Origin of the sequence: Nitratidesulfovibrio sp. 1201_IL3209, assembly GCF_036763125.1 — a bacterium.
GTDB lineage: Bacteria > Desulfobacterota > Desulfovibrionia > Desulfovibrionales > Desulfovibrionaceae > Cupidesulfovibrio.
This window is the reverse complement of the sequence record NZ_JBAIYT010000014.1, coordinates 1-95,000: the sequence shown is the minus strand read 5'-3', so window position 1 is coordinate 95,000 and position 95,000 is coordinate 1. Positions and strand designations below refer to the sequence as shown.

Genomic DNA, 95,000 nt, shown 5'->3' with positions numbered 1-95,000 from the left:
AGGCTGCTCGCTCGCGGGCCAGAGGGTATCGGAACGTAACAACCTTCATCACCATGATCTACCTGATCGGAGCGCCCATCACCCAACTCTTGGAGGCGTGAATTCCACAGCTAACGTCGAAGACCCATTTAGGGTTGTTAGCCTGCTGAGGTCGCTTGGGGGTGCGCTAGTGCCATTCTCGTTTTTTATTTTTAATATCAGCATGATGTGATTTTTTCCAAATGTCCAGATGTCTAATGCTGGCTGGACATTTTTTGGAGAGTTACCCCGTCTCATCAAACGATTATTCCCTGCCGTAGGGAAGGAGGATGAGATGGTTTTGACTTTTGACTGGATGAGTTCCGGGCTACCCTCTTGGTTTCCTCGCACCGAGGTAGGCAAGCTCACCTGCGGGATTGTTCACCCCAAGACCTTGGCTAACCTCGATAGCCTCGGAAAAGGTCCGTCTCGACGTTGTCTGATTGGGAAGCGTGTCTTCTATGAACGGGACTCCTTCATGGAGTGGTTCGTGAGTCGTGTGAAGGTGCCTGAACCAAAATCCAACCGGGTTGCTGATCGTGCAGCCCGGAGTCGAAGCACGGAGGTGCTCGGCTATCTTACGGATGGCTTTGGGGCACGCTAGGGTAATCCCTAAGGTTGGCCGCGTTGCTCCTGTCCACGCTTTGGTGTGGCGCGGTCAATTACACCTTCACACCTAAGTCCATGGAGATAGGTCATGTATACAAATGAGAGCGAGTACACGCCGACTGATGTCAATCTGCTGGGGCGTGAATACAGCACGGAGCAGGATGCTGTGCAGCAGCTCCCGATCCTGGAGTATTTGGCACGGGAAACGGTCGAGATCACTCTTTGCAAGAACCCAAAAGCTGCCTTTGAGCACTTGAAAATCCCCTTCCCGAATGAGGAATTTACGGTTGTTCTCGATCAGAGTCTAGCGACCTATGGGACATGGAGGCATTTCAAAAAACGCCTGCGTGGGAATAGTCTGACCGATTTGGTGACGTTACATTTAGGCTTAGACCCTATCCGTGGATTTTTCAGAATTGCCGTCTGGTTGAACATCGACACGAGCCCTGAGGCGCGCTTTTTTCAGGGCTGCGACCCCGGCTGGTATGAGTGCCGATCCGGTGTCGAAGCTAAGGATTTTGAAAGGGCTACGAAGAGTTACCCTTACTACGCGTTGAATAATGCAAAAGGATTACGCTACCCTTATACAAACGAAGATGGAACGTTGCGGTGGGGAGTTGTTAAATTCTTTGATAAAAAAGGAACGGCATTTAAACTGCCGCTTATCAAGTGCTATAGTAGTGATGGGTACAATATCCTTCGGTGTGGGTGGATGTGGCGTGTCGTTCAAAGTCCATTTCCCCTATTCAATCTGCATGGCCTTATTGCTAGTTCTGGGCAGGCAGTGCTTTGCGCCATGGACGAAGAAACAGCTTCTCAGATATCATTGGATCATAGGTGGCTCGTTAAGAGTGGCGTAGTTCCTACCGCTTGGCCTGGAGGGCGGAAGGGGATCGCCTGCACTGACTGGAGCGCGTTGAAGGGGCGCGAAGTGCTCTTACTCCCGTCTTATGCAGCGGATGGTTACCGTCAGATATATGAAGCCAGTCGAGCCATTCAGAAAGCCGGGGCAGGGCAGGTTCGGATTCTGTCACGAGCACCTCAATGGGAATTTCGTGGTGAAACGGAGCGTCTTGCCCATGACCTCGCGTTTTGGAATGATCCGGTTCGAAGGCTTTCTCCCAGTGCCTTTTGCGAAGAGGCTGAGCGCCTCTTTGGGCTGAATCTTGATGGCCAAGTGGAGACTGCATTCCAAAGCAAGTCCTTGGAGGCGCTGCTGGCGATGCCTGATGAGCCACGGCCATACGTGCTCAAGCCAGTTATGCTGAGCCCCGGCTTGATGATGCTGGTGGCGGGAACGGGGGTTGGGAAGACCTGGGTCGCGTTAGCAGTTGCACTTGCCGTGTGGAAGGGGACTTCTGCGCTAGGCGGGAAGTGGACAGCTTCCCGCACACGGAATGTGCTCTACCTTGATGGTGAGATGGGTGAGAGTGCGTGCAGGGAGCGCTTGAAGGCCTTGGGTCAAGCTCAGGGCCGTACGGTAGACGAAGAAACCGGGGGAAAGCGGTTCGAACTGCTTTCAACCATGACAGAAGGCAATGCCTTGCCTGACCTTGGTACTGAGGAAGGCGGCGAGGCCCTGCTGGGCTGGATCGACAAGCGGTTTCCGGATGTCGAGTTCATCGTGTTCGATAATCTGTCGACCTTGGCCCCGACGGCATGCGGCAACAGCACTGAGTGCCAGGAGGCATTTCGTGCGTTGCTCAAGACGTTGAAGGCTCGGGGGATTTCCTGCCTGATTGTGCAGCATACCTCGAAAACGGGAGACCAGCGTGGCAGCAACGCCAAACTCGACATACTGGATGCCGTGGTGAAGCTTGATAGGCCCAGTAAAAAGGGCACCGCCGAGAAGACCACGACGATCTCCGTCACGTACGAAAAATGCCGTAACGCGTTCGGTAGTGATATTGAGCCGTTCACAGTGGAACTATCGCCTCCGGACGGGCTGCTAGCCACCTCGGCCTGCGAAGGTCAGACAAAAAAAAGTGCCCCGGATGTGGGTGGCCTCCAGCCTGCTTGGCTTGAGGATGCCAAGCGCATGAAGCACGCCGGCATGGGTTTCCGGGAAATTGCTCAGGAACTTGTCAAATTACACGGCAGTGCCCCTAGCCACGAAACAATTAGGAAAAGGCTAAAATAATTGGACGAATAGCTGCAGGGGGAGGCGCTTGCCTCCCCCTGTTTTCATGTATGGCTCTCGCCTTCAGGCAGCGCCAACGGTTCGTCATCGCAATCGTTCGTTTTCGTGGTGCCTGTCTCCGACAATATGGCAGCAGCGAACACGCCAGCGACACCGGCTAGGCAGCCGCCAAGAAACACCCAGGCCCTGTTCATTCCCTTGTCCTTGGACTCGTGCTCAGTCATCGATGCTCTCCTTGACGACGTTAAGTACCGCGATGGCTATGGCGATGATTGATCCCCAGCTTATGCCCATATTCTTCTCCTCGGGGTGCGGACCTTGGGGCAGTCCGCGAAGAGGACGCATTCCGCAGGCGGCAGAAGGCATTTCTTCCACGGCCAGAACCGGCACAGGTACATCCAACGCATACGACCTCCTTGTCGGGGTGTTGAAAGAGAACGGGGAGGCGTGGTGCCTCCCCGTTGTTCGTTGCCGGTGTTTTTCGTCGTTGCATCATGTCGCGCGCCTTCCGACCAGCGCGCCTTGGAGCAGGCCGAACATCGCCGGGGCAAGTTCGGCCATGGTGTTGATCGTCCGGTGCCGTCCCGGCAGGTGCTGCAGGATGTTCACCGCGCCGATGCCTATGGCGTAGACCTCGAACCCCAGCCGTTCGGCGTGCCGGATGGCTTCCAGGGCACATGTCGGCGTATCGGGGTCGCCATCGGTCAGCAGCAGGATGAGCTTGCGGGCCTCACGCAGGGGCAACATTTCCTGCATTACCCACCACAGGGACTCGGCCAGGGGGGTGGTCCCCACGGCTGCCACCTTCAGTCTCGAATGTGCCCGCTGTCCGTGCCGCACCAGGCGGCCCACCGTTTTCTGTTCTGTTGACGCCGGGTCATGGCTGGCCGGAAAGGCGGTGATGGCCACGTTGATGCCGATGGTCTCAAGGGCCGAGGCCACGGCATGACAGGCCGTGCTGGCCAGCCGGATGCTCGTAGTCATGGACCCGGAGCAGTCGAGTAGCAGATGCACGGCGGTGTTGATGCCGACGCGCGTTCCCTTGCGCATGAAGACACGGGCGTCATCCGTGGCGATGCGGTGGAGCCTGCGCGGGTCGAGTCTCCCGCTCCGTGCTCCGTGGGTCCGGCTGATGGTCGCAGCCTGCAACAGGCCATGAAGCCGCGTCCGCAGGGCCGTCGATGCCCGTTTGGCCTCGGCGATATCGTTAGGGTGCAGGTCCCAGCTTACCTTGTGGGTGACGGTGGCCACGTTCACGGGCACTCCATCGCTGGCGGGTGCCTCACGCTTCAGAGCCTCCCCAAGGATTGCCCCGAACTCCTGCGGAAGTTCGTCCTCCTGGGCGTGCAGCAGGTTCCGTATCCGTTCCCACGGTGATGCCGTGGGCTGGTTGCCATTGCCAGCCTCACCCTCCGGGGCGTCCCCAGTTTGATTGGCGTCCGGATTCCTACCTGACGCGGGTGGCGGCGTTTGCGCGGCCTTGCCCAGTTCCGCGACGATGGCCCGCGCATGGGCAATGGCCTCGGCAGTGGATGCGCACGAGGTGCGTACCGCTTCTCCAGCGCAGCTCATGCGGGTAAGCAGGCCCGGACAGAGGTTATCGAGATGTGCCGCGATGGTGTCGCGCCGTTTTCCGATGGCCGGGACGTCCCACGCCCGAACCGTGAGCAGCAGCCAGTTCAGGAACTGGGCTGCTGGATCGTCCGTTGTCCCTGTCGCCATGCCGCCGAAGAAGTGTTCGATGAGCCAGTCGAAGTTTCCCCGGCAGCCCGGAAAGGCGGCGACCAGACGGTTTTCTACCCTCCAGTCCTCGATGATGTTCCAGACATGGTGCTCAAGTGGGGTAAGGTTCGCGGCCTTCAGCACCACGAAGTCGGTATCCCGCAGGTGGGCGGCCTCATGGTCGATGTAGCCACGGGCCAGTGCGAGGAAGGTGTCGGGCACGTCCACCGGCAGTGCGGGAAGATGGATGGTCGTGCCGTCCGTGTAGGCCTCCGTGCCCCCGATGGTCACGGTGACGCCGTATTTCCTGCCGAGCACGCTCGCCACCAGCGGCAGCGAGCGCATCACGGCGCGTGTGTCCAGCATGTTGTCCTCCGAATGCGAAAAGGCCCCGAAGCGTGGTGCTCCGGGGCCTTTCGTGGCTGGTGTGTATCGGATGATCAGGCGGCGGTGCCGAGCAGCCGCCAGTACGGTTCGAAGCTGGCCGCCACCAGCGCGCCGATTTGTGCGAGGAAGGGGGCGTAGTCGCCGCGCACCCCGATGGTGTCGAGGTTCTCGTAGTACGCGGCCCGCTGTTCCACCGGGATGATCACCGTGGGGAACCCGGCCCGCATCAGTTCAAGGTTCATCAGCAGCCGGGCGGTGCGCCCGTTGCCGTCGGTGAACGGGTGGATCACCACGAAGTCGGCATGGACGCGCGCGGCCAGTTCCACGGGGTGCAGGTGCGCCGCCGCATTCGCGTACCACCCAAAGAAGGCGTCCATGCGTTCCTGCACGTGCAGGGCGTCGGGCGGGGTGTGCCCCGCGCCGGAGATGATGACGTTGCGGGTCCGGTAGCGGCCCGCGTCATCGGCAATGCCCCGAAGCACCAGTTGGTGCAGGTCCTTCAGGGTGCGTTTGTCCAGCCCGCGTCCATCCCGTACCACTTCTTCCAGAAAGCCGATGGCTTCCCTGTGGTTGATGGCTTCAAGGTGCTCGCGCATGGACTTGCCGCCGATGGTCACCCCGTCTTCCAGCACCACCTTGGTCTCCATGAGGGTCAGCGTGTTTCCCTCGATGGCATTGGAATGGAAGGTGTACCGCAGCACCATGTCCGCCCGCAGCTCAGCCACCATGTCGGGCGGCAGCGGGCGATGCCGGTCGAGCCGCGCCTTGAGGGCGTCAAGTTGGGCGAAGTCGATGGGTGGTGTGGGCGATGGCGTTGTCATGGTGTGCTCACGGGTAACATGCAATCACGTCAACAGTCTCGATAGGTAAACGGGTTGGCGTGGCCTGTCCAGCCGCCTACCACAGGCCGCAATTGGGCAGGACGGGTTGCAGGTCGGGCATGACCTCGCGGGGGATGCCATCCTGCGCAAGATCGTCCCCAAGGTCGGGCATGTCGTCCTCCCCTTCTTCGGGTTCGTCTGCGAACGTTATCCGTCCACTCTCCGTGTCCCCATCCTGTCGCAGCAAGGTATCCAGCAGGTCGGACGGACGATGCCCCTCGATGATCCGCTGGCCGTGCTCCATGAGCGCGGACGGATCGCGTAGCAGGGCCACCAGCCCCTGCAGCATGAGCAGGTGCGCCCCCTGTATCCTGCCCCGCTTGGGCAGGTTGGCGAAGGCCGTACCGATGAGGTCGGCCACCGGGGCCACCCTGGGTTCCACGAAGGTCAGCCCGGCCAGCTTCTGGTGGATGGTCCGCAGGGGAGACAGCGCCTTGTGGGTCACTTCGCTACGGCCCGCATAGCACTTGTGCCAGGCCTCGGTGGCGGCCTTGGCCACCTCGTCGAACAGGGTCCGGCCAAGCCCGCGCACCTCTTCCGCAAGCCCCTGGGCCACCGGCTCCACATCGTTCTGGGCTGGCGGCACGATGCGGTAGACCTGCCAGCGGAAGCCCATGCGGCTGCGCACATAGTCCGCGCTGACGGTGGAATCGGCGATGATGCGCTCCCACTCGCCGTGCCGGGCTATCCAGTCCCGAACAGCGTCATCGTACCGGGTGAGGAAGGTATCCCTGGCGGCCAGGAATTCGGCCCGAATGCGGTCGAGTTCTTCCACAAGAACGGGGGCTTTTTCCTCCGGAATGCCCCAACCGCCAAGAAAGCGTACGCCGTGACGGTCGAGCAGGTTCACCGCGCGCGCCTTTAGCGTGCCGAATATCTTCAGTTCCTCGGGGTCGCAGATGCGCTTGCTGCCGAGGGAGGCAAGTTCCTCCGGCGGCAGGTCCGCGCCGCCGAAGTCCGCCGGGGTCAGCTTGCGCCGGGCGGTCCAGATGTTCACGTCGAGGTTGATGGCCATGAGGCAGTTCAGGATGGTGTCGTTCATGTGCGTGCTCCATAAAAGCGAAACGCCCCTCGGGGGAGGGGCGTCCTAGATTCCGCTGTGGAAGTGGTAGTGGTCCTTTTCGATCTTCTCTGCGGCTTGTCGCCACATTTCCTGCACCGGGTCTTCGTCGAGGCATCGTCCCCACCCGGTGGTGTGGACCGTGACTCGCGAGGGATGGGGTTCCTCGTCACCCCCGGTCCAGACGCTGACCTTGAGGAGGTAGAGCTCCGCTTCCGCCTTCCAGTGGTGGCGGACGCCGTTGGTGTGGATATCCCGGACGAGGTGGATGCTGCGGGAGAAGGGGAAGATGCGCATGGCGGATGTCGCTTTCATGAGTGTGTGCTCCTCGTGGGTGCTGTGTAGGTCGAGGTCGTTCCAGAATGCGGAATCGTCGGGAGGGAAATCGCGGTTACGGGAGGGGGCCGTATGACGATACGAGCCGGTAGCCTTCCTTGAGCTTGCCGAGGGTGCGTGACCGCGCCTCGCGGATGGGACTGCCCCGGTTGCATCGGGTGATGGCTAGGGCAAGCCGTTGTCCTTGCGTATTGAGCTTGCCCCAATGGAGGTCGATGCCATGCGTCTGGATGGTGCAGGACCAGAACTTGCCGCCCGAAGGCGTGTCCTTTTCGAGGCGCAGCCAGGGAGGCGAGGAGAGGGAGGCGAAGAAGGCGGGATCGCGGGCCTGGCGGACGAGCAGGGAATCCATGAACTGGAGCACCAGGCCGGTATTGCCCGGGATTCGGGGAGACGCGGCATCCTTGCCGGGGGTGTCCGGATCGGACGTGTTCGGCGCGGTAGCGGCGTCCCCGTTCACTCCCCCGTTGGGAACATGCGCTGGGCGATTTCGTGGAGGAGCGTTCGGGTTTCTCGGGTGGCCTTGAAGCCGAGCGTCCGGTCGAGGGCGTAGGCCACGGGCTGGATGCCCTGCCGGGCCAGGGGCTGGAATCGCTGGGTCAGGTCGGCCCAGCGGATCAGGGTGCGGGTGGAGAAGGTTACCTCGATGGAGGCGCCATGCGCCGTGCCCGATTCGCCCATGAAGAGACGCCGGACTTCGTTGGCGTAGTCGATCATGGTGCGCCGCAGGGACTGTGGGAGTTGCGGCGCGATGCGTTCCAGCAGCCGTTCTTCCGCCGCAGGTTCGGGGTAGCCCATCTCGCACAGCCAGAATCGATCGAGGAACGCGAGGTTTTGGCGCAGGGTGCCCTGATAGAGGCCTGTTTCGTCGGAACCGCCATTGGTGTTGGCCGTGGCCGCGAACCGGAACATGGGGTGCGGCGTGATCAGTTCGCCGCCATTCTCCGGGATGCACAGGGGCTGGCCATCGAGGATGCCGTTGAGGCCCGTGGCCGTGGCGGGTTCCAGCAGGTCCATCTCGTTCAAAAGCAGAATCCCGCCATGCTTCATGGCCAGCGCCAGCGGTCCGTATCGGAATTCCATGGAGCCCTGATGCACGGACAGGTGCCCCACCAGGTCTGGAAACTCAAGCCTGCCGTGCCCGGTGACCTCAAAGACCGGGTAGTTGAGCCGGGCGGCCAGTTGCCGGATGGCGCTGGACTTCCCGCTGCCGGTGGGGCCGAACACGTAGAGCGGATCGGATGCGGTCATCAGCCAGACCACGATGTCGCGCGTGGTCTCGTGGAAGATGTAGTCGGGGTCCGCCTTGGGGGTATACGTCGAGGGCTGGCGGTAGCCCTTGATCATGCGGCCCGACGGGGTGCCGCTGAACACGGCGCCAGCGTCGAGTTCGACGGGCTGCAACTCATGCAGGCCCGAATCGGTATGGGGCATGGGGTGCTCCTTTGATAATGGGGAGAAGAGGCGGTGGCGGTTGCGGTGCTGCCGGTGTGACAACAGGCGTGAAGGCAAGAAGGGATTTCAGCGAGTGGAACTAGCCGAAGTCGATGGTTCGGAACAGGCGCGCATCGAAGGGATTGTCCCACCAGCCGCCGAGAATCTCGGCATCGTCAACGTCCTCGCCGATGCGCAGGAAGAGGTAGTCGTCAACGTCAAGTTCATCCATGACGTCGGTGATGAACCGTACCTCCTCGAAATCCGCGTACCATTTGACGCCTTCCCAGTAGTACAGCACGCCTTCCGAGTCCGGCGCGTCCTGCCTCAGGCCGTTTTGCAGGAACAGTTCGATGTCGCTGGGGTTCGTGGCATGCTGCCTTGCCTCGTGCATCGCGGCATCAAGCCGTGCCCGCCCGTTGCCGGACAGGCACAGGGCGACTTCGCTGTAGTATCCCATGGTCATTCTCCTTTTCTGTTGATGGGGCTGATGAACAGCCGTTCATGAGGCTGGCCGGTCTTGCGGGTCCGGTCCAGAATGTCGGTCGCCGTTTGGGGATCACCGGTCAGGGCTTGCAGTTCCTCCTGCAGGGCCGCCTGGTCGATGGTCTGTCTGCCGGGCATGGATGCCACCCGGAAGCGGTGCCTGCCCGCGGTTATCCAGTCCCGGGTCATGCTGTCGCTTACCGCCGCGATGCGCTGGAATGCGCTGCGGATGCGCCCTTCAATCGCTGCGATATCGCTTTCGATGGCGAGTTTGCGCTCCTTCAGGCTGGCGAGATGGTCGAGGTCCGCCGCATGGGCGGGACCGAGGTCCACGGGCATGCCGTCAACCCGCATGGGTCGGAACTTGGGACAGGTGGCGTTGGCGTCGCACCAGTCGCACAGGGGATGGAACCCCTGGCAGTACGGGAGGTCGTCAAGCGTCAACTGCCCCGCCTTGACGGCGTTGACTGCCTGCCACAGGTCGGCGGCAGTGTTGCAGCAAATGCCGAGCATGGCCCGGTTGGGCGTGTACGGTCCGAAGGCCTTGGCGTCGGCCATGGAGATGGAGAGCACCCAGCCTTCGATGGTCACGCCTTCCGGTGTGCTTGGCAGGTCGATGCCGAAGAGCAGCCGGGTCGCCTCCGGGAAGGTCTTGCGGGTGAACACCGGCTGACCGTCTTCGTCACGTAGCGAGCAGCACGGGCGATGCCAGGTGCTCCCCAACAGGCCGATCTGCCCGTAAAGTTGCACCTCGTTGGAGGTGTAGAGGATTTCGGGCAGGTGCCCGTTGCTTTTCAGCTCCAGCACCCGGATGACGGGTGTCGGAGCTTCGTGGATGAGGGTGATGTCGAGGTGCGCCTTGATGGGCACACCGTGGAAGGATGCGCTGATTTCCAGTTGCGGGATGAGGCGGTGGCCGCTTCTGGTGAGGGCGGCGGTGATCCCGGCCTCCTGCCAGTGGCCCCGGTGCAGGGGGAGGTGTCGCTTCAGGGTGGAGCCGACATGCTGAGGCGGGATGGTGTGGGGCTGCGTGCCCGGCAACGCCAACTTGCGGGCTGCCGCCGAGCGCAGGCATTCCGTTGCGGTGCCGATGTCGGACATGCCGACGTAGGTGCTGCGGTCGCCCAATTGGGTCTGCGTGGCCTGGACTTCGTGTGCGAGCAGGGATTCGGCGAGGAGGAAGAGAGGCTCCGGCAGTGCCGGAGGCATGGGGGATTGCGAGGGCTCTGTCATGGGGGACTCCATCGAGTGGACGAGGCTCCCCCACGGCGGGGGAATCCCCGCCGTGGGCGTGGTGATGAGGATCAGGCGGTCTCGGCGTACCGCCACCAGACCTTGCGCTCGGCGTTCCATTTGAACCCGGCAGCCGAGAGCAGTTGCTTGCGGGCAGACGTGTTGCCCGATGCCAGAATGCAAAGACGGCCATCCTGGGCGGTGGCCGTCGTGTAGCTTACCCCATCCAGCCGTGGCAGTGACGCCAGGGCTGGATGTGCTGTTTCTGCGGGCTTGGGCTGAGGTGGGGGGGCTGCGGGCGTGGCTTGTTGGGCTGATGCGGCAGCAGGCTGCTGGGGCCGAGGCTGGCGAGGCGTTCTCTGCCGTGCGGGCCTGTCGCGGGATGCAGCCTCGCCGTCGTCATCGTCTTCCGTCACCATGCCGAGCATGGCCGAAAGCGCGTACCGGCGGGCATAGGTCATGGCGCTGCCGTATCCCTGCGGGTCTGCCTTGGGCAGGGGCATGACCAGCAGCGACGACTGCCATTGGCCGGATTCCGCGTGCGTGAGTTTGGTGACGAGGCCGAGGTGTCCGGCCTCTGCCGGGACCGGGTACTGGGTCACCCAGATGCCGCTGGTCAGCAGCGCATCCCGGCAGGAATCCATGACGGAGTTGAGGGTGGCATAGCGGGACTTGGCGAACGGATTCTCGCGGTCCTTGATGGCCGGTTGCAGGGCGTGCTGAACGGCAATGAGGGCCTTGGCGAGGTCGGTGACCTCAGGGGAGGTGTACTGAAGGCTGTCCATCGCGTCTCCTTGGAAAGAGAAAAGCCCTGATACACGGGGCGTCAGGGCGATTTCAGGTAAAAGGCCGGGAGTTCAATATGTTAATATATATTTAAAAAAACGATGGGATGCGCGCACACATTGAGGAGGGTAATCCCCCCGCTAAAAAGTCATTCTGAAAAGTAGAATTTTCTCGTAAACCATCGCGAGGAGATTTTACATGAAGACTCCCGCTATTCCGACAGCTCAGATTCTGAGCAGCCTGAAGCAGGCCGAAAGCGGTGTTCCCGTTCCTGAACTTTGTCGCGAACACGGCATGAGCAGTACCACGTTTTATATTGCCGGGAGCATAAACTGTTTAACCATTATAGATGATTGTAGTATGTATTGTTGATGACGCGGATAGGCACGAGAAGGCTTTCCCGTTTAGCCCAAGAGGCCATCCGTATGAAGGTGGTGCGGGCTGTGTTCGCGAAAGGCATGAGCCAGACCGAAGCCGCAAAGGTCTTTGGCGTGTCGAGGACGACCGTTTGTCTCTGGGGGAAGGCCTTTCGAGAGAAAGGCGAGAAGGCGCTCAAGACGAAACGGCAAGGCCGTCCCCCTGGGCAAGCTCAGCAAGGAACAGGCGAGTGGCATCAAGAAATCCATTTTGGGCCGGTGCCCGGGCCAACTGCGGCTGCCTGGACTGCTTTGGATTAGGGAGCTTGTCTTGGGGGTGATCGAGCGTCGGCATGGTGTTTCACTTTCGCGCTGGACCGTGGGCCGGTATCTCAAGGCTTGGTTCTTGTCGCGCAAAAGTCTGCAAAGAGGGCTTTGGAGAAGAATCCGGCCCAGGTGCGCTACTGACTGAAGGAGAAGTACCTCGCGATCTGCCGCCAGGCGCGCGAGGAGAAGGCCCAGATATGGTGGGGTGACGAGACAGGCCTGCGCTCCGACCATCAGACGGGAACCACCTGAGGCGAGAAGGGCAAAACGCCGGTGGTGAAGGGCACGTGGAAGCGTTTCGGTTGCAACATGATTTCGGCCATCACCAACCAGGGCGATCTGCGGTTCATGGTGTTCGGTGAGCGCTTCACCGTGACCGTGTTTCTGGAATTCCTGGGACGACTTGTCCGGCAGCAGGCTGGTCGGAAGGTCTTCCTGATTGTGGACCGCTACGCGGTCCACAAGGCCAAAAAGGCAGCAAAGTGGCTGGAGGAAAACAAGGACAAGATTCAGCTGTTTTTCCTCCCGGCCTACAGCCCGGAACTCAATCCGGATGAACTTCTCAACCAGGATCTGAAAAGCAACGCCTTCCGGCAAGGCCGGGCTCGGGACAAACAAGGCATGATGACTAAAATACGAGCATTCTTACGGAGCAGGCAACGTCGGCCAGTGAGGGTCCACCGGTATTTTGAAGGGCCAAAAGTCGCCTACGCGGTCGCTACTTAGCTAGAAACTTTTTGCTCCTGGTAATAAATGGCGAGCCAAGTACGGTGGCATGGATGCATCGCTCATGGCACGGATGAAGGAACTCGAAGAAGAGAATCGCCGACTCAAGCGCATGTATGCCGAAGCCCAGATGAAGGCCGATGTCCTGCGCGAGGCACACGGAAAAAAGTAGGAAGGCCATCTCGCCGCCGTGAGATGGCCAAAACCCCTGTGAGGGAACGGGGCCTGAGCATAGGGCAAGCTTGTGAAGCGTTCGACATCAGCCGGACGTGCTACCTCTATGCCCCCAAGCTTGCGGATGACAACGAACTCGTGGCCGACTGGCTGGTCCGTCTGACTGCCAGTCAGCGCAACCGGGGCTTCGGACTCTGCTTTCTATACCTACGCAACGTGAACGGGTACGGCTGGAACCACAAACGGGTGTACAGAATCTATCGTGAGTTGGAACTGAACCTGCGGATTAAGCCGAAGAAACGCCTGATCCGCGAGAAGCCAGCGCCGCTGGCCCAACCAGAATCGCCCAGTCAGGCGTGGTCCATGGATTTCATGTACGACCAATTGCATGATGGGGGAAGTTACCGCCTTCTGAACGTAATTGATGACTACAACCGGGAGGGGTTGGCCATTGAGGCGGACTTCCCGCTGCCACCCGAGCGAGTAGTCCGGGTGCTGGAGCAGGTCATGGAATGGCGTGGCAAGCCAAAAGCCATACGTTGCGACACGGCCCGGAGTGTATCAGTCATCGTCTGCAGGCTTGGGCAGAGAAGAACGGGATCCGCATCGACCACATTCAGCTAGACAAGCCGCAGCAAAACGCCTATGTGGAGCGGTACAACCGTACGTTACGATACGATTGGCTGGGACAGCATCTGTTCGATGGCATTGAGCAGGTCAGGGACTTCGCCGCCAGTTGGCTATGGGCCTACAACAACGAAAGGCCCAACATGGGCATTGGCGGCATTACCCCAAGGCAAAAAACTGAGATCGGCTGCATAGCCGCTACTTTCAGACTGCCTAAAAAGGGGGGATTACCAATCAGGCCCAAAGATCTGACCATTAAGCCGTTGCAAACACCAGCAGTTCCCTGTAGAAAATCGGTTGTCAGATTTCAAGTGTCGACCTCTGCTTTTAGCGGAGGCGATAATATAAATCTTGACCAGATCTAGGCTGCCTACAATCCTTTGTGGATCGCCATATTGCACACTTTATGAATCTCTTCGATGGTTATTATGGACAGGCTCTCGGCCAACTGGCATCACAACCAAGCAAATCTGCGAGCGCCAAGATTTTGCAAAAAAATGGTCTCTTATAAGTCTTGGCAGTCATTGCGCAACTACGAATTGGCATGACTATGCCGTATTGGATTGATTCTATGCCGGATTTGACCCAACGATGTCGTGATGAAAGTAACAAATACACTGTTCCGCCCAAAGCATTGATCAGTCGCCATGATCGCGAACAGGATGGGATGCATCGATCATTTGCCTTGTGGTTTACTGGCCTTTCCGGCTCTGGAAAATCTACGCTGGTTCATGCGCTGGAGAAGCGTCTTCATCAACGCGGCATCCGGACGTATGTGTTAGACGGCGACAAGATTCGCCATGGATTATGCGCGGACTTGAGCTTCAGCGAGAGGGACCGCACCGAGAACATGCGGCGTATAGCCGAAACCGTTAAATTGTTCATTGACGCTGGTGTGGTCTGCCTTTGTGCATTCATATCGCCTCTAAAGGCGGACCGCGAGAATGTGCGCCGGATCATCGGCTGTAAGGACTATTACGAAATACACGTCAAATGCGCCTTGGCGGAATGCGAGCGGCGCGACACAAAAGGCTACTACCGTCTTGCTCGTCAGGGAAAAATTAAAGATTATACCGGGATATCTGCTCCATACGAGCCTCCTGAGAGCCCTGTTTTGGAGTTGGAAACAGATAAGATGGGCATAACTGCCTGTCTGGATCTGTTGGAATCCTTTCTGGACACTTCAAGGCTTCTTTAGTTCCGGTTAGGCCATTGCTAGTCTTCCGGTTGGCAGTAAGGCTCCGGGAGTAGCCCCCATTTGGACCGGACACCCCGCCAACGATAGGAAATAGGTCTAGCCCTATGTCCAAGCCTAGTGCTAACGGGGGAGTTGTGGTGGAAGTGTTGGGCGCAGCGCAATGTCGACGTTGGGCGGTGGCTGAGAGGGTTCAACTGTCCAGAAGTCGTTGCAACCGCGGGGGGGGGCGTCTCGTACGTCGCCCGCAGAAACGGCCTTTCCCCAGTCAGTTGTTTCGCTGAGGAAGCTCATTGAGCGATGGGGGCAAGGCCGCTGTCCAGGCGGATGACCAGGTCGTCGGAGCCGGGAGGGTCCGAGCGCTAGGAAGCGTATATGCGATCTGGAGCGGATGTTGGACAAGAAGACCGTGGAGGTCGAAATCCTTACAGAAGGCGTTGGAGATCGCGCGCGAAAAAAAACTGCTCTCGCGCAGTCCGTTGCCCTGGGAGGACGGTTCCCTATGAAGTGTGTCGCTGAGACGCTGACGGCTTCGCGCTCCAGGCTGGCGGAGCGGGCGAAGGAGCCCCCTAGGGCGTCCACCCCGCTACTCCAAAGCCGAGGTCGAGGTGCTGTTGCCCCTGATTCGCGACATCATCGACCATCGGCTACCGGAATGAGAGCCCCCCACAAGGGGCTGCGGATGGAGTCGTCCAGGATATTCATCCGCTCGTCAGCAACCGTAGGGTGTCCGGTTTAGCAGGGGCAATTCCAGTTCCTTGCAAGCATGAAGACGTCGTGCAGCATTTCGCTATAGGCACTGAAAGCTAGGATGAGTGATAGATTCTATCTTTCTGCCATATTCAGCACAATAAGGTAAGCAGAACGCAACGTCGGCCCAAAGAGTTTTGCCACTTTGGGACACATTATTGAACCACGCGTCGATGGCATATTGTTCAGATATCGATATACCACCCTGTCGCAGGACGATTATTGTTGCACTTTACAGAGGCGGATGCTTACTGCATCGCCTCCTGGGTAACCCGATAGGAAGAGATTTTTTAATCGAATTGTAATCATTGATTAGGCAATTATAGGAGAAAGCTGTGAGTTTCGCATCAAAAAGTATTGTCTCCGACGTAGCGCCCACTACGCAGACAACTCTTGATCCTCTTCGTTACAAAAATGTCATAGACGGGACAGATGCCAATTCGTCGCATGTGCATATAATAAATAAGATTCCTGATGGGGCAAGGGTGCTTGACGTGGGTTGCGCCTGCGGCGATCTGGGCACCTATCTGAACTACGGCAAGAATTGCACGGTATGGGGCATGGAATACTGTTCCGAAAGCATTGAGCTTGCCCGGGCCACTGGCGCCTACGAGCACGTGGCACAAGTGGATCTGAATATTTTTAATGATTATCATATATATCAAGAATTGGCCTTTGATCGAATAGTCTTCGGGGATGTGCTCGAACATCTATACTCACCCGAGAAGGTTCTGCGCAGCTTCATACCACTTCTCGGCAATAATGGCAGCATGATCGTCTCGCTGCCCAATGTTGCTCACGGAAGTATCTCACTCCAGCTTCTAGCGAACAAGTTTGTATATATGGATTATGGAATTCTTGACCGCACCCACCTGCGATTCTTCACCTCTGAGTCCATCGCGCAGCTGTTCGCTGGATTGGGACTTGAGGTCCGCATCGCAACCCGCACGATTTGGGATCTGCCCGGCCTTCATTCCTATCAGCCTACTAAAATGGCGCCCTCCGGGGTGCTCGGCTACATCGTCGCCAAACCCCATTCCTACGTTCTGCAATATGTAGCTGAGGTGGTACCATCGACGCAATCTCCAGCCTCGTTGGAAAAGGTCAATGCCAAGGCACTATGCACCTTCACCGAAGCGGAAAGGCAGCGTATTGAGCATTTCCAATCCAGACTTTTTCCTTCATCAGACAACGGTCAGGCTAGACAGGATATGGGCAGCGTGCCACTCGGCACCCGCATCCGGTACAGTATGCCATACTTCAAGTCCGTGCTGAAAAAGGGCATGCCGCGACCGGTATGGAACCTTCTTAAAGGTGGCCGCGATGTTATACGCCGGGCTCGTTGGCGTACTCTGCAGGGCAGAGTTGCATCTTCCCGTCTGAAATGCCTGCTAAGCTTCAAGGCGCAAGTGCTGCAGATTTCTGCCAAAACAAGTTCGGATTTTGTCGATATCTCGGAGCGGCAGGCACAACCTCATCCGTTATGTCCTAAAGCTATTGCCTTCTATCTTCCCCAATTCCATCCCTTTGCCGAAAACGATGCTTGGTGGGGGCGCGGGTTCACGGAATGGACCAATGTGACCAAAGCCATGCCGATGTTTGTTGGACACTATCAGCCCCAACTGCCTATTGACCTAGGGTTTTACGATCTCCGAGCTCCAGAGGTGATGCAGCGGCAGATAGAACTTGCCAAGCTTTATGGAGTATATGGCTTCTGCTTTCATTATTACTGGTTCTCTGGGAAACGCCTGATGGAACGGCCCATCCTGAACTATCTCGCCAACAAGGACCTGGACCTGCCTTTTTGCTTTTGCTGGGCCAACGAACCCTGGTCACGTCGGTGGGACGGCTCTGAGAACGAATTGCTCATCGCTCAGGACCTCAAGCCCGATGATGACCGACGATTTATGGAGGATTTATTGCCTTTCCTGCAGGACACCCGCTACATAACCATCTGTGGAAAGCCGGTCCTCATTATCTACCGCCCCCACTACTGGGACAAGGCGCGTGTCAGAAAGCTCACAACCAACTTCCGAGCCGTGGCCGAGGAGCACGGCCTCTTGGGCATGTACCTGATATGCGCCTTGTCGCACGACTTTCAAGGTGATCCGCGCGACTGGGGGTTCGACGCTGGAGTAGAATTTCCACCCCACATGTGCGGCCATGTTCCTCAAGCAAAAGATCTGCAGGTCGTTAACGACGACTTCTGCGGCACTGTGCATGATATGCGTGCCTTGGTGGACGCCGAGAATTATATGGCACCGTCAGCCTACACACGCTACAAGACCGTTTTCCCAGCCTGGGACAACACGGCCCGTAAGTTGAACAGTGCCTTCATCTTTCACCATTGCGAACCTCATGTCTATAAGAAGTGGCTGAAGAATATCATGCAATACACACACCAGCACAATTCACAACAAGAACAGTTCGTCTTTATCAATGCCTGGAACGAATGGGCTGAAGGCGCGCATCTGGAGCCCGATCGAAGGTACGGGTACGCTTTCCTGCAGGCTACAGCGGAAGCTCTTGAGGAGTTCATTCCTTGAAGCTGGCAAAGACGTGCAGGGCGCAACAACACCTGCAGCACTGTCGTAAAGGGATTATGCGTGAGTTATAACGGGTAACATATATGAATTTTCCAAAAAAACAACACATAGACATTATTGCCTACAGAGCGAAATCTTTACTGACCACTGAAGGGAGCAGGAATTATCTAAGCTTCCTTTGGTGGATCATTGATCCTCTGATGGAATTGTGCATATTCTATGTCGTATTTGGTCTTATACTTCGGCGTGGCGGGCCAGAGTTCGTAGCTGAGCTGCTGACTGGCATTTTCATCATAAGGTTGTTCATCTCCGCTACTAGCGCTGCACCAAATTTACTTATCCACAGTGAGCATGTTCTGCTTTCCGTGGCTATTCCTAAGTACATCTTTCCGGCAGCCCACACCCTAACTTGCTGTTTCAAATTTTTTCTTCTCCTTCTGTTGCTGTATGTATTTCTAGTACTGCTGGGGTCTCCACCTCACGCGAGCAATCTCTGGATATTACCCCTCACCATCGCTTATATGACCTTTACTCTGGGTGTTGCCATGCTTCTTGCCGGCCTCACCCCCTTCGTGCCCGACATTGCCATGCTCTACCCGAAAATCATCATGGTGCTCTATTGGAGCTCCGGTGTCTTCTTCAAGCCTGCGGACTACATCCCAACATCGTATTTACCTTTGTTTTATGTCAACCCGGTTGCTGGCTTCATAACGGCTTATAGGGACTGTATGCTGCACGCCACTATCGACTTAAAGCTAGTAGGATATCTTGTCGTAGTTTCTATGCTCTCTCTTTTGGTGGGCTATTCGTTTCTTTCCCGCTTTGACAAAGAATTCCCCAGGATTGTTGCCCAACGATGAACCAGCGAGTTCCAGCACTTACCCTCGTCGATCTGCATGTTTGCTTCACGAGGCGGCGTTTTTTCAGGCCCGCGCAACAGTATCATATGCTCAAGGGAATATCATTTACGGTGAATCGAGGCGAATCCTTGGCCATAATCGGATTCAATGGGGCAGGCAAAAGCACTTTGCTGCGAGTAATGTCAGGTATCCTGGAGCCCGATGTCGGTAGCCTCGTTAACCACGGAGTCAGCACCTCGCTGCTAACTTTGGCCGGAGGTATTTTCCCCGAATGCTCTGGACGAGCGAACACGGTGATGCTACTCATGCTGCAATTAGGCATATGTCGGCGCGATGCAGAAGCCATGGTAGACCACATAGCTGCTTACGCAGAGTTGGAAAACTCCATTGATGCCCCTATGAAAACCTATTCCAGCGGCATGCTCTCGCGATTGAAGTTCGCTATATCGACGCAAGCGAATGCAGATGTCCTGCTTGTTGACGAAATCCTCGCCGTGGGCGACTTTCCCTTCCGACAAAAGTCTCTTGCCACAATGCGGGAAAAGCTGTCGTCTGGCGATACTGTAGTGCTCGTGACCCACTTTTTGGCTGATGTCCGCGACTTCTGTCATCGGGCCATTTGGATTGAAGCTGGGCGGGTAATGGCCGATGCCGAGGCGAAATTTGTTGTGCATGAGTATGTAAAACACTGCCGAAAGCACGAGACCATGGCCTTACAGCAGATTTGATAATTGTACAGAGGGCATACAGCACTAGAGCCAATGGGGTTTAAGCTTTTATGATACCTGCCATATTTTTGCATATTCAGAAAACAGCGGGCACTACCATAGTTAATCTTGCACGCAAACATTACGGTAATGACAACGTATTGACACACGGAGATTACTTGTGTGGATTTTCCGAGTCTCCCGACCCGCATACATTTTTTAGCAAAGAGAACATTCGCGCTAGATTTAAGGAAAAACTCTTCATCTCTGGTCACTTCGGATTCAGCTTTTGTTCAGCTTTTATGGGCGAGAGGTATTCCTTCACCTTTCTGAGGAAACCGGCAGAGAGAATTGTCTCTTTTTACTACTTTTGTCTTACCAGATCGCCAGAAGAATCCCCAATTTATAAGATAGCTCAGGGATGTTCATTGGAAGAGTTTCTGAAGATGGGCTTTGAGCGGAGCGATGTCAGATTACGTATCTGGAATAATCAAATGTGGCAATTGGCTCATGGCTACTGCAGTTGCGAAGGGCGTGGCCAGGAGACGTTCAGCCCCAAAGACATAGAAGAGTTGGCATACAAGAATATTCGGAAGTTCTCCTTTGTCGGGACAGTTGATAATTTTCGGCATGACCGCGATAGGATACTGTCCGATCTGGGCATGCAGTTGCTTAAAGTGGACGTAAGGGACAATGTCACTCCTGGTCGGCCAGCTATAAAGGATCTTCCCTTGTCAACGAGACAGCTTTTAGAAAAGCTAACGGCTCTAGAGCAGCCTCTATATGATGAAATTGCATCGAAGCGTAATACAACAATAAAGAAATATTTTGCAAAATTTTCATCTTTCGTTCGATAATTATACAGAGTGTCGTTGATTGGTAAACGCCTTATATGTCTTCTTGCCACGTGCTTAGAGGCTGTGTGCGAGCAAATAAAGGAGATGTTGTCTTGAATCCGGCAATCTTCATGCACATACAGAAAACAGCCGGTACAGCAATCGTTCAGCTAGCCCGCAATCATTATGGGTACCCAAATTCTTCAAGCCATGGAGACCACTTCTACCATCTCAATGAACTTACTTTGGAGAACAATTTTTTCCAGAACAGGGAATTGGTGTCGCGGTATGAAAAATTGGGATTCATCTCCGGGCATTTTGGGTTCGATTTCTGCCGGAGATTCATGAATGATAGATACTCGTTCACATTTCTGCGCGATCCGAAAGAGCGTGTACTATCGTATTACTATTTCTGCCAGGGACGGGATCCGGATGAGTTTTTCGAATATGGCCTGTCACAGCGCGTGCCTTTGGAAACCTTTCTGAGGATGGGATTAAGCGATTCCGCCGTGCGCATACGGATATGGAACAATCAAGCGTGGGCCTTGGCCCATGGGAATTGGGCCTACACTCCGCGAAAAATTGATTCACTCAGCCCGATGGACCTATTGAATTTGGCCTTGGATCATCTCGACCATTTTTCCTATGTGGGACTAGCCGAGAACTTTCAGGCCGACCGGGATGTGATACTCACTGAATTGGGAATACCCGTTCCGCAAGATAATTTGTACATCAATGCCAATCCTGAACGGCCATCTGTAAAGGATCATCCCGAATCTACGAGAGAACTCCTTGCGGCTCTGACCGAATTAGATCAGGTAGTGTATGATGCCGTACGCGTAAGAAATGCGCAATCTTCAGCTCAATGAGAGACCAATGATTCCCAGATATGCTGAACTGAGCAAGGTTTGTTTCAGGATCCGAAGCGTGCTAAAAGACCTTCTGATTGCACGGCGTGGTTCGCAACATATTTTACAAGAATTGCAGCGGTGTAGGTCTGCTTATCTAGATATTATACAGCAATGCCTTACCGGGTCTCTTTACAAAGATGCTTCATGCATGAATGGGGAAGAACAGGCTTATAATCATGACATTCGCGAGACTGGGTGGGATTGGCCAAAGTACGCGCATACAATGATTGGCAGAAAGCGTCTTGAGAATCTACGACTTCTCACTGAGAGCATTCTCGGCAACGGAGTGCCGGGTGACTTGATCGAGGCAGGAGTTTGGCGTGGCGGTGCTTGCATACTTATGCGGGCTGTGCTGCATGCCTACAATGTAACCGACAGGCGGGTTTGGGTGGCTGATTCTTTCGAGGGCCTACCCGCGCCAGATGAGAGCGCTTACCCAGCTGATTCCGGCTCGACTTTCCATGAATATCCCGAGCTGTCGGTTTCTTTCGAAGAGGTGCAATCGAACTTTAATGCTTATGGTCTGCTTGACAAGCAGGTAGTGTTCCTGAACGGCTGGTTCAAGAATACCCTAAAAACCCCTGATATCGAGAGGCTCGCCCTAATCCGTCTCGACGGCGACATGTATGAATCCACGATGGATGGACTTGTGAGTCTCTACCCCAAACTATCCGTGGGGGGGTACATCATCATTGATGATTACCATGTGGTTCAGGCCTGCAAGCAGGCCGTTCATGACTATTGTACAGCCCAAGGCCTGACCCCAGCATTCTCCGAAATTGATGGAGTGGGAATTTACTGGAAAAAAGAACACGCTTAGAGGTGTTTGGTGTGGTCTTGCCCCCGCCTGTGCAGAGATAGTATCCACCTGACATTGCCGTGCCCGGCGGGGTGCTGATCAGGCTGCCTGCTTCGGCAGCCGGTCGTACCCGGGACAGAGGAGTCTCGAGGGAGGCAAGTTCGGCCAGGCACTCTGTCTCCCCAGCAAGGTGGCAGAGTTGATCTGGGTCGTAAGCAGGCAAGTTGAACGGCGGCCTGACCAGCCCCCACGAGTTGTATCACTCATTGTGTTAGTCTGTGCTGCCTACTGGAGTCCAGCGGTGCTCCCCCTAGTGGGAGTTGCCCCGGCGAGCTATGCGGCCTGAGCGTGTTTACTATCGCTGCCCACCAGCATCACTTGGGCCTCTCCGGACGTGTAGATTATCCGCCTGTTCAGTCTTTCATCACGCACCTTGCCATTAAAGGTGCTCACAGTGCCCGTTTTTCCCAGGAAAGTTCGGCTTGATGAAAAGCGTTTTCATATAGGCTTTGCAAAGACCGTAACACATGCCATTTGTGTTCTCTGGCCCCGGCAAAGTTATACAAGATGCGTTAGGATCGGTATGACGTAACCGACTGCAGATTATAAAAAAGATAATTTTGACTTGTGCTGCCTCCCAACGCGGCGCCATACCATTCTAATGCCGGCCCATACTATTCCCATGCACACTGTGGGTAAAGCTAGGGGGGCGTGCTTGGCAGTAAGTAACAAGCGACTTCGAGTTAGAAACCATAAAGATTTATAGCGCATTTTATTTGCTGAAAATTCTGTAGATGCTCCCTCCTTGTGGAATACTAAGGCATTTGCTGCGTAAGCAAAGTCAAAGCGTCCTTGACTCGAGTAAGCCCAGTCTTGCTCTTCTGAATATAAGAAGTAACGTTCGTCCATAGGTCCAACATCTTCTATGAACTTTCTACTTACCATAACACTTGCTCCATATATGAAGTCAATGGCTTTTTCTATGTCATCGGGGTTTTCATGGGTAGCTTGTTCAACTGTCATGCCCTGGCCGTTGAGAACCGAAAAGCCTGTCCATTTGTTTGATTTCCCTCCCGCCCGGCACTGGACTTTTTGAGGTTGGTCCATGTAGCAGATAAGGGAACCGCATAATCCGGGATGTGGTTTGGAAAAGAGACGCTCTGTCATGGCTTTCAGCGCATCTGGATGGACAACTGTGTCATTGTTAAGAATCCAAACTGCATCTGCGCCCCACTTTAGCCCAAGGGATATGCCGATATTGTTTCCAGCTGCATATCCTCTATTTTCTGGGTTCTTAATAAGTATCACGGTGTTATGATGAGGTGGTGTAGATGTCGTAATATGTTCATATTGATTTGTTAAGACGATTTGTTCAGGTCGCAAGTTCTTTGTAGCCCATTCTTCTAGTTTTTGAAATGAGCTATCTTGCGATGCGTTGTCTATTATAAATACCCAGCATGGTTTTTTATTGCTCGAAAGTACTGACTCGATACATGATATTGTGTATTTCCAGTTGTTGAAATTGACAATAACGACTGCTATAAGTTTTCTTTTAAAGTCCATGAGTGGCTATCATCCATCCTTTAAAATGAGTTTGCTTCTGCAGTGAATTGTTGAAATGCGAGCCATGATGGAGTGCTTATGTGTGTGGTGCTGTGTTTCTATAGCTGTGAAACTGCATGAATTTCTAAGTTTAAATCCGCAATGCGCGGTATTTGTCATGTTGTGAACGGCCTATTGTGGTGTTTAGGAGATCAACCATGTCCATCTTTTGGCGAGCCTCTCTCTGGCGCAACGGGCTGTGCTTTTTATTTTAGCCTTGTTGGCCACTTGAGTCCAGTTGCAATCTCCAAGGGGGTGCGGATGGCGCTCGCTCCCCATTCCCTCACATTCAAGGGTGCGTAGCCCTTGGTCCTCGTCTTAGCCAGGTAGCTGGCCCACTGACCTGCCCCCCTAAACCTGAGCTAGGGATTTTGTTAGTCTCTGGCCAACGGAGGGAAGGCAATGGGTAGGAAGGGGCAAGCACCGGAGCAGATAATCGCCAAGCTGCGTGAAGCAGAGGTTTCGCTGGCCAAGGGCAAGACAGTTGCCGAGACGTGCCGCTCTCTTGGGGGGGGCTGTGAGCAGACGTTCTACCGCTGGCGCACCGAGTACGGCGGGCTGAAGGTTGACCAAGCCAAGAAGCTGAGAGCGCTAGAGCGTGAAAACGCTAGGCTGAAGAAGGCCGTGGCAGAGTTGACCTTGGACAAGTTCATCTTGCAGGAGGCGGCAAGGGGAAACTTCTGAGCCCTTCCCGGCGCCGGAAGCGTGTGGCTCATGTGCGTACGGTTCTTCATGTTCCAGAGCGGCGAGTGTGCCGTTTGCTGGAGCAACCTCGATCGACCCAGCGATATCGCCCGAGCATAACAAGTGATGAAGAGCCACTGAAGGCGGCCATCATCCATTTCGCCAGCGAGTATGGCCGGTACGGGTATCGCCGCATCCAGGCTTTGCTTGAGCGGGAAGGATGGCTGGTAAACCACAAACGCATTGAGCGCATCTGGCGTCAGGAAGGGCTGAAGGTTCCGCAAAAGCAAACGAAGCGCAGTAGGCTCTGGCCCAACGATGGTTCATGCGTCCGATTACGGCCTTGCTGACCCAACCATGTCTGGTCGTATGACTTCGTCATGGACCGAACGCACCAAGGCCGGGCGTTACGCATCCTCGTGGTCATCGACGAGTTCACTCGGGAGTGCCTGGCGCTTGAGGTTTCCAGGCAGCTCCGCTCCGACGATGTGCTGCACTGCCTGACAAGGTTGTTCGTTGAAAAGGGTACACCGGATTTCATCCGGTCAGATAACGGCTCCGAGTTCGCTGTCCATGCCGTGCGGGACTGGCTCGGCAAGGTCGGAGTGAAGACGCTGTTCATTGAGCCTGGTTCTCCCTGGGAGAACGGCTGCTGCGAGAGCTTCAACGGCAAGATGCGGGATGAGAAGCTGAACAGGGAGCTGTTCTATATGCTCCGGGAGGCACAGGTGGTTCTGGAAATGTGGCGGCAAGAATATAACACGTTCAGGCCGCATAGCTCGCTGGGGCAACGTCCGCCAGCGCCGGTCGCCGCCCTGCCCCGAGGGGCAGGGCGCTCCCCCTGGGGACCACCTCTGGACTCAAGCAGGCATTACAGGCTACCATAATGAGTGGTACAACTCGTGGGGGCTGGTCAGAACCACCTCTACTATTAGCTTTAGACAATGGAACGTTCCCCCAAAGCCAACCGATGTATATTGCCACCAGCGCAACCACTAGAAAAGGTATCACATGCCGCGACATCTGGTAACAGGCGGAGCCGGATTCATCGGGTCCTGCTATGTCCTGCAGGCACGCCACAAAAATGTTAGTATTGTAAACCTGGACAAACTAACATACGCGGGGAACCTGGAAAATTTGTCTTCCTTAGCGGATGACCCGGAGCATATTTTTGTCCGGGGTAGCATCGGCAACGCCGAGCTAGTGATGTATTTACTGGAGACGTACCAACCGGACGCGGTGGTTAACTTTGCCGCGGAAAGCCATGTCGACCGCTCCATCAAAGACCCCAACGAGTTCGTCACAACCAACGTGTTGGGAACATGCACCCTTCTCAACGCAGTAAAAGACTGGTGGCTCAAGCGGCCCGCTGCACAAAAGGTGGCATTTCGTTTTCTCCACGTCTCAACCGACGAAGTGTTCGGAGCACTCAAGCCGGACGATCCCCCTTTTTCCGAGACAACGCCGTACAGTCCCAACAGCCCTTACTCTGCTTCCAAGGCCGGCAGCGATCATCTGGTGCGGTCTTTTTCCGAAACTTACGGCTTACCTGTGCTTATTTCTAACTGCTCCAACAACTACGGCCCTAGGCAGTTTCCTGAAAAGCTCATCCCGCTGACAATCCTTAACGCCCTGGAGCGAAAGTTGCTCCCCATTTACGGCAAAGGGGATAATATCCGGGATTGGCTGCATGTGGAGGATCACTGTTCAGCCCTCGACTGTATCCTTGAAAGCGGAAATGTGGGCGAAAGCTATTGCGTCGGTGGGCGTTCAGAGCGCACAAACCTTGAGGTTGTCCAGGTGATTTGCGGTATTCTGGATGAGGTTGCCCCTTCTGCGGCAGGCCCATATAGTGATCTCATCAGGTATGTTGCTGACCGGCCCGGGCACGATTTCCGCTACGCTATTGACTGCTCTAAAATAGAGAGCAAAACGTTCTGGAAACCGGAGCATTCTTTTGAATCGGGTCTGCGGGAGACTATTTCCTGGTATTTGTGCAATCAATCTTGGGTACAGCACGTTAGAAGCGGCGAGTACCATACCTGGATCACAACCAACTACGCGCAAAGAAACAAGGAAGACCACGCATGACGCAGTGGAAAGGAATCGTTCTGGCCGGGGGGGCGGGCTCGCGGCTCTACCCGCTGACCTGGGGTATGAGCAAACAGCTTCTTCCTATTTATGACAAACCCATGGTTTATTATCCACTGGCCACGCTGATGATGGCCGGAATCCGGGATATTATCCTTATTTCCACACCGGAGCATCTGCCTCTTTACCGCACTCTGCTCAAAGACGGCTCCCAGTGGGGGTGCTCGCTTTCGTATGTGGAACAGCCCAAACCCGAGGGCTTGGCGCAGGCTTTTTTGCTGACGGAAAAGCACATCAAAGACTGCAATACCTGTCTTGTGTTAGGCGACAACGTCTTTTTCGGCCACGGAATGCCACGCCTGACAAAAGAGGCCATGAGCCGCGAGAGCGGAGCCACGGTTTTTGGATATCACGTCCGAGACCCGGAACGTTATGGCGTTGTTCAGTTTGACGAGCAAAAACGCGCCGTCAGCATTGAGGAAAAACCTCAAAAACCCAAATCCAATTTTGCTATTACCGGATTGTACTTTTACGATAAAGACGTGGTTAACATCGCGAATACGATAAAGCCCTCAGCGCGGGGGGAGTTGGAAATTACCGACATTAACAATGCCTACCTTAGAAGGGGCGATCTGCATGTGGAAGTGCTCGGCCGCGGCATTGCCTGGCTTGATACCGGCACCCACGACTCGCTTTTGGAAGCTGGCTCTTTCGTGCAGGCGGTGGAAACCCGCCAGGGACTCAAAATTGCCTGCCTTGAAGAAATTGCCTGGCGGAACGGTTTTATAAGCTCGGATGACGTCCAAAAACTGGCAACCGCTCTGAGCAAAACTGCCTATGGCCAATATCTGGTCGAACTGGTGAACACAGGGGCGGAGTTATGAAAATAGAGCGCTCCCCCATTGAAGGCGTTCTTCTTGTCAAACCCAAGGTCTGGCACGACACACGCGGGTACTTTGTGGAGACATGGCAAAGAGAGCGGTACGCCGAAGCGGGCATTGACCTGCCTTTTGTGCAGGACAACCATTCCGTGTCCGTTCGCGGCACCTTACGAGGGTTACATTTTCAAAAGAAACACCCCCAAGGGAAGCTAGTCAGCGTTTCTTTAGGTAGTGTTTTTGATGTCGCGGTAGACATTAGACGCGATTCTCCCACCTTTGGCCAATGGTTCGGCGCGGAATTGACGCAGGAAAACCAGTGGCAGTTATGGATCGCCCCTGGTCTGGCCCATGCCTTCTTTGTCACCAGTGAACTGGCCCACTTTCATTACAAATGTACGGACTATTATCGCCCCGGCGATGAGGGGGGCATTCGCTGGAATGACCCAAGCTTAGCTATCTCATGGCCTGATATTCCGCCCATTCTTTCCGGAAAAGACGCGGCCCTGCCCTTTTTATAAAAAAGTCAATACGGACATAGAATAACGCATGAACATTCTTTGTGAGGCACGAGGCAAGCGCCGCAATATAGCGACACTGATTTACGGTGTGTGGATAAATTTTACTGTCAAAAGTGTGGGTCTTTGCATGTGCAAATCATTGGGCACTACATCTTGGAGTGCAAAATGTGTGGCTGGAAAGTGCCAATGGACAGTGCTCAGATTTCAAAAAACATAATTAATTCATTAGCATCAATTTCAAAAAGGCTGAGGCGGTACGCAGGCTCAAGCCATGGCAGCTTGCTTGGCTTCTTTGGGGTGCTATGCATGAATGGAGAGGTTCCTATTAGCAGGGCGCCTCGGAGTGTTAGGGCGTGTACGGGCGGGTGTGAATATGCTTCAGGTCAAGCTCGCTGCACGCCGCACGGAACAGTCGTGAGGCGTAGCAGGGGCCATTATCTGTCATGATACCTTTTACGGCGATGCCCATCTGGGGGGTCGCCCTGGAGTTGCCCCTGCTAAACCGGACACCCTGCGGTTGCTGATGCGCGGATGAATTCCTTGGGTGATTTCTCCGCAAGCCCTTGCGAGTGTGCCTCTCGTTGTAGTTTTTGAACCATCGGTACGCTGCGTGGTCATGAAGAAGGGACGTTTTCGGAAGAGCAGGTGGGTGCTTTGACTTGCTTGATTTGTTTTTAATCACTATGATTAGCTCAAGGTCAATGTCTTGACCAACGTGGGAATAGTCATCCTGATAAAATATCAGATGATGGAGTGTGCACAGAGCAAAACTGAGGAGAACGTCATGCCCAAGGCTGAAACTCGCGTGCTGACTGCTCATGTACCCATGCTGCTGGCAGAAAAGGTAGACCAGATGGCCAACCGTTTGGAACGCTCTCGCGGCTGGATCATGAAGCAAGCACTCTCATCCTGGATTGCCCAAGAGGAAGAGCGCGACCGGTTGACGTATGAGGCGCTCGCCGACGTGGATGTCGATCGCGTCATCGATCATCAGGCAGTGCAGGCATGGGCGGATAGTCTGGGTGCCGATGAACGGTTGCCGGTGCCTCGCTAATGAATCTTAAATGGACCAGTAGAGCACTTTCCGACCTAGCCGCTTGTATGAATTCTTGGCCCCTGTTGACCAGCCTGCTGCCTCACGGGCGGTGCAGACATTGGCCAAGGCCCCGACCGTCCTGCTGACCAATCCCCGCATCGGTGAGCAACTCTTTGCGTTCGCACCGCGCGAGGTCCGGAGGTTGTTTGTCGGGCATTATGAGCTGCGTTACGAGATTCAAGAGTCGACAATCTACGTGCTGCGACTGTGGCACACCCGAGAGAGTCGCTGAAATGGCTTGTATCTGCGCCAGCGGAGATTGTACCAAGGCATATAGCTCTTGATCAGTTGTCAAGGAGGCTCGCTCCCCATTCCCTCACATTTAAGGGTACGTAGCCCTTGGTCCTCGTCTTGGCCAAGTAGCTGGCCCACTCCACGCATCTCTCGATATCTTGTTCATAGCAGGCATCATGACGGTCCAGGTGGATGAAGTCAGGGTGCCTGTTGCCGTCTCTGCTTCGGTCACATCTGTGGAGGAGACCAGGGTGGTCGATCCCACGAACGCGCTGCCAGAGCTGGTCTGCCTTCTCCATGTGGTTCCAGCTGCTTTTTGTTAGGTTGCCATTTAGGAGGAGCATCACGTGGTAGTGCTGATGTTTTTCTCTGGATTGTTCACGTGCCCAGACGTACTGGTAGGCTATCCTCTTGCGGGATAAATAGCTTGTAAAGCTGTTGAAAAAGCGTTGAATGTCGTTGTTTTTACGGGATGAATAGAAGTCTCTCGGGTATCGTAAGTCAAAGCGGATGAAGAGCACTCTGCTGAATCTACTCGTCATGTACTCTATGCGGTCAATGATGGCATCAAGGATGTCGATACGACAAGGTTTGTCGTCATACGCTTGAACTGGATAGTCTCTGTGGGTTTTTTCTGTTATGAACATGGCGTACTCCTTTGTTTGGCTATTGAATTAATGGAGAGTGTTATTGTTTACACAAAAAGAAGCCGACACTTGTGATGTCGGCTCTTGATGTGGATCTAGATTTGGCTAGATAATGATGATCTGGTGTGGTTTTTGTAATAGGTGTATGTTTATGTTTTGATATTTATTTGTTTGCATATCTTTATGTATTTAGTTCTTATGGATGAGAAGCATTAACAATGGTGATAATAAATAATGTATCTATAATAGATACAAGAGAGATAATACCATTTTAGCATGTATGATTTTTGAATATAAAATTGATATACTGGATAGTTGTGGATTTGAAAGCGATTGCTGCTGAAGTTTTTGTATGATGATTTTTGTCAGACTTATTTTTTACATACTATGTATACAGAGATGGTATTCGCCTGACACTGCTGCCTTGCTTGGCGTACCCCCCCGCAGGGCGGTCGATAGCTATTTGGGGCTTGCTGACTCGTCCGGCACCGGAAGTGCTTTCCTTGACTTCGGACTAAGCTCTAGCTAAGTCTAAATGGACAAGGAGTATCGTATGGAGGTGGCTATGAATATCGTCCCCATGCACCAAGCCAAGAGCTCTCTGTCGCAGTTGGTAAAACGTGCGGCAGGTGGTGAAACCATTTTCATCGGCAGCTATGGTCGAGCAGAGGCCGTCCTTAAGTCGGCCGCAAGTGCTAAGCCGAAAAAGCGTCTTGGTCTTCTGAAGGGCAAACTGAAGGTTCCCGACGATTTCGACGCTCCTCTGCCGCCGGAACTTCTTGCGGCGTTTGAAGGGAGCGAGGAATGAGACTGCTGCTGGACACCAACGCGCTTCTCTGGGCGTTGACCGATTCCCCGCGCATTGAGTCTGTGCGGGGACTGCTGCTCGCTGATGAGAACGAGGTCTTTGTCAGTTCCGTGTCTTGGTGGGAGATCGCCATCAAGACACGCATCGGCAAACTTGATGCCGAGTTGTCCGTGCTTCGTGCTGCAGCGCAGGAGAGCGGCTTCCTTGAGCTTCCCCTTCTTGGTGCGCATGCAGAGATGCTCGCGACCCTTCCGAGGCACCACAACGACCCCTTTGACCATATGCTGGTCTCCCAGGCCATGGCCGAACCCATGCGGCTGATTACCGGTGACTCGGTACTCTCCAGTTACACACCGCTAGTGCTACAAATTTGACGGCGTGAAGGGGGCTCTCGCTGTACGAGCGGGGGGCTCACTTGCCCCTGTCTTGCCTGTGGGAAGCCGGACAAGCAATTGGGGGGGGGCAAAGGACCGGAGGTGTGTGGTCCGCAGGTGATGCCATGTTGCCACGTTTGACCGACGAGTTGACGGTGTCGAGGCTTGGCAGGCAGACTTGACGAGTCGTGGGTTCTGGTGGCTGTATCTGTAATTTCAGTGCGTTAGACGTCTTGGCAGGGTTTGGCGTCATGGGTTGAGTGTCGTTTCAATTTTTCAATGAAAACGCGGTGTTGGGAATTTTTGGGTGTGTCTAGTTAGAGCCTTCCCCTTTAGGGGAAGGCTCTAGTAATTGGCGGGTAGACGCGTGGGCAAGTCGAGGAGGGGGGCTATTTGCTGAGTCTGCCCTGTAGGCTCATCGCTGCGGCCCTGATAGTATCGGGGCTGAGGTGCGAGTAACGCTTGGTCATCTCAAGCGTGGTATGCCCCATGAGTTCGGCGACGGTATACAGCGGTGTGCCGCTTTGCACGAGCCAACTGGCGAACGTGTGGCGCAGGGTATGGAAGACCACGCGTTGCCTGGTGTCGCTGACCCCTTCGTTGAGACCAAGTTGCTCGACGACGCGCTCGAAGGTGTCGGATACCCAGTTGCGCTTGGCTCCGTTCTGGGCCGGGAAGACGTACTCTGTGCCGTTCGGGACCTGGGAGCGCTCCGTGAGCATCGCCCGGACCTCGTCGGTCATGTACGCATGCCTGCTGTGTTTGTTCTTGGGGTCGCGGATGTAGATGGTCGCTGCAGTGAAGTTGAGGTCCGTCCAGGTGAGCGCATGGATTTCACCGGCCCTGAGGCCGCAGAAGAGGGAGAGTAGGGCGCTGTCGTGGGTGTCCTGCGATCTTTTCTTGAGCTCCGCGAGTAGGGTGCTTGCTTCGGATTCCGTCAGGAAGCGCATCCGCCTGTTGTCCTTGCGAGGTTTCTTGATGCGCGTGCAGGGGCACTCTCCGCTCACGATTTCATGATTCCGGGCCATGCCCCAGACTTGGGAGATAATGGCCAGCAGATGGCGGATGGTCGCCGCACTCCGCCCTGCGGTCATGGCGTTGTTGGCAACCTGTTCGATGAGTGGCGGGGTAAGAGCGCTGAGTGGGGAGTTGCCGAGCACCGGCTTGATCCATTTGGCGTAGTACCCGGATTCCGTCCTCATCGTCTGTGGCGTTTTGTGCAGGGTGGAGGAGGTCAGGTAGTGCCTCTCCCAGAATTCGTCCAGGGTTGTGGCCGCATGGGCTGCACGGCGCTCTTCAACAGCGGCCTGTTCGCGGGCCTCGCGCATCATCTCACGCATTTCGGCGAGAGACTGCGGGCGTCGCCCCAGCCTGATATTCTCCGTGATCCTGGCTCGCAGTTGAGATGCCTTCTGGCTGGTCATGCCTTCAGATGCCCATCCGGCACCTTCTTCCTTCGGTTTACCATCGGATTTGTACCGGATGAAGAAATAGCGATCGGGCTTCGAGCCGTGCTTGCGGGTCTGGCTTTCGCGGTAACGAACGCCGCGGTAGCTGGTGGAGGTCGTCGTGGTCATGGGTATCTCGCGGGGATGGGCATGTTTCACAGAGAGGGAGCCAGCCCCACTATAGCCCCACCTTCTGCGGGGTGACAACGCGAAATCGTGGGAAGGTTCAGGGCGCTTTTTGGCTAAATCTTGCTCTTCAATATTCTGTTTTTATGGTATAAATGTGATTTATTGGGGTGGGTCGGGAAAGGTGAGGAATATCGTGGACTAATAAACTCATAACCCGAAGGTCGTCGGTTCAAATCCGGCCCCCGCAACCAGAAAGATCAGAGGCTTACAAGGAAATCCTTGTAAGCCTCTTTCTTTTTCGGGTATTGGGAAGCCGTTGGCAAGGCTGGCCCCCCGGCGGTCCGGGAGGCCCGGGAGGCCGGAGCGGACCGCATACGGCGTCGGCATGCCAGGGAATACGGCCGTATTTGCGGGTGTTGCGGTTTTTCAGGGCGATGCCTGCGTCCTGTGCATTTCCGCGCCATGCGGGGAGAGGGTATGGTTCGGTTGAATGTACGTCCTTTTCGTGGGCCCACGCTGGTGCTGGCCTCTGCGCCGGATCCGCTGCTGCCCGGATGGGCAGGGGATGCGGAGGTGGTTTGCGTCAACGCTTCCGGTGCGATAGCCCGGCGGCTTGCCCTGCCGAGTCCTGCGGTTACGGTGATGTCGGGGTTCATGTTCGGCGATTCGATCGCCAACCACGAAGCGCGCGCGATGCTCGGCGACCTGCGCACCGGGCTGTTGGTGTACATCGATGTGGGGTGCGGATTCGCTGCGGCCCGGCGCTGCCTGCGCGCCTTGGGTTATGCATGGGACGATGTCGCGGTGCTCGGGTACGACCAGAGGGCGCAGCTTGTCCTCGATGCGACCGGGGTCGATGTCTCGACGGAAGTTGCGAAGCCTTCCACCGGGGTGTTCGCTGTGGTGCTGGCCTTGCTGCTGAAGGGCGCGCCTGTGTGCATGGCCGGGTTTTCGTTGCGGCAGGCCGGGCACGCGTACAGCGCTTCAAACCAGCCGCGCCACCATGTGCAGGCCGACATGTCGTTGCTGCGGGCGCTGGCGAAGAACGAGCGCCTGTGCACCACGGCGGCGGATGTGGCCGAACGGACGGGTATTGCGCTGGTGGCTGGGGTCGGGGCGTAAGCGCTGCGGTACCGCCGCTGTTCCGTGACGACGAAAGGGCCTTGCGGGATTCGCCGCAAGGCCCTTTGTGTCGACGGCGGGCGTTTCGTGGCCGTCCGGCCTTCCGCGCTGCGTGCCGCTGTTCCCTCTCCTGCCCCGGCTACGTCCTGTCCGGGCGGGCCAGCGAGGCCAGCGGCGCGCCGTGGTACGCCTTCAGGTACAGTTCGCGGATTTCGGCTATCAGCGGGTAGCGCGGGTTGCCGCCGGTGCACTGGTCGTCGAAGGCCTGTTCGGCCAGCAGGTCCAGCCGTTCCATGAAGTCCGCTTCGGCGATGCCCGCCTCGCGCAGCGAGCCGGGAATGTTCAGGTCGGCCTTCAGTTTTTCGATGGCCTGCACCAGCCGGGCCACCTTGCGGTCGCGGTCGTCGCCGCAGCCTTCGGTCAGGCCCAGCATGTCGGCGATGCGCGCGTAGCGGCCCTTGACGAAGGGGTAGCGGTACTGGGGCATCAGCCCCTGCTTGGTGGGGGTGTCGGTGGCGTTGTACTCGATGACGTGCGAGAGCAGCAGCGCGTTGGCGAGGCCGTGCGGCATGTGGAACGCGGCCCCCAGCTTGTGGGCCATGGAATGGCACACGCCCAGGAAGGCGTTGGCGAAGGCCATGCCCGCGATGGTGCCCGCGTAGTGCATCTTTTCGCGGGCCATGACGTCGCGCGCGCCCTCGTTGTACGCCCGGCGCAGGTACTTGAAGATCAGCCGGACGGACTCCAGCGCGTTGCCGTCGCTGAAGTTGTTGGCATAGGTGGAGGTGAAGGCCTCCACCGCGTGGGTCAGGGCGTCCAGGCCGGAGTGCGCGGTGAGCGTCCGGGGCATGTCCATGACGAATTCCGGGTCCACGATGGCCATGTCCGGCGTCAGTTCGTAGTCGGCGATGGGGTACTTCATGCCCGTGGCGTCGTCGGTGATCACCGCAAAGGGCGTCACCTCCGACCCGGTGCCCGAGGTGGTGGGCACCGCCACCATCACCGCCTTCTTGCCCAGCGCCGGGAAGGCGTAGACCCGCTTGCGGATGTCCATGAAGCGCAGGGATATCTCCTCGAACTTCAGGTCCGGCTGCTCGTACATCAGCCACATGATCTTGGCCGCGTCCATGGGCGAGCCGCCGCCGAGGGCGATGAACATGTCCGGCTGGAAGGCGCGGATGGAATCGAGCGCGGCGTAGGTGCCGGACAGGTCGGGGTCGGGCTTCACGTCGCTGAACACCCGGAACTGGATGCCCAGCTTTTCCAGCACGGCGGCCACCTTGCCCACGTGGCCCAGGTCTTCCATGGTGCGGTCGGTGACCACGAAGGCGCGCTTTCTGTCGCGCATGTCCTCCAGCGCCAGGCGCAGCGCCCCCATCTTGAAGTAGATCTTCGGGGGCACCCGGAACCACAGCATGTTCTCGCGCCGTTCGGCCACGGTCTTCACGTTCATGAGATGCTTCACCCCGATGTTTTCGCTGACGGAATTGCCGCCCCACGAGCCGCAGCCCAGCGTCAGCGAGGGGGCCAGCTCGAAGTTGTACACGTCGCCGATGGCCCCCTGCGACGAGGGCATGTTGATCAGGGTGCGCCCGGTGGTCAGCACGTCCTGGAAGTGGACGATGCGCTCGCGGTTGGCCTCGTCGGTGTACAGCACCGAGGTGTGCCCGGCCCCGCCCAGTTCCACCAGGCGTTGGGCCATGTCCACGGCGGCGGCGAAGTCGGACGCGCGGTAGAAGCCCAGCACGGGCGAGAGTTTCTCGTGCGCGAACGGGTCCAGCGGGTCGATGGCGTCCCGTTCCGCGATGAGGATCTTGGTGGCCGGCGGCACGCCGATGCCCGCCATGGCCGCGATTTCCGCCGCCGTGCGGCCCACGATGGCCGAGTTGAGCTTGCCGTCGGTGAAGATCACGCCCGCAAGGGCCTCGGCCTGTTCCGGCGTGGCGAAGTGGCAGCCGCGCGCCGCGAATTCCGCCTTCACCGCGTCGGCCGCCGCGTCCTCCACGATGACCGCCTGCTCGGAGGCGCAGATCATGCCGTTGTCGAAGGTCTTGGACAGGATGATGGAGTTCACCGCCATCTTCACGTTGGCCGTGGCGTCCACCACCACCGGGGTGTTGCCCGCGCCCACGCCGATGGCGGGCTTGCCCGAACTGTAGGCGGCGTGCACCATGCCCGGCCCGCCCGTGGCCAGGATGAGCGCCACGCCCTTGTGCTGCATGAGCTGGCGGGTCAGGTCGGGGGTGGGCGCTTCCACCCAGCCGATGACCCCGCGCGGCGCGCCCGCGGCCACGGCGGCCTCGTGCACGATGCGCGCGGCCTCCACCGTGGATTTCGCGGCGCGCGGGTGCGGCGCGAAGATGATGCCGTTGCGCGTCTTCAGCGCCAGCAGCGCCTTGAAGATGGTGGTGGAGGTGGGGTTGGTGGTGGGGATGATGCCCGCGATGACCCCGATGGGCGCGGCCACCTCGCGGTAGCCGTAGGCCGGGTCGTCGCGGATGACCCCGCAGGTCTTGTCGTCCTTGTACTTGTTGTAGATGTACTCCGAGGCGAAGTGGTTCTTGATCACCTTGTCTTCCAGGATGCCCATGCCCGTTTCCTGCACGGCCATGCGCGCAAGGTGGATGCGCTGCGCCGTGGCGGCGGCCGCGGCGGCGTGGAAGATGGCGTCCACCTGCTGCTGGGTGAAGTTGGCGAAGGCGCGCTGCGCCTCGTTTACGCGAGTGACGATGTCGTCCACGGAGATGTGGTTTGGGGAGATGTTGTTCGGGGAGATGTCGTCCGGCGTTGCGGCCGGCCCTGTGTTCTGCGTGTCGTGCTTCTTGCTCATGGGGGGCTCCTTGCCGTCGGGAAGGGCTGGCCTGCCCGGCGGTGGGGGTTCCGGCGTCCGTTGCGCCGCTTGCGGGTTGCCCGTGGCCGTCGCCGTGTCGGGATGCGGCGGGGGGCTGCGTCTATATTTGCGCATGCAACCACTCTTGGGCGGGTGCGTCAAGACCGGCATGGTCCGGAATGGGCACGTGCTGGCGGAGGCGAACTTGCCTGCGAGGTATGATGTGCTGATTTTGTGAATTACGGATTGTGGCAGGTGCGTATGGGATATTTTTAAAGTAAATACACATTGTTGAGTTGTTGGCGCTGCTCGTGGGTGTCCATCTCTCCCGGCCCGTCCTGCCCCTTTCCCCCTCGACGTGCGGCCGTGTGTTTGGCATGGTATGGGTATGGATTAACGTTTTTGGAAAGATGCGAGAATGGGGCATGCGCCCGGCCCGCCGCATGGAATGCCCGCGTTTTCGGGCGGCGCCAGGTGACAACGGGCGACAACGGGCGGCCAGGGAGGCCACATGAGCGACCATCGGACAGCGCAGTCCGCAGTCACGGCGTTTCCGGGCGCGGTGGTGCGGTGCCTCCATCCGGACGGCAGTCCGGCCGAGGTGTTGCTGGAGGAGCGGATCGAACTGTCCACCCCGGCGGGCGTGCTGGTGCCCCAGTACGTGCCGGAAGACCCCCGCAGGCAGCGGGTGCAGCCGGTGGAACTGCACCCCGGCGGCGGGTTGAAGGCGGTGTCGTTGCAGGAAAAGGCGGTGATTGAAACGCCCGCAGGCCCCATGGCGGCGGAGCGGGTCACCTTTCACCCCGGCGGCCGGTTGCGCCGGGTGTTCCCGCTGGACGGCAAGATATCCGCCTACTGGAGCGTGGAGAACGAAACCGCCCTGGCCGTGCCGCAACGCATGGAAACGCCCATCGGGGTAGTCACCGCGCGGATCATCTCGGCGCACTTCTTTCCGTCCGGCGCGCTGCGCAGCGTCACCCTGTGGCCCGGCGAGCGGGTGACCATCGCCACCCCGCAGGGACCGGCCAGCGTCAGCGTGGGGTTTTCGTTCCACGAATCGGGCGCGTTGCGTTCCTTCGAGCCGGACGCCCCCTTTGAGGCCATAACCCCCGTGGGCGCCCTGCTGGCCTTCGACACTGACCCCGAAGGCGGCATGGCCGCCGACCTGAACTCCCTGCAATTCGACGAGGGCGGCAGCGTGACGACCCTGACCACAGCCACCGACAAGGTGGTGGTGACCTGCAACGCCATGGCGGAAGCGGGTCCGGACGCCTGGCCCGCCTGCTGCCCGGATTGCGCCCGCTGGGCCGCCGCCACCGGCAGGCAGGCGCGCCAGCCCGGCCGCCTGTCCCTTGGCCCCGGCTTCCGCGACAGCCTGTGCGGCACCACGCCCACCGACCTGGTGCCCCTGCGCGTGGGCTTCACCGCCGATGTGGTGAGTCTGGACGGCCACGCCTTTTCCCGCGCCGGGCACGGCTTTTCCGTGCTGCGCGGGCTCATGCCCGTGGCGCGTACCACCTATTCGTGCTGAAGGGGGTGGCTATCGGTGGGGACTCCTTCCCTTCCTCCGCAGCGTGTTACCACCGTTTGTTTTTGTACGCCTCCGGCGGCCAAGGGGCTACCGCCCCTTGGAACCCCACGTTTGCGTATTCGTAATATCCCGGCAGCACAAATAAAAGTTTTGGGGGGAGGGGGTTCGGGGGAGGAGACCCTTTTCCACGCTTTGCGGACGCCATCCGTAGGGCTCGGAGACTCGCCTACGGCTGCCGCAAAAGGGTCCCTCCCCCGCATTACTTTCTCCGGCTATGCGTCCGGCGGTTCCCGGAAGCCCAGGCGCAGCGCGCCGCCGCGTGCGGCGCAGGCTGTGGCGCAGTCGCCGCAGTTGGTGCATTCGCTGCGCGGGGCGCGGGTGGGGATGCGCGGGTCGAGGCCCATGGAGCAGGCCCCGGCGCAGGCGCGGTCGTTGGGGGAGCAGGTGCAGCGGCGCATGTCGCGGCGGATGGCCAGCGCACCCGGCCACAATCGTGCGGCCAGGGAAAGCAGCACCGATTGCGGGCACAGGTAGCGGCACCACAGGCGGGTGCGGGTGCGCCATTCCGCCGCCAGCAGGGCGACGACGAGGACAAGGCCCGTCCACGGCCAGTCCCACGCGGAAGGGGCCGGGCGGGACAGGGCCAGCAGTTGCAGGGTGATCTCGCCGGGCAGGGAAAGCTGGTTCAGCAGCGGCGCGCCCGCAAGAACCGTCAGCGCCAGCCCGGCCGCCGCCATGCCCGCCCGGACGGGGAAGCCGTTCCTCCACGTGGGGGACAAACTGGTGAGCCGGGAGGCGTCCTGGTGAGCCGTGGCGTCCTGGTGAGCCGTGGCATGCGGGCGAGCCGCAGCGTCCGGCTCGGCTCCGGTCCGGGGACGAGCGAGGCAGGCCGCGCATGCCGCACGCGGGCCGCCCTTTCGCCGGGCATGCACCAGTTCCGAGAGCAGACCGTAGGGGCAACCCCAGGAACAGAACACCCGGCCCAGCACCACGGCCACGGCCAGCACCAGCAGCCCGCCCAGCAAAAGGCGCGCGCCGGGCAGCGCCCCGGCCGCCAGCACCTGCACGGCGGCCAGCGGGTCGGCCAGCGGCAGGCCCCACGCCTCCAGCGAGAACAGCGTACCGGACACCCCGTGGAATCCCTTGCGGTTCAGCCAGGGCAGCACCGCGAACAGGGCCAGCACGGCCCACTGCGCGGGGCGCCGCCAGCGTGCGTGCCACGGTTTCATGCCGGGCTCCCTCCGCGTCCGGACGTGGCGGCGTTTTTCTTGTCCACATCCGCCGCCGTCCTGCGTCCGGCAACCTTATCCATATCCGACGCGGTCCTTCGTCCGGCAACTTTATCCATATTCACCGCCGTCCTTCGGCCCGCGTCGGGCCGCACCACGATGGCGTCCACCGGGCAGACGTGCTCGCACACCCCGCAGCCCACGCAGGCGTCGGCCACGGCGGGAATGTCGCCGCCTTCCAGCACCATGGCCGTGCCGCGCAGCGGGCATTTGTCGTAGCAGGTACGGCACAGCACCGTGCCCACCCAGTTGTGGCAGCGGTTCTTGAGCAGCACGGCCATGCCCATGTCGGCCCGCGCCATGTCGCGCACCGGCCGCAGAGCGCCCGAGGGGCACACCGGCGGGCACTTCATGCACAGCCAGCAGGGGATGGATCTGGCATGGATGTACGGCGTGTTGCGCACCCGGCCCAGGAACCCGGCCAGGCGTCCGGCGGCCATGCGGATGGACCCGTACGGGCACGCCTCCGCGCACTTGCCGCAGTGGATGCACCGGGCGCGGAATTCCGCCTCGGCCCGCGCGCCCGGCGGCCGCAGCAGGCCCGACGCCATGCCCCCGGATGCCGGGAGTGACCCCCCGCCGTCCGGCGGTTTGGAGGATGCGGACACCTCAGGCGCTCCGGTGCTTGCGTTCCCACGGCGGACACTTGATGGAGCCGCCGTCGGCCAGTTCGTCCTCGTAGGTCAGGTAGGCCAAGTCCACCGACAGCACGCCTTCCCAGGCCGCCAGCCGCTTGAACTCCTGTTCCATGCGGTCCGACTCGGCCTCCAGCACCGCCACCATGCGGCCCGGAACCTCCGCGCGCTGCACCTCGGCAATGCGCGGGTCCACCGCCAGCCGCGTCCATACGGCTTCCGCCGCGTCCGCGTCCGTCTGCACCAGAATGCCTGCTATGGCCATGCTGCGCTCTCCGTTGAAAAGTTTGGGGGGGGGGGAGGAAACAGGAGGTTCCTCCCTCCCCCGTTGTCTCTTCTCCCGCCGTGCCTACGCCTTGCGTATCCGTGCCGCGCAGATCTTGTATTCGGGCTCGCGCGAGATGGGGTCGGTGGCGTCCAGGAACAGCTTGTTGACCAGCTTTTCCCTGTCGAAGAACGGCACGGCGATGAGCCCGGTGCGGCACACGTCGCTGACGCGCGCGGGCAGGGTCATCTTGTCGCGCCGGGTTTCCACCACGCAGGCGTCGCCGTGGGCGATGCCGAGGCGCGTGGCGTCGTCGCCGTTGATCTCCACGAAGGCCGAGGGGTTGGCCTTTTGCAGTTCCGGCACCTTTCCGGTCATGGTGGCGGTGTGCCAGTGGTCGATGACGCGCATGGAGGTCAGGTACAGGGGGTAGTCGGCGTCGGGCTCTTCCGCCGCGCCCTGGTAGGGGCGCATCCACAGGGCGGCCTTGCCGTCGGGCCTGCCGTAGAAGAAGAACTTGTCCGGATGGTCGGCGGGCACGATGGGGTCTTCGCCGCGCACGTAGCGCAGCCGGGTGCCGGGGTGCTTCTCGTGGGGGCAGGGCCAGATGAGGCCCGATTCCTTGCGCAGGCGTTCGCGGGTCATGCCGTAGAAGTCGTAGGTGGTGCCCTTGCTGACGGTGCGCCATTCCTCCCACACGTCGGCGGCGTTGCGGAAGTCGACCAGCTTGGGGTCCACGCCCGCGCGCCTGGCGAACTCCACCAGGGTGTTGACGGTGGGGCGGCAGCCCTGCGGCGGCTCCACGGCCTTTTCGATGAGCGCGTAGCGGCGTTCGCCGCAGCCGTACACGCCGTCGCGCTCGCACCAGAAGGCCGGGGCCAGCACCAGGTCGGCGTAGCGCAGGGTGACGGCGTCGGGGAACGCCTCGATGACCGCGATGAACGCGTCCGGGTGGCTCATGGCCTTGTGGACCTTGTTCAGGTTGGGCAGCGTGTGGGCGGGGTTGGTCTCGCAGATCAGCAGGGCCTTCACGTCGCCCCGGCCAAGGGCCTCGAACAGGGCCACGGTGTGGTAGCCGGGCTCGGGGGCGATGGTGCCTTCGGGCACGCCCCACAACTGCTCCATCTCGGCGCGGTGCTTGGGGTTGGGGATGGCGCGGCCCGCGGGCAACAGGTGCGAGAGCGCGCCCGCGTCGCGCACGCCGCCGCAGGCGTTGGGCTGCCCGGTCAGCGAGAAGGGGGTTGCGCCGGGGCGGCAGATCTGCCCGCTGATCAGGTGCAGGTTGTGGATCAGGTTGTTGGCCCACACCCCGCGCACCCGCTGGTTGATGCCCATGCACCACAGCGACGTGGTGGCGGGCGATTCCGCGAACAGGCGCGCGGCCTGCCAGATCTGCTCCTCGGGGATGTGGCAGATGCCCGCCACCTTCTCGGGCCGGTAGTCCTCCAGGAAGGCCTTGTAGTCGTCGAAGGAGCAGTCCTTGCCCTCGTTGTCCTTGAAGGCCACGTACTTGCCCCAGAAGCGGGAGTTGTCGAGTTCCTCGTGCACCATGACCCAGGCCATGGAGTTCATCAGGGCCAGGTCGGTGCCGGGGCGGAAGGCGATGTGCAGGTCCGCGATGCGCGAGGTGTTGGTGCGGCGCGGGTCGGCCACGATGATCTTGACGCCGGGCGTGGCCTGCTTGCGCCGCGCGATGCGCCGGAACAGCACGGGGTGCGCCTCCGACGTGTTGGACCCGATGATGAAGAAGCACGAGGCCTGGTCGATGTCCTCGTAGGTGCCCATGGGCTCGTCCTTGCCGAACGAGGTCACGTAGCCGCCCACGGCCGAGGCCATGCACAGGCGGGGGTTGCCGTCCACGTTGTTGGTGCGCAGCCCCGCCTTGAAGATCTTGCTGGCCAGGTACGATTCCTCGGTCAGACACTGGCCCGAGCCGTAGTAGGCCACGGACTTGGGGCCGTGGGTGTCGATGGCCGTGCGGAACTTCCTGGCCAGCAGGTCCAGCGCCTCGTCCCAGCCGATGGGTTCGAGGGGGCCGCCCTTGGTCCTGCGCACCATGGGGCTGGTGACCCGGTCGGGCGAGTTCAGCACCGGGATGAGCAGCGCGCCCTTGAGGCACAAGAGACCCTTGTTGTGGTTGTCCGGGTCGCCCTTGATGGCCACGGCCTTGCCGTTCTTCACGCCCACGAGCACGCCGCAGCCGGTGCCGCAGTAGCGGCATACGCCCTTGACCCAGGTGTCGGGCTTTTCGTCCTGCTGGGCGGCCGATGCCGGCAGCGGCGCGCCGCTGACGGCGGCCAGCGCGGCGGACAGGGCCATGTAGCGCAGAAAATCGCGTCTGGTGCATTCCATGGTGAGCTCCTTGCTATGGGGGCATGGTTGCAACGCAGGTTTTTTGTTCGCCGGCAAGGAAAACAAGCCTGACATCAGGGAGTATACTTTTGTGGTATTCGACCTGAGGGCAGGCGACGTTTGACGAAGCCGGCGGGCAAAAGGACGCGTTGCGGGCATGCCCTAATCCAGCGTGGTCTTGGTGGTGGCTTGCCGGTTGACGTAGGCGTCGCCGTGCATGGGGTTCTGGTGGTTGGGGTGGCACGCGGAACAGTTGCCGCGCGTGCCGAACTTGGCCTCCATGCGGTCCATGCTGGGGGCGTGGCAGCGGGCGCAGATCTCCACGCCGGGGGAGCGGTTGAAGGCGATGGCCCCCTTGCCGTCGGGCTGGCCGTGGCAGGTCTGGCAGCGCACCAGGGTGATGCCGTGCTTGCCCTCGTACCAGTCCTGGGCCACGCGGGGCGTGGATTTCACGTGGCAGCCGTAGCAGTCGCCCATCTTTTCGGGCGCATCGAGGTGCCTGGCCGCCTCGCAGCGCACGCCGGGAAAGGCCAGGCGCACGTACAGGAAGAACGCGGCCATCAGCAGGGCCAGGCCCGCCAGCACGACGACCGCGCGGTTGCGCAGCAGCGGGTGGGCCAGGATGGACGTTGACCGTGAGGTCGGCGTGGTTCCCGTCGGATCGGGCGTCATGGACGTGCCTCCTTGAGCTTGGCGGCGAATTTGGCGTTGGCGGCCAGGCGCTGGTCGAAGCGCGGCAGGTGCGCCATGTTGCGGTGGCAGCCCGCGCAGCCACTGCGGGAGATGCCGTTCTTGCCCTCGTAGTTCTCGTGGGCCAGGCGTCCGGTTTCGGACACGGCGCCGTCGTTCTTGGCGTTGCGGGTCAGGTCCTGGTGGCAGGCGCGGCAGTTGGCATCGTCCACGAACCGGCGCGCCATGGGCTGCATGGCGGCCCGGTCCATATCCTCGCCCTTGCCGCCGTAGTGGGCCCAGATGTCCTTCACCCCCAGGTACGTCTTGGCGGCGACCATGCGCACAAGGCCCGTACCGGGGATGTGACATTGCGAACACCCGATGGGCGCGCCCTTGGCGTCCTTGGCGTGGGGCGAGGCGTCCAGTTCCGTCTGGTAGACCTTCATCTCGTGGCAGGACATACAGAACGCGGTGGTGGACGTGGCCTTCACGCCATAGGCGCTCGCACCGAGGGCGACCACGGCCAGGCCCACGGCCATGATCCAGAAACTTCGGGAACGGGGTGGCATGCGCATGCCTCCGGCTGAGGGTTGGGGGATTGCGAGCCCCATTGTGAAAGAATGCACAGCAAGAGGCGGGCCAGCGTGCGAGTGGTCGCTAACATGCCGTAACGACGCGAGTTCATGATGCAGGGCCGAGCCGGTCAGTCATGTTTTTCTGAAAGACTGTCAGCTATTTCTGAAAATTCGTGTTTTTCGTACAGACGGGGGTGGAGACGGAACGGAAGGCGGGGTGCGAGAGGGGGGGCTGGTTGCTGGCGCTGGAGGGGCGTGCCTGCCGGGGGCGCGGAGCCGTGCGGCGGGCCGCAAGGGGGGATGCGCAGGGTGCGCGGGGTGTGCGGACCGGGAAGGGCCGGGGTGTGCGGACCGGGCCGGGGTGGGGGGAGGTCGGTGCGGGCGGCCTGGCGGGAGGGGCGGTCTATTCCACCGGGCCCCGGCGCAACTGCATGGCCCGCAGGATGGCCCGGCGCAGCACGCCCATCTCCACCGGCTTGGCCACGTAGTCGTCCATGCCCGCCTCCAGGAACGTTTCGCGGTCGCCCACCATGGCGTGGGCGGTCATGGCCACCACGGGAATGGACGCGCGGGCGGCGAAGGCCGGGTCGGTGCGGATGGCGCGGGTGGCGGATATGCCGTCCATGACCGGCATCTGCACGTCCATGACCACGCAGTCGAACTTGGCGTGGCGCAGGGCGTCCAGGGCCTGCTGGCCGTCGGGGGCCAGGGTCACGGTCATGCCGGACTTCTCCAGCATGCGGCGCACGGCCAGCTGGTTCACGGCGTCGTCCTCCACCAGCAGCACGTGCAGCCCCGCCGGGGTTTCCGGCAGGGCGTCGTCCCTGGCGCGGCCATCGGGGTTGTCCGCCTCTCCGTGCGCGGGGGAGTGCGTTGCCCGCGCCGCCATGCGGGGATGCGCGCCCGGCAGGGCGGAAACGTCGGCATGGCGGGCGGGCATGCCCAAGCCCGCGTCGCCGGTCACGGGGGCGTCCGCCTCGGGGACATCCTGTCCCGGCGGCGGGGGCTGCCGCGTTTCGTCGGCGTCCCGCAAGGCGCCGAAGGGCAGCGAGATGAACACCGTGGTGCCCTCCCCCTGGGTGCTTTCCAGCGAAAGTTCGCCGCCCATCAGGGCCACCAGCCGCCGCACGATGGACAGGCCCAGCCCCGCCCCGCCGTGCCGCCGCACGTGCGAGCCGTCCAACTGGCTGAACGGCTCGAAGATACGTTCCAGGTGCGGCTCCGGAATGCCGATGCCGGTGTCGCGCACTTCCAGCAGCAGGTGCAGATGGGCGGGCCTGCCCGCGGGGGTGCCCCCGGCAGCGTTCCCGGCAGCGCCCGCGGGCAGGCCCAGCAGGACGAGTTCCACGGTCACCGAGCCGGAGTCGGTGAACTTTATGGCGTTGCCCACCAGGTTGAAGGCGATCTGGCGCAGCCGGGCCTCGTCGCCCACCAGCCGCGCGGGCAGGCGCGGGTCCAGCCGGATGTCCAGTTCCAGTCCCTTTTCGCGCGCGGGCAGCAGGAAGATGTCGCGGATGGACGCCGCCACACCCTCCAGCGCGAAGGGCGCGGCGCGCAGGGCCAGCCGGCCGGCCTCCACCCGCGACAGGTCCAGCACGTCGGACAAGAGCTGGGTGAGCCGCCGGGCCGAGGTGATGGCGCTGGTCAGGTAGTCCTGCTGCTCGCCGTCCAGGGCGGTGGTCTGCAGCAGTTGCAGCATGCCCAGCGCCCCGTTGAGCGGGGTGCGGATTTCGTGGCTCATGTTGGCCAGGAATTCGGACTTGGCCAGGTTGGCGGCCTCGGCCATGGCCTTTTCGCGCAGCAGGGCGGCCTCCGCCTCCTTGCGGCCGGTGACGTCCACGGCCATGCGGATCACCGCGCGGCGGCCGTCGGGCAGCGAGCCCAGCGGCGCGGAACTGAAGTCCCACACCCTGGCCGAGCCGTCGGCGCAGGTCACCGGGTGTTCGCCGTCGGCCCGGCGCGCGCCCAGGGCGTACAGGGTGTCGGTGTCGGTGGGGTGGCGCGCGGCATCGCCCGTGCCGCCATCCCCGCCGCCCGGCCCCGCGTCCTGTCCCGCGCTTTGCCCCGCATGGGGCACATGCACCGGGTCGCCGCGCATGGCCAATTCCTCCCAGCGGGCCAGGGTGGGCACGCTGCCGGGAGTGTAGCCGGAAAGTTCGCACCAGCTGCGGTTGAGGGCCAGCACGGTGCCGTCCTCGTCGTGGATCATCACCGGCACGGGCGCTTCCTCGATGGCCGCGCGGAACTGCCGTTCGCTGGCCAGCAACTGGCGGCGGGCCGCGTACTGGGCGCTGACGTCGGTGAACACCAGCACCGCCCCGGTGATCTCGCCGGCCGCGTCGTGGATGGGGGCGGCGCTGTCCGAGATCTGGTATTCCGCGCCGTCGCGAGCCAGCAGCAGGGTGTCGTTGGACAGTTCCACCACCTGGCCGGTGCTCACGGCGCGGGCCACGGGGTCGGGCACCGGTTCGCGCGTGCCGCCGGAGACGATGACGAACACCTCGCCGATGTGCCGCCCCCTGGCTGTGCCGAAGGGCCAGCCGGTCAGCCGTTCGGCCACCGGATTCATCAGGGTGACGCGTCCGGCGCGGTCGGTGGCCATCACCGCGTCGCCGATGGAGCGCAGGGTGACGGCCAGGTTCTCGCGGCTGGTGCGCAGGGCCTCTTCGGCCTGGCGGCGGGCGGTGACGTCGGAATGGGTGCCCACGAAGCGCAGCGGCGCGCCGTCTTCCGCAAGGGACATCACCTTGCCCCGGGCCAGCACCCAGATGTACGAGCCGTCCTTGCGCCGCATGCGGTATTCCGAGCGGTAGGTGGCGGTGGCGCCGGAAAGGTGCAGGTCCATGTCGGCCCGTACGCGCTGCCGGTCGTCGGGATGCACCCGGCCTTCCCACTCGCGGAGCGAGGCGCCGATCTCGTGTTCCCCGTACCCCAGCAGTTCCTTCCAGCGGGGCGAAAGGAACAGCTCACCGGTGCGGATGTTCCAGTCCCACACGCCGTCGCCGGGTCCTTCCAGGGCGAACTGCCAGCGTTCCTCGCTGTCCACCAGGGCCATCTCGGCGGCGCGGCGGCGGTCGGCGGCCACCTTGAACAGCAGGGTGAGGCCGCACAGAAAGCCCATCCACAGCACGAAGACCACCCGCGTCAGGCGGCTCTGGCGCTCGGCATCCTCCACGAAACGGACGAAGACGTTGCGCTCCAGCGCGTCGCCCAGCCGGTCCAGTTCGGTGAAGGCCCTCCGCTGTTCCAGCACCAGCAGGGGGCGCTCCTCGCGCGGCGTGGAAAGGCGGGCGTTGGTGGTGCGGTCCAGCGCGGTGATGCCGTCGGCGTAGATGCGCAACTGGGCCGCCAGCATTTCCGGCGCGTCGTCACGGAAGGGACGGACGGCGGGAATGGCGGGGACGCCCGGAATGGCGTGGCCGGGCAGGGCGCCGCCCGGCGCCAGCAGTTCGTCCACGGCATCGTACAGCCTGCCTGCGCCCTGCTCGAAATAGGCGCCGTGGATGCCGGGCAGGATGTCGGTGTCGCCCGCCAGTTGGCGTTCCGCGGCCAGTTGCCCCTTCAGCAGGTCGGCCCGGGCGATGCGCAGCGCCTTCACCACCGGCAGGAAGCCGCGCAGGCTGGCGTGCCAGCCGTGGTTGACCCACAACAGCAGGACGCCGGAGCACACCAGCGCCAGGATGCCCCCGGCGATGGCGATGTTGCGGCTCTGCGAGATGACGGGGCGTCTGGTCATGCTGCGGGTCCTGTGGTGGATGTGCCGGATGTGCCGGATGTGCCGGACGTGGCTGGCGTGGCGGTCGTGGCGGGTTCGGCGTCCATGGGATGGAGGCGTGCGATGCGCGGCCCGCGCCGGGTCAGTCGCCGGGGACGCGTCCGTCGGGGGCGCGTCCGGCGGAGGCGCGTCCGTCGGGGATGGACCAGGGGGGCAGGGTGGTGGCGTCGAAGCCGAAGGGCCGCACCAGCGCGAGGTGCTCCGGCGAGCCGATGAAGGTGCGCAACTGCTCGTTCACCCTGGCCGCAAGGGCTGCGTCTTCCTTGCGGAAGGCGAAGGCGCACAGCCCGGCCACGGACCTGCCCTCGATGACCGGCTGGGCGAACGGCCGCGCGGCCTCCAGTTCGTCCGGCTGCTGGCGGGCCAGCAGCACCACCGTGGGGCCGGAAAGGGCCAGGCCGTCCACGCGGCCCTTGCGCACGGCGGTCATGCCCGCGTGCGCGTCGGGCACCAGAAGCAACCGCTCGGCGGGCATGCCCAGCAGCAGCAACTGGCGGTGCTCCACGGCGCCGTCCAGCACGGCCACGGTGACCTCGCCGCGCCCGGCGAGCGAGGCGTAGTCGTGCAGGTCGCGCGGGTTGCCGCGCCGCACCAGCAGGCCCTGCCCCACGGTGCTGGAGGGCAGCGAAAAGGCCACGCGCGCCGTCCGGTCGGGCGTGATGAACATGCCCGCCGCGATCATGTCGATGTGCCCGGCCAGCAGGTCGGGGATCAGGGCGTTGAAGTCGCCGAGCACCCAGCGCACCCGGGTGATTCCCGCGCGGGTCAGCACCGCACGGGCCACTTCCGGGGCCTCGCCGGTCACGGTGCCCTCGGGGGTACGGTAGGCGTACGGGGGTTCCAGGGCGTAGCCCACCCGCACCGTGCCCCCACGCCACGCCGTATTGTCCGGTTCGGGCAGTTCAAGCAGCAGGAAGAGCAGGGCCGTCACCGCGCAGGCCAGGGCGACGAAGCCGAGCAGTGAAGAACCGGGGCGCGGACGTCTGGTGGGCATGGGGCTTGCGTGTCCTGTGGCTGGGCGCGGCGCGCGTGCGTCGGCCGGAACCGTTTTGCCGCCGCTGTGCCATACGCCGGCGTATCGGAACATTATTCTTTGCCGCATGGAGGCACGGCGTCAATTGGGGGTTACCGCGCCACCCTCCGGGGAGCGCCCATGCTGATGGTAGGGTTGCCCCGCTACGTGCGAAGGGGAACGCGCAATGCGGTGTAACGGTCTTGACATGGAGGGGCAGGCAATGAAGTATGCGACAACCCACCGCCTTGGGGAGGGCAGGACATCGGTCGCGCCCTGGCGCGCAGCAGGGGAGAACCCGTGCACGACGAACAGTATCCGGTCATACTCGGCGTCTATTCATTGCAGCAGGATGCCGTGGTGGGCATAGGCGGCACCGCGTCGCAGCAGCGGCAGGTCACCTATTGGTATGCACGCAAACTTGATGCGGGCACCTGCGAAGTGCAACCGCTCAACGTGCACCATGTGCCGTCTGGCATTCGTAAATCAATGGAAGAACTTGATTTTCTTCGTTCGTACATGCCGGAACCGCTGTACTACAAGCATCATACGGTACCGGCGCTGGCGTCCCTGCACCGCAAGCTGGCCGAAGGCGAGGCCTGCCTTGCCGAACTGCGCCTGGACGATGCGGAACGGGCGTTCATCAAGGCGCTGATGATCGACGACCTGAACGTGCCCGCCAACTTCGGCCTGGGCGAGGTGTACGCGGAAAAGAAGGACGTGGCCCGGCTGCGCAAGGTGCTGAACGTGCTCATGGGCAGCGACGAGGCGTTCCTGACGGAACACCGGGTGCGCTTCAACAAGTTCGGCATCAGCCTGCGCAAGAACGGGCACTTCGACGATTCGCTGCGCTTCTACCACAAGGCGCTGGAATGTCGCGAGGACGAACACCTGCATTTCAACATCGCGCGGGTGCACTTCGACAAGGGCGATACCGGCGCCTGCATGGAACACCTGACCAGGGCCCTGGCCATGCGGCCCGACTTCACCGAGGCGCAGCGCTTCCTGACCTTCTGCGGCGGCCGGACCTGCTCCGGCCTGTAGCGGGGCCGGGCGCGACGCCGCGCGATGTTGAGTTCGAAACGAGGACGGCCGTCACGCGAAGTGGCGGCCGTCGTGCGTTGCGGGGGAAGTGGGGACTTCGTCGCCGCGTTTCCTGCGGTTGTGCAGGGGGGTGCCGTCGCCCGGCCGGGGCACGTGGCATCAGGCCGGGGCATCCCATGGGCATTCGCCGGGCCGGGCGCCGCCCGGCGGCAAGTGGCGGCGCATGAACAGGGTGTCGATGGCCCGCTTGAGCAGGAAGGCCGGGCGGCCGCCGAAGCACAGCGCCGCGCCCCCCAACGGGCGGTGCAACACCCCCGTGCCCGCGCCGGTGTCCAGCACCAGCAGATGGCCGGGCCGGGGAACGTAGGGGACGAGGGCGGGCTGGCCGGATGGCCGGGATGCGTCCGTGGAGCGCCGCGCATGCCCGTCCAGCCGGGCCGCCAGGTTGGCGGCCAGCACGGGCCCCTGGCGCACGGCGTGCACCCCCACGCGGGGGAGCGGTGCCGGGGTGAAGTGGATGCAGTCGCCCCCGCCGAACAGGTCCGAGTGGGCGGGGCAGCGCAGGTGCGCGTCCACGGCAAGGCTGCCGTCCGGCCCCACGGGCAGGCCCGATGCGGCGAACAGCGGCGGCGGGGCCACGCCGGTGGCCGCCAGCACCACATGGGCGGGCAGGGTGCGGCCGTCGTCCAGCAGCACGCCGTCCGTTTCGACACGTACGGCCCGCGCGCCCTCGACGATGCGCACGCCGCGCGTCGCGGCCACCGCGCGGCACAACGCGCGCGCCCGTTCCGGAAGATCGGGCAGCAGCCCGCGCCCGGCCACGAGAGTCACCGAATCCCCGGCGGGTACGGTGGGGATGGCGTTGCCCCGCGCCCGGGCAAGGCACACCGCCGCGTTGCAGGCCACCTCCAGCGCGGCCGGGCCGCCGCCCGCCGCCACCACGTGCACCGGACCGCGCGCGGCCAGCCGCAGCAGCGCCTGCCGGGCACGATACAGGTTCTCGATGGGCTTGACCGGCAGCACTGGCAGCACCGGCAGCATAGGGGGTATCGACGGTATCGACGACACCGGGGGCATGCCGCCAACGTCCGGCCCGTCCCCGCCGCAGGGCAGGGAATGCGTCACCACCGACCCCACGTTGCACGAGCACACGTCGTACTCCAGCCGCAGGCCGGAGGCGAAGTGCACGGCGTGCCCCGGCGCGTCGATGCGCACGGCCGTGCCGGTGATGAACGCGCCGCCCGCCGCCTCCACCATGCGCCGCACCGGCAGGGCCATGGCCTGCGGCGGGTACGTGCCGCCCAGCACGCCGGGGCCCATGCCGGAATAGCAGTGGCAGGGGCCGGGTCCGGCCACGGTCACCGTATGTCCGCGCGCCACCAGCGCGGGAATGGCGCGGATGGCGTCGAGGTGGGCGTGCCCCGCGCCGAGCAGCAGCAGGCGGGCCATGGGGTCTCCTTGGATGGCGTGGGAATGGCTGCCCGACCGTAGCAGCGGACGCGGGGCGCGGCAACGCGCCGGGGCGGGGCGGCAAGACCGCCCTGCGCGCGCCGCCCTTTCTCCCGGCGTTTCCGCGCCCGTCCTCCACCGCGACCGCCCCGCACTCCATGCGGAATGCGGGGCGGCGTGCGGGAGGGGGACGGGGCTGGAGGCTGCGGAAACGATGTCTACCTATGCGGCGTTGCGGTCGCGGTACATGGCCCACTGTTGCAGGAAGGCCGCCTCGAAGGACCGGCTTTCGGCGTAGGCGCGGGCGGCGGCGCGCATGGCGTCCAGCCGGGCCGGGTCGGCGGCCATGTCCAGCATGGCCCGGGCCATGGCCGTGGCGTCGCCTTCCGGCACGATGGCCCCGGTGCGGCCGGGCAGCAGGTTTTCTTGCGGCCCGCCCTTGTCGGTGACCACCACCGGCAGGCCGGATGCCTGCGCCTCCAGCACCACGTTGCCGAAGGTGTCGGTGCCGGAGGGAAACACGAAGACGTCCGACGAGGCGTAGGCGTTGGCCAGGTCGTCGCCGGTGAGGTACCCGGTGAAGGTCACCGGCAGACCGCGCAGGGTCTGTTCCAGTTCGGCGCGGGCCGGGCCGTCGCCCACCAGCACCAGCCGCAGGTGCGGGGCACGGGCCGCCACCAGCCGGTAGGCGTCGGCCAGCACGTGCAGGTTCTTTTCGCGCGACAGGCGTCCCACGTACAGGAAGCGCACCGGCTGGGCCGCCGGGCGGGACGCGCCTGCCCCGGCGCGTGCCTCCCCGCTGTCCGGGAACGAGCGCGGCAGGGTCACGGTGCTGCCGTCGTAGCGGCTGAAGAACCCGTTGCGGCGGGCCGGGGTGAAGGTTTCGGTGTCGATGCCGCGCGGGTAGAAGGCGATGCGCTCGCGCGCGATGCCCCGTTCCGCCAGTTCGTCGCCGGTGGCGTGCGAGGGCACGTATACCCGGTCCATCTGGTTGTAGTACCAGATCATGTACCGCCACATGGCTTCTTCCAGCCCGGCGTCCTCGGTCAGCATCATCACGTACTGCGGGAAGGCGGTGTGGTAGGTGGCGTGGATGGGCAGGCGCAGGATGCGCGCCGCCGCCAGCGCCACCAGCCCCACCGGGCCGGGGGTGGCGGAGTGCAGGTGGGTGAAGCCCTGGCGGTAGCAGTGGTCCAGGATCTTCAGCACCGGCGGGTAGTACAGGGCAAGGCCGGGGTACTCCGGCATGGCGAACGAGCCGATGGGCCGGAAGGTGAACACGTCGGAACGGTCGGCCAGTTCCGGGTCGGCCACGCCGTCGGGCGCGCAGGTGATGACTTGCAGGCGCTTGTCGTTGCGGCGGGCGATGTCCAGTTGCAGTTGCAGGGTGCGGGCCACGCCGTTGACGTCGTAGAAGGTGTCGGTGAAGTGCCCCACGTGCAGGCGGCCCGTGGCGTGCCATTCATCGGCATGGGCATCGGCATGGGCGTCAGCATGGGCGTCGGCCCCGGCGTCGGGGGTGGCGCCGGTGGAATGGGGGGCATGGGGCCGGGGACCGGAAGGCGTGCCCCCCTGCGCGTGCGCCCCGCGCCCGGCCTCCGCCTCGTGCGGCAGGAAGTGGTCGCGGCAGGCGCGGGCGAAGGCGCGGTCCTTGGTGAACAGGGTGTACCCCACGAAGTACGGGGCCAGGATGGCGTAGAGCGACCCTGCCGAGCCCACCACGTTGAACACGCTGAACAGGTCCGCGCCCATGGCGTTGTCCAGCAGGGTGTCGGCGAAGGTGCGCAGCACCCGTTCCGAGGCCTGGTCGGCAAAGCGCATCCAGGCGCGCTCGGTGCGCTCGCCGGTGATGTCGGCGGCGGGGCCGTCCAGCAGGGCGCGCAGTTCCGGGTCGTTGCGGATGATGTCCGCCGCTTCCGTTTGCAGATGGTCCTGCACCGTGCGCGGGGTGGAGCCGGAAAACGACAGCTTCGGGCGGCGGTACCCGATGAGCCCGTGCAGCCTGGTCAGCAGGCCGCCTTCCGGTTCCGGCGCGCCGGTCAGCACCCGGTCGGCGAAGCGCAGCACCGTGTCGCGGTTGACGTGGCGGGCCAGGCCGAAGCGCTGTTTGTAGAACTGGTAGGCGATGGAATACAGGTTGTGGGCCATGGTCACCGGGGTGGCGGCGCTGCCGTGCGGCGTGCCGCGCCCTTCCATCACCCCGCGCAGGGCGTCGCGCACGCGGCCGTGCCCCACGCCGGAAACCCCCTCGATGATCGTGTGGCTGCGGGCGATGTTCAGCGAGGAATGGTCGTCGGACCCGGCCATGAGGTGCTTCACCCACGGCCGTTCCATGCGCGGGGTCATGTCCTGCCGGTCGGCCATGGCGTCCATGTCGGCCGGGGTCAGCCCCTGCACCACGGCCCGCAGGATGCCGTTCTGGAAGTCGTCGCGCGAGCCGTTCAGCTCGAACACCCGGAAGAGCAGCAGCAGCCGTTCCATGTGGTCCAGGGTCAGGCGTTCGTTCAGCGAGTACATGGCGTGGGCGCAGGCGTGGGGAATGCCCGACACGGACAGGTAGTCCACCAGGTCGTAGATGTTCTCGCGCAGGCGGGTGATGTCCGCGTGGTGGACCTCGGTCAGGTCCCAGGCCAGCACGTGGATCTTGCAGCGGTCTTCGGGGAAATAGGCGGTGATTTCCTCGCTGACGAAGGTGTGGTCCAGGTGGGCGATTTCGAGGCTGCCCGCCAGGGTGTTGTGGTCGGTGATGGTGACCAGGTCCATGCCCCGGCGGCGGGCGATGTCGTACAGCGCCCTGGGGTCGGTGTAGCTTTCCGCGCAGCCCAGCTTTTGCAGAATCCACTGCGAGGGGCGGGTGGAGTGGCGCGAGTGCACGTGCAGGTCAACGGAGAGCGGGGGCGAAAGGGACGGGGCCGCCGGGGGGGCCGGGGAAGAAGAGGACCGCGCGGACGCTGTGCCGCCCGTGCCCGCGCGGGACGTGGATGCGTCTGCTGACGCGTCTGGTGACGCGCCGGGTGCGGCGGGGGAAGCGGAACGGGGTGCGCCGGTGGATTGGCCGGTAGCCATGGGGTGCGACCTCCTGCGGGTTCCGGGGCCGCGCGTGGCGGTGCGAGCGCGCAGGCGCGGCGGCGGGTTGGGCGATTCTGGAAAGAGTCTACAGATCGCCTGACGGTGTTGCAGGAGCAATGCGCCCCGGCGGTGGCGCATGCGTGACGATGCCGTGAATCTTGCGGACGGTTGGGTGACGTTGTGGCGGCGGGCACCCGGAGGGGCAAGGAGGGGGCTTGGAAGGGCGGCGCCGCGTGGCGCGGGACGTGGAGGGCGGGAGCCCTAAGCGCGACGGCGCCTCACGGTAATCAGATTGCCGAAGATGGCGAGATACACCAGCGAACAAGGGACCACCAGCCCGAAGAGGTCTTTGGCATAGGCGTCCTCTGGAGTGCTCCAGAACCACAGCGGGTTGAAAATGGGACCGTCGGGATTGGGCGCGAACAGGTCATTGCGGCCTGAGTAGATCATGAGAAAGAGCATGACCACGCTGTAGCCGATGACCCACCCCATGGCGTGTTGCAGGGCGGCCTCGTCGCGCAGGCCGCGCAGGGCCAGCGTGATGACCCACAGCCGTACCCCGATGGCAGCGGCCTGGTGCAGCAGGCCCACCTGTTCCGGCGCGCCGCCGACGATCCACACCACGAAGTCCAAGACGCCGAACAGAATCAGCAGGGCAACGGTGATGCGGCGTTTCATGCGGGCCTCCCGGCGGGCGGGGCAGATGCGGAACGGGGCAAGGGGCGGCAAAGCGAGCGTGAATCACGTGCGCCGAAACGGGAGCAACGTCCTTTCGATAGCGCGGTTGGCGTGCGGACGAAAGCGGGCCGCGCGGCACGGGACGGATGCGGAAAGAACGCGCGGGCGGAGTGTTGCCGCTGCCGGGGTGGTTGCCCCATGCCGGAACGCGTGACAGGCCGCCCGCTACGCCGCCAATATGTAGTCCCGACCCTGCACGTAGCCCACGCCGTCAAGGAATTCCGTCAGTTCTTCCGCCGCGCCGTGCCCGGCCAGATACGCCACCAGAAACCCCTTGCCCGGCGCGGGCATGGCCTCGCGGCCCAGCACGGGCAGGCCGTCCACCCGGTTGCCGATCTTGCGCGGGTCGATGTCGATCCACGCCCGCACGGCAATGCCCTGCTCCATCAACTGGCGCGCCCGGCGGCGGCTGGCGCGGCCCGCGCCCACCACCCACACCTCGGGGTGGTGCGGATTGTGCCGGGCCAGCCAGCGGGCCAGGTACAGCCCCTTCAGGGTGTAGAAGCCGTCTTCCGCGTAGTTGGGGTGGGTGCGTGAAAGGCGGCCCGGCGGGTCGTTCCAGGTCAGCAGGGTGTGCGGCAGCTTGGCCATGGCCACGCCCGCGTCCAGCCAGCGCAGCCACAGTTCGTAGTCTTCCGGGAAGGGGCCGTCGGCGTACGCGCCGTGCATGCCCGGCAGTTCCGCGCGGAACATCACGGAGGGGTGCGCGAAGGGCGATTCGCGGAAGCGGGCCAGGGCGATGTCCGCGGGGTCCAGCAGGGTGTTGGTCCAGTCCACGTGGCGGGCGTAGCCGCCGCAGCGGTGGCGGTCGCCGCCGAAGGCCACGCGGCAGCCCACCAGGCCCATGTGCGGGTGGGCGTCCAGATAGGCGCATTGCAGGGCCAGGCGCTGCGGGTGGCAGGTGTCGTCGGCGTCCATGCGCGCGATGTATCGGCCGCGCACAAGGGCAAGACCGTGATTCAGCGCGGCCACGATGCCGCCGTGGGGGATGCGCGCCGGGCGGATGCGGGCGTCGCGCCCGGCAAAGGCGGCGAGCAGGGCGGGGGTGGCGTCGGTGGAGCCGTCGTCCACGGCCACCACCTCGAAGTCCGCGCCCGTTTGCCGCAGCAGGCTTTCCAGCGTGGCGGGCAGGGTGGCGGCGGCGTTCCAGACGGGCAGCACGACGCTGACGGCGGGGCGGGGCTGGGGCATGGCGGCGCGGGTTGGGGTGAAAACTCCGGGAGGGGGAGTCGCCTCCCTCCCCCCGTCATGTGTTCCTATCCTTCGATGACCGCGTCACCCGCCCCATCCCTCTTGTCGCGCAGGGCGTCGCGGATGCGGCAGACCCCGCACACCTCGTTGGAGGTGGGGTAGCCGCAGCGGGTGCAGGGGGTCAGGTCCACGCCGTCCTCGCTGTCGGCGCGGGCGAACACCGGGCGGCCGCGTTCCAGGAAGCCCTGGTAGAAGTCCAGCTTGCGGCCGGGCATTTCTTCTTCCAGGTCGGTCCACAGCTTCTTGTAGAAGGTGAAGCTGGCCCCGCCGGAGTAGGGGCAGGGCGCGTAGTGATGCTCGATGCCCATGAGAAAGGCGTAGTTGGCGGTCTCGAATTCGGTGAGCCGCCACAGGGGCTTCACCTTGCGGGCAAAGCCGCCGTCTGCGGCAAGGTCGGGGCCCTGGTCGCTCAGGTAGGCCACGTCCCAGCGCAGGGTGTTGCTGAACAGGCGGGCGATTTCGTCATCGAGGTTGTGGCCGGTGGCCAGCACGGTGAAGTTTTCGTCCAGCGCGGTCTTGTTGAAGAAATAGCGTTTGATCTTGCCGCAGGCCGAGCACACCGGCCGGTTCAGCCGGGCCTTCACGTCGGGAATGGCAAGGCCCTCGGCCCCCATTTCCTTCACGATCAGGTTCAGTCCGTGCTTTTGGCAGAAGCGTTCCACCACCCCGCGCGCGGCGGGCGAGGAACCGGGAATGGCCAGGTCGATGTGCAGGCCGGTGACGTCGTAGCCCTGCCGCGAAAGTTCCAGCATCAGGCTCAGCGAATCCTTGCCGCCGGAAAGGGCGACCAGGATGCGGTCGTCATGGGTGAACAGCTTGCGTTCCTTGATGCCGCGCTCCACCTGCCGGGTGAAGAACAGCAGGAAGCATTCGGCGCAGAAGCCGGTATGGTGGCTGGGCAGGGCGACGACGGCCGTCTCCTTGCAGCGTTTGCATTTCATGGCGGGTGATCCTTTCGGGTTGCGGTGCGTGCGGTGCCCATTCTGAAGGGCGCCGGCCACAGCCTGGGAGTGGGAATCGCCGCTGTCCGTTATCCACTGGATGTGACGATGCGTATCAACAACTCGTCATCCGGCAGCACTTCGCGGTCGGGAGTCAGCAGGCCGCCGTCGCGCACGACGATGGCCGTGGCGGGGCGGATGCCCAGCTTGCGCAGCACTTGCAGCACGGTCTTCTCGCGCGGCATGGTCAGCAGCTGTTCCTTGGGTTGCAGGCGCACCGTGATGGTGCGCGGGACGAACGCGCGGCGTTCGCCGGGGGTGGTTTCCGGGGTGTGTTCCATGTCCCGTCTCCGGGTGAAGGTTCGGGGGAAGGGCGCGGCCGCAACGTTTTCCACGGCGGCGCCCGGGCCGCGTACCGGAAGCGCACCATACCCGTTTGCGCCCCGATGGCAAGGTGCGGCGCCCCTGCGGCAGGGGCGGCCCGGAGGGCGCGTATCCTTGGGCTCGCGGCAATGACGGGGGAGCGCGCAGACCCCCGCCCGGGCGTGAAGATGCCGCGCCGCCGGGGCGGGTTGCTTGTCTTCATCGCGCGCCTGTACTATTCTCTGCAAAGGTGCGGGGACAGCACGCCGCCCGCACGCCCATGTGCCAATGTGGCGGCGCGTCGCCCCGCAGGCCCCTTCCCCCAGCGTCCCGAGCCTTCGGAGGTGAACCATGTCGGCCAAGAAGATCCTTGTCGTGGACGATGAAAAGCACATCCGCATGCTGTACCAGGAAGAGCTGGAGGGCGAAGGCTACACCGTGGCCGTGTCCGACGGGCGCGAACCCATCCTCGACGTGGTGGCGCGCGAAAAGCCCCTGGTGGTGGTGCTCGACATCAAGCTGGGGCCGGACATCTCGGGCCTGGACCTGTTGCAGGAAATCCGCCGGGGTGACCCCACCCTGCCGGTCATCCTGTCCACCGCCTACGATTCCTTCCAGCACGACCTGAAGTCGGTGGTGGCGGACTACTACGTGGTCAAGTCCGTGGACCTCACGGAACTGAAGGCCAAGGTGGCCCTGGCCATCGAAAAGCGTTCCTAGCACCCGTCTCTCTTGCCGCGCCCTGTCCGTCGCGCCCCGCGCTGGCCCGTGGCGGTGCGTCCGCGCCATTCTTCGCGCAGGTGGCATGCCCCTTGCTTTTGTCCCTTGGGGGCGGGTCCGGGCTTGCGCGATATTGCGCGATAGCCGTCGCCGTGCGGCCGATACGCGGATTGCGTGCCGCGTGCGCCTGCCCGTGCCGCCCGGCGCGGCCCGCCCCGTTTTACGCCGTTCGTCCCCGGCCCGCCGGGCGCGCGCCAGACGTTTGCCAGATGTTCGCCAGACGTTCGCCAGAGGTCCGCCGGACGCGCGCGGGCTGCATCGCGCCGTCCGCGCATCCGGTGGCAGATGCGCCGCGCCGCCCGGAAACGCGGCTGCGCGTTGCGTCGCGCGCGGTGAACGCCCTTGCGCGGCGGGCGCCGCTTCGCCCGCAGGGGCGGCCCGCCCCCGGACCGGCGGTTCGCCGCGCCGCGCCGTGCCGCGTCAACCCCAGAGGTGCCCATGCCAGACTCCCTGTTCCCCGTCGGCCGCCGCGTCGCGCTGAACCGGCTCATCTACATGGGCATCCTGGTGGCGTCGGTGCTGCCGCTGGTGCTGATCCTGGGGGTCATGAACCTGCACCTGGGGGTGTCGTTCCGCGAGATGGTCTTCGGCCAGGCGCGCGAGATCGCCGACCGGCACAGCCAGAAGATCGACGACTTCCTGCACGAACGTCTGGCCAGCGTGCAGATGCTGGTGGAGGCGCAGGGCGCGGGCCTGCTGGACCCGGCCAACCTCAACCGCAAGCTGGAAGCCATGCGCAGCGCCTACGGCGGGGTGTACGTGGACCTCGGCATGGTGGACGAGCGCGGCATCCAGCGGGTGTACGCCGGGCCCCACCGCCTGGAAGGCACGGACTATTCCCGCGAGAACTGGTTCCTCCAGGCCGGCGCGCGCGACGTGTTCATCAGCGACGTGTTCCTGGGCGTGCGCAAGTCGCCCCACTTCATCGTGGCCGTGAAACTGATGATCGACGGCAGGGCCTGGATCCTGCGCTCCACCATCGATTTCGCCAGCTTCGTCTCGCTGGTGGAGGACATCCGCGTGGGGTCCACCGGCCAGGCCTGCATCATCAACCGCAGCGGGGAATTCCAGACCTCCGGCGGCCGCCATGCGCCGGGCGACGGCACCCAGCTGGCGGAGTTCGCCCGCAGGGTGTTCGGCGGCGGCATCGCGGGCATGGAGCAGGAGCGCGCCTTCGAGGAAGGCGACATGCTCTACGCCATGTCGCGCCTGAAAGGCGGCGACTGGGTGCTGGTCTTCCAGCAGTCCTCGCGCGAGGCGTTGCAGGGCCTGCACGCGGCGCAGCGCACCCTGTTCCTGGTGCTGGGGCTGGCCTCCATCGCGGTGCTGGTGCTGGGCATGTTCCTGGCCCAGCGCATCATCGAGCGCATCGACGGGCTGGAGCGCGAGATGGCCGCCCTCAACGCCCAGGTGGTGGAGGCGGGCAAGCTGTCCGCCCTGGGCGAGATGGCGGCGGGCATCGCCCACGAGATCAACAACCCCGTGGCCATCATGATGGAGGAGGCGGGGTGGATAGAGGACGTGCTGGGCGAACTGCAGGAGCAGGACGCCGTGCGCGAGATAGGCGACAGCGCCCGGCAGATCCGCACCCAGGGGGTGCGCTGCCGCGACATCACCCACAAGCTGCTCAGCTTCGCCCGCCGCTCCGACCGCGAGGTGCACGCGGTGGACATCAATGCCATGGTCACCGAGATGGTGGAGCTTTCCGGCCAGAAGGCGCGCACCGTCAGCGTGCACGTGGTGGTGGCCCTGGCCGAGGGGTTGCCGCCGGTGGCCGCCTCGCCCTCCGAATTGCAGCAGGTGTTCCTGAACCTGTTCAACAACGCCTTCGACGCCATGGAAGGTTCCGGCGGCACCCTGAAGGTGGCCACCCTGATGAGCGACAGCGGCATGGTGGCCGTGAACGTGGCCGACACCGGCCCCGGCATGCCGGAAGCCATCCTGCAACGCATCTACGACCCGTTCTTCACCACCAAGCCGGTGGGCAAGGGGACGGGGCTCGGGCTGTCCATCTGCTACGGCATCGTCAACAAGATGGGCGGCGAGATAAAGGTCAGCAGCATCGTGGGGGTGGGCACCACCTTCCAGGTGCTGCTGCCGCCGTACGACCCGGCGATACACGCGGCGCAGGCCGCGCAGGGCGCCGGACGGCTGGCGGGCGGGGAGCAGGCGGCCTTCTGTCCCGCGCCGCGCGCCGTGGCCCAGGCCGTCACGAACCGCAAGGCCCCGGACAACGGGGCCACGGAGGATAGTGCATGAGCGAAACCCACTCCCACACGCCGCCGCCGGGTGCGCCGTCCGGAGCAGGTCCGGGTGATGATCCGGGCGTTGGTTCGGGCGCTGGTCCGGGCGCCGGTCCGCAAGATTCCGCCACGCCGGTGCGGCTGCTGCTGGTGGACGACGAGGCGGGCTTCATCCGGGTGATGCAGAAGCGCCTTGCCCGGCGCGGCTACGTGGTGGACACGGCGGGCAGCGGCACGGACGCCCTGCGCGCGCTGCGCGGCGCCACCTACGACGCGGCGGTGTTCGACCTGAAAATGGACGACATGGACGGCTTCGAACTGTTGCGCGTGGTGCGGCGCATGGCCCCGGAAATGGCGGTGATCATGCTGACCGGCCATGGCGGCGCCGAAGAGGCCCGCGAGGGCATGCGCCTTGGCGCGACCGGATACCTGCTGAAGCCCTGCGAGATGGAGGAACTGGTCTGCGCCATCGAGCGGGCCCTGGGGCGCGGCGCGGCGGGCTAGCCCGCGCGCGACGTGCGCACTGGGCGCAACGGGCGCAAGGCCCGCGCGGCCGTGCGCCCCTTGCCCTGCCTCCGCCTTCGTGGTAGCCGCAGGGGTCATGTTCGAAACCGACATCGCCGCCAAAGTAAAGCTGCTGGCCGCCGCCTTCGTGCCCATGCTGCTCGGCATGGTCTGCCACGAGGTCGCGCACGGCTGGGCCGCGTGGAAACGCGGCGACCCCACCGCCAAGATGCTGGGCAGGCTGACCCTGAACCCGCTGCCGCATCTGGACGTGATGGGCTCGCTGCTGTTCGTGTTCACCGCCCTGACCAGCCCCTTCATCCTCGGCTGGGCCAAGCCCGTTCCCGTGAACCCCCGCTATTTCCGCTCCATCCGGCGCGACATGGCGCTGGTTTCCGTGGCCGGTCCGCTCACCAACATGCTGGTGGCCCTGGGGTTCGCCCTGTGCCTGCGGCTGCTCACGCTGGCCATGCCCGTCGCGCTCTGGGGCGGCCACGGCGTGTACGACTTTTTCCTGTATATGTTCTTCGTGGGCATAAAGGTGAACTTCATGCTGGCATGGTTCAACCTGCTACCCATTCCGCCGCTGGACGGCGGCAGCATTCTCGCGGGCGTCCTGCCGCGTTCCGTCAGCTGGCATTACCAGAAGATGGAGCGCTACGGGCTCATCGTGCTGGTGGTGCTGCTGGCCACGGGCATGCTGTTCCCGATCCTGTCCCCGCTGGTGCAGAATTCGCTGGCGTTCACCCTGTGGCTCGTTGGGCTTGAATAGCCCCGCCCGCCTTCGTCGGCGCCGGGCGCGGTCACGGCCCGGCCTCGCCGTGTTTTTCGAAATTCCGCACGATGCGCGCCCATGCCGTCCGCGCGCCGCGCTACGACATCCCATCCCCTCCCGGAGGAACGACAGATCATGACCACCCCCGACAAGCGCACCGTTTCCGGCATGCGGCCCACCGGGCCGTTGCATCTCGGCCACTACTTCGGCGTGCTGAGGAACTGGGTCGAGATGCAGCACGAGATGGAGGCGTTCTTCTTCGTGGCCGACTGGCACGCCCTGACCAGCGACTACGCCGATCCTTCGCGCATCCGGGATTTCGTGCCCGAACTGGTCACCGACTGGGTGGCCGCCGGCCTGGACCCGGAAAAGTGCGTGATGTTCCAGCAGTCGCACATCAAGGAGCACGCGGAACTGCACCTCATCCTGTCCATGATCACCCCGGTGAGCTGGCTGGAACGCAACCCCACCTACAAGGAACAGAAGCAGGAAGTGGTCAACAAGGACCTGGGCAACTACGGGTTCCTGGGCTACCCGGTGCTGATGGCCTCGGACATCCTGATCTACCACCCCAAGTGGGTGCCCGTGGGCCAGGACCAGTTGCCGCACCTTGAACTGACCCGCGAGATCGCGCGCCGCTTCAACTTCCTGTACGGCGAATACTTCCCCGAGCCGGAGGCGCGCCTGACCCCGGCGGCCAAGTGTCCGGGCCTGGACGGCCGCAAGATGTCCAAGAGCTACGGCAACGCCATCTACCTGCGCGACACCATGGAGGAAATCACCCCCAAGGTGCGCGGCATGTTCACCGACACCAACCGCCTGCGCAAGAGCGACCCCGGCAACCCCGACGTGTGCAACCTGTTCCCCTACCACGAACTGATGGCCACCCCGGAACAGCAGGCCGAAATCCGCCAGGGCTGCACCTCCGCCTCGCTGGGCTGCGTGGACTGCAAGAAGATCTTCCTCGATAACCTGGGCGCGTTCCTGGGGCCGCTGCACGAGCGCCGCGCCGCGCTGCTGGCCAACCCCAAGGGCATCCAGGACATCCTGGAGGCCGGGGACACCCGCGCCCGCGCCGAGGCGGCGAGGATCATGGATGGCGTTCGGTCCCGCATCAACTTTTAGGTGGCGTCGCCACCACAGACCGCGCCGGACATCCGACGCACTGCCAAACGAGGCGACGATGACCGGCGAGATGAACGACTGTGGCGGCTGCGGCGCGCCGGGGACGGAAGCCGCGCAGGGCGACGAGACCCAGGCTTTTCTGGAAAGCCTGCCGGAACTGCACGGCGGCGAGACCTTCCGCTTCGCCTGCCATCCCGGCGTGCGCTGCTTCAACGCCTGCTGTTCCGACCTGAACATGCCGCTCACGCCGTACGACGTGCTGCGGCTGCGCCGCAACCTGGGCATGGGCAGCGAGGAATTCATCAACACCCATGCCCGCGTGGGCCAGTACCCGGACACCGGCTTTCCCGCCCTGTTCCTGCGCATGAGCGAGCACCCGCTGAAGCTGTGCCCCTTCGTCAGCGACGCCGGGTGCACCGTGTATCCCGACCGTTCCGGGGCCTGCCGCACCTACCCGCTGGGGCGGGCCACCAAGGAGGACGGGCAGGGCAACGTGGTGGAGCAGTTCTTCGTGGTGCGCGAGGAGCACTGTAGGGGCTTCGACGAGTCCGGCGAGTGGTCGAGCGCCACGTGGCTTGCCGACCAGGGGCTGGAACCGTACAACGCCTCCAACGACCGCTACATGCGCCTCATGGCGCGCTGCAAGCGGCAGGGCGCGGCCATCAGCCCCAAGCAGGCCACCATGGTCTTGCTGGCCTGCTACCAGTTGGACCGGTTCGCCGACTTCATCCGTGGGGTGAAACTGTTCGACCGGCTGGACATGGCCGCCGACCGGCAACAACGGGTGCTGGACGACGAGGAGGCCCGGCTGGACTTCGCCTACGACTGGGCGGAACTGGTGCTGTTCGGCGATTGCGCGGCGCTGCGCATGAAGGGGTAGCGGGGTCGTTCCGCGCTTTCGGGCGGAATGTGGCCATGGTCCCGCCATGGGGACCCGTGGCTGCAATGTGCAACCAATGTCCAATGCCTGCCCGGCATATGTCCGGCACGTCCGGCGCATGCCCGGCGGCCACCCGGAGCCTTCCATGGACGCCAACCATTCCTGCCCGACCCGTCCCGTCCCGGCGCATCCCGGCCCGGCCAATCCCGATTTGACCCACCCCGCCGTGGTGTCCCGCGCCAATTTGCCGGGCCTGCTGGCCCCCCGTCGCGCCGCCGGGCAGCGGGTGGTGTTCACCAACGGCTGCTACGACATCCTGCACCCCGGCCACGTGGACCTGCTGGCCCGCGCCCGCGCCGAGGGCGACCTGCTGGTGCTGGGCCTGAATTCCGACGCTTCGGTGCGGCGGCAGGGCAAGGGCGCGGACCGTCCGGTGAACCCCTTCGCCGTGCGGGCCTACGTGCTGGCCCATCTGGCCAGCGTGGACTACGTGGTGGAGTTCGACGAGGACACCCCCCACGCGCTCATCACGGAAATCCAGCCCGACGTGCTGGTCAAGGGCGGCGACTGGTCCGTGGATCGCATCGTGGGGCGCGACGTGGTGCAGGCCCGGGGGGGGCGCGTGCTCAGCCTGCCCCTGTTGCCCGGATTCTCCACCACCGGGCTCGTCCGGCGCATCCGGGCCGGGTTGTCCGCCGATGAGAGGGATTGACCTCCGGCCATAGTTTTTTCGTGCGCGCGCCGCACGGAGCTTGCGCGTCATGACAGGATGTGCAAGCAGAACATCCCCGATATTCCAGATGAATGTCGGGGATGTTCTACTTTGTGCAAGTGTTTCGCGCAGGATTTGTCGCGCTGTTTGCGCTTTGCGTGATTGTCCGGGGGCGGCTGCGGCTAATGATAGTGGCCGTTCAGGAAATTTTCCGCGAAGCGTTGCACCGCCGCCTCGTCCACCATCAGCATGTCCAACTGGCGGGTGACGATGAGCAGCCGCCCCAGTTGCACCAGCCGTTCGGCGATCTGCGGGGCCGCGAACTTCTGGAAGCGGGCGGTGACCATGTCGCCCCGCACCTCCACCTGGAAGCCGATGGATTCCAGGATGATGCCGATGCAGCGCACCCGGCGGTTCTTGCGCGTCTCGTCGGCCGCGCCGCCCTTGAACTGGAAGGTGATGTAGTTCTTGTTCATGGTCTGGCCGCAGTAGGCGTCCAGCACCCCGTAGTGGTAGCCCACGCGCGAGCTGAAATTCAGGTACTTGTCGGAGACCAGGGCGTAGCTGCGGTCGCCGAATCGCTGGCCGTGCATGGTGGGCGGCTCGATCATGTGGCGGCTCATGACCGACAGGAAGCCGCTCATGTCCACCGGGCGCGGGCCGCGCTGGTGCACCGCCGGGTCCAGCATGCCGTCCAGCAGGGCTCTGAACGGCGCGGAGACCACCTGCTCCGGCCACGCGTAGGGGCCGTCCACGCCGGTCAGGCCCCCGCCAAGGTCGATGACGTGCAGGTCCAGCGGCACCGGGGCCTTCATCTCCACGGCCACGGCCCCGGCGTCGGACACCGTGTCCGACAGCCGGAACATGTGGGCATAGGACAGTTCGTGCACGAAGCGCATCACGTCGTGGAGGGTGCGGCAGGCGGCGGGGGTGAAGTCGTCCGACTTGGGGTCGTGCAGGTTCAGGGGCGAGACGAGCGCGGCCACCTGCTTGAGCAGGTTGTGGATGGGGGTGTCGCGCAGGCACACGGCGCGTTCCTCGCGCAGGGGCAGCAGTTCCTCCACCCGGCCTTCGTAGACCCGGCAGGAAAAGGCGTCCACGGTCACCAGCGTGCCCACGGGCAGCGCGGCCATGGCCCCCGGCGCGTTGACGATGGTGGGCACCCCGAATTCCCGCGCCAGCGAGGCCATGTGCCCGGTGATGCTGCCCGCCTCGGCCACGATGGCCTGGGCGCGCTGCATGACCAGCACGTAGGACGGCGAGGAATGCATGGCCACCAGGATGCCGCCTTCCGGGAACAGGGCCAGTTCTTCCGCGTCCCTGGGTTGCAGCACCGGGCCGCAGCCCACGCCGGGGCAGGCGGGCTCGCCGCCGTGCAGCAGCAGGGGGTAGCCCTCCATGAGCGGCGTGGTGCGCGCGTCGCCGCGCGGGGTGGTGGTTAGCGGGCGGGCCTGGAGCAGCAGCAGCCGCCCGGCCGGGTCCAGCGCCCATTCCACGTCCTGCGGCACCCCGTAGTGCGCCTCCACCCGCATGCCGATGCGGGCCAGTTCGGCGGCCTGGGCGTCGGTCAGGCAGGGGGCGTCGCGCTGGGGTTCGGGCACGTCCTCCTCGCGCAGGCGGCCGTCGTCGCCGGGAGCCAGGCGGTGCGCCTTGCAGACGATATGGCGCGATACCGGATGGGGGGCCTCCTCGCGGCTGAACAGCCAGGTGTCCGGCTCCATCTCGCCGTCCACCACGGCGGCGCCCAGCCCCCACGCGGCGTTGATGACCATGGAGTCGGACAGCAGGTCCACGGGATGGCGGGTGAACAGCACCCCGGCGGCCACGGAATCCACCATTTCCATACAGGCCACGGCCATGGCGCTGGCGTCCAGGGTGATGCCCTGGTGCAGGCGGTACACGATGGCCTGGGGCATGAACAGGCTGGCCACCACCCGCTTCCACGCGTCCACCACGCCGTCGCGGGACACGTTGAGCACCGAAAGGTACTGCCCGGCGAAGGACACGTGGCTGTCCTCGCTGAGGGCGCTGGACCGCACGGCCAGGCGCAGCGGGGCGCCGCCGCCTTCCGTGCCGTCCGCTTCGTCCGGTCCGGGCGGTCCGAACGCCGCGTCGCAGGCGGCGCGCAGGGCGTCCACCACGTCGGGCGGCACGGTGGCGGCGGCGAACAGGTCCTGGATGTCCTCGGCCACGTCCAGCACGCTTTCCGGGTCCTGCGGGTCCACTTCGCGCAGGCGCTTGCGTATCTCGCCCATCAGCCCGTCATGCTCCATGAAGGCGTAATAGGCGCGCGTGGTTATGGCGAAACCGCGCGGCACGGGAACCCCCACCCGCGAGGTCAGTTCGCCAAGGTTGGCGCACTTGCCGCCCACCCAGTCCACCATGTCGCCGTTGATCTCGGCGAAGGGCAGGGCGTAGGCGTCCACCGTGGCCTGGGGACGGCTTTCCAGCAGACCGGTGATTTCCGCGTTGATGCGTTCCACCACGCCGGGCAGGGCGGGGTAGGCGTCATTGGATATGGCGTTGAGCCCGGTGACCATGCGCATGGCGTGGAACACCGCCCGCGTGGCCTGCGAGCGCAGCCACGTGGCCCCGAACAGGGTGCAGCCCGCGATCTTCTCGTCCATGTCCGCGAGGATGCGGGCCAGTTCCGCGTTGGAGTCCAGCAGGTCCTTGAAGTGGGCGTAGCGGGCGCGGAACACCCGCATGACCCGCTCGCGCGATTCGGCGTCCACGGCGCGCCTGCGGCCGAACAGCGAGCGCAGGCGGTCCAGCAGCGAGACGGGTGGCGGCGCGGCCAGCATGGGTCACCTCCGGGACGGCGCCGCGGCGGCGCCGTCGGTCAGCACGTACCGGGTGGCGGGTCCCTTGCCCACCTTGCGGATGAAGCCCTTGCGCACCATGTCCTGCAAGTCGTACTGCGCCGTGCGCACGGGTATCTCGTTGCCCACGATGTCCTGATACTGGGTGCGGGTGATGCCGCCGTTGCGGCTGATGAACTCCCACGCGGCGCGCTGGCGCGGGTTCAGGGTGGACAGGGGCGGCATGGACGCCGTGTCGGTCCCGGCACGCGGGTGGCGGCCGTTGCCGGGGGGCATCCCGGCCCGATCGCTCCGGTCGCCCCGGCCCTGCCCGCCGTGTCCGCCATGCAGGCCCGACACGTCCGACCAGTCCGGCCCGCCGCCACCGGCCCCGGCCGCCACGATGCGTCCGCTGACCGGGTCGTACACGGTGGCGCCCGAGGGTGCGGCCATGGCGCCTCCGCCCGGTATGCCCGCGGGGCCGTACGGCGTTCCGTAGGCGGCGCCGTCATTGGGGTGGAGGGGCGCATGAGGGGACGCATGGGGGGACGGCTGCCCGTAGCCCTGCGGCGGCGTGCCGGGCGCGCCCGGCTGGCCCATGCCGGTCATGCCGGAAAGGGCCGGAGAGGGCGGCAGCAGCGCCCCGTGCGACAGGGTGGGGTCCAGTTCCGCGCCGAAGCGCAGGTCTTCGGCGTACAGGGTGTCCCCTTCGGCAAAGGCCACGGCGCGGGTGATGCAGTTCTTCACCTCGCGCACGTTGCCCGGCCAGTCGTAGGCCAGCAGCTTTTCCAGCGCCCCGCGCGACAGGCCCATGGCCGGGCGCTTCAGGGTTTGCGCGGCCTGCTTCAGGAAATAGTCGGCCAGGGCGGGGATGTCCTCGCGCCGGTCGCGCAGGGGCGGCGTGTTGATGGTGATCACCGCCAGCCGGTAGTACAGGTCTTCGCGGAAGGTGCCCTGGCGCGCGCATTCCTTCAGGTCCACGTTGGTGGCCGCGATGATGCGCGCGTCGAAGGGAATCTCGTCGTCGCTGCCCAGCGGGCGGATGCGCCGTACCGACAGGGCGCGCAGCAGGGCCTGCTGCACCTTGGGCGAGGCGTTGCCGATCTCATCGAGGTGCAGCGTGCCGCCGTCGGCCGCCACGAAGGCCCCCTTGCGCTCGCCCCGCGCCTCGGAGAAGGCCCCCTTGACGTGCCCGAACAGGGCGTCCAGCAGCAGGTTTTCGTCCAGAGCGCCGCAGTTGATGGAAATGAACGGTCCGCCCGCGCGGTCGCTGGTCATGTGGATGGCCTCGGCCGCCAGTTCCTTGCCGGTGCCCGTCTCGCCGATGATCAGCACGTCGGCCTCCACGCCGGAGGCCTTGCGGATCAGGCCGCGCAGGCCGCGCACCGATTCGCTGGTGCCCACGATGCCGGGCATGGTGTCCTGCGGCGAAAGCTGGCTCTGCGGCTGCTGTTGCGCGATTTCCGTGTCCAGGCACACCCGCTGCCGCCGCCGGGTGGACTGGATGTGCTCCTCGCGCAGGCGCAATTCCTCGTTGCGCGCCCGCAGGGCGACGAACAGGTCGTTGGTGGTCTGGCGCAAGGCTTCTGCCTCGGGGTGCACCCGGCCCAGTTCGATGGGCGAAAGGTCGCCCGATTCCAGCTTGCCGCTGGCCTCTTCCGCGATGCGGTGCAGCGGGCCGGCGATGCCGCGCCCCAGCATGCCCAGGATGAACGCCGACGCGGCGCTGGCGCACAGCCCGAACACGAACAGCGCGCCGTACAGCTTGTACGATGCGGCCATGGCCAGGAAGCTGGTGTCGGTGTAGGCGATGCCGCCCACCACCACGGTGCTGGCGCCCGGCCCTTCGCTGAAGGTGACCGGCGCGTAGCTGATGTAGAAGGCGCGGTTCAGGGGCGAGGGATCTTCCAGCATGGCCCCCAGGCGGTTCTGGCCGGAATTGCCCGACTGGACCTCCGTGACCATGCCCCAGTAGCGCTCCTGCTCGGGGCTGGGGCGGAAGGCCGCCTCGAAGCCGGGGCGGCCGAAGTCGCCGCGCATGCCCGAGCGCACCGTGTCGGTGGAAAGGTCCAGGTTGGGATGTTCGGGCGACTCCGACTGGAACAGGATCCAGCCGTGCGCGTCGAAGAAGAAGCTGCGGTGCTTCTCCGTCTCTTCCGGAAAGATGTACAGCGGCGAACGGCGCGATGCGTACACCGACAGCACGTTGCGCATGGCCAGCATGTCCACCGAAAGGGTGAGCAGCCCGGTCTGGTTGCCCGCGGCGTCGATCACCGGGGTGGTCAGGCGCAGCACGTGCATGGACAGCCCCTGCACCGTGCCCGCCGAGGGCACGGAGGGGTAGACTACCTCCGTGGGGGCGGAGATGCGCACGAAGCCGGGCTTGGGCTCCTGCGTGGTCTGGCGGGTCAGCGGGCCGAACCGGGTGGCCAGGGCCTGTTCCAGCGGCACCATCCACACGTCGCGCCCGGTGTTCAGCAGCACCATGCGGTTGTCGGGGGTGGAGCCCTGGTAGGCGATCTCGCGGTACAGGGTGCCCATGGTTTCGGCGCGGGTGCGCAGGTGGTGGGCCAGCGAGGCGGCCGAGATGTCGGTGCGGGCGAGGTAGAGCAACTCGCGCCGGGCCTGCTGGAGCACCTGCTCCATCTCGTGGGCCTGCGCCAGCGTGGCCAGCAGCGAACTGCGTCCCAGCGCGTCGTGCAGGAAGTTCTGGGAGATGCGGTGGGAGATGACCCCGCTGATGACCAGCAGCAGCATGAACGCGGGCAGCGCGGCGAACAGCAGCCGCTTGGCGATGCTCCATTCCGAGAAATTGCCTTCCAGCCGGAACAGCGTGCCGAACAGCGGCGGCCGATAGTAGCGCATGCCTTCTCCCTGCGTGGGTGCGGGGCGGTGTACCGCCCGTATCCGGAAACGCGGCGCGCGGGGCGCGGCGGTCTGGCCGTGGTGGGCAACGCGCTGGCGCGTCGGGTCCGCGCGCCTCCGTCCGGACTTGACGGACCGTCCGGAACTTGGCGAACCGGGCGGATTTGGCGACCCCGGTGAACCGGGCGGGGGCGTCCGTCCCGCCGACTGCCGGTGCGGCTCGCGCGCGAACACGTGCCAACGTCCGTTTGCCGGGGTGGAAGGCGCGCCGGTGCCTGTCGCGCTGCATTGGCATGAGCGCGTACACCTTCGCTTATGAGCGTTTCCCTCGTCTTCTGCAACAGCATGCGGCGGGGGGAAAGGCGGGCGAAAGCGGGCCGTTCACGGGCGCGGTTGCTTGAGAAATTATGTACAATGTTTTGCGCAATCATGCAAGCGCGTCTTGCGCGAAAGACGATTACATAAATAAAAATAGCATATTGAAAATTTTGGCATGCGGTTTGCTTTCTCCTGGTCGCGCGAAGAGAACCGCGCAATGCACAGGACCAAAACCGCACTCCAAGGGGGGGTGCGGGTGGACGGAAAGGCGGGCTCCGCCGCCGGACGGGATCGCGAAAGGCGAGGACGGGCCGGAGGCGGAAGCCGAAAAGGGCGGCAGGGGCTGCCCGCAACCTGGAGGATGCACATGAGAAGGTTCAAGACGCTGTTCATGTCGTTGCTGACGTTCGTGCTGGCCATTCCCGGCCTGGCGCTGGCCGCCGGCGGCGGCGGCGCACCCGTGGTCATCGTGGCCGACACCCGCAAGCTGGACGGGGTCATGGCGTGGTGGGCCAACCTGTACAATGAAAGCCACATCCAGTTCACCACCCTTACCATCATCCTGATCCCGCTGGTGGGCGTGATCTTCGGCGTGCTTGCCGACATCGTGATGAACTGGATCGGCATCGACCTGAAGTCCCGCGAACTGGCCGAGCACTAGGCCGCGCCCGCACCAAAGGAGAACAACGATGGAATGGCTCTATATCCTCATGCCCATCGCGGGCGTTAAGATCTTCTGGCCCGGCCTGATCATCCTCGGCGTGGGCGTCGGCATCATCGGCGGTTTCTTCGGCATGGGCGGCGCCTGGATGGTCACCCCCGGCCTGAACATCCTCGGCTTCCCCATGGCCTTCGCCATCGGGACGGACATCGCCCACATGGCGGGCAAGTCGCTCATCTCCACCATGCGCCACGGCAAGTTCGGCAACGTGGACTACAAGCTGGGGATGATCATGCTGGTGGGTACCGTCGTGGGCTTCGAAGTGGGTGCCCAGATGGTCATGTGGCTCGAGCGCGTGGGCAACGTCGAAAAGGTCGTGCGCTGGATCTACATCGCCCTGCTGACCCTGATCGCGTGGATGGTCTTCCACGACGTGGCCAAGCGCCGCGAGAAGGAACGCCAGGCCGCCGCGCGCGGTGAAAAGCTGGAAGCCGGGGCCACCGGCGTCGAATGGCACAAGGCCCTGCACAAGATCAAGATTCCCCCCATGGTGCATCTGCACGAAGCCGGCATCTACTGCTCCGCGTGGCTGCCCATCATCGTCAGCTTCGCCACCGGCTGGCTGGCCGGCATCCTGGGCATCGGCGGCGGCCTCATCCGCATGCCCGCCCTCATCTACCTCATCGGCTGCCCGACCCACGTGGCCGTCGGCACCGACCTGTTCGAAGTCATGATCTCCGGCCTGTACGGCGCCGCCACCTACACCTACAAGGGCCGCACCGAACTGGTGGCCGCCATGATCATGCTGGTGGGCGCCTCCGTGGGCGCGCAGGTGGGCGCGGTCGCCACCAAGTACATCAAGGGCTACGGCATCCGCATCGCCTTCGGCCTCGCCGTGGTCGGCTGCGCCATCTCCATCCTGATGAAGCTCGTGCAGCCCTGGGTTCCCCAGTTCAAGAGCGCGCTGGACACCGGCGCCACCGTGCTGGTGCTGGGCCTGGTGTCCGGCATGTCGCTGTACATCTTCATCCGGATGGTCCAGGGCGTGAAGATGGAACTGGCCCGCAAGAAGGCCGCCTAGCCGCGCCGCGCACGAGAGAAGGAGAAAACATATGAGACGCTTTCTGCTGATGCTGCTCGTCGTGGCGCTGCCCCTCGGCCTCGTGGGCTGCGGTGAATACGGCAAGGTGGACCAGGGCCGGGTGATCGCATACGACAAGAACGCGAAAACCGTCACCCTGATCCAGGACAAGGCCATGGAGCCGCTGAACCCGGACTACTCCATCCTGCCCCCCCACACCTACAAGCTGCCCACCGACCCCGCCGAAATGGGCCCCGAGCCCAGGGCCGGGCAGCGCATGAAGCTGGACACCAAGGCCAACATCATCCGCATCTTCAACACCAAGACCCAGGCGTTCGAAGACATCGCGTTCAAGATGGTGGACCTGCAGGAGAACATCGACCGCAACCATCCGCTGGTGTACGACAAGGCTACGGAATCCGCGAAGAAGTTCCCCCTGGTGGACCGCGACAAGAAGACCGTGACCATCTACTCCGCCCGTCAGAAGATGCTGTGCACCATCTCGATGCCTGACGAATACTTCGCCCTGCCCGATTCCACCTGGGATGCCGGCGACGAAGTGCGCGTGTACTACAAGGCCGAGGGCGTGTCCCTGCGCTTCATGAACATCTCCAGGACCGACATCTTCAAGAAGTAGACAGACGGCGGCGGGGCCGGCGACGGCCCCGCCCCTTCCCCCCCTTCCGCCCCGCCATGCCCGTACACGGCCTGGCGGGCCGGAACGGGCGGAAGAAGCCCGCGGACACCATGACAAGGAGCGACACCGTGGAAGACCAGATGGATTTCGCAACCACCGTGGCCCACAAGCTGCTGGTGCTGACCATGAACCTGCTGGCCATCGCGGCGGTGTGCGCGGGCATGTACCGCGCCTCGTTCGTGCCGGACGAATTCACCCCGGTGTTCTTCAAGACCTTCTTCGCGGTGCTGGCGCCGTCGCTGGTGCTGGGCTGGTGCGCCAAGCGCTGGCTGCGCGCCCGGGGCCGCGCGTGAACAGATCGGTGCATCTGGCGCGCCTGCACCGGCGTTCCGGGCGGGTGGCGCTGCTGCTTCTGCTGGTCTGCGCGCTCAGCCTGGTGGACGGGCTGGTGGGCAGGATGCAGCAGGGCTTCAACCGCACCGACGCGCTGCCCGGCGGCGAATACCCGGTCAGCGGGCCGCTGCCGCCCCAGACCGAAACCATCGAGGACATGGTCATCGAGGGCGGCACCGACGACAGGCAGGTGCGCCTCGTTCCCTACGAAATCTATTCCGGCTACTGGCTGGGCGGAAAGATGTGGCGCGGCGCCATCAAGGTGGGGACCAGCCCCGCCTCCGGCGAATACGTCATCCGCGTGCACGACAAGTACGGCGAAAAGCAGAACCCCACGCTGATCTTCGCGGTGGTGGTCTGGCCCGACGAGGCCACCATGAAGGCCAATTCTCCGGAACGGCTCACCCGCTGGTTCGGCGTCAGCGCCTTCAGCCTGTCCGCGCTGGTGCTGCCCTTCGCCCTGCTGGCGGGCTTCGGCAACTTCATGCTGGGCCGGGCCTGGAGCCGGGCGCTGCTGGCCGAACGCAGCGCCGAGATCTACAAGCTGCTGCCCGCGCCGGACGGCGGCGGCAAGGACGTCACCTTCGGCCTTGGCGTGCAGCACGGGGCCAGCCCCGGCATGCGTTGCCGCATCAGCCGCCCGGACGGCACCCCCGTGGGCGAGGCGCGGGTGGTGGAATGCACGGCGCGCGATTGCGTGGCCCGCATACCGCATGGCCTGAACGTGCAGCCCGGCGATGTGGTGACCCTGCCCGACATGGTGGCCGGGCCGAGGGAAACGCGCGGCGCGTGACGGGTTCGGGCGTGACGGGCCAGACAGGCCAGGTGGAACAGGAGGGGGACATGGACTGCCCGGAATTGCTGAAAAGCTGCCGCATTCTGCTGGTGGACGACGAGGACGGCTTCCGCGACGCGCTGCTGCGCCGCATGCGCAAGCGCGGGGTGACCATGGAGGGCGTGGCCAGCGGCCGGGCCGCCCTTGACTGGCTGGCCCGCGAGACGGTGGACGTGGTGATCCTGGACATCCAGTTGGGGGACATGGACGGCCGCGACGTGCTGCGCGAGATCCGCAAGACCGGCGGCGAAGACCCGGCGGTGATCATCCTGAGCGGGCACGCCTACACGGATATCGCCCTGGACGCCATGCGCGCGGGCGCCAGCGACTACCTGCTCAAACCCTGCCCGGTGGAGGAATTGCTGGAACGCATCGAGACCGCGTTCGAGCAGGTGCTGGAGCGCCGCGCCGCGCAATAGTCCGGAGACGATGAAGCGGCCCTCAAGAGGCAGGCAAGTGAATTTCGCCGGGCGACGCCCCGGCACGGCGGACACCCGCCGCCAATGTTCCACGACAGCATACGCCCATCCCCCTCGCAGTCCGGGGCGGAACCTTCGCAGCAGACGGTTCCGCCCCGGACTCATTCGTGGCGGCGGAAAGGCGGAGGAGGCGCGGCAACGACCATGTCAGTCGCGCAGCAGCACCCAGGTCAGTTCGTGCTTGTTGTGGGCCAGGTGCAGCAGGCGCGATCCCGGCACCGCCGCGAAGGCGCGCGCCGTGGCGTGGTCCGTTTCGGCCTGGAACTTCAGGGTGCACACGAAGTTGCGGCACTGGCCCAGTTCCAGCCAGCGGCCCACGGTGGCCAGCAGCCGGTCGGGGTAGCAGATCACGTCGGAGAACAGCCAGTCCACGGCTCCGGCGTGGCGCGGGTCCAGGCCGAAGGCGCTGCCCGTGCAGAAGTTCACGTTGGGGTGGGCGGCGATGTGCGGGGCGATGTCCGCCTTGTCCACGCTGAACACCCGCGCGTCCAGTTCCGCCAGCACCCAGGTCCATCCGCCGGGGCAACTGCCCAAGTCCAGGCACAGTTCGCCGGGGCCGGGCCGCCTGTCGAGCAGCGTGAACAGTTCCCACAACTTCAGGTAGGCGCGGGTGGGGGGTACGGTGCGGTTTTCCTCGAAGCGCGGTTCGCCGTCGGGGAAGGGGCTGGCGCACCGGGCGGATGCCAGCACCAGGTCCGGCTCCCACAGGGTCCACGAGCCCAGCGGCGCCGTGGGCGGCGCATCGCCGAACGCCAGGGGCCGGGCGGCCACGCGGGGCAGTCGTTCCCGGATCAGCGCGGCCCGGCGGTGATGGCCGGTGGCGTGCAGGTGCCAGTTGCGCTGGATGGCCTTCAGCTTGCGGGCCGCGTCGCCGATGGAGGCCACGGGGATGGACACCGGCTCCAGCCAGATGTTCTGCGCCCACGCCGCCGGGCGGGGCGGCCCCTGCGCCACCACCAGCCGTCCGCGCACGTCCAGCACCCGTGCGCCGTGCAGGTCTTCCAGTTCGTGAATCAGGTCGTCCGTGAACCCTGCGGCGGCGATGTAGATGGTACGGTCGGCGAGTGGGGTGGCGGTCATGTCCGTGTCCGAGGGGGTTCGGGAAAGGGGGGCGGCGGGCGGTCAGCCCGCGGCGCGCGGCGTGGGCGTGCCTGTAGCGCGACGCGGTCCGTCTGGCAAGCCGCCCCACGGGTCCGGCTGCGCGGGGCGGACGGCGCCGGGGACGAATGGCGCGATACCCCGCCCGCCGTCAGCCCGCCCAGCGCTCGCGGATGGCCTCTATTGCGTCCAGGTTGTCCAGGAAGGCCTGCACCACGGCCGGGTCGAACTGGGTGCCGGAACCCGCCACGATGGTGTCGCGGCATTCGTCGCGCGTGAAACAGCGCTTGTAGGGGCGCTCGCTGCGCAGGGCGTCGTACACGTCCACCAGCGACACGATGCGCGCCTCCACGGGCATGTCGCGGCCCGGCAGGCCGAAGGGGTAGCCCGTGCCGTCCCAGCGTTCGTGGTGCAGCAGGGCCAGGGTGCGGGCCAGGGCCAGGAAGGGGTTGCCGTCCTCTTCGCGGGCGGCCAGGTGCGACGCGCACGAGGCGCGCGCCTCGTCCCGGTCCAGCGGTCCCAGCAGTTCGCACCCGAAGGCGCAGTGGCGGCGCATCAGGTCCCATTCTCCGGCGTCCAGCGAGCCGGGCTTCAGCAGGATGCTGTCCGGAATGCCGATCTTGCCCACGTCGTGCAGCGGCGCGCACTGGCGCAGCATGTCGCAGCGGTCTTCCGGCAGGCCCAGCGCACGGCCCAGCAGCGCGCTGATCTCGCCCACCCGGATGACGTGCATGCCGGTCTCGTTGTCCTTGTATTCGGCGGCCCGGCTGAGCCGCTGGATGATCTGGCGGCGGGTGCGCTCGATCTCGGCGGTACGCTCGCACACCATGGACTCCAGCCGTTGCTGGTAGGCGCGGTTTTCGCGCAGCAGGCGGGCCCGTTCCAGCACCTTGTCCAGGGTCAGTTGCAGGATGTTGAAATCGTGCAGGGGCTTGGTGATGAAATCCCACGCCCCGGCGCGCATGGCCCGCACGGCGTCCTCCACCACGCCCACGCCGGACAGCACGATGGTGGGCAGGTCGGGGGCCAGTTCGCGGGCGTGGGCCAGGAAGGCGTACCCGTCCATGACCGGCATGTTCAGGTCCACGATGGCCGCCTCGACATCGGGCAGGCTGGCCTCCAGCACCTTCAGCCCCTGGCGGCCGTCGGCGGCCTCCAGCGTTCCGTAGTCCATGTCCTCGAGGAAGGCGCACAGCGAGCGCCGCAGCCCTTCCTCGTCGTCGACGACCAGCACGCTCATCGCGGGTTCCTCCCGTCGGCAGTGGAGCCGCCGGGCATCCCCAGCAGGTGCCGGATGCGCTCGGCCAGCCGTTCGGCGTCGTGGGGCTTCACGAACACGTCCTCCGGCCCCACCCCGGCAACGCGCAGGGCCGCGCCGGGCGCCATCTCCACCGACCCGGTGTGCACCAGAAAGTGGCGGCTCAGCCCGCGGGCGGCCGCCGCGAGGATGAACTGCTCGCCGTTGATGCCGGGCAGGCGCATGTCCACCACGCACAGGTCCGCGTGCCGGGCGGCCAGGGCGTCCAGCGCTTCTTCGCCGGATGCGGCCGTGCGCACCAGGAACCCGTCGAGGTCCTCGAAATAGGCCGCCAGCAGACGGCGGATGGGTTCCTCGTCGTCCACGATGAGCAGTTCGTGGGGGTGTGGCGCGTTGCCGGTGCCCGTCATGACTGTGCCCCTGTCGTGCCGTCGCCGGGCCGGGTTGCGGGTTCGGGGGGATCGGCGGGGGCGGGGTCCACGGGCAGTTCGATGATGAAGCGGGTACCCCTGCCCGGCGCGGATTCCACCTCCATCCGGCCGCCGTGCCCCTTGGTGACGATGAAGTACGAGACGGACAGGCCGAGGCCGGTGCCCACCCCCGGCGCCTTGGTGGTGTAGAACGGCTCGAAGGCCCGGCGCTGCACCTCGGGCGGCATGCCGGGGCCGTTGTCGGCCATGACGATGCGCACCCCGCCCGGCATGGCGGCAACGTCGATGTCGATGCGCGGGGCCTCCACGGGCGGGTCGGCGGTGGCCATGGCCTGGGCCGCGTTGCGCAGCAGGTTGATGGCCACCTGCTCGATTTCCGTTTCCGTGCAGTTGATGGAGGGCAAGTCGTCGTCCATGCGCAGGGCGACGTCTATCTTCCGGAAGTCGTAGCTCTTCTTCAGGTCGTAGTCGCTCTGGGCCAGGGTCAGCGCGCGGCGCAGCACGCCCGGCAGGTCGCAGACCTTGCGCCTGGATTCGCTGCGGCGGCTGAATTCCAGCATGTGCCGGATGATGGCCGAGGCGCGCAGGGCGGCGGACTGGATGTCGCCCAGGAACACGTCCAGCTTGCGCTCGCGCATGTAGCGGGCCAGCAGTTCCATGTCGAGGCCCATGGTCCGGGCCACCTCCAGGTTCTTGGCGAAGTCGGGCCGGGTGCGCTGCGCCATGTTCTGCGCCGCCTGCAACACGATGCCGAGGGGGTTGTTGATCTCGTGCGCGATGCCCGCCGCGATGCCCCCCAGCGAGACCATCTTTTCGGTCTGGATGATCACCTCCTGCATCTTCTTGATCTGGGTGATGTCGCGCAGCACGGCCATCACGTGGTCCTCGCCGTCGATGTGCAGCAGCGCGCAGGACAGCAGGCAGCTCATGGGCGTGCCGTCCTTGTGCCGGGCCGCGAATTCGTGGTTGCGCAACTCGCCGTCGCGCCGGAGCTGGCGGTAGGCGTCGCGCAGCGAGGCGCCGGGCACCACGATGGCCAGGTCGCTGGCGGGGGTGGCCAGCACTTCGTCGCGCGTGAAGCCGAACATGCGGATGAACGCCTGGTTCACGTCGCGCACCGTGTCGTCGTCCAGGCGGGCCACCACGATGGCGTCGGGGCTGAGCTGGAAGAGCTGGAAGAACTTCTGCTCCGACTGGCGCAACTGCTCCTCGGCCTGCTTGCGGATGCTCACGTCCTCTACGGAGCCGTCGAGGAAGCTGGGCCTGCCCTCCGCGTCGAACTGGAGCGAGGCGTTGACGATGGCGTGGAAGGGCGTGCCGTCGCGGCGCAGCAACTGGCACTCCATGCGCACCCCCGAGGGGTTTTGCCGCAGCATGTCCAGCAGGCGGCCCCGCTGGGCCGGGTCGGGGTGGATGGCCAGGGGCACGTGCAGGCGCAGCAGTTCGTCGCGGTCCGCGTAGCCCAGCATGCGCGCCAGGGCGGGGTTGGCGTCCATGAACCCGCCCTCGAAGCCGGTGCGGAAGATGCCGAGGGGCGCGTTGTGGAAGATGGCGCGGTACTTTTCCTCGCTGGCCTTCAGGGCGGCCTCCGCCGCCTTCATCTCCGTCACGTCCACGGTGATGGACAGGATGGCCTCCTCCCCGCCGAAGGACACCGGCACGGAAGAGAAGATGATGTGCCGGGGTGTGCCGTCCGGCCTGCGGCTGCTGGCCTCCACGCCGTGCACGCCGCCCGTCTCCCGCACCCTGCGGCGGAAGGCCGCGGCCTCTTCCGGCGTCATGGTGGAGAAGCGCCGGGTATCGCCGCGCAACACCTCGTCCCTGTCCATGCCCTGGGCCTCCAGAAAGGCCCGGTTCACGTCCAGCAGGGCGCCGTCGGACATGCGGTTGATGACGATGGCGTAGGGGGCGTTCTCGAAGATGGTGCGGAAGCGCCGCTCGCTTTCCAGCGCGGCCTCGCGGTGCTGCTTCAGGCTGTGCACGTCCACGTTCAGCCCCAGGATGCGCGTGGGGCGGCCGGACGCGTCCCAGGCCACGGCCTGGCCCTTGCCCAGTACCCAGCGCCACTGGCCGTCGGCGTTGCGCATGCGGAATTCCGATTCGTAGCTGCCCGTGCCCCCGGACGCCATGTAGGCGGCAAGCACCGAGGCGGTCCGTTCGAGGTCGTCGGGATGCATCAGGCTGAACCAGCCCGCACGGGTATGGGGTGTGCTGTCCGGCTGGTGCCCCAGCATGGTGTACCATTCCGGGCTGCAATAGGCGGCCCCCGATTCCGGCTGGTACTCCCAGATGCCCGCGTTGGTGGCCCCCAGCACCAGGGCCAGGCGGGTGGCCTGCTCCTCGGCCTTGCGGCGCGCATGGTCCAGGGCGTCCACCTTTTCGCGCAGCCTGCGCCGCAGCACCGAGGTGACCAGGGTGAGCCAGGCTACCATGGCCACGGCGGCCACGGCGGACACGCGCAGCATGCGGCGCTGGTCCTGGGTGAGCACCCCGCCGGTGTCCAGGCGTATCCAGCGGGCCTTGGCGCGTTCCAGTTCGTCCGGTGGGATGGCGGCAAACGCCTTGAGCACCGCGCTGCACAGCAGGGGGTACTTGTTGCTGATGCCCAGGCTGAGGGGGTAGCCGAGGTCGGTGGTGCCGACCACCTTCAGGTTGGGCAACTGCTCCCTGTCGATGTAGTGGGCGGCCACGGCCTGGTTTTCCACCATGGCGTCCACCACGCCGAAGGACACGTCGCGCAGGCCGGTCTGCACGTTGGGCACGGGCACCACCTCGATGCGCCCGTCCCCCGACATCCGGCGGACGTACGCCTCGGTGACGTAGCCCCGCACCACGGCCACGCGCCGCCCGACGAAGTCGGAAAGCCGGCGGCCGTCCTCCTCGCCGCGGCGGGCGATGATGGCGGTGGGAATGTCCACGTAGGGCGGGGTGAACTGGGCGAAGCGCTCCCGCTCCGGGGTGCGCACGATGACGGGGACGACGGCGATGTCGCCGCTTTCCAGCGCCGCAAGCTGGCTGGGCCAGTCCGGGGCCGGGGTGTTGGTGAAGCGGGCCCCCAGTTGCTGTTCGACCAGGGCCATCACATCGGCGGCCAGCCCGTGGAACGTGCCGTCCGAGGCCAGGTTTTCGTAGGGCGGAAAGTTCTTGTCGAAGTACAGGGTGAGCTTGTCGGGGTTGTCGACAAGCCAGGCCTGCTCCGCCTCGGTCAGCACGGCCCGGGCCAGGGCCGGGAAGGGACGCGACAGGCACAGGGCCATGGCCGCCAGCAGCAGCGCCACGTACGGCGCGGCCCGCTTGCGGAGAAACCGGGGAGGCCGGGGAGGCCAGGGAAACCGGACGGGCGGGGCGGTGGGCGCGGCATGGCGGTCCGGGAGCATCTGTAGCCCTCCGTGTGCGCCGCCCGTTTCCGGCGGGGCGGCATGATGGCGGATGATTCCAGTATGGCCCACTTGGCGGGGCCGCGCAATGCACGCGCCGTTTTTTCGTTTCTAATGCGGACAGCGAACCGCGAACCGCCCGGTATCGGCGGGACCGTGGCCCCATCGGTCCCATCGGCCCTATCGGCCCTATCGGTAGGGCCCGCTTGCGGAGGGGCCGCCGTTGCCTGTACACCTGCCATACCTGCCCCCCAGCCGCCAGGAGCCGCCATGCCCACCCGCACAGCCAGCCCCGCCGCCGGAGCCGCGCGCCGCATGGCCGCGCTGTGCCCGTTGCTGGTGCTGCTGGCGCCCTTTCTGGCCGGGGTGGCCCTGACGGCGGCGCAGTCCCTGGGCTGGCTGCTGCCTGTGGCCTACACGCCGGAACCGGCCGCGCAGGGGCTTTTGGCCCCGGACGCGTGGGACGCGTGGGCCGGGTGGCGGCAGCTGGCGCAGCCGCACATGGCCGGTTCGCTGCTGCTGGGGGTGCGCGTGGCCGGGGTGTCGGCCCTGCTTGCCGTGGCGGGGGGTGCGCTGCTGGCGTTCGGGGTGTGGCGGCTGCCCGCCCGCATGCAGCTGGCGGCGCTGGTGTTCCGGGTGCCGCTGGTGCTGCCGCACATCGTGGTGGCCTTTCTGGCCATCGTGTTCTGGAGCCGTTCCGGCCTGGTTTCCGCCGCGTTGCACCGGGCCGGGATCACCGGCGGCCAGGCGGAGTTTCCCGCGCTGCTCTGGGGCGGCGACGGCATGGGCATGATCATGGCCTACACCTACAAGGAACTGCCCTTCGTCATGCTGCTGGCCGTGGCCTCGCTGCGGCGGCTGGACCCGCGCCTGATCGAGACGGCCCGCATGCTGGGGGCCGGGCGGTGGGCCGTGCTGCGCGACGTGGTGGCGCCCCACCTTGCCCCGGTGCTGCACGCCTCGTTCCTGATCCTGTTCCTGTACGCCTTCGGCGCGGTGGAGATTCCCCTGCTGCTCGGCGAATCCACCCCGGCCATGCCGGGGGTGGCGGCGTACGACCTGTACTTTCTGCGTTCGCTGGAGGACCGCCCGGCGGCCGCCGCGCTGCTGACCCTGCTGCTGGCGTGCTGCGTCGGGTTCGTGGCGGCCTACGTGCGGCTGGTGGCCGGGCTGCGCGGCCGGGAGCGCCAGCTGTGAGCCTCTGTGCCGGGCAGGGACGGCGCTCCGGATTGCCGGGGAGAGGGGGGGATTCGCGCGCGGGGCCGCGCCTGTTCCTGGGCCTGCTGTGGCTGCTGTTCGGTCTGCCGCTGCCGGTGCTGGCCCTGTGGGCCGCCGCGCCCGGCTGGGCCTGGCCCGACCTGTGGCCCGCCGTCCTCGGCGGGCGCACGGTGGCCTTCGTGCTGGCCAACCGGCAGTCCATCGCCGGGGCGCTGGCCTCGTCCGCCCTGTATTCGCTGGCCGTGGTGGCGGTGACCCTGTGCGCCTGCCTGGCCCCGGCGCGGCTGCTGGCCTTCGGGCGGTTTCGAGGCCGGGGGGCGCTGGAGGGGGTGCTGCTGGCCCCGGCCCTGCTGCCCGCCATGGGCTTTGCGCTGGGGCTGTACGGCGCCCTGGTGCGGCTGGGCCTTGCGGACACCCCGGCGGGCGTGGTGCTGGTGCTGTCGGTGGTGTCGTACCCGTACATGCTGCGGGCGCTGGCCTCGGGCTTCGAGACCGTGGGGCCGGACTACGGCCGCTGCGCCGCCAACCTGGGCGCGGGTCCGCTGCTGCGCCTGCTGGCCGTGGAACTGCCGCTGCTGCTGCCCGCCGCCGTGGCGGGCGGGTCCGTGGTGTTCCTGGTGGCCTTTTCCGACTATTTCCTGGTGCAACTGGTGGGGGGCGGGGTGGTTCCCTCGTTCACCGGATACCTGTTCCCGGTGCTGCAATCGCCGGACAGGGGGCTTGCGACCATGCTGTCGCTGGTATTCCTGGCGGTGCCGGTGGCGCTGTTCGTGCTGGTGGAGGGATTGGTGCTGGCCGTGTACCGGCGGCGCGGCATGTAGGGGGGCTGCCGGGGCGAAAGTGATGCCTTGCCGACACGGTGGCGCGTGCAATCCGCCACGTGGCGTGGTATGCTGCATCATGGACGTCTGTACCTGACGCACGGCAGGGGCCGTTGGCGGGTTCTCGCGCAAACGGGTCGTGTCCGGGGGGACGGACGGGGGGCGGGAATCCATGGCAGGGGCGCGGCGGCCGCACGGCGCGGCCCCGTGAAGGATGGTGGCGGGCCGGGGCCGGAACGGTGGCCCGCACAGGGGGACATATGGACTTCATCAGCATCGGGGAACGGACGCAGGCCCGCTGGCAGCAATCGCTGGACACCCTGGCGCGGCTGCTGGGCGTTCGCGTCGCCGCCATCGTGCGACGGCACCCGGGGGGGCTTTCGGTGCTGCTTTCCAGCGACACGGCGGGCAATCCGCTGGTGCCGGGCATGCGCATCGCCACCTCGGCGGGCGGAACGTACTACGACGCGGTCATCGAGGCGGGCCGGCCGGTGTATGTGCAGAACGCCCTGGACGACCCGCGCTGGCGCGACAGCCCCATGGCGCGGGCGGGCTTCGTCGCGTATCTGGGCTATCCCCTGCTGCTGCCCGACGGGCAGGTGTACGGCACGCTGTGCCTGCTGGACACGCGCCAGTGGCCGCCGTCCGACGTGCACCGGGCCATCGTGTCCGACTTTCACGGCCAGGTGGAGGAAACCCTGGCCCTGGTCTACGAGAACGCCCTGTTCGGCGCGCAGCAGGACACCCTGCCCTCGGCCGCGCTGACCGTGGACACCCGGGGCGTGGTGGCGCGGGCAAACCGCCGCTTTCCGAAGCTGTGGGGCATCGATGCCGACGCCGCCAGCCTGGCCGGACGCCCGCTGGCCGAGGTGAAGGCCCTGGCCGCCGCCCGCCTGCCGGACCCCGCCGCCATCGACGCCGTCCTGCCCGATGTCGCGGCCCGCGAAGCAGGCGGGCCGTCCGCCCGTCCGCCCGGCGAAACTGGCGGGGCTGGGGGATCTGGGGGACTTGGCGGGGCTGGCGGCCTTCCGGTGCAACTGGCCGACGGCCGCGTGCTGCGGCGCACCTTCCGCACCCTGCGCGACGAGCACGGACGGGTCTGGGGCAGCCTGTGGCTGTTCGAGGACGTCACCGCCGAGGTGCGCGCGCAGGAAGCGCTGCGGCGCAGCGAGGAACGGCTGAAGCTGGCCCTGGACGCCGCCAGCGAGGCGCACTGGGACTGGAATTTCGAGACCGGCGAACTGTATTGCAGCCCGCGCTACTACGAAATGCTGGGGTACGTGCCCGGCGAGTTCGAGTGCACCCACGATGCCCTGCGCGACCTGGTGCATCCCGACGACATGGCCGACGTGACGGCCGCCCTGTGCGTGCCCCAGGGGAGCTTTGCCGTGCCCGGCCTGTCCGGCCTGTCTGGCCCGGCCGTTGCCCGCGTGGTGGCCGGGGCCTGCGGGGTGGGCCAGTTCGAGGTGCAGTTCCGCCTGCGCACCAAGGACGGCGGCTGGAAGTGGATGCTGGCGCGCGGCCGCGTGCTGGCCCGGCGCGAGGACGGTTCCCCCGCGCGGGTGGTGGGCACGCACATGGACATCACCGCCGCCGTCAGCCAGCGCCTGGCGCTGGCCCGCAGCGAGGAGTTGTTCCGGGGCATCTTCAGCACCGCCTCGGTGGGCATCGTGCTGCTGGACCGCTTCGGCCTGCTGGTGCGGGTCAACGACGCCTGCGCGCGCATGCTGGGGTACGCCACGGAAGAAATGCGCGGCCAGCACTTCAGCCGGTTCATGCACGAAGAGGAAACCCCGCAGGCCGCCGCCACCCTGACCCGCCTGCTGGATCGCACCCAGGACGCCAGCCGCCTGCAGCACCGCCTGCGCCACAAGGATGGCGGCTACCTCTGGACCGACATCAGCGCTTCGCCGCTGGTGGGACCCGACGGCGAGGTGGAGGCGGCCCTGGCCATCATCGCGGACATCAACGAGCAGCGCGCGGCCCAGCAGGCCCAGGAGGACAGCGAGCGGCGCTACCGCGCCCTGTTCGAGAACGCCCAGGTGGGCATTTTTCGCACCCGCATCGCCGACGGCAGGTTTCTGGAGGCCAACGCCCGGATCATCGAAATGTACGGCTGGACGGACCGCGCGGAATTCATGGAAAAGATGCGCTCCACCGAATGGTACGTGGATCCCGAGGCGCGCGGCCGCATGGTGGCCACCCTGCTGCGCCGGGGGGAGTTCCGCAACATCGAGGTGGAGATGCGCCGGCGCGACGGCTCCACGGTGTGGTTCGAGTATTCCGGCAAGCTGGATGGCGACACCATCGTCGGCGTGGCCCAGGACGTCACCCAGCGCCGGGCGGCCGAGGCGGCGCGCCAGCGGTCCGAGGCGCACTACCGGCTGCTGTTCGAGGCCGCCGCCGACGCCATCTTCCTGCATGACCCCGAGGGGCGCTTCCTGGACGTGAACGAGGTGGCCTGCCGCCGCCTGGGCTACACCCGGCGCGAACTGCTGGACATGACCCCGCACGAACTGGATGCCGAGGAATTCGCCGAGCAGGTGGACGAGCGCATCCAGCGGCTGCGCGAGGAGGGCTCGCTGACCTTCGAATCGGCCCACCGGACCCGGAACGGCACGGTTCTGCCCGTGGAAATCCATGCCAAGCTGCTCGACTTCGACGGCAGGCCCGTGGTGCTCAGCATCGCGCGCGACATCACCGACCGCAAGCGGCTGGAACAGGCCCTGATGCGCGAGGCCACCACCGACCCGCTGACGGGCATCCGCAACCGGCGGCAGTTCTTCGTGGACGCGGAGCGCGAGATGGGCCGCGCCACCCGCTACGGCCGGCCGCTGACCGTGCTGATGCTGGACCTGGACCGCTTCAAGCGCATCAACGACCGCTTCGGGCACCACGCGGGCGACGCCGTGCTGCTGGGCTGCGTGCAGGCCTGCCAGCAGTCGCTGCGCGATACCGACATCCTGGGGCGGCTGGGCGGCGAGGAATTCGCGGCGGTGCTGCTGGAAACGGACCTGGACGACGCGCTGGCCGCCGCCGAACGGCTGCGCCGGGCCGTGGAGGAAATGGCCGTGCCCTTCGGCGGCCAGGACCTGCGCTGCACGGTGAGCATCGGCATGGCCCTGCTCGGGCCGGGCGACGCGGCGCTGGACGACATCCTGCGCCGGGCGGACTCGGCGCTGTACGCCGCCAAGGAGGCGGGCCGCAACCGGGTGATGCTGGCGCGCGCCACCAACGGCGGAATGGAGGACCAGAACCGCCGCTGGAGCAGCGGCGGCGTACCGCGCGGCAACGGCTGACCGGACGCGGCGCGGCGGTGCCCACGGGTATGGCGCGGCGGTACGGACGGCGCCAGGCGGGGGGGCCGGATGTGGCCGGATGTGGCCAGATGTGGAAAGACGCGGCCGGCTGAGCCGGACGGGGGAGAATGCAGGACGGGCGCTTTCCGGAGGGTTTCCGGAAGGCGCCCGTCAACGTTGCGGAATGGGGCGCACCGCCGCGTGCCGGGAAAGGCCGGGGGCGCGGGGGTCTGTTACGGCGCGGCAGGGGCGGCTGGCGCGGGTTGCGCGGGTTGCGCGTCCTGCGGGGCGGACTGCGGAGCGGGCTGCGGCTCTGTCTTGGGGGCCGGTGCGCCCGGCCCGGTGGATGCGTCGCCCCGGTCCGGCCTGTCGGCCTCTGTGCCCCTGTCCTTCCCGTCGCCCTTGTCTGTGTCGGCCGGGGCTTGCGCCGGTGCGGCGTTGCCCTCTGGTGCGGCGTTGCCCTCTGGTGTGGCGGCGGTTCCCGTGTCGGTGCCTGTATCTGTTCCGGTGGGCGGGCGTCCGGCCTGCGTGGCGGCGTCGGCCCCCGGCGTTGCGGGTATGGCGGCCTCGCGGGTGCTCCCGTTGGCCGGGGTGCCCTGCGTTGCCCCCCTGGTTCGCCCGGCGCGCTGGAAGCGGTTCACGGCGCGGTTGTGTTCGTCCAGCGTGGCGCTGAACTGGTGCGAACCGTCGTTGCGCGACACGAAGTAGAAATAGCCGTGTTTTTCCGGCGCGGTGGCCGCGCGCAGCGAGTCCAGCCCCGGCGAGCAGATGGGGCCGGGGGGCAGGCCGGGGCGGCGGTAGGTGTTGTACGGGTTGGCCGCGTCCTGGAGGTGGGGGCGGCGCAGGTTGCCGTCGAAGGTCTCGCCCAGGCCGTAGATGGTGGTGGGATCCGCCTGCAACAGCATGCCGGTGCGCAACCGGTTGGCGTACACCCCGGCCACGCGGCCGCGTTCCGAGGGCTGGCCGGTCTCCTTTTCCACGATGGAAGCCAGGATGATCAGCCGCCGCAACTCGTCGCGGGCGGGGCGGCCGTCGGGCCAGACCTGCGCGGCGCGCCGCCAGAAGGTGTCCACCATGCGCCCGGCCACGGCGCGGGCCGATTCCCTGTCCGGCACCGGGGACTTCTTGAGCAGGTAGGTGTCGGGAAACAGGAAGCCTTCCGCCGTGTCGAAGGGGATGCCCCAGTGGCGCAGGAAGGCCGGGTCGGTGATCACCGCGCGGAAGTCCTCCACGGTGACGAAGCCCTCGGCCTCCAGCAGGCGGGCGGTTTCCCACCAGGTCAGCCCTTCGCGCAGGGTGATGCGCGAGAGCACCGGCTGGCCGTTCACCAACTGGTCCAGCACGCGGAAGGGCGTCCAGTTGCTGTGCACCAGGAACCGCCCGGCCTTCAGCGAGGTTTCCCAACCGTGGTAGTGGGCCAGCAGCTTGAAGCGCCAGTCGCTGGTCACCGCCCCCTTGTCCACCAGTTGCTTCGTCACCCTGTCGAAGGTGGCGCCCGGCTCCACGTCCACGTACACGTCCGTTCCAGCGGGGCCGGGCGAGGCGGGCGGGGTGTTCAGGAAGCGCCAGGCGTCGTAGCCCGCGTAGCCGCACGCCAAAAGGCCCAGCAGGACCAGCGCCGCCAGCGCGCGCAGCAGCAGGCGCAGCACCGGGCGGTCCGGTGATGCGGTGAGCGGGGGCGGGGTGACGGGCTGCGGGACTTCTGTGAGGGGCGTAAGGGGCGTGGGGGGCGACACCGGCTCGGGCGTTTCCGGTTGCGTCGGTTCGGCCGGTTCCGCCGGCTCTGCCAGCGCCGTTAGTTCCGCCGGTTCTGTCGGCTCCACCGGTTTCACCGGTTCCGTCGTTTCGGACGTTTCCGGCGCGACCGGTTCCACCGACTCCACCGGTTCTACCGGCTCTGCCGATTTCGCCGCTTCGCCTGACTCCGTTGCTTCGCCCGATGCAGACGTTGCGGAGGTTGCGGGCGTGCCGGGTGCGTCCTCGGCGGCGGCTTCCGGTGTCGCGCCTGTATCGGGTACCGGCGCGTCGGGTACGGGTACGTCAGGCGTGGGCGCGTCCGCAGCAACAGCCGCCGACGGGTCGGAATTCGGGGGGGCTTTGGGGGTATCGCTCATGCGGTGATGCTATCCGGTCAGGCGGGGGTACGCCGGGATTCCGGCAGGTTGAGGAACGATTGCAGGATGCGCGCGGCCGCCTGCTGGTCCACCACGGCCTCCAGCGCCTTGCCGGAAAGCCCGGCGTCGCGCAGGTCGTCCTCGGCCTCGTAGGAACTCAGGAATTCCTCCATGAGGTAGACGGGCAGGGCGGTGCGGCGCTTCAGCCGTTCCACGAAGTTGCGCACCTGCCGGGTGGTCAGGGTGTCCGTGCCGTCGTGCAGCAGGGGCAGCCCCACCACGAAGGCTTCGGCGCGCTCCTCTTCGGCCACGGCCAGCAGTTCGGCGAAGAACCGGTCGCGGGTGGTCATGACGATGGTGCGGCGCGGAAAGGCCATGCTGCCGCCCGTGTCGCTGGCCGCGATGCCGGTGCGCCTGGTGCCGTAGTCGATGCCGAGGTACTTCATGGCAGGCCGGATGCTACGCCAGCGGGCGCGGTGGGGCAAGCTGGGGGGCTGCCAGGAGTGCGTTGGCACGCAATGTCATTAAGGGCAAGCCCCTATTGAAAAGTTTGAAGGGGTGGAGGGGGTCCGGGGGAGGAGGGGAATACTTTGCGGCAACTGTTAGGCGAGCGCTTGCGCGAGTCTTACAGTTGGCGACCGCAGAGCGTCAAAGTTTCCCCTCCTCCCCCGGTTCGTTCTTTCAGTCTTTGCTTCTTCTTACAACCCGCTGTCGTCCACCACCCGCACCCCGCCCTCATCCCTGGCGTGGTCGGCGGCCTTGCGCAGGATCTTGCGCCAGTCCGCGCCCTTGGCCAGTTCGGCCAGCCATTCCAGGGTATGCAGCACGGGGCGCTTGTCCTTGAGGGCCAGCATGGTGCGCTTGATGCCCACCTTGCACGAGGGGCAGCCCACGATGACGGGCGCGCCGTCGGCGTAGGTCATGAAGTCCGCCTCAAGGCGCATCCGCTTGCGGGCGCGCAGCTTGTTGTAGATGGCGGGCGAGGTCATGGCGCCCATGCCCGATTCGCCGCAGCAGCCGGGATTCACGCGCACCTTGGCCCCGGTGAAGGCGGCCACGGCCTGCGCGTAGATGTTGGCGGCCTTGCCCTTGTGCACGCCCACCCATTCGGCGTGGCACGAGGGGTGGTAGAGCACCTCGGTTCCGGCGGCGGGCTTTTCCGCACCCGTAAGGGCGTCGGCAGGCAGCCGTTCGAGCAGGAACTGCACCATGTCCATGTGGCGCATGGCCGGGGCGTTGCCCTGCGCGCCCAGCAGTTCGTGGTGCTGGATGCCGTCGCGGCACGAGCCGCAGGCGGTGATGACGTGGGTGACGGAAAGCCCCGCCGCGCGGGCCTTGTCCAGCGCGGCCCTGATGGCCTGCACGTTGTGGTCGCGGTTGGCGGCGAAGGCGTTGTCCGCCCCGGCGGACAGCAGCGGATAGCCGCAGCACAGGTGCTGTTCCGGCATGACCACGGCCACGCCGGATTTGAGCATCAGCATCAGCCCGGCCAGGCCGATGTTGCGGTAGAACAGCCCGCCGCCGCAGCCGGGGAAGTAGAACACCGCCTCCACGGGTTCGCCGGTGGCCGCCGCGCGCTCGCGGGCGCTGGCGGGCACGAAGATGCCGCCCTTGTCGAGCCGCAACGTCTCGGACAGGTTCTTGTAGCCCACTTCCGGGCCGGGACCGGCGAACAGCGGGTTCTCGAAGCGTTCGCGCCATCCGGCGGGCACCAGCCCCACGAAGCGGTTCTGGAAGCGCTGGCCCATGGACGCGGCCTTGGCCGCGCGGGGCACGCGCGCCGCCGGGTCCGCCGACAGCCATTCCAGCACCTTGCGCTTGATGGGGTGGCCGCCCGCGTTCTCCGATTCCAGGAAGGCGCGCATGGCCAGGGCCACGCCGGACGAATCGATCTTCACCGGGCAGACCGAGGTGCAGCGGCCGCAGCCGGTGCAGTGCTCCATCATGGCGCGCAGTTCGCCCAGCAGGAAGGGGTCGGGCCTGCCCTTGTTGACCTGCGAATAGTACACCGCCTCCACCAGCGCGCCGAGGGCGATGTTCTTGTTGCGCGGGTGGTATTGCAGCGACTGTTCCGGGTAGAACATGGGACAGACCTGCTTGCACTTGCCGCAGCGGGTGCAGATCTGCACGTTGGCCAGCAGCGCGATGAGCCGTTCCTTGTCGGGCAGGCCGCTCTGGCGGATGTCCTCGATGAGCCGGTTGAACGAGAAGGTGAACGGCCGCACCGGCAGTTCGCGCTGGGTCAGCTTGGCCGGGTTCAGCACGTTGCGCGGGTCCACGCGCTCCTTGAAGGCGCGCAGGGCGTCCATCTTCTCCTTGCGCAGGAAGGCGATCTTGGTGATGCCGATGCCGTGCTCGCCGGAAACCTCGCCGCCCACCTCCTGGGCCTTGGCCATGACGCGGTGGGCCACCTGCTCGGCGTTGTGCAGCATGACCGGGTCGTTGGAGTTGACCGGGATGTTGACGTGACAGTTGCCGTCGCCCGCGTGCATGTGGCTGGCCACCTCGATGCGGGTGGCCTGCATGTGGTCCTTGATGCGCTCTATCTTGCGGGCCAGGTTGGGGTGCGCGTTGGCCAGTTCGCCCAGAAAGACCACGGCGCGGATCTGCATTTCCTCGTCCGAGATGTCCTTGGCCGAAACCTCGCCCTTGGCCACCTTGGAGGCGTAGGTGAATTCGCGGTTGAACTCCCTGTCGTCCAGCGGCATGCCCGCCAGACGCCCCACCTCTTGCAGGGCCGAGCGGTAGGCGGCGGCCGCGCATTCCAGGTTCACCTGCTCCAGGAAGTCGGCGAACTCGGGCACGCCGTCGATGGGGATGACCACGTCCTCGTTGATCTTGAAGCCGGAGGTGCGCCGGGCGATGGCGGACAGCTTGTGGCGGTCCTCCCAGAATATCTCGGCTTCCTTCTCGTCGCGCGCGGCAAAGATGTCCGCCCCGTCGTAGGGGTTCACGATGTCCAGGATCTGGTGCACGGCGCGGTCCAGGTGGAACTCGTCGTCGCCGTCCAGCTGCACGATGAGCACCGAGATGGGGTCGCCCTCGTACTCCGTGGACTTCTTCTTGTATTCTATGGCCTTGACGTACTTGGAGTTGAACTCCTCCAGGGCCGATATCTTCACGTGGTCGCCTTCGCGGCGGATGGTGTCGCGGTAGCCCACCACGTCCTTGATGACCTGCATGGCGTTGTTCATGGAACGCCCGAAGAATTCCAGCACCAGCACGCGCTGGTGGGCCGGTTTCTTGTGCAGCACGAAGCAGGCTTCGACGATGATGCCGTCCACGCCTTCCTTCTGCATGCCGGGCAGGCCGCCCAGGGTCTTGTTGGTCACGTCCTTGCCAAGGCCGGGCAGGCGGATTTCGTCGCCGCGCAGCGACACCACGTTGCGCACGCCGCCGCTCAGGTCGCGGATTTCGAAGGTGGCCGTCTCTCCGGGCATGATCTTGTGGCGCGGGTGGTCCACCCGGGCCACGTCGATGATCTCGCCGGTGGGGGTGACCATGCGCCACGAGAGCAGGTTGTCCAGGGTGGTGCCGTACTCGAAGGCGAAGGGGCCGCCCGCGTTTTCCGCGATGTTGCCCCCGATGGACGAGGCCAGCTTGGAGGCCGGGTCCACGGTGAACAGCAGGCCCTTCTTGCCCGCCGCCGCGATGGCGTCGTTGGTGATGACCCCCGCCTCGCAGCACAGCACCCTGTTCTGCTCGTCGATGCTGACGATGCGGGTCAGGCGGCCAAGGCTCAGGATCACGGTGCGCTTGCGGGCGGGCACGGCCCCGCCGGTCAGGCCGGAGCCGCCGCCGCGCGGGATGATGGCGAACTTCATCTCGTTGGCCAGCTTGACCACCGCGCTGACCTGCTCGGCCGAGGCGGGGCTGACCACCAGCATGGGCAGTTCCATGCGCAGGTCGGTGGCGTCCGTCGAATTTTCCACCAGCGCGCCGGGGCGGGTGTCGATGCATTCGCGCGGCATGACGGCGGCCATGCGCTTCACCAGTTCGTCGCGGAAGGCCACCTCGGCCTCGTGCGCGCTCCAGAACATGGTGATGCCTTCGCCGATGCTGGTGGCGTAGTGGTGGGCAAGCGCCGCCTTTTCGCCCTCGAAACGCGCGCGAACGCTCGCTTTCACCGTTTCCGCGTCGATGAACGGGTTGTACACGACCAGAAACAGCTCTTCCGCGATTTCGATGGCAAGGTGGCGCACGGACTCTGGCCAGTCCTCGAATTCGTCCAGATTGATGCGCAGGATGCGGTTGACGACGAAATCCGCGGATATGGAGATATGCGGGCCTTTATGGGGCATGAGCGGGCTCTCTCTCGGGTTGCGGTGAGAGGAAGCCGTTGACTATAGGCGCGCGCGGCCCGGTTGGCAAGTTGAGTGAGCGCACGATGTTTCGGAGGGGGGCGGAGCGCATGGGAAACGGGGCGGTACCGGCATGGGCCGGGGGCAGCCGGTTTCCGGCGCGTGCCGGGCAGGGCGGTGGCCACGCCGGTGGGGCCTGTCCGCGCCAAAAAAATGTGCGGGATTTTTCTGTATTGCTGGATAGCATCAGTAGGATGATGCTATGGCGCGTTATACATACAATGTTGTATGGCACTATGTTATGTATAGTTTGTGCGTGCGAACAGCATATCTGTACAGCATCAACTCGTGCATGTTAACTGTAAGATCAATCAATTGATTGTAATTGACACATGGTCGCAATTGGTGTGTAGCGTGGTGCAAGCTCCAAGAAAGGAGGACCGTCATGCCGCACGCACTGCCACGCGCCGATGTCATGGGACGCCTTGCCGCGGACAACCCGTGGTGGGCCGACGAGATCGCCCGCCCCTTCGCGGCGGACCTGCCGCAGCGCGACCACTTCGCGCCATTCTTCGAACTTGCCGCCGACTGTGCCCTGCACCGGGCTGTGGTGCTCATGGGGCCGCGCCGGGTGGGCAAGACCGTGCTGCTGCACCAGATGGTGGACAACCTGCTGAAGCAGGGGGCCGAGCGCCGCCAGATCCTGTTCGCCACCCTGGACGCCCCGGCCTACACCGGCATGGGCCTGGCCGATTTCGTGGAACTGGCCGCCGAGATGGCGGGCCTGGACCCCGCCCGGCCGGGGTGGGTCATCTTCGACGAAATCCAGTACATGGCCGACTGGGAACACGGCCTGGACGCGCTGGCCGCGCGCTGGCCCGCCCTGCGCTGCACGGCGTGCGGTTCCGCCGCGCCCGCCCTGCGCCGCATGGGCGACGCCGAGGCGGCCGGGCGCTTCGCGGTGTACATGCTGCCGCCGCTGTCCTTCGCCGAATTCCTGCGCCTGTCCGGCGGGCAGCGCCGCGACATGAAGCAGCTGTTCACGCCCGAACGCATGGACGAACTGAACGAACTGCTGGTGCGGTACATGAATTTCGGGGGCTACCCGGAGGCCGTGGTGTCCGAACGGGTGCGCGCGGACATGACGCGCTTTCTGCGCAGCGAGATCATCGACCGGGTGCTGTGCAGCGACCTGCCCGGCCTGTACGGCATCTCGGACGTGCAGGAACTGAACCGCCTGCTGGCCGTGCTGGCCCTGAACAGCGGGCGCGAGGTGACCCTGGAGGACCTGCGCGGCGAATCGGGCATCGCCGTGAACACCCTGAAGCGCTACCTCGATTATCTGGAAGCCGCCTTCCTGGTGGTGCGGCTGCGGCGCATCGACGACGCGGGCCGCCGCTTCCGGCGCGACCGCAGCTTCAAGGTGTACCTGGCCAACCCTTCCATGCGCACCGCGCTGTTCGCGCCCATCGCCGGGCCGGACGACCCGGCCCTGCAACCCCTGCTGGAAACCGCCGTGGTGGGGCAGCTGCTGTGCAGCCCGGCCCTGTCCAGCAACACCTGCTACGCCCGCTGGGACGGCGGCGAGGTGGCGCTGGTGGGCCTGCACCCGGTGCACGGCAAGCCGGTGCTGGCCTTCGACATCCGCTGGAGCGACGAGGGCATCGCCACGGGCGCGCGGGGCAGGACGGGCGGCAACGGCAGCGGGTCCACGCCCCTGCGGCCGCTGTTCGAGTTCGCGCGGCGGCACAACGTGCGCAAGGCATACGTGACCACCCGCACCACCTTCACCGTGGGCGTGCAGGGCAAGACCGAATTCTCGTACCTGCCTGCGGGCATGCTGGCGTTCACCCTGTCCAGCCAGGCGGCGGAGCGGATTTTCGCCAAGCTGGTCACGGCGGACTGTGGGTAGGGGCGGAGCAGGGGGAAGAAGGGCACGGAGGGAAGGGCACGCCGGAACTCCAGAGATTGTTGACGAACGTCCCGCCGCCGCCGTGGCTGATGCAGGCGTTCTTGGCATCCTGCCACGACGGTGCATAATTCCCCTTGAGAAAATATTCTACCAGCAACGATACCAGCAGGTTCAGCGGGTATAGATGGACAATGATGGACGCAAAAAGAGCGCCTGCCTCCATGAAGAGGCACAGGCGCTTCGGGGCGGGCTTTGATGGTGTTTTATTCCGGCCTGAGGGTCATCAGCCGCTTACGGAGCATGGCGCTGATACTTCTTTGGGCGCGGGCGACCAACACTATCCAGACCATTCGCTCGGCTTCCATCGGCAGATACACCATGCGAAATCCCTTGATGTGGATTTCTTTGTATTCCCTGGAGACCTGGAGCAGTTCGGGCACGGGATGGCCGCGCAGGGGCAACGTTTTCAGTCTCTGCCCGGCGTCTTTGCGGATTGTTCCGGCCAATTCCCGCGCGGTTTCAGGGCCTTCATTGACGAGGATGTACCGGATGATTTCGACGAAGTCCTCCAGGGCTCCTTCGGCCCAGCGCACGTTCCAGACGTCATTGCCCATTGTGGGCCTTGATTATGGCGTCAATCCGATCCATACCTTCGTCAAAATCCACCGTCCGCCCGTGCTTCACGTCATCAAGCCGCAAAGCGAGCAACTGGAGCATGGCGAGGCTCTCCTGAGTGGCTTCCCACTCTTCC

Annotated in this window: 73 protein-coding genes and 6 pseudogenes; 40 read left to right on the top strand and 39 right to left on the bottom strand. The window is 64.6% G+C overall.

From position 1 onward, the window contains the following. Positions 1 to 715 precede the first annotated feature (715 nt). Positions 716 to 2,767: an AAA family ATPase gene (locus tag V6B97_RS08680; RefSeq protein WP_333506107.1), complete on the top strand. Its 2,052-nt coding sequence runs from the start codon at positions 716 to 718 to the stop codon at positions 2,765 to 2,767. A 44-nt stretch (positions 2,768 to 2,811) separates the two neighbouring features. On the opposite strand, the gene V6B97_RS08675 is transcribed toward V6B97_RS08680, so the two are convergent. From V6B97_RS08675 to V6B97_RS08630, 10 genes are all read right to left on the bottom strand, one after another. Further along, positions 2,812 to 2,991: a hypothetical protein gene (locus V6B97_RS08675; RefSeq protein ID WP_333506106.1), complete on the bottom strand. Its 180-nt coding sequence runs from the start codon at positions 2,989 to 2,991 to the stop codon at positions 2,812 to 2,814. Positions 2,992 to 3,259: 268 nt separating this feature from the next. Continuing rightward, positions 3,260 to 4,855 carry a cobaltochelatase CobT-related protein gene (locus V6B97_RS08670; protein ID WP_333506105.1) on the bottom strand — a complete coding sequence of 532 codons (1,596 nt, stop codon included), beginning with the start codon at positions 4,853 to 4,855 and terminating at the stop codon, positions 3,260 to 3,262. A gap of 74 nt (positions 4,856 to 4,929) precedes the next feature. Beyond that, on the bottom strand, positions 4,930 to 5,697 hold the full coding sequence (locus V6B97_RS08665) for a Fic family protein (RefSeq protein WP_333506104.1): 768 nt from the start codon (positions 5,695 to 5,697) through the stop codon (positions 4,930 to 4,932). Between the two features lie 76 nt (positions 5,698 to 5,773). Then, a complete protein-coding gene (locus V6B97_RS08660; RefSeq protein WP_333506103.1) occupies positions 5,774 to 6,799 on the bottom strand; it encodes a DUF3150 domain-containing protein in 1,026 nt (341 codons plus the stop codon). Between the two features lie 45 nt (positions 6,800 to 6,844). Next, on the bottom strand, positions 6,845 to 7,132 hold the full coding sequence (locus V6B97_RS08655; protein WP_333506102.1) for a hypothetical protein: 288 nt from the start codon (positions 7,130 to 7,132) through the stop codon (positions 6,845 to 6,847). A gap of 76 nt (positions 7,133 to 7,208) precedes the next feature. After that, positions 7,209 to 7,613: a hypothetical protein gene (locus tag V6B97_RS08650; protein ID WP_333506101.1), complete on the bottom strand. Its 405-nt coding sequence runs from the start codon at positions 7,611 to 7,613 to the stop codon at positions 7,209 to 7,211. After that, the gene (locus V6B97_RS08645; RefSeq protein WP_333506100.1) at positions 7,610 to 8,587 is read right to left on the bottom strand and encodes an AAA family ATPase; all 978 of its coding nucleotides are present in this window, start codon (positions 8,585 to 8,587) and stop codon (positions 7,610 to 7,612) included. The genes V6B97_RS08650 and V6B97_RS08645 overlap by 4 nt, the downstream gene beginning before the upstream one ends. Before the next feature lie 100 nt (positions 8,588 to 8,687). Further along, complete coding sequence (locus tag V6B97_RS08640) at positions 8,688 to 9,047, bottom strand: hypothetical protein (protein WP_333506099.1); 360 nt, start codon at positions 9,045 to 9,047, stop codon at positions 8,688 to 8,690. 2 nt (positions 9,048 to 9,049) lie between these two features. Then, on the bottom strand, positions 9,050 to 10,306 hold the full coding sequence (locus V6B97_RS08635) for a hypothetical protein (RefSeq protein WP_333506098.1): 1,257 nt from the start codon (positions 10,304 to 10,306) through the stop codon (positions 9,050 to 9,052). A gap of 71 nt (positions 10,307 to 10,377) precedes the next feature. Then, positions 10,378 to 11,091, bottom strand: coding sequence for an ERF family protein (locus V6B97_RS08630; RefSeq protein ID WP_333506097.1), 714 nt, complete (start codon positions 11,089 to 11,091; stop codon positions 10,378 to 10,380). Positions 11,092 to 11,290: 199 nt separating this feature from the next. Between V6B97_RS08630 and V6B97_RS08625 the strand changes: the two are divergent. The 11 genes and pseudogenes from V6B97_RS08625 to V6B97_RS08580 all read left to right on the top strand — a co-directional run. After that, positions 11,291 to 11,407, top strand: a pseudogene (locus tag V6B97_RS08625) (IS3 family transposase); the annotation flags it as partial. A 56-nt stretch (positions 11,408 to 11,463) separates the two neighbouring features. Next, positions 11,464 to 11,769 carry a helix-turn-helix domain-containing protein gene (locus V6B97_RS17425; protein ID WP_442935474.1) on the top strand — a complete coding sequence of 102 codons (306 nt, stop codon included), beginning with the start codon at positions 11,464 to 11,466 and terminating at the stop codon, positions 11,767 to 11,769. A gap of 273 nt (positions 11,770 to 12,042) precedes the next feature. Further along, positions 12,043 to 12,501, top strand: a pseudogene (locus V6B97_RS08620) (IS630 family transposase); the annotation flags it as partial. Positions 12,502 to 12,526: 25 nt separating this feature from the next. Continuing rightward, positions 12,527 to 13,478, top strand: a pseudogene (locus tag V6B97_RS08615) (IS3 family transposase); the annotation flags it as partial. Between the two features lie 368 nt (positions 13,479 to 13,846). Next, positions 13,847 to 14,500, top strand: coding sequence for an adenylyl-sulfate kinase (gene cysC / locus V6B97_RS08610; RefSeq protein WP_333506096.1), 654 nt, complete (start codon positions 13,847 to 13,849; stop codon positions 14,498 to 14,500). A 1,082-nt stretch (positions 14,501 to 15,582) separates the two neighbouring features. Next, the gene (locus V6B97_RS08605; RefSeq protein WP_333506095.1) at positions 15,583 to 17,793 is read left to right on the top strand and encodes a glycoside hydrolase family 99-like domain-containing protein; all 2,211 of its coding nucleotides are present in this window, start codon (positions 15,583 to 15,585) and stop codon (positions 17,791 to 17,793) included. A gap of 83 nt (positions 17,794 to 17,876) precedes the next feature. Further along, the gene (locus tag V6B97_RS08600; protein ID WP_333506094.1) at positions 17,877 to 18,653 is read left to right on the top strand and encodes an ABC transporter permease; all 777 of its coding nucleotides are present in this window, start codon (positions 17,877 to 17,879) and stop codon (positions 18,651 to 18,653) included. Positions 18,654 to 18,754: 101 nt separating this feature from the next. Then, a pseudogene (locus V6B97_RS08595) lies at positions 18,755 to 19,381 on the top strand (ABC transporter ATP-binding protein); the annotation flags it as partial. A gap of 50 nt (positions 19,382 to 19,431) precedes the next feature. Beyond that, on the top strand, positions 19,432 to 20,217 hold the full coding sequence (locus V6B97_RS08590) for a sulfotransferase family 2 domain-containing protein (protein ID WP_333506091.1): 786 nt from the start codon (positions 19,432 to 19,434) through the stop codon (positions 20,215 to 20,217). A gap of 92 nt (positions 20,218 to 20,309) precedes the next feature. After that, entirely contained in the window at positions 20,310 to 21,065 is a 756-nt protein-coding gene (locus tag V6B97_RS08585; protein ID WP_333506090.1) for a sulfotransferase family 2 domain-containing protein, read from the top strand. A 7-nt stretch (positions 21,066 to 21,072) separates the two neighbouring features. Further along, positions 21,073 to 21,927: a TylF/MycF/NovP-related O-methyltransferase gene (locus V6B97_RS08580; protein WP_333506089.1), complete on the top strand. Its 855-nt coding sequence runs from the start codon at positions 21,073 to 21,075 to the stop codon at positions 21,925 to 21,927. 582 nt (positions 21,928 to 22,509) lie between these two features. Here V6B97_RS08580 and V6B97_RS08575 read toward each other — a convergent pair. Then, complete coding sequence (locus tag V6B97_RS08575) at positions 22,510 to 23,469, bottom strand: glycosyltransferase family 2 protein (RefSeq protein ID WP_333506088.1); 960 nt, start codon at positions 23,467 to 23,469, stop codon at positions 22,510 to 22,512. A gap of 441 nt (positions 23,470 to 23,910) precedes the next feature. Between V6B97_RS08575 and V6B97_RS08570 the strand changes: the two are divergent. From V6B97_RS08570 to rfbC, 4 genes and pseudogenes are all read left to right on the top strand, one after another. Next, positions 23,911 to 25,079, top strand: a pseudogene (locus V6B97_RS08570) (IS3 family transposase). 124 nt (positions 25,080 to 25,203) lie between these two features. Further along, complete coding sequence (rfbB, locus tag V6B97_RS08565) at positions 25,204 to 26,283, top strand: dTDP-glucose 4,6-dehydratase (RefSeq protein WP_333506086.1); 1,080 nt, start codon at positions 25,204 to 25,206, stop codon at positions 26,281 to 26,283. Then, positions 26,280 to 27,167, top strand: coding sequence for a glucose-1-phosphate thymidylyltransferase RfbA (gene rfbA, locus V6B97_RS08560; protein WP_333506085.1), 888 nt, complete (start codon positions 26,280 to 26,282; stop codon positions 27,165 to 27,167). The genes rfbB and rfbA overlap by 4 nt, the downstream gene beginning before the upstream one ends. Continuing rightward, positions 27,164 to 27,682 (top strand): dTDP-4-dehydrorhamnose 3,5-epimerase, encoded by a 519-nt coding sequence (rfbC, locus tag V6B97_RS08555; RefSeq protein ID WP_333506084.1) that lies wholly within the window; start codon positions 27,164 to 27,166, stop codon positions 27,680 to 27,682. Before rfbA ends, rfbC begins: the two co-directional genes overlap by 4 nt. A 349-nt stretch (positions 27,683 to 28,031) precedes the next feature. On the opposite strand, the pseudogene V6B97_RS08550 reads toward rfbC, so the two are convergent. Further along, positions 28,032 to 28,151: pseudogene (locus tag V6B97_RS08550) on the bottom strand (IS481 family transposase); the annotation flags it as partial. 315 nt (positions 28,152 to 28,466) lie between these two features. Here V6B97_RS08550 and V6B97_RS08545 point away from each other — a divergent pair. Beyond that, entirely contained in the window at positions 28,467 to 28,736 is a 270-nt protein-coding gene (locus tag V6B97_RS08545; RefSeq protein WP_333506083.1) for a CopG family ribbon-helix-helix protein, read from the top strand. A gap of 43 nt (positions 28,737 to 28,779) precedes the next feature. Beyond that, positions 28,780 to 29,010, top strand: a complete 231-nt coding sequence (locus V6B97_RS17420) for a type II toxin-antitoxin system RelE/ParE family toxin (RefSeq protein WP_442935473.1) — start codon at positions 28,780 to 28,782, stop codon at positions 29,008 to 29,010. 52 nt (positions 29,011 to 29,062) lie between these two features. On the opposite strand, the gene V6B97_RS08540 is transcribed toward V6B97_RS17420, so the two are convergent. Continuing rightward, a complete protein-coding gene (locus tag V6B97_RS08540; protein ID WP_333506081.1) occupies positions 29,063 to 29,659 on the bottom strand; it encodes a YagK/YfjJ domain-containing protein in 597 nt (198 codons plus the stop codon). 565 nt (positions 29,660 to 30,224) lie between these two features. Here V6B97_RS08540 and V6B97_RS08535 point away from each other — a divergent pair. Both V6B97_RS08535 and V6B97_RS08530 read left to right on the top strand, forming a co-directional pair. Continuing rightward, the gene (locus V6B97_RS08535; RefSeq protein WP_035069587.1) at positions 30,225 to 30,467 is read left to right on the top strand and encodes a type II toxin-antitoxin system Phd/YefM family antitoxin; all 243 of its coding nucleotides are present in this window, start codon (positions 30,225 to 30,227) and stop codon (positions 30,465 to 30,467) included. Further along, a complete protein-coding gene (locus V6B97_RS08530) occupies positions 30,464 to 30,841 on the top strand; it encodes a type II toxin-antitoxin system VapC family toxin (RefSeq protein WP_333506079.1) in 378 nt (125 codons plus the stop codon). Before V6B97_RS08535 ends, V6B97_RS08530 begins: the two co-directional genes overlap by 4 nt. A gap of 389 nt (positions 30,842 to 31,230) precedes the next feature. Here the strand turns inward: V6B97_RS08530 and V6B97_RS08525 are convergent, their stop codons facing one another. After that, positions 31,231 to 32,418 (bottom strand): tyrosine-type recombinase/integrase, encoded by a 1,188-nt coding sequence (locus V6B97_RS08525; RefSeq protein WP_333506078.1) that lies wholly within the window; start codon positions 32,416 to 32,418, stop codon positions 31,231 to 31,233. A 477-nt stretch (positions 32,419 to 32,895) separates the two neighbouring features. On the opposite strand from V6B97_RS08525, the gene V6B97_RS08520 reads away from it, so the two are divergent. Continuing rightward, entirely contained in the window at positions 32,896 to 33,540 is a 645-nt protein-coding gene (locus V6B97_RS08520; protein WP_333506077.1) for a hypothetical protein, read from the top strand. 139 nt (positions 33,541 to 33,679) lie between these two features. On the opposite strand, the gene adhE is transcribed toward V6B97_RS08520, so the two are convergent. After that, positions 33,680 to 36,370 (bottom strand): bifunctional acetaldehyde-CoA/alcohol dehydrogenase, encoded by a 2,691-nt coding sequence (gene adhE / locus V6B97_RS08515; RefSeq protein WP_333506076.1) that lies wholly within the window; start codon positions 36,368 to 36,370, stop codon positions 33,680 to 33,682. Positions 36,371 to 36,881: 511 nt separating this feature from the next. On the opposite strand from adhE, the gene V6B97_RS08510 reads away from it, so the two are divergent. Then, positions 36,882 to 37,901 (top strand): hypothetical protein, encoded by a 1,020-nt coding sequence (locus tag V6B97_RS08510; protein ID WP_333506075.1) that lies wholly within the window; start codon positions 36,882 to 36,884, stop codon positions 37,899 to 37,901. 272 nt (positions 37,902 to 38,173) lie between these two features. Here V6B97_RS08510 and V6B97_RS08505 read toward each other — a convergent pair whose 3' ends face one another. The 8 genes from V6B97_RS08505 to ehuB form a co-directional block, all read right to left on the bottom strand. Continuing rightward, a complete protein-coding gene (locus V6B97_RS08505) occupies positions 38,174 to 39,130 on the bottom strand; it encodes a 4Fe-4S binding protein (RefSeq protein ID WP_333506074.1) in 957 nt (318 codons plus the stop codon). Beyond that, positions 39,127 to 39,741, bottom strand: coding sequence for a 4Fe-4S dicluster domain-containing protein (locus tag V6B97_RS08500; RefSeq protein ID WP_333506073.1), 615 nt, complete (start codon positions 39,739 to 39,741; stop codon positions 39,127 to 39,129). Before V6B97_RS08500 ends, V6B97_RS08505 begins: the two co-directional genes overlap by 4 nt. Positions 39,742 to 39,799: 58 nt before the next feature. Further along, complete coding sequence (locus V6B97_RS08495) at positions 39,800 to 40,090, bottom strand: chaperone NapD (RefSeq protein WP_333506072.1); 291 nt, start codon at positions 40,088 to 40,090, stop codon at positions 39,800 to 39,802. Positions 40,091 to 40,174: 84 nt separating this feature from the next. After that, on the bottom strand, positions 40,175 to 42,442 hold the full coding sequence (locus tag V6B97_RS08490) for a nitrate reductase (RefSeq protein WP_333506071.1): 2,268 nt from the start codon (positions 42,440 to 42,442) through the stop codon (positions 40,175 to 40,177). Positions 42,443 to 42,604: 162 nt separating this feature from the next. Beyond that, positions 42,605 to 43,114 carry a hypothetical protein gene (locus tag V6B97_RS08485; RefSeq protein ID WP_333506070.1) on the bottom strand — a complete coding sequence of 170 codons (510 nt, stop codon included), beginning with the start codon at positions 43,112 to 43,114 and terminating at the stop codon, positions 42,605 to 42,607. Beyond that, positions 43,111 to 43,683, bottom strand: a complete 573-nt coding sequence (locus tag V6B97_RS08480) for a cytochrome c3 family protein (RefSeq protein WP_333506069.1) — start codon at positions 43,681 to 43,683, stop codon at positions 43,111 to 43,113. The genes V6B97_RS08485 and V6B97_RS08480 overlap by 4 nt, the downstream gene beginning before the upstream one ends. A 409-nt stretch (positions 43,684 to 44,092) precedes the next feature. Then, positions 44,093 to 47,425: a PAS domain S-box protein gene (locus tag V6B97_RS08475; RefSeq protein WP_333506068.1), complete on the bottom strand. Its 3,333-nt coding sequence runs from the start codon at positions 47,423 to 47,425 to the stop codon at positions 44,093 to 44,095. 121 nt (positions 47,426 to 47,546) lie between these two features. After that, on the bottom strand, positions 47,547 to 48,458 hold the full coding sequence (ehuB, locus tag V6B97_RS08470) for an ectoine/hydroxyectoine ABC transporter substrate-binding protein EhuB (RefSeq protein ID WP_333506067.1): 912 nt from the start codon (positions 48,456 to 48,458) through the stop codon (positions 47,547 to 47,549). A 318-nt stretch (positions 48,459 to 48,776) separates the two neighbouring features. Here ehuB and V6B97_RS08465 point away from each other — a divergent pair, with 318 nt between their 5' ends. After that, positions 48,777 to 49,520 carry a tetratricopeptide repeat protein gene (locus V6B97_RS08465; protein ID WP_333506066.1) on the top strand — a complete coding sequence of 248 codons (744 nt, stop codon included), beginning with the start codon at positions 48,777 to 48,779 and terminating at the stop codon, positions 49,518 to 49,520. A gap of 159 nt (positions 49,521 to 49,679) precedes the next feature. On the opposite strand, the gene V6B97_RS08460 is transcribed toward V6B97_RS08465, so the two are convergent. The 6 genes from V6B97_RS08460 to V6B97_RS08435 all read right to left on the bottom strand — a co-directional run bounded on the left by V6B97_RS08460 (position 49,680) and on the right by V6B97_RS08435 (position 57,309). Continuing rightward, positions 49,680 to 50,969, bottom strand: coding sequence for an NAD(P)/FAD-dependent oxidoreductase (locus V6B97_RS08460; RefSeq protein ID WP_333506065.1), 1,290 nt, complete (start codon positions 50,967 to 50,969; stop codon positions 49,680 to 49,682). Between the two features lie 222 nt (positions 50,970 to 51,191). Further along, the gene (locus V6B97_RS08455) at positions 51,192 to 54,035 is read right to left on the bottom strand and encodes a glycosyltransferase (RefSeq protein WP_333506064.1); all 2,844 of its coding nucleotides are present in this window, start codon (positions 54,033 to 54,035) and stop codon (positions 51,192 to 51,194) included. Between the two features lie 264 nt (positions 54,036 to 54,299). Beyond that, positions 54,300 to 54,716 carry a hypothetical protein gene (locus V6B97_RS08450; protein WP_333506063.1) on the bottom strand — a complete coding sequence of 139 codons (417 nt, stop codon included), beginning with the start codon at positions 54,714 to 54,716 and terminating at the stop codon, positions 54,300 to 54,302. A 225-nt stretch (positions 54,717 to 54,941) separates the two neighbouring features. Continuing rightward, the gene (locus V6B97_RS08445; protein WP_333506062.1) at positions 54,942 to 55,967 is read right to left on the bottom strand and encodes a glycosyltransferase family 2 protein; all 1,026 of its coding nucleotides are present in this window, start codon (positions 55,965 to 55,967) and stop codon (positions 54,942 to 54,944) included. Between the two features lie 65 nt (positions 55,968 to 56,032). Further along, a complete protein-coding gene (locus V6B97_RS08440; protein WP_333506061.1) occupies positions 56,033 to 56,968 on the bottom strand; it encodes an ATP-binding protein in 936 nt (311 codons plus the stop codon). A gap of 89 nt (positions 56,969 to 57,057) precedes the next feature. Then, positions 57,058 to 57,309 carry a hypothetical protein gene (locus V6B97_RS08435; protein WP_333506060.1) on the bottom strand — a complete coding sequence of 84 codons (252 nt, stop codon included), beginning with the start codon at positions 57,307 to 57,309 and terminating at the stop codon, positions 57,058 to 57,060. Positions 57,310 to 57,682: 373 nt separating this feature from the next. Between V6B97_RS08435 and V6B97_RS08430 the strand changes: the two genes are divergently transcribed. From V6B97_RS08430 to rfaE2, 7 genes are all read left to right on the top strand, one after another. Then, positions 57,683 to 58,051 (top strand): response regulator, encoded by a 369-nt coding sequence (locus tag V6B97_RS08430; RefSeq protein WP_333506059.1) that lies wholly within the window; start codon positions 57,683 to 57,685, stop codon positions 58,049 to 58,051. Between the two features lie 498 nt (positions 58,052 to 58,549). Further along, positions 58,550 to 60,370, top strand: a complete 1,821-nt coding sequence (locus tag V6B97_RS08425) for a sensor histidine kinase (RefSeq protein ID WP_333506058.1) — start codon at positions 58,550 to 58,552, stop codon at positions 60,368 to 60,370. Further along, positions 60,367 to 60,858 carry a response regulator gene (locus tag V6B97_RS08420; RefSeq protein ID WP_333506057.1) on the top strand — a complete coding sequence of 164 codons (492 nt, stop codon included), beginning with the start codon at positions 60,367 to 60,369 and terminating at the stop codon, positions 60,856 to 60,858. The genes V6B97_RS08425 and V6B97_RS08420 overlap by 4 nt, the downstream gene beginning before the upstream one ends. A gap of 97 nt (positions 60,859 to 60,955) precedes the next feature. Further along, positions 60,956 to 61,630 carry a site-2 protease family protein gene (locus V6B97_RS08415; protein ID WP_333506056.1) on the top strand — a complete coding sequence of 225 codons (675 nt, stop codon included), beginning with the start codon at positions 60,956 to 60,958 and terminating at the stop codon, positions 61,628 to 61,630. A gap of 138 nt (positions 61,631 to 61,768) precedes the next feature. After that, entirely contained in the window at positions 61,769 to 62,758 is a 990-nt protein-coding gene (gene trpS, locus V6B97_RS08410; RefSeq protein ID WP_333506055.1) for a tryptophan--tRNA ligase, read from the top strand. Between the two features lie 58 nt (positions 62,759 to 62,816). Then, positions 62,817 to 63,638, top strand: coding sequence for a YkgJ family cysteine cluster protein (locus V6B97_RS08405; protein WP_333506054.1), 822 nt, complete (start codon positions 62,817 to 62,819; stop codon positions 63,636 to 63,638). A 145-nt stretch (positions 63,639 to 63,783) separates the two neighbouring features. Then, a complete protein-coding gene (gene rfaE2 / locus V6B97_RS08400; protein ID WP_333506053.1) occupies positions 63,784 to 64,350 on the top strand; it encodes a D-glycero-beta-D-manno-heptose 1-phosphate adenylyltransferase in 567 nt (188 codons plus the stop codon). Positions 64,351 to 64,532: 182 nt separating this feature from the next. Here rfaE2 and V6B97_RS08395 read toward each other — a convergent pair whose 3' ends face one another. Then, on the bottom strand, positions 64,533 to 67,154 hold the full coding sequence (locus V6B97_RS08395) for a PEP/pyruvate-binding domain-containing protein (RefSeq protein WP_333506052.1): 2,622 nt from the start codon (positions 67,152 to 67,154) through the stop codon (positions 64,533 to 64,535). A 3-nt stretch (positions 67,155 to 67,157) separates the two neighbouring features. After that, positions 67,158 to 70,016: a sigma 54-interacting transcriptional regulator gene (locus V6B97_RS08390; protein WP_333506051.1), complete on the bottom strand. Its 2,859-nt coding sequence runs from the start codon at positions 70,014 to 70,016 to the stop codon at positions 67,158 to 67,160. Between the two features lie 685 nt (positions 70,017 to 70,701). Here V6B97_RS08390 and V6B97_RS08385 point away from each other — a divergent pair. From V6B97_RS08385 to V6B97_RS08360, 6 genes are all read left to right on the top strand, one after another. Continuing rightward, the gene (locus V6B97_RS08385; protein ID WP_333506050.1) at positions 70,702 to 70,995 is read left to right on the top strand and encodes a DVU0150 family protein; all 294 of its coding nucleotides are present in this window, start codon (positions 70,702 to 70,704) and stop codon (positions 70,993 to 70,995) included. Between the two features lie 28 nt (positions 70,996 to 71,023). Then, positions 71,024 to 72,076: a sulfite exporter TauE/SafE family protein gene (locus tag V6B97_RS08380; protein ID WP_333506049.1), complete on the top strand. Its 1,053-nt coding sequence runs from the start codon at positions 71,024 to 71,026 to the stop codon at positions 72,074 to 72,076. 31 nt (positions 72,077 to 72,107) lie between these two features. Further along, the gene (locus V6B97_RS08375; RefSeq protein WP_333506048.1) at positions 72,108 to 72,713 is read left to right on the top strand and encodes a DUF4881 domain-containing protein; all 606 of its coding nucleotides are present in this window, start codon (positions 72,108 to 72,110) and stop codon (positions 72,711 to 72,713) included. A 110-nt stretch (positions 72,714 to 72,823) separates the two neighbouring features. Beyond that, the gene (locus V6B97_RS08370; RefSeq protein WP_333506047.1) at positions 72,824 to 73,066 is read left to right on the top strand and encodes a hypothetical protein; all 243 of its coding nucleotides are present in this window, start codon (positions 72,824 to 72,826) and stop codon (positions 73,064 to 73,066) included. After that, entirely contained in the window at positions 73,063 to 73,899 is an 837-nt protein-coding gene (locus V6B97_RS08365; RefSeq protein ID WP_333506046.1) for a hypothetical protein, read from the top strand. The genes V6B97_RS08370 and V6B97_RS08365 overlap by 4 nt, the downstream gene beginning before the upstream one ends. Positions 73,900 to 73,949: 50 nt before the next feature. After that, positions 73,950 to 74,360: a response regulator gene (locus V6B97_RS08360; protein WP_333506045.1), complete on the top strand. Its 411-nt coding sequence runs from the start codon at positions 73,950 to 73,952 to the stop codon at positions 74,358 to 74,360. A 207-nt stretch (positions 74,361 to 74,567) separates the two neighbouring features. On the opposite strand, the gene V6B97_RS08355 is transcribed toward V6B97_RS08360, so the two are convergent. The 4 genes from V6B97_RS08355 to V6B97_RS08340 all read right to left on the bottom strand — a co-directional run bounded on the left by V6B97_RS08355 (position 74,568) and on the right by V6B97_RS08340 (position 80,584). Next, positions 74,568 to 75,500: an SAM-dependent methyltransferase gene (locus tag V6B97_RS08355; RefSeq protein ID WP_333506044.1), complete on the bottom strand. Its 933-nt coding sequence runs from the start codon at positions 75,498 to 75,500 to the stop codon at positions 74,568 to 74,570. Positions 75,501 to 75,669: 169 nt separating this feature from the next. Beyond that, a complete protein-coding gene (locus tag V6B97_RS08350) occupies positions 75,670 to 76,758 on the bottom strand; it encodes an HD domain-containing phosphohydrolase (RefSeq protein ID WP_333506043.1) in 1,089 nt (362 codons plus the stop codon). Beyond that, positions 76,755 to 77,186, bottom strand: a complete 432-nt coding sequence (locus V6B97_RS08345) for a response regulator (protein ID WP_333506042.1) — start codon at positions 77,184 to 77,186, stop codon at positions 76,755 to 76,757. Before V6B97_RS08345 ends, V6B97_RS08350 begins: the two co-directional genes overlap by 4 nt. After that, positions 77,183 to 80,584, bottom strand: a complete 3,402-nt coding sequence (locus V6B97_RS08340) for a PAS domain S-box protein (protein ID WP_333506041.1) — start codon at positions 80,582 to 80,584, stop codon at positions 77,183 to 77,185. The genes V6B97_RS08345 and V6B97_RS08340 overlap by 4 nt, the downstream gene beginning before the upstream one ends. 270 nt (positions 80,585 to 80,854) lie before the next feature. Between V6B97_RS08340 and V6B97_RS08335 the strand changes: the two genes are divergently transcribed. From V6B97_RS08335 to V6B97_RS08325, 3 genes are all read left to right on the top strand, one after another. Further along, complete coding sequence (locus tag V6B97_RS08335) at positions 80,855 to 81,781, top strand: ABC transporter permease (protein WP_333506040.1); 927 nt, start codon at positions 80,855 to 80,857, stop codon at positions 81,779 to 81,781. Continuing rightward, positions 81,778 to 82,623, top strand: a complete 846-nt coding sequence (locus V6B97_RS08330) for an ABC transporter permease (protein ID WP_333506039.1) — start codon at positions 81,778 to 81,780, stop codon at positions 82,621 to 82,623. Before V6B97_RS08335 ends, V6B97_RS08330 begins: the two co-directional genes overlap by 4 nt. Positions 82,624 to 82,883: 260 nt before the next feature. Further along, a complete protein-coding gene (locus V6B97_RS08325; protein WP_333506038.1) occupies positions 82,884 to 85,922 on the top strand; it encodes a PAS domain S-box protein in 3,039 nt (1,012 codons plus the stop codon). Positions 85,923 to 86,155: 233 nt separating this feature from the next. Here the strand turns inward: V6B97_RS08325 and mltG are convergent, their stop codons facing one another. From mltG to V6B97_RS08310, 3 genes are all read right to left on the bottom strand, one after another. Beyond that, complete coding sequence (mltG, locus tag V6B97_RS08320; RefSeq protein ID WP_333506037.1) at positions 86,156 to 87,745, bottom strand: endolytic transglycosylase MltG; 1,590 nt, start codon at positions 87,743 to 87,745, stop codon at positions 86,156 to 86,158. A gap of 308 nt (positions 87,746 to 88,053) precedes the next feature. After that, positions 88,054 to 88,482 carry a Holliday junction resolvase RuvX gene (gene ruvX, locus V6B97_RS08315; protein ID WP_333506036.1) on the bottom strand — a complete coding sequence of 143 codons (429 nt, stop codon included), beginning with the start codon at positions 88,480 to 88,482 and terminating at the stop codon, positions 88,054 to 88,056. A 252-nt stretch (positions 88,483 to 88,734) separates the two neighbouring features. Then, complete coding sequence (locus V6B97_RS08310; RefSeq protein WP_333506035.1) at positions 88,735 to 92,337, bottom strand: FAD-binding and (Fe-S)-binding domain-containing protein; 3,603 nt, start codon at positions 92,335 to 92,337, stop codon at positions 88,735 to 88,737. 445 nt (positions 92,338 to 92,782) lie between these two features. Here V6B97_RS08310 and V6B97_RS08305 point away from each other — a divergent pair, with 445 nt between their 5' ends. Beyond that, positions 92,783 to 94,249, top strand: coding sequence for an ATP-binding protein (locus V6B97_RS08305; RefSeq protein WP_333506034.1), 1,467 nt, complete (start codon positions 92,783 to 92,785; stop codon positions 94,247 to 94,249). A gap of 263 nt (positions 94,250 to 94,512) precedes the next feature. Here the strand turns inward: V6B97_RS08305 and V6B97_RS08300 are convergent, their stop codons facing one another. Further along, positions 94,513 to 94,863, bottom strand: a complete 351-nt coding sequence (locus V6B97_RS08300) for a type II toxin-antitoxin system RelE/ParE family toxin (protein WP_333506033.1) — start codon at positions 94,861 to 94,863, stop codon at positions 94,513 to 94,515. Between the last annotated feature and the right edge of the window lie 137 nt (positions 94,864 to 95,000).

Coding starts and splice junctions, on each gene's coding strand:
- V6B97_RS08345 (WP_333506042.1), bottom strand. CDS start 77,186: ATGACGGGCACCGGCAACGCGCCACACCCCCACGAACTGCTCATCGTG.
- V6B97_RS08435 (WP_333506060.1), bottom strand. CDS start 57,309: ATGGAACACACCCCGGAAACCACCCCCGGCGAACGCCGCGCGTTCGTC.
- V6B97_RS08460 (WP_333506065.1), bottom strand. CDS start 50,969: ATGGCCCGCCTGCTGCTGCTCGGCGCGGGGCACGCCCACCTCGACGCC.
- V6B97_RS08670 (WP_333506105.1), bottom strand. CDS start 4,855: ATGCTGGACACACGCGCCGTGATGCGCTCGCTGCCGCTGGTGGCGAGC.
- V6B97_RS08445 (WP_333506062.1), bottom strand. CDS start 55,967: ATGCCCCAGCCCCGCCCCGCCGTCAGCGTCGTGCTGCCCGTCTGGAAC.
- V6B97_RS08505 (WP_333506074.1), bottom strand. CDS start 39,130: ATGAAACCGTGGCACGCACGCTGGCGGCGCCCCGCGCAGTGGGCCGTG.
- V6B97_RS08545 (WP_333506083.1), top strand. CDS start 28,467: ATGCCCAAGGCTGAAACTCGCGTGCTGACTGCTCATGTACCCATGCTG.
- V6B97_RS08420 (WP_333506057.1), top strand. CDS start 60,367: ATGAGCGAAACCCACTCCCACACGCCGCCGCCGGGTGCGCCGTCCGGA.
- V6B97_RS08535 (WP_035069587.1), top strand. CDS start 30,225: ATGAATATCGTCCCCATGCACCAAGCCAAGAGCTCTCTGTCGCAGTTG.
- V6B97_RS08310 (WP_333506035.1), bottom strand. CDS start 92,337: ATGCCCCATAAAGGCCCGCATATCTCCATATCCGCGGATTTCGTCGTC.
- V6B97_RS08575 (WP_333506088.1), bottom strand. CDS start 23,469: ATGGACTTTAAAAGAAAACTTATAGCAGTCGTTATTGTCAATTTCAAC.
- V6B97_RS08600 (WP_333506094.1), top strand. CDS start 17,877: ATGAATTTTCCAAAAAAACAACACATAGACATTATTGCCTACAGAGCG.
- V6B97_RS08580 (WP_333506089.1), top strand. CDS start 21,073: ATGATTCCCAGATATGCTGAACTGAGCAAGGTTTGTTTCAGGATCCGA.
- V6B97_RS08500 (WP_333506073.1), bottom strand. CDS start 39,741: ATGGCGTCGGGCCTGCTGCGGCCGCCGGGCGCGCGGGCCGAGGCGGAA.
- V6B97_RS08405 (WP_333506054.1), top strand. CDS start 62,817: ATGACCGGCGAGATGAACGACTGTGGCGGCTGCGGCGCGCCGGGGACG.
- V6B97_RS08475 (WP_333506068.1), bottom strand. CDS start 47,425: ATGACCAGACGCCCCGTCATCTCGCAGAGCCGCAACATCGCCATCGCC.
- V6B97_RS08630 (WP_333506097.1), bottom strand. CDS start 11,091: ATGGACAGCCTTCAGTACACCTCCCCTGAGGTCACCGACCTCGCCAAG.
- V6B97_RS08300 (WP_333506033.1), bottom strand. CDS start 94,863: ATGGGCAATGACGTCTGGAACGTGCGCTGGGCCGAAGGAGCCCTGGAG.
- V6B97_RS08520 (WP_333506077.1), top strand. CDS start 32,896: ATGGTTCGGTTGAATGTACGTCCTTTTCGTGGGCCCACGCTGGTGCTG.
- V6B97_RS08340 (WP_333506041.1), bottom strand. CDS start 80,584: ATGCTCCCGGACCGCCATGCCGCGCCCACCGCCCCGCCCGTCCGGTTT.
- V6B97_RS08675 (WP_333506106.1), bottom strand. CDS start 2,991: ATGACTGAGCACGAGTCCAAGGACAAGGGAATGAACAGGGCCTGGGTG.
- V6B97_RS08355 (WP_333506044.1), bottom strand. CDS start 75,500: ATGACCGCCACCCCACTCGCCGACCGTACCATCTACATCGCCGCCGCA.
- V6B97_RS08495 (WP_333506072.1), bottom strand. CDS start 40,090: ATGGCCATAGCAGGCATTCTGGTGCAGACGGACGCGGACGCGGCGGAA.
- V6B97_RS08590 (WP_333506091.1), top strand. CDS start 19,432: ATGATACCTGCCATATTTTTGCATATTCAGAAAACAGCGGGCACTACC.
- V6B97_RS08325 (WP_333506038.1), top strand. CDS start 82,884: ATGGACTTCATCAGCATCGGGGAACGGACGCAGGCCCGCTGGCAGCAA.
- ehuB (WP_333506067.1), bottom strand. CDS start 48,458: ATGCCCACCAGACGTCCGCGCCCCGGTTCTTCACTGCTCGGCTTCGTC.
- V6B97_RS08660 (WP_333506103.1), bottom strand. CDS start 6,799: ATGAACGACACCATCCTGAACTGCCTCATGGCCATCAACCTCGACGTG.
- V6B97_RS08455 (WP_333506064.1), bottom strand. CDS start 54,035: ATGGCTACCGGCCAATCCACCGGCGCACCCCGTTCCGCTTCCCCCGCC.
- V6B97_RS08655 (WP_333506102.1), bottom strand. CDS start 7,132: ATGAAAGCGACATCCGCCATGCGCATCTTCCCCTTCTCCCGCAGCATC.
- V6B97_RS08485 (WP_333506070.1), bottom strand. CDS start 43,114: ATGACGCCCGATCCGACGGGAACCACGCCGACCTCACGGTCAACGTCC.
- V6B97_RS08375 (WP_333506048.1), top strand. CDS start 72,108: ATGAGACGCTTTCTGCTGATGCTGCTCGTCGTGGCGCTGCCCCTCGGC.
- trpS (WP_333506055.1), top strand. CDS start 61,769: ATGACCACCCCCGACAAGCGCACCGTTTCCGGCATGCGGCCCACCGGG.
- V6B97_RS08430 (WP_333506059.1), top strand. CDS start 57,683: ATGTCGGCCAAGAAGATCCTTGTCGTGGACGATGAAAAGCACATCCGC.
- V6B97_RS08680 (WP_333506107.1), top strand. CDS start 716: ATGTATACAAATGAGAGCGAGTACACGCCGACTGATGTCAATCTGCTG.
- V6B97_RS08370 (WP_333506047.1), top strand. CDS start 72,824: ATGACAAGGAGCGACACCGTGGAAGACCAGATGGATTTCGCAACCACC.
- V6B97_RS08390 (WP_333506051.1), bottom strand. CDS start 70,016: ATGCGCTACTATCGGCCGCCGCTGTTCGGCACGCTGTTCCGGCTGGAA.
- V6B97_RS08360 (WP_333506045.1), top strand. CDS start 73,950: ATGGACTGCCCGGAATTGCTGAAAAGCTGCCGCATTCTGCTGGTGGAC.
- V6B97_RS08645 (WP_333506100.1), bottom strand. CDS start 8,587: ATGCCCCATACCGATTCGGGCCTGCATGAGTTGCAGCCCGTCGAACTC.
- V6B97_RS08415 (WP_333506056.1), top strand. CDS start 60,956: ATGTTCGAAACCGACATCGCCGCCAAAGTAAAGCTGCTGGCCGCCGCC.
- V6B97_RS08665 (WP_333506104.1), bottom strand. CDS start 5,697: ATGACAACGCCATCGCCCACACCACCCATCGACTTCGCCCAACTTGAC.
- adhE (WP_333506076.1), bottom strand. CDS start 36,370: ATGAGCAAGAAGCACGACACGCAGAACACAGGGCCGGCCGCAACGCCG.
- V6B97_RS08380 (WP_333506049.1), top strand. CDS start 71,024: ATGGAATGGCTCTATATCCTCATGCCCATCGCGGGCGTTAAGATCTTC.
- V6B97_RS08385 (WP_333506050.1), top strand. CDS start 70,702: ATGAGAAGGTTCAAGACGCTGTTCATGTCGTTGCTGACGTTCGTGCTG.
- V6B97_RS08490 (WP_333506071.1), bottom strand. CDS start 42,442: ATGGAATGCACCAGACGCGATTTTCTGCGCTACATGGCCCTGTCCGCC.
- V6B97_RS08525 (WP_333506078.1), bottom strand. CDS start 32,418: ATGACCACGACGACCTCCACCAGCTACCGCGGCGTTCGTTACCGCGAA.
- rfaE2 (WP_333506053.1), top strand. CDS start 63,784: ATGGACGCCAACCATTCCTGCCCGACCCGTCCCGTCCCGGCGCATCCC.
- ruvX (WP_333506036.1), bottom strand. CDS start 88,482: ATGAAGTACCTCGGCATCGACTACGGCACCAGGCGCACCGGCATCGCG.
- V6B97_RS08425 (WP_333506058.1), top strand. CDS start 58,550: ATGCCAGACTCCCTGTTCCCCGTCGGCCGCCGCGTCGCGCTGAACCGG.
- V6B97_RS08640 (WP_333506099.1), bottom strand. CDS start 9,047: ATGGGATACTACAGCGAAGTCGCCCTGTGCCTGTCCGGCAACGGGCGG.
- V6B97_RS08350 (WP_333506043.1), bottom strand. CDS start 76,758: ATGAGCGTGCTGGTCGTCGACGACGAGGAAGGGCTGCGGCGCTCGCTG.
- V6B97_RS17425 (WP_442935474.1), top strand. CDS start 11,464: ATGACGCGGATAGGCACGAGAAGGCTTTCCCGTTTAGCCCAAGAGGCC.
- rfbA (WP_333506085.1), top strand. CDS start 26,280: ATGACGCAGTGGAAAGGAATCGTTCTGGCCGGGGGGGCGGGCTCGCGG.
- V6B97_RS08335 (WP_333506040.1), top strand. CDS start 80,855: ATGCCCACCCGCACAGCCAGCCCCGCCGCCGGAGCCGCGCGCCGCATG.
- V6B97_RS08530 (WP_333506079.1), top strand. CDS start 30,464: ATGAGACTGCTGCTGGACACCAACGCGCTTCTCTGGGCGTTGACCGAT.
- V6B97_RS08540 (WP_333506081.1), bottom strand. CDS start 29,659: ATGTTCATAACAGAAAAAACCCACAGAGACTATCCAGTTCAAGCGTAT.
- V6B97_RS08635 (WP_333506098.1), bottom strand. CDS start 10,306: ATGACAGAGCCCTCGCAATCCCCCATGCCTCCGGCACTGCCGGAGCCT.
- V6B97_RS08440 (WP_333506061.1), bottom strand. CDS start 56,968: ATGAAATGCAAACGCTGCAAGGAGACGGCCGTCGTCGCCCTGCCCAGC.
- V6B97_RS08305 (WP_333506034.1), top strand. CDS start 92,783: ATGCCGCACGCACTGCCACGCGCCGATGTCATGGGACGCCTTGCCGCG.
- rfbB (WP_333506086.1), top strand. CDS start 25,204: ATGCCGCGACATCTGGTAACAGGCGGAGCCGGATTCATCGGGTCCTGC.
- V6B97_RS08450 (WP_333506063.1), bottom strand. CDS start 54,716: ATGAAACGCCGCATCACCGTTGCCCTGCTGATTCTGTTCGGCGTCTTG.
- V6B97_RS08395 (WP_333506052.1), bottom strand. CDS start 67,154: ATGCTGGCCGCGCCGCCACCCGTCTCGCTGCTGGACCGCCTGCGCTCG.
- cysC (WP_333506096.1), top strand. CDS start 13,847: ATGACTATGCCGTATTGGATTGATTCTATGCCGGATTTGACCCAACGA.
- rfbC (WP_333506084.1), top strand. CDS start 27,164: ATGAAAATAGAGCGCTCCCCCATTGAAGGCGTTCTTCTTGTCAAACCC.
- V6B97_RS08510 (WP_333506075.1), top strand. CDS start 36,882: ATGAGCGACCATCGGACAGCGCAGTCCGCAGTCACGGCGTTTCCGGGC.
- V6B97_RS08480 (WP_333506069.1), bottom strand. CDS start 43,683: ATGCCACCCCGTTCCCGAAGTTTCTGGATCATGGCCGTGGGCCTGGCC.